Consider the following 111,399-nt stretch of genomic DNA (forward strand, 5'->3'; position numbering starts at 1 on the left):
GCCGTGATCGGCGTGGCGGATCAACTCAAGGGGCAATCGCCCCTGGGCTTCTTGTGCCTCAATGCCGGTTGTGACCGCGATCACGCCGAGATCGTCAAAGAGGTGGTGGCTTCGGTCCGCAAGGACATCGGCCCCGTGGCGGCGTTCAAAATGGCCTGTGTCGTGGACCGTTTGCCGAAAACCCGCTCGGGCAAGATCCTGCGCGGCACGATGGTGAAAATTGCGGACAGCCAGCCATTCAAAATGCCTGCGACCATCGACGATCCGGCGATTCTGGATGAGATCAAGGTGGCGCTTCAGGGACTTGGCTACGCAAAAGAGTAAATTTTAACAAAAAACCACTGTTTCCCGGCGCGAGGTTGGTTCAGACTTTGTTAACCAACATGCCGGGGAACGACGCGGCCCCATTTGGCCGCGTTTTTTTTCATGCCCAATTTGGCGATCGGCAACAGGTGCTCAATTTCAGCATCAGGTGAGACGTAAGGGGACAATTTGACTCAAAAGAACGAACAAAGCCACACGCTTCAAATCAAAGATGCAGGACGTATTTCCCTGCTATCACACGATATTCGTTCGACTTTCGGAGAATTACAAAGCACCCTAAAAATGTTGGCGCAGAACACCTGTCTGCCGCGGCACATCCAAGACGAGCTGTCCCGCCTGAGCCATACCGGCGCGCATCTCGGTCGCCTTCTCGACGAGGCCTCCGAAGCGCTGTTCCACGATCACCAAAAGCGCCCTCCCCCCATTTTGAGCAGTGCGCCGCGTCTGGTTCTGACGGGCCTCGTACAGCGTTGGCAGAGGATCACCGAAAAGCTTGGCTGTGAACTTTTGTTGAGCGGCACCGATCACCTGCCGGACATTGCGGATCTCGACATGCTGGCACTGGAACAGGCGCTTTCCAACCTCGTGTCCAACGCGCTGCATCACGCCGGACCGGGGCCGATTTCCATCGACATCGCACGTTCCGGCCAAGGCGCAAATGAAGAACTGGTGTTTCGCATCCGTGACAGCGGCCCCGGATATCCAAAACGCGTTTTGGACACGGAGAAACAGGCCACTCCCCCGATTGGAGCAGGTGAGCCGGGATCGGGGTTCGGCCTTCATGTGGCCTTTGACGCAACCCGGCGTCTGAACGGAAAACTAACGCTGCACAATCCGCCAGACGGAGGTGCGGAGGCCTGTTTGACGCTGCCGTTTCCACGGCCCAACGAGACCAAAAGCGACACGATCGTACACTCGCAACATTTACCCGCCGGACTCGTGGCGCTTTTGGTCGAAGACAGCGCTGCCATGAGACTTGGGCTCCGTCACGACCTTGAGGCGCTCGGACTGACCGTGATCGAAGCCCATGACGGCATCGAAGCGCTTGATCGCCTCACCGACCCCGACATCCGGATCGACATCGTATTTCTCGACGTCGAATTGCCGCTCCTGTCCGGCCTTCAAGTGTTGTCCCGGCTCAAAGTGCAAAACCATCCCATTCCGCCAACTGTCGCCATCACCTCTCATGTGTTTCTGGTGAACCGCCGAACGATTCTGGCCCATGGAGCAAAGGCAGTTCTGAGCAAACCGATCAATGCCCAGCGCGACATCCTCGACGCTATCGCCACGGCGCTGGATCTTGAAAACCTCGTGCCACCGCAGCAGGTCTCACATTATACACCCCACGTGATCGACTGGCTTCGCACGCCGCAGCGCAACGCCCTGGAGAACTGCCTCAACACATTGATCGGCCATCTGCCCTGTCCGACCGCTGCCGTGGTTCTGGCGCAGATGTCCGAGGATCTGGACCAGTATCTCGACGAAGCCAATCGCGCGATGCAAGGCCCGGAAGGACCCCAGCGCCACGCCCTTTTGTCGCGCGCCTGCCATTCCCTCTCCGCGCTTTTCGCCGCCGTCGGCATGGAAGCCGCACAGCAGGAATCGCGTCTTCTGTCAGAGCGCTCGGAACAGGTTCTGCCGTCGGAAATCATTGAAATTCTAGGCCACCTTCGGCAGTATGCATCCCATATTCAAACTGAAATTCATTCAATCTTAACGCGCGAGATGGACACAGATGTCCCACCCCCCCATTTTAATCGTCGATGATGTTGCCACCCATTTGACCCTCTTTTCAGCCACCTTAGAAGCGCAGGGACATGTCGTTCTCACCGCCCGCAGCAAACAAGAAGCGCTGGAATTGGCACAAACCCATTCCCCCCGCATCGCTCTGGTCGATCTCGTTCTACCCGATGGCGACGGCGCGGAATTGATCGAGAGATTGACCTCACGGTGCCCCGAACTGAAAGCCATTGCGGTCACAGCCTTCGCGACCGTCGACCGGGCCGTTGCCGCGATGCGCAATGGTGCGGTCGACTTTCTGGTCAAACCGCTGGCTCCGGATCAATTGATCTCTGCGATCGACAATGCGCTGGCCGGACGCAGCATCGGGACCTTGCCCGGCGAGGCGATTGGCCATGGCGACGGTTTGGAGGGCGCTCTCAGTTCGTCGCAGCCTATGAAAGACGTCTACGAGACCATCCGTGCCGTCGCTGGCTCTGCTGCACCGGTGTTCATCACCGGCGAGAGCGGCACCGGAAAGGTCAAGGCCGCGGTCACCCTCCACGCGCAATCCGGGTTCCAAGACGGGGCCTTTGTCAAACTCGATTGTTCCACCGCCGATCCGGAGCGGATCGAGGAAGAGCTGCTCGGCCATGTCGCGACATCGGACAGCCCCGCCAAATCCGGCGCCGTTGAGCGCGCCAACGGCGGCACTCTGTTGCTCGACGAGGTCTGCGCCTTGTCGCCCGCGATGCAGGCACGACTTTTGAATGTGCTCCAGACCGGTGAGATCACGCCGCTTGGGGGGCCCTCCCCTTTGCCTGTCTCTTTGCGCCTGATTTGCACCTCCACGCCAGAGCCTACCGAAGAGGTGGCCGAAGGACGGTTTCGTCCTGATCTGTTCTATCGCCTGAACGTGGTGCCGATCCACCTACCGCCACTGCGCGAGCGCGGATTGGAAGTGATCGAGATCGCGGAAACCGAATTGGATCGTCTCTGTGCGCAAGAAGGTCGGAACTTTCGCACCCTCTCCACCCCTGTCAAAGCAATCTTTCTCGAGCACAATTGGCCCGGCAACATTCGAGAGTTGATGAACGTGCTCTGGAATGTCGCACTTTTGAATGACGGGCCGATTGTGGAGATATCGGACCTGCCCCCCTATCTGCGCGGCGTCGGCATATCGTCGCCGCCGGGCTCTGACGGCGCCACGCCCCGGTTTCCCGGGCGGGCCGATCCGTTCGAAGGGCGAACTTTGGCAGAGATCGAAAGACATGCCATCGAAACCGCAATTCAGTCAGCGGACGGGTCGATCCCGGCGGCAGCAAGGGTGCTCGATGTCTCGCCCTCGACGCTTTACCGCAAACTGGAAACCTGGGGCAAACCCGTGCGCGGCGCACGCAGAGGCTGAGGCTAGCGCCTCACCTCAGACGAATTGTTCGCGTAATAGCCGCTCTTCGAGACCATGCCCCGGATCGAAGAGGATGCGGTGTTTCACCTTGGGCTCCGAGGCGATCTCGACCCAGAGCACCTTATCCGTGTGGCGGCTGTCGGCATCGGCCATGACCGGGCGTTTTTCCGGTTCAAGCACATCGAACCGCACCTTGGCGGCACTGGGCAGCAACGCCCCGCGCCAGCGCCGGGGCCGGAACGCAGCCATGGCGGTGAGGGCCAGAACGTCCGACCCGATGGGCAGGATCGGCCCGCGCGCAGAATAGTTATAGGCGGTCGAGCCCGCGGGCGTTGAGACCAGAACCCCGTCACAAACCAGCTCATCCATGCGGATTTTGCCGTCGATCGAAACCCGAAGCTTCGCAGCCTGCGGCCCCGCACGTAGCAAAGACACCTCGTTGATCGCCAGCGCCTTATGCTCGCGCCCGTCCTCGCCGCAGGCCACCATAGAGAGCGGGTTGATCACCTCTTCCTCGGCCTCGCGCAAGCGTTCGATCAGATCGTCCTCACGAAACTCGTTCATCAAAAAGCCGATGGTGCCGCAATTCATGCCGTAAACCGGCGTGTCGAGATGCATGGTCCCGTGCAGGGTCTGAAGCATGAAGCCATCGCCACCAAGTGCGACGATCACCTCGGCCTCCTCCAACGGCACCGCCTTATACTGCGCAGACAGCCGTTCGAACGCGCGCTGCGCGATCTGGGCATCGCTGGCTGCAAAGGCGATTTTAACCATGATGTGTCCCTTTCAGAACCGGTGTTTGGTTTTCAGTATCAAAGCTGATTAGGGATTTCACCTGAATTCCTGCGGGGTTGCGCAATCCTCCTGTCGTCAAAATTGTGCCCTCAAACGGCCGCGCGGGCGCGGATCGGAAACTTTCGTCGCCGCAAAAGACCCAAACGGGCCCGAATTCATGATCATTATGCAACGACAAAGGGTTTTCCAAATGTGACAGAATGGCTAAGACAACCGCGACACTCCCAGTCTGCCAAGGAGCATATCATGACGGCCAATGTCCGCGATTCCGGTTTCTTCACCGAGGCACTCGCCTCCCGTGACCCCGAGCTGTTCGACAGCATCACCAAAGAGCTTGGCCGTCAGCGCCACGAGATCGAGCTGATCGCCTCTGAGAACATCGTCTCCGCCGCAGTGATGGAGGCCCAAGGGTCCGTCCTCACCAACAAATATGCCGAAGGCTATCCGGGCCGTCGCTACTATGGTGGCTGTCAGTTCGTCGACATCACCGAGAACCTCGCCCGCGACCGCGCGAAAGAGCTGTTCGGTTGCCAATATGTCAACGTCCAGCCGAACTCCGGCTCTCAGGCGAACCAAGGCGTGTTCAACGCGCTTCTGCAACCGGGCGACACGATCCTCGGCATGAACCTCGCCTCCGGCGGCCACCTGACTCATGGTGCGACCGTGAACCAGTCCGGCAAATGGTTCAAAGCCGTGCAATACGGTGTGCGCCAACAAGATCAGCGCATCGACTATGACGCCGTTGCCGAGCTGGCCCGCGAGAACAAGCCGAAACTGATCATCGCCGGCGGTTCCGCCATTCCGCGTCAGATCGACTTTGCGAAATTCCGTGAGATTGCCGATGAAGTCGGCGCGATCCTCATGGTCGACATGGCCCACTTCGCCGGTCTCGTCGCCGGTGGCGCGCATCCGTCGCCCTTCCCCTATGCCGATGTGGCGACCACCACGACGCACAAGACGCTCCGCGGTCCGCGCGGCGGCATGATCCTGACCAACGACGTCGAGATCGCCAAAAAGGTGAACTCCGCCATCTTCCCCGGCATTCAGGGCGGCCCGCTGATGCATGTCATCGCCGCGAAAGCCGTGGCCTTTGGCGAGGCGCTGCGTCCCGAGTTCAAAGAATACGCCAAGCAGGTGATCGTTAACGCTCAGGCGCTGGCCGATCAGCTGATGAAGGGCGGTCTGGACATCGTTACCGGTGGCACCGACACCCACGTTTTGCTCGTCGACCTGCGCCCCAAAGATGTGACCGGCAAGGACACGGAAAAGGCGCTGGAGCGCGCGCATATCACCTGCAACAAAAACGGCATTCCGTTTGACCCGCAGCCGCCGATGGTCACCTCCGGTGTCCGTCTCGGCACCCCTGCGGGCACGACGCGCGGCTTCGGTGAGGCTGAATTCCGCCAGATCGCCGACTGGATCGTTGAAGTCGTCGACGGCCTTGCGGCCAATGGCGAAGAGGGCAATGCAGAGGTCGAGGCCAAGGTGAAAGCCGAGGTCGAGGCGCTTTGCGAGAAATTCCCCCTCTACCCGAACTTGTAAGTTTCGAACATTCGAGACAGGTTAAGGGGCCTTCGGGCCCCTTTTTCTTTCACAATTGCGATGTTACCCGATGTCTCAGCCCACCACACTTGAACGCCGTCTCGGCGACTGGCTCCGCGCCCGTCTGCCGCATGTCGTCACTGAATTTGTCATGTTCACGGTCAAAATGGGCTGGGCCTCGCTCTTTGGCGGGCTGCTGTTGATCGCCATGATGGCGACGCATGCGATCTGGCAGGACGACTGGCTGATCGCGCGCTATGACGCCCTATTGCTCTACGCGCTCGGCCTGCAAATCCTTTTCCTGATCTTTCGGTTGGAGACACTGGACGAGGCCAAAGTCATTCTCCTGTTCCACATGACCGGCACCGTGATGGAGATTTTCAAACTCCACATGGGCAGTTGGGATTACCCCGGCGCTGGGGCAATCAAAATCGGTGGCGTGCCGCTGTTCTCAGGCTTCATGTATGCCTCAGTCGGTAGTTTCATGGCCCGTGCAATCCGGCTCTTCAACATGCGGTTTGCGCCCTACCCGCCCTATTGGGCCTCGCTTCTGTTTGCGCTCGCGATCTATCTGAACTTCTTCACGCATCACTTCGGCCCGGACATCCGCATCGGGCTTTTCATCGCCTCGCTCATACTTTTTGCCCGCACCCGCGTCTGGTATCGTATCGGCCACTGGCACTGGATGCCCCTGCCTCTGGCCGCCGTGCTCTCTGCTTTTTTCCTCTGGATCGCCGAGAACATCGGCACGGCAACACGGATCTGGCTCTACAACGGTCAGATCTCCGGCGAGATGGTCAGTTTTTCAAAAATGGGGTCGTGGTATCTGCTGCTTTACGTCAGCTTTGTCACGGTCACATTGGTGCAGCGCGATGCGCTTTGCCCGAGCGCCTTTACACCAGACCGCGCCAAACCATAACCGCCAGCCCCAGCGCGATGGTGGCAAAAACCACAAAGCCGATCGTCGCGATCAGGTCCAAAACCCGGTTCTTCCGCCTAGTCTTCACATCCTGACGTTCTAGGAAATAGCGCAATTCTTTAAAGGCCTTGTCGACCTTTTTATGCGGCACCTGCTGCGCCAGCTTGGGATGCGCTTCCAAAGCCATCGCCTCAATGATGACCGCGGACTTCTTACGCGCCCAACGTGGCAAACGGCGGCCTGCGTGTTTCACCTTGGCCTCGAATCCCTCGCCCATACGCACGCCCAAATGGTCGCGCATTAGCGCGGCAAGCTCATCTGATCTGTGCGTCACGGAATGGTCCATGGGCTTCTTTTAGGGGGTTTGCGACGAGGCGCCAAGGCGCTATCTCTCAACCATGCTGCACATTGAATTGACCGGTCAGCCGACCGACGCCTCGCCCCTTTTGATCGTCCACGGCCTCTTCGGCTCCGCCCGCAACTGGGGCGTGATCTCGAAACGCCTCTCTGACGAACGCCTTGTCGTCGCCGTCGACCAGCGCAACCACGGCGAAAGCCCGCGTTTCCCGACGCAAAGCTATCCGGATATGGCGGGTGATCTGGCTGAAGTCTTGGAGCCTCTGGTGGCCGAACACGGGCCCATGCACGTCATGGGGCATTCGATGGGCGGCAAGGCGGTGATGGTGCTGGCGCTCACACGTCCTGAATTGATCAAGTCGCTGGTTGTGGCCGATATTTCGCCCGTCACCTACAGTCATGACAACACGCCGCTGATTGAGGCGATGCGCAGGATCGACCTGTCCATCGTGGAGAAACGCTCCGACGCCGACAAACAACTCGCCCGCGATGTGTTGGACGCGGGCGTGCGGGCGTTTTTGCTGCAAAGCCTTGTGGTCAAAGAGAAACGCTGGCTCTTGAACCTCGACGTGCTGGAAGCCGAGATGCCGAAGATCACCGCCTTCCCCGAGGTCTCCGGGCAATACGACGGCCCCACGTTCTTCCTCTCAGGCGGCGAAAGCACCTATGTCGAGCGCGATCATCGCGAGCGCTCCAAGGCACTGTTCCCAGAGGCCAAATTCGCATCCATCCCCGGCACGGGCCATTGGCTTCATGCCGAGAAACCCCGCGAATTCGAGGCCGCGATGCGGGCCTGGATGCATGCCGTCGACGCGAAGGCTTAAGAGAATTCTTCCATGATCTTCTTGGCCACGACCCACGTCACCGGGATCGCGATCACAAAGCCGATGGCCGCCGCGATCAAAATGGGCTGAAGCGTATCTTTGCCCATCGTCAGCGCCACGACGACGGCTGTGCCCATCAGGGTGGTGGAAATCAGCGAAAAAAGAATGCCGGCAAGTCGGTTCATGGATCTCTTCCTCATATTCAATCGCGCGCATATGACCTTAAGATGATTCCACGATGTTTCTTTGATCGGCGTCAAATGGCCGCTCAATGAAATGCCTGACATGCGCCGACATCCCTCGTCCGCGACACAGCCTGTCACCCGGAAACAGTTGAGCCTTTCAACGAAGCGCGCTACCAAATCCGGGACGATATTTGACGGAGACCAACATGAAACGTGTGATGCTTTTGGGCCTGACCCTTTTGGCACTAGCCGCCTGTGAAACCATTGAGGGCGCAGGCCAAGATATTTCGAAAGCCGGTCAGGCAATTTCGCAAGCCGCGCGCTGATCGACCGCCTCCGGGCAGGAACCTTTCCCGCCGCGCACGCGTTGAAACGTCAAATGCCAATCAAGGAGTTTGATATGAAACGCGTGATGATTTTCGGTGCCGTCCTTTTGTCCCTTGCCGCTTGCGAGACCATTGAGGGCGCGGGTCAGGACATCTCCAAGGCTGGGTCTGCGATTTCTCAGGAAAGCCGTGAGGTTCAGAGTGAGATGTGAGTGGGGTGTGAGTGGGGTGACCGCTCGAAGGATTGTGGAAAGCGCCTGCCCTTTTTTTTGGGGGGGCGTTTTTTTGTGAGAATTGGTGGGACAAAGACTCGCCTCGACAAGACTGCGACGCACCCGCGCTGAAATTGGACAAGAAAAAGCCGCCCCGAAGGGCGGCTCTTTTTAACTGTCCATTTTCAGCGCGTTAATAAACGCTTCCTGCGGGATTTCCACTTTCCCGAACTGGCGCATCTTCTTCTTACCCGCCTTCTGCTTTTCCAGAAGTTTCTTCTTCCGGGTCGCGTCGCCGCCGTAACATTTGGCGGTCACGTCCTTGCGCAGCGCGGAGAGGGTTTCACGCGCGATCACCTTGCCGCCAATCGCGGCCTGGATCGGGATTTTGAACATGTGGCGGGGGATCAGCTCCTTGAGCTTTTCACACATCGCACGGCCACGGGACTCAGCTCGGTCGCGGTGGACCATCATCGAGAGCGCATCCACAGGTTCGTCGTTCACCAGCACCTGCATCTTCACGAGGTTGTCCTCGCGATACTCGGTGAATTGATAGTCAAACGACGCATACCCTTTGGTAATGGATTTGAGCCTATCGTAGAAATCGAACACCACTTCGTTGAGCGGGAGGTCATAGACAACCATCGCGCGGGCGCCGGCGTAGGTCAGGTCCATCTGGATGCCGCGGCGGTCCTGGCAGAGTTTGAGAACATCGCCCAGATATTCGTCAGGCACCATGATCGTCGCCTTGATGCGCGGCTCTTCGACGTGATCGACATAGGTCAGATCGGGCATGTCGGCGGGGTTATGCAAGTCCTCGACCGTGCCGTCCTTCATGTAGATTTTATAGACCACGGAAGGGGCGGTGGTGATCAGGTCGAGATCGTATTCGCGCTCCAGACGGTCGCGGATCACTTCGAGGTGTAACAGCCCGAGGAACCCACAACGGAAGCCAAAGCCCAAAGCGGCGGAGGTTTCCATCTCAGAGCTGAAGGACGCATCGTTCAGTTGCAGTTTCTCAATCGCGGTGCGCAGGTCTTCGAAGTCATTGGCATCGACCGGGAAGAGGCCACAGAACACCACGGGAATCGAGGGCTTAAAGCCCGGCAGCGGCTTGTCGCACTGTTTTTTCTCATGGGTGATCGTGTCGCCCACCTTGGTGTCGCGCACCTGTTTGATCGACGCGGTGAAAATACCGATCTCGCCCGGCCCCAGCTCGGCGATGTCGACCATCTTCGGTTTGAGCACCGAGAGCTTGTCGATCTTATAGGTCGCCTTGGTCTGCATCATGCGGATCTGGTCGCCTTTTTTAACCACCCCGTCGATGACGCGGATCATCACGACAACGCCAAGGTACGGATCGTACCAGCTGTCGACCAGCATGGCCTTAAGCGGCGCGTCGCGATCGCCTTTCGGCGCAGGCAAACGGGTGACGATGGCCTCGAGCACATCGGGGATACCGATGCCGGTCTTGGCGGAAATTTCGATGGCATTCGAGGCGTCGATGCCGATGACATCTTCGATCTGTTCGCACACACGCTCCGGCTCGGCGGCCGGGAGGTCAATCTTGTTCAGCACCGGCACGATCTCGTGGTCGGCATCAATGGCTTGATAGACGTTCGCAAGCGTCTGCGCCTCGACGCCCTGCGTCGCGTCCACCACCAAAAGAGAGCCCTCGACAGCCTGCATCGAGCGGCTCACCTCATAGGCAAAGTCGACGTGGCCGGGGGTGTCGATCAGGTTCAGAATATAGGTCTCGCCGTCCTTGGCCGGATATTCGATCCGCACAGAGTTCGCCTTGATCGTGATCCCGCGCTCGCGCTCGATGTCCATCGAGTCCAACATCTGCGCCTGCATATCGCGCTCGGCCACCGTGCCTGTGAGCTGGATCAACCGGTCGGCAAGCGTCGATTTGCCGTGGTCGATATGGGCCACGATGGAGAAGTTCCGGATGTTTTTCAGCTCGGTCATGACAGGCCTTTAGCGCGTGAAGGTTTGGCTGAGTTCTATGCGGGGAAAGGGGGGGAATGGCAAGCCCCCTGAGGGCTACAGCCCCACATACATCCAGCTTTTGAACCTCATTTTCTCAAACTTAGCGCACGTATTTGCGATGAGCCGTTTTCAGCCAGCCATTTACGCTTTTTGCGGTGAATAAGCACCCCTCCGCCCATCCGGCCCCCGCGACAAACTCCGCAATTGCCTCAAACCCCAGACTCAGGCATTTTAACAGTATCTTCACCAAAACGGTGGACTCTGCGGGTGTGAAAACATCAAAAGACAGGGCCGCGTCTTGGCACAAAGAGAGGCACGAGAGGCAGAGACATGAAAAAATCATTGACCGTATTGACCCTGATCGCCGCTGGCTTCACCGCGACGTTGTCGCCCATGGGCGCCTCCGCTGGTGCGGTTGAGCGGGCCTGCATGGCGTCGGACCGGGCCGCGAACAATCGCGCGCTCTGTGGCTGCATTCAGCAGGCCGCCGATCTGACCCTGTCAAATAGCGACCAACGTCAGGCCGCGAAGTTCTTTAAGAACCCGCAAAAGGCGCAGGACATTCGCCAGTCGGACAATTCGAGCCACGAGGCCTTCTGGCGTCGTTACAAGGTGTTTGGGGAAACCGCCGCACAATACTGTGGCTAAGCCCGAAAACCTCTACCCACCGCTCAACACGCTTAAACCTGTCGGCCCAGATGTAGATTCAGAGATTTGGCTCGCCGACGGGCCGCCTGTGCCATTCTACGGCATGAATTTTCCAACACGGATGACGGTGGTGCGTGTGGACGGCAAGCTCTGGGTGCATTCACCAATCGCACTTGACGAGGGGCTCTTGGACGAGATGGCCGCGCTCGGCCCCATCGGTTGGTTGATCGCCCCCAATCCAATCCATTACGTCTCGCTGAACGCCTGGCACAAACGCTTTCCCGGTGCTGCGGTTCTGGCCGCCCCCGGCGTCAAAGAGCGCGCACGGAAGTTCAACATACCCGTCCCCCCGCATGAGATTTTGACCGATGAAGCGCCCGAAGGCTATGCACACGCGATACGCCAGCGCGTGGTCAAAGGGCATCGCTTTCTGCACGAGGTGGTGTTTTTCCACGAAAGTTCGAGAACCCTCATTTTGACCGATCTGATCGAGAACTTCGAGGCGGAGAAAGTCGGTCCCTTCCGTGCTGTGCTGACGCACCTCGCTGGCATTCTCGACCCGGACGGCAAAGCCCCCGCCGACATGCGCGCCACGTTCAAATCCAAGAAAAAGGCCCGCGCCGTAATGCGCGAGGTGATCGGCTGGGAACCCGAGAAGGTGATCCTCAGCCACGGGCGCTGGTACTCTGAGAACGGCACGGAAGAGCTTAAACGCGCCTTTCGCTGGCTACGTCTTTAAGCGCATGATGAGCCCGTCGGCGGCCACCTCGATCAGGTCCAGCGCCTCATCGAAATCTCGGGTGTAATAGGGATCTGGCACGGCCTTAACCCCCGCCTCCGCCGCATAGGACATCATCAAAACGACAGGCGTATCACTTCCCGCCGGCCGAAGCCGTTCAATGTCATGCAAATTGGCCTCGTCCATCGCCACGATCAGGTCGAAGCTGGTGAAATCCGCCGCCGTGAATTGACGCGCGCGGAGCGGGGAGAGGTCATAGTCCCGCAGTCTCGCCGCCGCCTGCATCGGACCATAAGGTGCTTCGCCGACATGCCAATCTCCGGTGCCTGCGCTGTCCGCGCTGACAGGTAGTCGCGCAGCCTCCGCCTTGGCGACAAACACCGCCTCAGCGGAGGGCGAGCGGCAGATATTGCCGAGACAAACGAAAAGGATTTTATGCATGAGGGCTCCTGTTTGTTGACACGCTACCCTTGCCCGCGTGTCGGGCACAAGGCAGGGTGAAAGAAAAGGGAGACCTCAGATGACAGGCGGAATTTTCATTCTCTCCGGCGCCGGTTTGTCCGCGGAGAGCGGGCTCAAAACCTTTCGCGCCGAAGACGGGCTCTGGGAAGATCACCGGGTCGAAGATGTTGCCACGCCAGAGGCCTTTGCCCGCGATCCCGAACTGGTTCAGACATTTTACAATATGCGCCGCGCGCAGGCGGCGGAGGCGGAACCCAACGCGGCACATCAAGCGCTGGCAAGGCTGCAGGCCGCCCATGACGCGCCGGTGTACCTCGTCACGCAAAACGTCGATGACCTGCTGGAGCGCGGTGGCGCACGCGACGTTATCCATATGCACGGCGCTCTCAAGGATGCGCTTTGTGCCACCTGCGACCATAGGTGGTCCGCGCCGATGGCGATGGACGTGAAAGACCCCTGCCCCTCTTGCGGCGCTCCCGCGACCCGGCCCGACATCGTCTGGTTCGGCGAAATTCCCTATCATATGGACACGATCCAGGAGGCTTTGGAAGACAGCGACCTGTTCGTCTCCATCGGCACCTCCGGCGTCGTCTACCCCGCCGCAGGGTTTGGCCAAATGGCGCGTCAGCTGGGTATCAGGACCATGGAATTGAACCTCGAGGCTTCCGGCGGGCGGTTTGACGAGGTGCGTGAGGGCTTGGCCAGTACGGTTGTGCCGCAATGGGTGGACGAAGTTCTGAGCCGTTGAGCGAAGTTGAGTATTTGAACCAAGAAGAAGGCTCAACCGAACGTTAACCTTCCTCAGATTAATCTGAAAACGCGGTACAGGCGGGAGCGCCGATGACCGCCCAAGGAGAAGACGCGCCGGTTCGTGTGGCCAGAACCCTTCCGAAGGTCCGTCACAGAATGGAGTATCGGCAACCGGCGCGCACCCTACCCTGCTTCTTCTTGGCCGAAATACTCACCGAAACGCCGGCCCATGGACCCAAGTCGACAGGGAAAACCGCTCACCCGAGGTCACGGGCGTCACCCGGTGCAACACGAAGGACGGGAACAAAACCGCAGAGCCCTTAGCGCGGTCGGCTTCGCGGATATTGGCATCGGGCTGCAATTCGAGCGCGCCACCCTGGTAGTCAGACGCCTCGGAAAGCTGCACCACCATGGTCAGTTTGCGACGCGAAGCCAGTGCACCTTCGCCAATGTCAGAGTGCCATGTGAAATGCCCCTGACGCTCAGAGCCATAGCGGGCAACCTGCGGGCTTTCGCCGAACTCGGTCAGGGCAAAATCGAAATGCGTGCGGTTGGCCTCGGCCACCAGCGTCATGATCCGCTCCATAATCCATTCGCCGCCGTCGCGCTCGTCAAGCCAGGCCAAATCGGCACGCCGCAGGTTATGATCGGAGCGGTTTTTCACCAACCCCGCATCCGCAAGATCTTCCTCACGGGCCAACATCACAATCGCATCACATTCGGCAGGCGAAAACGCCTCCGGGAACGCATAGACGTTCAGCATGATCGGTCTCTTCACATGTCAAGAAAGGGCGCGACTCAGGCCGATAATTTCCTGCCTCGCTCAAATGCGTTCTCTAAGCCATTTTGAAATCCGCGCAAGAAAAAAGGCACGCCGGGGCGTGCCTTTCGCATGCTTATGACAAAGCGTCAGTTGCCCATATTCATTCCGCTATGGTCTCCTGCGCCATCCATCGGCATCGCCATCGTCGGCGCGTCCTGACGTTCCATATCGACGGGAATTTCGACCGTGATGTCACCAGCCTTCTCAAAGGTCAGGATCACGTTGACGGTGTCGCCTTGGGCCATCGGCTTCAGGAGCCCCATGAACATCACGTGATCGCCACCACGTGCCAAGGCGTGTGTGCCATGGGCTGGGATGGAAAAGCCCTCGGGCACATGCATCATTTTCATGATGCCGTCGCCCATGTCCTTATGAGTGTGCAATTCGGTGATTTTGGAAATATCGGCCTTGGCGTCGATCAGCTGATCGTCTTCATCGCCCGAATTCTCGATGACAAAAAAGGCGGCGCCCGTTTTTGCCATCATTCCGGAAGACCGGGCATAGGCGTCAGTGATGGTGATATCGGCAATGGCAGGCAGAGCGAAGGCACAGGCGAGCCCAGCCAGAAACGTGGTTTTGAACATAGTGTCAGATCCTTGTGGTCTTTGAGTGTCTTGAAGGGAAGAACTCAGACCACCGGTGGCGCACGGGCCCGCGGCCGCGGCGGAACCGCATCATGCGCCTCAAGGGACAGGCGCGGCGGAGAAAAGCGCAGCTCGTTTTGCGCAGGCGTTGGCAGGTCGAATGCCTCCGCCAGCCCCGCGATCACCGACAAAGCACAATCGGGACAGATGTGCGTCGGTCCAATCGGCTGCCCGTCCGCATCGATCAAAACCGTGATCGGGCCTGTTCCAGTACAGAGCACCGTGGCACCGGTGGCATCGCGCATGGTGCCGCGCGCCACGGCCATGGATTGGGACGTGACGATAAGCAAAAGCGCGACCAAAACGGCCTTTATCGTGCGGGATAGACGCATGGCCGCACTTTAGCGTTCAGCGCCCGAAAGAAAAGAGACCAAATGACACACCGTTTCAGACAGAAAAACCCCGCGAAGGCGATGCCTTCACGGGGTTCAATCCGTAAAATCCGAAAGGATTACGCGGCAGCCTGAGCTTTCGCGATCTCTTTCTTGATTTTCAGAGCGTTATCCGACAGCTCTTCGTCCTTTGCTTTCGCAAGGAAGGCGTCCAGACCACCACGGTGGTCAACGGAACGCAGAGCAGCAGCGGAAATCCGCAGTTTGAAAGAGCGGCCGAGGGCTTCCGAAATCAGCGTCACATCGTTGAGGTTCGGAAGGAAACGGCGGCGGGTTCTGTTTTTGGCGTGGCTGACATTGTTGCCAGTCATCGGGCCTTTACCGGTCAGTTCGCAACGACGCGACATGGGTTCATCCTCGTTTCTACTTTCGAAAGCACGCCCTGAATGACGCACTCTCGCAGTTTAAAAGACTCAATTCCGTCTTGATCGGCCCTCTTTTACGCGCCCTCGCTCCGGACGCAAGTCCGAAAAGCGATGAGAAACACGGGAAAACACCGATTTCCAACAGAAAAGGACACCGCCCGAAAGCCGTGCCCGAAATTCAGTTCGCGGTGCATAGGCGATCACAGGAGAATCGTCAAGCCTTTCTCATGCAATCTCTCATCCGCGCTGAAGCGCCTCAAGCACATCGGCCGCCGCGTGGCCCGGCGTGATCTCGCCTTGGGCCACCTTCTGCGCCAGACCTAAGATCATCGATTTGAGCGGCTCGCGCTCAAGCTGAGACAAAAGCCCGTGGCGGATATCTTGCCCGAACCAATATTCCGCCTGCTCCGAGCGCCGTTTGTCAAAGAACCCGTTCTCACGTCGCCAGTCCGCTAGCGTGGTCATCTCGCCCCAGGCCTCTCGCAACCCCTTTTCCTCAATGGCCGACACGGTCATCGCCTTGGGGAAATCCTGCGGGTCTTGCGGGCGCTTTCGGATGAGGCGCAGCGCACCGGCGTAATCGGCACAGGTCCGCTGCGCTGCGGGCTTCAGATCACCATCTGCCTTGTTCACCAAAATCAGGTCGGCCATCTCCATGATGCCGCGTTTGACGCCTTGCAGTTCATCGCCCCCTGCGGGCGCCAGCAACAACAAAAACAAATCGGACATCTCAGATACCACAGTCTCGGATTGCCCCACGCCCACTGTCTCGATCAGGATCAGATCATATCCAGCCGCTTCACAAAGTGCGACAGCCTCCCGCGTGCGCCGCGCAACACCGCCCAATTCGGATTGCGATGGAGACGGGCGGATAAAGGCATCTCGTTCGCGCGACAGCATCTCCATCCGCGTCTTATCACCCAGAATAGAGCCACCCGAGCGCGACGACGACGGGTCCACGGCCAGCACAGCGACCTTTAGCCCCTCTTTGATCAGCATCATCCCAAAGCTCTCGATAAAGGTGGATTTTCCCACCCCCGGCGTGCCCGACAACCCAAGCCGCAGCGCCTGCCGCCCGCTTTTGCCGATCACCTCCATCAGCTCAATCGCCTGCGCCCGATGATCCGCCCGCGCACTTTCAACCAATGTGATCGCCCGCGCCAGCGCCCGGCGGTTCCCTGCGATGACCTGTTCGGCAAGCTCTTTGATGTCCATTATGACCTTCCGGGTTGCGGAGCGTTGATGCAGTTTTTCCCGCAGCCTTGCCGCTTTGTCCACCCCTGCCCTCTTTTCGGCCTCTCAGCTTTCGACCATATAGAGGAGCATGTTCACACCTCGCCTGCCTATTGATGACGTTCTCGACGACCTAACCGATGCTCTCACGGCCCACGGTCGTGCGGTGCTTATGGCGCCGCCGGGGGCCGGCAAAACCACCCGCGTGCCTCTTGCTCTTTTGCCAGTGATCGAGGGCAAGATCATCATGCTCGAACCCCGTCGCTTGGCCGCGCGCACGGCGGCGGAGCGTATGGCGGAAACCTTGGGCGAACAAGCTGGCGAGACCGTCGGCTATCGTATCCGGGGCGAAGCGAAAGTCTCGAAAGCCACGCGGATCGAAGTGGTGACCGAGGGTATACTTACACGAATGCTACAATCGGACCCCGAATTGACCGGGGTTGGCGCGGTAATCTTTGACGAATTCCACGAACGCAGCCTAAACGCCGATCTCGGCCTCGCGCTCACCTGGGAGGTGCGGCAAGCGCTGCGGGATGATTTGACGCTCGTCGTCATGTCCGCGACATTGGATGCAGAGCCCGTGGCCGCCCTTTTGGACGACGCCCCAGTGATCCGCTCCGAGGGCCGCGCTTATCCGGTAGAGACCCGCTGGCTCGACGCCCCGTTTCCGAAGACGCAGCGCCTAGAACAAGCAGTAGCTGACCTGACGCTTAAGGCCGTCTCGGAGGCCGAGGGCTCGGCGCTTCTGTTCCTGCCTGGAGAGGGCGAAATCCGCCGGGTCCAGAGCCTTTTGGAGGGCCGCGTGCCGCAGGATTGCACCCTGCGCCCACTGTTCGGCGCCATGAAATTCGCCGACCAACGCGCGGCAATCGCCCCCACAAAAGATGGGCGCAAGATCGTGTTGGCGACCTCGATTGCGGAGACCTCGCTCACCATCGAAGACGTGCGTATCGTCGTGGACGCAGGTCGCGCGCGGCGTGCACGGTTCGACCCCGCCTCAGGCATGTCGCGACTGGTCACGGAACGGGTCTCAAAGGCCGAGGCGGAACAACGTCGCGGCCGAGCCGGACGGGTGTCGGAAGGAGTGTGTTACAGGCTTTGGACCAAGGGCGAAGAAGGCGCGCTGTCAGGCTTTGCCCCTGCCGAGATTGAAACCGCAGACCTCACCGGGCTGGCTTTAGAACTCGCACTTTGGGGCGCCTCCGAAGGAGACTTGGCCTTTCTCACACCGCCCCCTCCGGGACCATTGGGAGAGGCCAGAGCACTGCTACAAAGCCTTGGCGCGCTCGATCCTGAGGGGCGGATCACAGAGCACGGCAAGGCGCTCTCCGCCAAGCCGCTGCATCCCAGACTTGCACATATGCTACAAATTGCGGGGCAACAGGCAGCAGATTTGGCTGCAATGTTGAATGAACGCGATCCTTTGCGCGGAGCGGGCGTGGACCTGTCCTTACGGATGCGCGCCTTGCAAAGCCCCGGGAATGCCGACCGTGGCGTGATCGAACGCGTCAAACAAGAAGCCAAACGTCTGCGACAGGGCCTCACGCAAACGGAGCCGATGAGCCTTGGAGAAATGGCCGCACTGGCCTATCCGGACCGCGTCGGTCTGCGCCGTGCGGGCGATCAACCGCGCTATCTGTTGTCGGGCGGCAAAGGCGCCGTCATGCCGGAGAGCGATGATCTGGCCTCCGCCCGACTGATCGTCGTGACCGATACGGACGGCGCCGCACGGGATGCGCGCATCCGGCAGGCCGTTCAAATCAGCGAAAGCGAGCTGCGCGGCCTTTATGGCGATCAAATCAAATGGCACGATGTTTGTGATTGGGACAAACGCGAGAAGCGCGTGGTGGCGCGACGACGCGAGATGTTTGGCGCTTTGGTGCTGGATGACCGGCAATGGAAAGATGCGCCGAAAGAGGCAATTGCACGGGGTGCTCTGGTCGGCTTGCGTCAAATCGGACTGCCGTGGAGTGAGGCTGCGAAACGCTTTGCCGCGCGCGTACGTCTGATGGGCGACAGCTATCCCGATATGTCGGAGGAGACGCTGCTCGCCACGCTTGAAGACTGGCTTTTGCCCTATCTCAAAGGCGCGAAAACCGAGGCGGCGCTGCGGGCGCTGGACATCACCGACGCGCTGCGGGCCATGTTGGATTGGGACCAGATGCAACAGCTTGATCGAGAGGTTCCGGGGCATTTCGAAAGCCCCGTGGGTCGCAAGCTGCCGATTGATTATTCTGGCGATCACCCGGAAGTCACCGGCAGGCTTCAGGAATTCTTTGGCACCACGCGGCATCCGACCGTGGGGCCGAACCATGTGCCTTTGAAAGTGGTGCTGACCTCTCCGGCGCATCGTCCGGTTCAGGTGACGATGGATTTGCCGAATTTCTGGACGACCTCCTATGCCGATGTGCGCAAGGATATGCGTGGACGCTATCCGAAACACCCCTGGCCCGAAGATCCGACGGAGGCCGATCCGACGCTGCGCGCGAAGCGGCGGGGCACGTAAATGAGCATTGTCATTTACCAAGCTTTAAAGACTGTGACAGTCCGCCCGCGAGAAATATGACAGGATTTTAACCTTTGAGCCGCGGTTTATGACAGGGCGTTAAGGTTAATCTGATTAAGGTTAACGCGTGAGAAAGGGATAGGAAATCCCTCAGCGGTTGGCCACCAACTCTCGCCAAAACAACGGCGCCATCAGCGCGTAAACCGTCGCCATTTCGAGCCGCCCGAGATACATGCCAAAGCTCAGAACCAATTTCGATGCCGTGTCCAAACTTGCAAAATTGCCCGCAGGACCGATGACACCACCGACGCCCGGCCCCACATTGGCCAAGGCAGTCAAGGCGCCGGAAAGCGCGGTCGACATATCGGCGCCGAAGAAACTCAAGAGCGAAGCCAGAACGCCAAATGTGGCGGCATAAAGCACGAAGAACGCGATCACACCAGAGAGCGCATCGGGGGCGACGGGGCGGCCTTCGTATTTCACGAATGTGATCCGATGCGGCGCGAAACTCATGCGGATTTGCGCCAAAAGCGCGCGGAAGGCCACGAGCCAGCGCATGGCTTTGGCGCCTCCCGCCGTCGATCCGGTCGCGCCTCCGACCGCCGTCAGGACAAAGAAGGCGGCGACCGCAAACGGTCCCCAAAGCGTGTAATCCGTCGTAGCGTAGCCCGTGGTCGTGACCACGGAGACGACATTGAACGCCACGAGGCGAAGCGCGTCAGGCAACGTTTCATCCTGCACATACATCAGCCAGACGGCGAGGACGGAAATCGACAAACCGAGAGATTTCAGCATCGCCACGACCTGTTCAGAGCGCCAATTTCCGTGACGCACCCCTCTGATATACCAAGAGAAAGGCAAAGCCCCCGCGAGCATAAAGAGCGTGCACGTCCATTGCAGAAAGCCGCTTTGGAAGTGGCCGAAAGAGGCGTCATAGCCCGAATAGCCGCCGGTCGAGAGCGTGGTCAAAGCATGGGTCAGCGCATCGAAGGGCGACATACCACCTAAGAGATAGAGCAGCCCGCACAGAATGATGAGCGCGAAATAGATCTGCAAGGTGGCGGAGGCGAACATCGTCGCATTGCGCAGTTCCCTCTCGCCGGTCTCCGAACTTTCCGAACGGAAAAGCTGCATCCCGCCCACTTTCAGGATCGGCAGAAGCGCAATGCCTGTGACAATGAACCCGACCCCGCCGACGGCCTGCAACGTCGCGCGCCAAAAGATAATACCGCGCGGTGTGTCATCGAGGCCGGACATTACAGTGGATCCGGTGGTTGTGATCCCCGACATGGCCTCGAAAAACGCATCTGTGAGCGAGAGGTTGTAGAGGTGCAAAGGGCCCGCACCGCAGAGCGCGGCCACCATCCAGACGGAAGAGGTCAGGAGAAAGGTATGAAGAGGGCGCAGGTCATCGGTGCGCGGCGAGGACGCCAGCGCAAGAGCGCCGCCGAGAAACCCGAAAAAGAAAGCGGATTCTTCGAAAACGGATGCCGTGTCGGGAAAGGCCAAGGCCACCACGCCCATGAGGGCGGCGAAGAAGACCATGACCAAACCATTGATGAAGATGACGAAGCTCATTCCCACCCATCTTGCAGCACAGGCGCACCTCTGGGCGCGTCAGCTCTGGAAAATCACAATTTCAGGGGCGGAGGCAAGATAAACCTGTCGCCTCACGCATGCCATGGCCCGTGCTTCCCCTCACCGCCATCCGTGCGTTCAAACCCATGCGCGCCGAAGAAATCGCGTTGCGCCTGAATGAGATCGGTGGTGCCACGGCCTTGGCGCATCGTGTCGAAATAGGCGAGCGCATTCGAAAGCGCCGGGACTGGAAGCCCTGCAGAGGTGGCGTAAGACACCACGCGGCGCAGGGCAGAGAGTCCGCCTTTCACATGCGCGATGAAATCCGGGCTAAAGATGAGTTGATCCTGCGGCAGACCGCTGCGGATTGCCGCCGCCATATCATCCAAGAGCGCCGAGCGGATGATGCACCCCTCGCGCCAGACTTCGGCAGCGCGCGCCAGATCAAGGCCCCAGTCATAGTGATCGGAAGCCGCTTTCAAAAGTTTGAAGCCCTGATCATAGGCAACAAGTTTCGCGACCAAAAGCGCTTCTTCAAAGTCACTCTCTTTCGGCAACGTCGGGCGAAATTCGGGCTCAGTGCCAAAAATCTCTGCCCCCACCAGACGCGTTTCCTTTTCCGAGGACCAGGACCGCGCGGCGACCGCAGCCTCGATTGTGGAGGGCGATTGCCCAAGGGTAAGCGCCTCAATCGCAGTCCAGCGCCCGGTGCCCTTTTGCCCGGCCTTATCGACAATCACCTCAACCATCGGCTTGCCGGTCGCCGGATCATAGGCCTGAAGCACCTTGCCGGAGATTTCCACGAGATAGGAGTTGAGCGGACCTTTGTTCCAGCGTTCAAACAATGCGCCAATTTCATCTGGCGCCTGATGTGCGCCGTCTCGCAACAAACCATAGATCTCTGCGATCATTTGCATGTCGGCATATTCGATGCCGTTGTGCACGGTTTTGACGAAATGCCCCGCGCCGTCCGGCCCGAAATGCGCGGCACAGGGATCACCCTCATGTTTGGCGGAAATCGCCTCGATAATGTCGCGGATCGTCTCATAGGACGCTGGATTGCCGCCGACCATGATCGACGGCCCATGACGCGCACCCTCCTCACCACCCGACACACCCATACCGATGAAATTCAGCCCCTGCTCGCGCAGCGCAGCCTCGCGCCGACGCGTGTCGTGGAAATCGGCATTGCCCGCATCGATGATCATGTCCCCCTCTTCCAACAGAGGCACGAGGGCGTCGATCACCGCATCGACCGGACCGCCCGCTTTTACCATGATGATCACCGCGCGGGGGCTGTCGAGCGCCGCAACAAGCTCTTCATATGTTTTGGTCGGCACCAACGCGTCCCGCAGATCGCCGCTTTCGGCAATGAACTCGTCGGTGACCGATCCGGTGCGGTTGAACACGGCGATAGGAAAGCCCTTTTCCGCAATGTTGAGCGACAGGTTTGCCCCCATGACGCCCAATCCTATGAGACCGATGCGGGCTTTTGTGTTGAGCTGTGACATGTGAGGCGGCGCTCCTTGATCGCGGGCTTTGGGAAACTATCTGACACATCCGGTGAGTGGCACCAGCGCGTCGCGCCTAAACCTATCGCGAAACGGGCCCGTGACAAGTATGCCTAAAAAGGCGCCTTTCGACACATGCGGATCGGAAGTTTTCTGCGAATGGCTTGCAATTTAAGGGCCAGCACCCTATGTATATACGCAATATAGACAAAAACAGGCACATATCCGGTTCATGGTTACACTCCTCAAATCCGCTTGGACAGGCGTCTTCGACCCCCTTCTGCGTCGCCCCGACCGCGTGCAATCCGCGGCTCTGTGTTGGCGTAACGGCAAGAAAGGCAAAGAAGTTCTGATGATCACCTCGCGCGACAGCGGGCGTTGGATCATTCCGAAAGGCTGGCCGATCCGCGGGCTTGATGGGGCTGGAACTGCGGCGCAGGAAGCCTGGGAAGAAGCTGGCGTAAAACCCGCACAAGGCAAGACCAAGCCGCTGGGCCTTTATCACTATATCAAGAAGCTCGACAACGGTTTGCCTGCGCCGGTGGAGGCCACGGTCTATTCGATCGAGGTCGACCATCTCGAGGATGACTTCCCGGAAAAAAGCGAACGCAAACGCAGCTGGATGTCGCCCAAACAGGCCGCCGCTCTGGTTGATGAACCCGAGTTGCGCGAGTTGCTTCTGGACCTCTGAGACAATTTACTCTGCGCTGAAAAGACGCGAAAGGCTTGCAATGCAAGGCCGGGCACGTTAGCGCTTCGCCGTTTGTAACAGATTGACAACGGACCGAAGCCACGATGTCTGACAGCGAAGAGCACGGAAAACAGTGGAAGACCCTCGATAAGGACCTGAATCGTATCAGTCAGGTCGAGATGGCGACATTCCACATCGCGCGCCCCATGGTTGGGCTCGGGGTTGCATTGGCCTTTATCATCGTCGCGGGGCTCTTTGCGGCCTTGGTCTTTGGTGGCCAACCCGGTTCCGCTGTCGTCATCGCCGCCGCCGCTTTGGGCGCCTATATGGCGATCAACATCGGCGCGAACGATGTGGCGAACAACATGGGTCCGGCCGTGGGCGCCAACGCGCTTACCATGGGCGGCGCCATCGTCATTGCCGCGCTTTGCGAAAGTGCAGGCGCGCTTTTGGCGGGAGGCGATGTGGTCTCGACCATCTCCAAAGGCATCATCGACCCAAGCGCTGTGGCCAACACGCAGGTGTTCATCTGGGCCATGATGGCCGCACTTTTGTCCTCGGCTCTTTGGGTGAACCTCGCCACATGGATTGGCGCGCCGGTCTCCACCACACACTCGGTCGTGGGCGGCGTTATGGGCGCAGGGATTGCGGCTGCGGGGTTTGCCACGGTGAACTGGGGTTCAATGGGGCTGATCGCTGCGAGCTGGGTGATCTCTCCCCTTCTGGGCGGCGTGATCGCGGCCGGTTTCCTGTGGTTCATCAAAGCCCGGATCATGTATCAGCCCGACAAAATCGCAGCCGCGCGCCGTTGGGTGCCGGTGCTGATCGGCATCATGATGGGCACATTCGCGACCTATCTCGCTGTCAAGGGCCTCAAGAAAATCGTCAGCGTCGATCTCCTGACGGCACTTTTGATCGGTCTCGGCGTGGGGGCGCTGTCCTATGTGGCCTCTGCGCCTCTGGTGCGTCGCCAATCCGAAGGTCTGGAAAACCGCAACAAATCGCTCAAGGCGCTTTTCGGCCTGCCGCTGGTGATTTCGGCCGCACTTTTGTCCTTTGCCCATGGTGCTAATGACGTCGCCAACGCGGTCGGCCCTCTGGCCGCCATCGTGCATGCCAATGCCTCCGGTGAATTCGCCGGTAGCGTTTCCATCCCCCATTGGGTCATGGTGATCGGCGCCTTCGGCATCTCTTTCGGCCTCATTCTGTTCGGCCCGAAACTGATCAAAATGGTCGGCAGCCAAATCACCAAACTTAACCCGATGCGCGCCTATTGCGTGGCACTCTCTGCCGCCATCACCGTCATCGTCGCAAGCTGGCTCGGCCTACCTGTATCGTCGACCCATATCGCCGTTGGCGGTGTGTTCGGTGTTGGTTTCTTCCGCGAATGGTATCACGAAAAGCGCCTCGACGAGACCATGCGCAAGAAAAAAGACCTGCGCATCGCTGCCGAGGAACGCCGCCGCCGCAAGCTCGTCCGCCGCAGCCATTTTATGACCATCGTCGCCGCTTGGGTGATCACGGTTCCCGCTGCTGCGCTCCTGTCGGCGATTGTGTTCTGGCTCTTGTCGCATCTGGCGGGCTGACGCCTCCCCCGATGCGAACCTCAATGCGAATAAAAAAAGGGCGCCCTCACCGGCGCCCTTTTTCGGTTTTCATTGCAGGTGAAGTACTCACTCAACGCACCAACGCATGATCGCCTTTTGCGCGTGGAGACGGTTTTCTGCCTCGTCGAAAATCACCGATTGCGGACCGTCCATAACGTTGTTCGTCACCTCATCGCCGCGGTGCGCCGGAAGACAGTGCATAAACAGCGCATCGGGGTTCGCATGAGACATCAGCTTGCGATCCACCCGGTAAGGGCGCAGCTGATTGTGGCGCCGTTCGCGAGCCGAAGCCGGATCGTGCATCGAAACCCAAGTGTCAGTAACGACAAGATCGGCGCCCGCAACGGCCTCCTCGGCGTTTCGGGTGATCTCGATGTTCGAGCCCTTGGCACGCGCCGCCTCTACGAAACCCATCTCGGGATCAAGCGGTTCAGGGCCGGCAAAAGTCATGTCAAAGCCGAACTGACCGGCGGCATGGAGGAAGGACGCACAGACATTGTTGCCATCGCCCAGCCAGACGACTTTCTTGCCTTTGATCGAGCCGCGATGCTCCTCATAGGTTAGAATGTCGGCCATGATCTGGCAGGGATGGGTGCGGTTCGTCAGCCCGTTGATCACCGGCACGGAGGCATATTCCGCCATCTCAAGAAGCGTTTGCTCCTCGAAGGTGCGGATCATGATCATGTCGACGTAGCGCGACAACACGCGGGCCGTGTCAGCGATGGTTTCGCCGTGGCCCAGTTGCATATCCGCGCCCGAAAGCACCATGGTCTGCCCGCCCATCTGGCGCACGCCCACATCAAAAGACACGCGCGTCCGGGTCGAGGGTTTCTCGAAAATCAGCGCGACCATTTTGTCTTTGAGCGGCTGCTCCTCGTCCAAGGCCGCTTTCGGCTTGTCATGGCGCGCGTTCTTGGTGAGTTTCGCGGTCTCGATGATCCGGTGCAGGTCTCTTGCGTCTGTTTTGTGAATGTCGAGGAAGTGGTTCATAGGTTTGGTCTCTTCGTCTGTCAGAGCGCGCTGGCGGCGGCATCAATCCGCGACACGGCCTCGGCAATCTCTTCGTCAGTGATATTGAGCGCGGGCAAAAGCCGCACCACGTTGTCGGCGGCGGGCACGGTCAGGACACCTTGCTCATAGCCTTTGCCCACCAGATCGGCAGGCGCGATTTTGCATTTGAGGCCCAACATAAGCCCCTCGCCACGGACGCCCTCAAAAACATCCGGGTGATCGGCCACGAGGCCTTCGAGTTTCTGACGCATCAGCCCCGCTTTGCGGTTCACTTCGGCGAGGAAGGCGGGATCGGACACGATTTCCATGACCTTCAGCCCGATGGCACAGCCCAGCGGGTTGCCCCCATAGGTCGACCCATGGGTGCCTGCGGTCATGCCCGATGCCGCCTCTTCGGTGGCCAGAACAGCCCCCAGAGGAAAGCCCCCGCCGATGCCTTTGGCGACCATCATGATGTCCGGCGTCACGCCAGCGTATTCATGGGCGAACAACTTGCCCGTGCGCGCGACGCCACATTGCACCTCGTCGAAAATCAGCAGACAGCCTTTGGTCTCCGCAATCTCGCGCAGCCGTTTCAGCGCCTCGTCGGGGACGACACGAATGCCGCCTTCCCCCTGCACCGGCTCGATCAGGATCGCCGCCGTTTTGTCGGTGACGTGATCGGCCACAGCCTCCCAGTCGCCAAACGGCAAGTGCACAAAGCCCGGCATCAGGGGGCCAAAGCCCTTTACCATTTTCTCGGAGCCGGAGGCGGCAATCGCGCCGGTTGAACGGCCATGGAAACAGCCGTCAAAGGTGATGATCTCGATCTTTTCCGGCTGGCCTTTTTCAAACCAATATTTGCGCGCCATCTTGATCGCCAACTCAGCGGCCTCGGTGCCCGAGTTGGTGAAGAAACAGGTGTCGGCAAAGGTGGTCTCGACAAGCTTGTTCGCCAGCGCTTCCTGCGCCGGGATTTTGTAGAGGTTCGAGACGTGCCACAGCGTGTCAGCCTGTGCTTTCAGCGTCTCGGCCAGTTCCGGGTTGGCGTGGCCCAGCGTGTTCACCGCAATGCCCGCGCCCAGATCGAGGAAACGTCGCCCGTCCGCCTCGAAAAGCCAGGAGCCTTCGCCTTTGACGAAGGACAAGGGAGCCCGGTTGTAGGTCGGCAGAACGGGGGTGATCATCGGTCTTATTCCTCTGAAAATGAGAGGCCTCATGGGTGGCGAAAGCCAGCGGGCCTGTCAACGGTTTGGACGGGGATTTTGCGGTATTTTGCAAGGTTTGCGCCAGTTTGGCGCGTTTTGTGCCGTGGACATCACGTCTTGGCACGAGAGAACGGACATCTTACGCGTTACGGCATCGACGTCGGATGATACGGGCATATGTGCGGATCATGTTCATAGGATGGGCTTTACGGTCAAAGCGCGGGCGCTGTCAAAGGGTATTTCGCGCGCCACTCAATCTGCCGACAGGAATTTCGAATTGCCGACCGAGCGCGACGACGACCCGCCGACCGTGATGCGTTTTGCCACCGCCGGTTTTGCGGCAACTTCAGGCGCGCCCAGAGCAATCTGTTGTTTCAACGCGCTCACCCGGTCGAGCAGCGACATGCCAAAGCCCACCTTGCGGCCATCGCGCGTGCCGAGCGCCGAGACGACCGACACGATCGCGGGCCGTACCCCGTCATAGGCAAAGACCGGCGCGCCAGAGGAGCCAAAAGTGATGTCGCAATCAAAGCTGTAAATGTCGTTGGAATAGTCGAGCACATGGCATTCGCGCTGGATCGACAGGGCCGCGTTGCGCCCGCGCCCGTAGGAGGCGACCATCAACTCGCCGCGGGGTTTCGAACTCCGATGCACCGCAAAGGGTCGTGCCAGCGCCGTAGGGATCGGAGAGGCCAGTTTGATCAGAGCCAGATCGTTGCGGATATTTTGCGCGGTCACATCGACGCGGGCGTCATAGCCGGGCGTGACCGCCACAGCCAAGCCTTTCGAAGCGGCGATATAGTCTCCATTCCGAAGCCCTGCACGAAACAGAATGCGGGCGGGTGGCACGGGGGAATTGTCCTCGCCAACCACACAATGCGCCGCCGTCAACACGAGATCAGCCGCGATCAACGCGCCGGAACAGGTGCTTTGTCCTGCAATATCCAGACGTCCAACGCCCTCCCAGCCGATCAGCTCCGCCCGGCGATCCGCGCTATCCAATTCAAACGGCAGGCTGTCGGCGGCCATGAGACCAAGGGGCAGAAGAGCGAGGATAAGGGACAGAACAAAACGCATAAGAAAACCCGGAAGCGATGGAACACCCCCGAGTTTAACCATAAAATCAGGCCGAATTTTGGCGGCAACGACAAAATCAGGATTTCAGCTTGGTGCCACGTTTAAAGAAGGTCCAATCGACAAAAACCACCACAGCCGTCACCGCCGTCATCACCGCGAGGCCCAGCCAAGGCGAGCTGTCCGAGGTGCCGATGATGCCATAGCGTACACCGTCGATCAGATAGAACACCGGGTTCAAATGGGTCAGCACCTTGAACCACTGCGGCAGGGTCTCGACGGAATAGAAAGTGCCCGACAGAAACGACAGCGGCGTGATGATAAAATTGGTGATCGCAGCCATATGGTCGAATTTCTGGCTCACAATGCCCGCCAAGACGCCCAAACCGCCGATAAACAGCGCCCCCAAGAGGATAAAGGCAATCGCAAACAGCGGGTGATGCAAAGGCAGGCCGACAAACACGGCCATCACCGCCCAGATCGCGAAGGCAACCAACATCCCGCGCGCAACGCCGCCCGACAGGTAGCCGATGACCAGCTCAGAGGGAGACAGAGGCGGCATCAGCGTGTCGACGATATTGCCCTGCACCTTCGAGATCATGATCGAGGACGAGGTGTTGGCAAAAGCGTTCTGGATCACCGTCATGGTCAGGATACCCGGTGCGAGGAAATGCACGAAAGGCACACCCATCACATCACCGCGCGAGGGACCTATGGCCAGCGTGAAAATCGTGAGAAACAGCCCCGCCGTCACCAGAGGCGCCAGAAGCGTTTGCGTCCAAACCGCCAGAAAGCGGCGGGTCTCCCGCAGCATCAGCGTGTAAAGCCCAAGCCAATTCACGCGACCAAAGCGCCGCACACCCATCTGAATTTCATATTCAGCCATCTTCATCCCCTTGTTCATCCCACATGCGCCTTGCTATATAGGCGCGCGCCCCTCATCGACGTGCCCTGCGGTAGAACTTTGTTTTTCCCGCTGGCCCGCTTGTAACCGCAAGCGTGGTGCTTAAAATAGGGGTTAGAAGAAATTCTCAAGCACGCCTTGCCAGACTTAGGCCAATTTGGACCGCAAATGTCTTGTGCAAGGGTGATCATGGTGCGGGCGCTGCCCGGATCAGCAGACAACCGAAGGAAACACGATGTCCTGGACCGATGAGCGCGTCGAACTGTTGAAGAAAATGTGGGGCGAGGGTCAATCCGCCTCCCAGATCGCCAAAGAGCTTGGCGGTGTGACGCGCAATGCGGTGATCGGCAAGGTGCACCGTCTGGGCCTGTCGAACCGCGCGGGATCGGGTGCTACCGCCAAACCCGCCGCAGCGCCCAAGGCAAAACCCGCCGCCGCTCCCAAACCCAAGACCGAGGCCAAGCCGAAACCCGCCGCGAAACCGGCGGAGGCCCCTGTTGCTGCCGAGGCCGCTCCGAAACCGGTAAGCCCGGCACGCCGCGCGATCATTCCGGCGGGTCAACCGCTGCCGCCGCAACCCTCGACCAATGAAATCCCCGCCGAAGCTCTGGCGAAGGTCAACGAGGTCGAGAAAAAGGCCAAGAAGCTGTCAGTGATGGAACTGACCGAGAAGACCTGTAAATGGCCGGTGGGCGACCCCGCGACCGAAGATTTCTGGTTCTGCGGTCTGCCGTCGCAAGCTGGCAAGCCCTATTGCGAGGCCCATGTGGGCGTAGCCTTCCAGCCCATGTCCTCGCGCCGCGATCGCCGCCGCTGATACGGTCACGAGCCAAATTGAAAAAGGCCGCCTTTCTGGAAAGATGGGCGGCCTTTTTCTATCGACCCTGCGCATAGTCGAACAGAATTCGCACAGTCTTGGCAATTTTTCGCAGAGACATGTTTACCCATGCACAAATTCTGTTTGGGACTGCGGAATATGAGACAGACAAGACAGTCGTTAGCTTTGTCGCATCTTCAAATCGCACTGCCAAAGAAAGCTTTGACAACATGAAAAAACTGCTTCTCTCCACCGCCGTTGTTCTGGGTGCCGCTGCTGCAGCCAATGCCGAGCCGGTGAAATACGTCCTCGACGCCTCGCACAGCCAGATCGTGTTCTCCTACGAGCACCTCGGTTACTCCACCACCACCGGCATGTTCTCCGGTTTCGACGGTGAGATCATGTTCGACGAAGCCGATCCGGCCGCATCCTCCGTCTCCGTGTCCTTCCCGACCGACAGCCTCTACACCGGCTGGGCCGAGCGGACCGCACACTTCCTGACCGGCGACTTCTTCGGCGCTGAAGAGAACCCGACAATTTCCTTCGTGTCCACAGGCATCGAAGTGACCGACGAAAACGAAGGCAAAATCACCGGCGATCTGACCATCAACGGCATCACCAAATCCGTCGTGATCGACGCCGAGCTGACCCAAAAAGCCGACCACCCGATGGCGAACAAGCCGTGGGTTGGTTTTGACGGCGAGTTGACCGTGCTGCGCTCCGACTTCGACATGGGCCAATTCGCTCCCTACGTCTCCGACGAGGTCGAGATCGAGATCTCCATCGAAGCCACCCCGGCCGAGTAAATCTCACGTTAGAAATAAGAAGGCCGCCGGAGCAATCCGGCGGCCTTTTTTTGTTTGGGTGAACCTCACCTTTACGACGGGTCGCTCTCGACGTCCTGCCGCGCCGCCGTCAGTTCGGTGGTGACCTCGACTCCGAAACCCACCGTGCCTTCGTCCTCATAGCCCGCGCCCATTTCGAATTCGCGGCGATCCAAGGTGGTGGTGCCGGACATCGTTGCGCGTGCACCTTCGAGCGTGAGATCGAAGCTCAGCGTCACCGGCACGGTTTTCCCGATAAGGGTCAGCGTTCCGACGGCCTCATGCGACGCGCCGTCAATTCGGGAAATGTCACCGGTGAAGATCGCGGTCGAATAGGCCTCTGTGTTGAAAAACTCCGGACCCTGCGCCTGTTGCGTCACGGTTCCGAGCGACAAAGAGGTGGTGTCGATCGTGACGGTCACCTCGCCCGTGCCCGTGTCTTCGTCATAGGCGATGGCGACGTTCCAGTTGGCAAAGCTGCCCTCGACCGGTGCGCCCATCTGGGTGACCGTGATCGTCAGATTGCCCTGCTCCACCGTCCAGGTGGGAAGTTCGGAGGCAAGCTCGACCTGCTCCATTTGCGTCACCGCAGCCGTTTCCGCATGGTCCTTCACGGGCAGCGCGAAAGGGAAGACCACAACCGCAAGCCACAGCACAGCAGCCAGACCGACCGGCAGGGCTGAAGCGTGGCTTTCGCCCCCGACACCGCCTGCGACACCGGCCTCCGTGCCCCGCAGCATTCGCGACAGCACACCGTCCTTTTCGATCACCGCATGTTTCAGCGCACCCAGAATATGCAGCGCCACGGTGAGATAAATCACCCATGCCGACAACCCATGCACCGCGCCCGCCATATGGGCCACATCCTCGGATTTCGGCACGAAGGGCAGGTTTTGGCCAAATGGCCAGAGGATCGGGGCAAAACCGGTCTCAGCCGAATGCATCACCCAGCCCGACAGCGGCATGATCAGGATCGCGCCGTAGAGCATCCAATGGATCGCCTCCGCCAGAACCGTCTCCGCCTTGCGTTCGGGATGCACAGGCACGGGCTTCGGTTGCGTGAACGCCCAGACAAAGCGCAGCACAGCAAGGCCGAGCACAACGACGCCGATGGTCTTGTGCACGGAATAGAGCGTCTGAAGCCGCGCGGCGGTGTCCGCCGTGCGCGGGGTATTTTCACCAATAAGGCCAAGCGCGATGTCCGCGAGGATCAAAAGAGCGATAGACCAATGGAAAAAGCGCGCGGCGGCGCCGTAACGGGTGGCTGTGTTGGAGAGCATGAGGCGACCTGAATTGTGCGTGTTTCAACGCACTATGCCCCAGTCTGGCTTTCATCACATCTCTACCCCCCGCACAGAGACTGTGCAGCCACACGAAAGCGGCTTTGCGTGCGCGCGCTTTCGGAGTATATCGCGCCTCATGAGCCAGAACCCGCCAAACCTCCGCCCCGACCTTGCCCCGAAGCCCCTGTTCGACGGCCCCCGTCGCGATGGCCAGCCGACCATCGGCATGGTCTCCTTGGGCTGTCCGAAAGCGCTTGTCGACAGTGAACGCATCCTGACGCGTCTGCGCGCCGAGGGCTATCAGATCAGCGCGGACTATTCCGGCGCCGATGCGGTGATCGTCAACACCTGTGGCTTTCTCGACAGCGCCAAGGCCGAAAGCCTTGAGGCCATTGGCGAGGCCTTGCAGGAAAACGGCAAGGTTCTGGTCACCGGCTGTTTGGGCGCTGACCCTGAATACATCACCGGCGTGCATCCAAAGGTTCTGGCCGTCACCGGCCCGCATCAATACGAACAAGTTCTGGACGCCGTCCACGCCGCCGTGCCGCCCTCCCCCGATCCCTTTGTGGACCTGTTGCCAGCGACCGGCGTGAGCCTCACGCCCCGGCATTTCAGCTATCTGAAAATCTCAGAGGGCTGCAACCACGCCTGCAAATTCTGCATCATCCCGGACATGCGTGGCAAATTGCAATCGCGCCCCGTCCACGCGGTGCTGCGCGAGGCGGAGAAACTGGTGGAGGCGGGCGTCAAGGAATTGCTCGTCATCTCGCAGGACACCTCTGCCTATGGGCTGGATCGCCGTTACGAGGCCTTCCCGTGGAAGGACCGTGAGGTCCGCAGCCACATCACCGATCTGGCCCGCGAGTTGGGCCAACTGGGCGCGGCGGACGACCTCTGGGTTCGGCTCCACTACGTCTACCCCTACCCCCATGTGCGCGAGCTGATTCCGCTCATGGCGGATGCGGGCAATGCGGTGCTGCCTTACCTCGACATCCCGTTCCAACACGCCCACCCGGACACGCTCAAACGCATGGCGCGGCCTGCGGCCTCGGCCAAGGTTTTGGACGAAATCGCCGCCTGGCGCGCGATGGCGCCGGACATCACGCTACGCTCCACGTTCATCGTCGGCTATCCGGGCGAGACGGAGGAAGAATTCCAATATCTCCTCGACTGGATGGACGAAGCGCAACTCGACCGTGTGGGATGTTTCCAATACGAAAACGTCGATGGCGCGCGGTCCAATGCGCTCCCCGATCACGTGCCCGCCGAGCTGAAACAAGAGCGCTGGGAACGGTTCATGGAGAAGGCGCAGGCGATTTCCGAGGCCAAACTCGAAGCCAAGGTCGGCACCATCCAGCAAGTCATCGTGGACGACATTGACGAAGACGGCATCGCCACCTGCCGCACCAAAGCGGATGCGCCAGAGATCGACGGGAACCTCTTTATTGATGAGGGGACCGAGGGGTTGTCCGTTGGGGATTTGGTGACGGTGGAGGTTGATGAGGCTGGGGAGTATGATTTGTGGGGGTTCATTCGGAAATAGAAAACAGTCTGGGGGACTGTTTTCCCGAATGAACGAGATTTGAGACGGTAGGAATTCAAATGCTCTCTTGGTTCAAATTTCTTCGGAATTTTTATTGGCTTTATTGCCGCGATGGGGCTGTTTTGGTTCTTGGGAGCGGATCTTAGCGAAGACCTCACTCGCTATGGCACCTACATTCTAACAGCTCTGGCGTCGTTGCTGGCATCTGCTGCGGCTTTTGCAACAGCAGTATGGAATTCGGAACGGCAGCGCGAAGCACGCCTGCGCGCCGCGCGCGCAGCGCTGCCTATGGCACTTACGCATCTGACTTCGGTTGCAAAATCAGGAATTCGCTACTCCCTCAAAGACAATGTCTTTCTGAACGACCCGGCAAATTTGGAGAAAGTGTCAAAAGCGTTAGAAATTCCCACTGAAGTTTTGGAGATTCTACGTGCCAATATTGAGAACTCAGATGAAAAGACAGGCCTATGGCTGTCTCTGACAATTTCACGTTATCAGGTCTATCGCTCAAGACTTCTGGGGATGATCGCTGATAGAGACATGCGTTCTACTGATGAGTATCGGGTAGATTACGCAGCGTGCTGGGCGCTTTACCACGCTGTAGTGGGGCACCTCTATCGCTTCGCGCGGGAAGGCGTACCGCCAGAAGACTATTTTGAACTAGATAGAGTTCACAGTCCAATGTTTGAGCGCGTAGGACACCCACTTGCAAAGCACATTCACGTTACGCTTCAAGAACGATTTGGTGACCCGAGCAAAAGAACGGCGGAAGCTTTAACATTTCGAGAGGACTAGCAACCCAGCGCCTGACCCTCGGGTGGGGGCTGAAAGCGCCCTCCCGTGGGGGAGGGTCGGGCGCTGAGCGATGCCTTGCATCGCTCGGGGTGCTCATTGGACAAGGCGTTTCACAAGCTCGAACAGGCCCGGCGCTCCGTTTCACTCCGCGCGTTCGCACGTTTTAACAGTCCCCCGGACTGTTAAAACGGCTCACCCCATCCCACTCGAATTGTTCCCCCGCTTGGCCGCTCGCCGTTTATCATCCCGCCAACTCATCACGGAAATAAGCCCCCACGTCCCCAAATACACCGCCCCCATCGCCAAGATCCAACCACCGTGCACCGGGCCGATGGCGGCGCGGGCGTAGAATTGTTCGAGGCTGGTGAGCGGTTCAGGGTGGACCAGAAGTTTGCCGACATAGGCGACCGACTGGATCAGCAATATCCAGAAGTAGTTCCGGCGGATGCGGCGGCCCATCGCGACGTGGAGGGGGACATGGTAGGCGGGATAGAGGTAGTCGTTGGCCAAGACCTTTTGCCAGTCGGTCTCGCAAGTCACGGCCTCGCGGTCCAGCATGGGCACGAAAAAATGCGTCTCCATCCACCGGCACCGCGCACGCCAGACGTTGAAATACCTATACCGCCGCGCCTCCAGCATCAGGAAAAAGATGATGAGAATGCCAACGAGCAACAGAGGCAGGGGCGAGGCATTGGGCGTTGCAAAGGCAATCGACAGGGCGATGCCAAGCGTCACCACCGCCCAGTTCGTCGTGGTATCAAGCCGCGTGCGCCAGAGTGTCGAGCGGTAGACTTCCCCCCGATAAAGATGAGAGAAGGCCGTAATCTCGGCGTCCGACAGCGCGGTATACGCTTTCGGGTGATGGTCTTGCATATCTCCTCCTCCGATCACTGTGCACGGGGGGTAAGGGGCTGGCAAGTCTCTTGACCTTCGCGCCGCCCCTGCTCACTGTCTCGCCCCAAAGGGAGGCCCATATGCTCAAGAATTACAAAGACCTGCTCGCCGCGGCCCATGAGGTGATCGAGACGATCCCGACCGAGGCCGCGATCAAGCTCATGAAGGATGAGGGCGTGCAGTTCGTGGACCTCCGTGACCGGCGGGAGTTGGAGCGCGAGGGACGTATCCCCGGCGCGTTTCATTGTCCGCGCGGGATGTTGGAATTCTGGATCGACCCGGAAAGCCCCTATTACAAGCCCACGTTTGGCGAGAACAAAAAGTTCGTCTTTTACTGCGCCTCGGCGTGGCGCTCGGCTTTGGCGACGAAAACCTGTATCGAAATGGGATTCACCAATGTGGCGCATGTCGCCGGCGGGTTTACGGCATGGAAAATGCACGGCGGGCCTGTCGAAGCGGTGGAGAAGCACTAACTTCTCCCTATGAGCAACGCACAGACAGAGCCGAAAACAAAAGTTCTCTACAACGCCCAATGCCCGGTCTGCTCCTTTGAAATCAACCATTACAAAGGCTACGCGGCGCGTTGTGCGCTGCCGATCCGGTTCGACGACCTTAACACGGAGGCAGACCGATGGGGCTTGGCGCCGGATGTGGCGGCGCAGAGGTTGTATGTTGAAAAAGACGGGCAGCTTTTGTCAGGCGTGCCCGCGTTTCGGGTGCTTTGGGCCGAGATGCCGCGTTATCGCTGGTTGGCGCAGGTGACGGGCTGGCCAGTGCTGCGGCCTCTGTCAGAGTTTGCCTATGACCGCGTGCTGGCCCCGCTCATATACGGGTGGCATACACGGCGGCAGGCCCGAACAAAGGCCCTCACTCAGAGCCGGTCCAAATAGTAGCGCACAGCGTCCTGCACATGACGAAAGCGGTCGCCGCCTAGGTGCTTGCCACCATACCACCGCGTCACCACGACGATCTGGCCGGTGACGCCCTCACGTTCAAGCATCCGCAGGATCACCATCCCCGCGCCGCTTTCGCCATCGTCGTTCTTCAAAGGCATGCCATCGGGAAGCAAAACACCCCAAGTGTTGTGGGTCGCTTTAGCGAATTTCTTTTTGCGACACAGCTCTTTGAGAAAGGCCTTGGCCTCTTCCTCGGATGCGCAGGGGCCGCCGGAGACCGCATATTTCGAGCCGCGGTCGGATATGATGCCGTCATAAATCTGCATGACGCGCTTATAGGCTCAGCCGATCAGAACCGCCAGCCATGCCACACCCGCCGCAATCGCCGTCACTGTGACAGCGGCCGAGCCCGCGTCCTTGGCGGATTTGGCCAGAGGATGTTCACGCTCAGAGATGTAATCGACCGCATCCTCGATGGCGGTGTTGAACAGCTCGGCAGCGAGGATCAAAAGGCCCAGCGCGATCACAAGAGCGCGCTCCAAAGCACTCAAATCAAGGACAAACGCCAAACAGGCAGCGATGAGATTGGCCCAAACCCAAGTGCGGAAGGAATGCTCGGAACGCCACGCATAGCAGAGGCCAGCCGCGCTCCAAACCATGCGCCGCTTCAGCCGTTTCGCGGTATAAATCGCTTTGTCTCTCATTTGTCTCCTCCCAGTCCGAGAATGGGCGAGGAAAATGCCGCTGGCAAGCGACGGAAGCGATGCGCGCGCACGTAAAAGAGCACAGAGACAAGAAAGGCTTTTACCATGTCCACGTTACGCAAATTCGCCACGCCGCTCACCATTGCCACATTCACCATTGTCGGCGTCACGGGCGTGCTTTGGTATTTTCATTTCATCACCTCCGCCGGGCGCTGGATGCATGAGATCATCGGGCTGGCGATGATGGTCGTGATTGTGTTGCACGTCGTGTTGAACTGGCGCGCGTTCAAGACCTATTTCAAACGCCCGCTGGCCATCGGGATCATCGCGTTGGGCGTCGTGCTGACGGTTGGCGCCTATCTGGTGCCGGATCAGACACAGGCCCGCGGTGGCCCGCCGCAATTCGCAGCATTCGCTAAATTCGCAGATGAGAACCTGACCACCTTGGGCCCGATCTTTGACACGTCGGGCGAGGTTTTGGTGACCCGGCTGCAAGACGCAGGCTATAGCGGCGCCTCGACAGAGAGCACCATCGCCGGTCTGGCGGGCGACAATGTGCGGGCACAGATGCAGGCATTTTCTGTGCTGGCCTCTGACGGAGCCTCTCTAGGCGGTCAGGGTCAGGGCGCTGCCGCACGCAACTAAGACAGCAAAAAGGGGCCTCTCGCGGCCCCTTCTTTTCTTCTGCGAGTGATAGACTTACTCTGCCGCAAGCTGGTTCTGCACGGCACGGACGTAGTTCAATTCCTGCGTATTCAGGCAATACTCCGGGGTCGCGTCTTGCGGTCCCTGATGCTCGAGCAGCCACAGGATACAGGCGTCATGCTGGGTGCATTGGCCACAGCGGGTTTCCATATTGGAAAGCTCCTGCGTCGAGATTTCACCGGATGCGGCGGCACGCACCACATCTGCGCCCAGCCGGTCAGCCATACCATGCATGAGGCAGGCGGTTCCCGGTTTCAAGCGCGGAAGGATGTCTGTCGTCATATCGTCCTCCATTAAAGCTCGCCGAGGCTCATTCCGCCGCGAGGCGTTCAAGCTCAGCTTTGTTGCGGCAGTAGCGCGTGGCAGAAAGCGCTGGGGCACCCATCTCGGCCTGCGCATCGAGAAACTTGACGCACATATCGGGCGCCGTGCAGCTCAGGCAACGATAGACGCGGTCAGTGGCCTCAACCTCCGAGACCTCCACCCCACGCTGGGCACGTTCTTCCAGATCGACACCCAAAGCGCCCGCCATACGTTCCACAAGGCGCGCGTGGGTTTCAAATGTCCCGAACTTGGTCATGACAGCCTCCGATGATATGCGTTTTTACATCCCGCAAGAAAAAGACCATGGAGGGGCATATGCCTCTTTGATCCTGATCAAACGCAGGACCTGAGGCGGGTTTCGGCGGCATTTGCACCGAAAACGCGAAAAATTAAGGCGTTGTTTACGGGATTTCCGAAATCCTTACGCCGCACGCCCGAAAAGAGCAGCCGCCCTGCCCCGAATCTCGGGACGCGCCAAAGGCACCGCGGCGGCCTCTCCGAACAGGCGTAGCACTGGAAAAATACGGAACAGCTCGTCGCGTGTGGACTCTTCCAGCACGCCCACGGCCGTTGCCCCCGGAAAGAAGCTCTCAGAAATCAAACCGCCGCTGTCCAAAAGCTCATGGCGATCAAACATCAGGTGCACATAGGTGACTTCGATTAAGTCACTTCGTTGGCGGATCGTCTCGCCGTTCACCAAACACCGCGCGGGGACCAAAGCCTCCTCAAGTGCCGCGTAAAGCTGGACAAGATACCCGGTGATAAGCACGCGGTGCTGCGGCGAGACCAAAACTGGGTGACGCGGCACATGACGGTCCAGCGCGCCGCGTAAAATTTCGATCGGCGCCAAATCCGGGGTACGCGTCAGGTCAATCTTCGAGGTGCCGACCCAGCGCACAGGTTGCAACCCGTGATCGGCGGTCCAAACCAGATCACCCACGGCAATGTCGTCGATAGGTCTCGCCCCAGCCGCCGTGCGCAAGACGGATCCGGCCGCGAAGCAAATCACCATCGCGTTCTCGACCTCTGAGACCTGCAGTTCGCCATCGTTGTTGCCGCTGCCGGGATCGGCGATCTCATCAGCCGAGGTATAGACCATCGTAGATCCATCCAACCCTGAGATGTCGAGGATATAGCCGTTCTGAAACAGAACATGTTCGTCGCCTGCGCCCATGTTCTGGTAATTGTTGTTATCGGGATTCAGCCCCTCCATGATCACATTGCCATCGGCATCGGTCAGCCGCCAAAACTGGCCATTGGTGAAGGTGTCCGACGGGTTTTGGTAGACCTCGAGGTAATAGATATCGTCCGAAGTCCCGAGCGGAGTGATGCCAGAGACAGTCAGCTCCAGATTGGGCGGGTTGGTGCCATTTAGCGAGGCGGAACCATAAGTGCCGATCATGTTACCAGTGATTTGGACCGCCATCTCGCACCATACCCTTTTGTCAAATTTCCCAAGCATGACGTAGGGTTAGCTTACATCGGACTCGGTTTTTTGAGGGGTACGGCACAATTCAGACGCAGGAAAGGCCACAGGGTGGCTCCTCACTCAATCGTGTGATCTGTCTGTGCAAATGTCTACAATTTCGCCATCGTGCGGCGCACGGTTTCGATCCGTTGGCCATTCGGCGGGTGAGACCCAAGGAACCTATCGCCGGGATCAGGAATGCGGGTGAAATAGGCGGCACCACGCAACGGGTCATAGCCCGAGTAGTAGGAAATCACCGTGCCGAGTTTGTCCGCCTCCAGCTCATAATCTTTGGAATACCGCCGCGCGCCCACTGTGGCGCCGATATCCTGTGCGCTTGAGACGGCATTGGCGTCGCCCCCGATCGCGGCGATCAGGACGCCGCCCAAAAGCGCACCGGTCATCGCCGTTTGTTGGGTCCGCGCGATATGGCCAGAGATGTGATGCGCCGCCTCGTGCCCCATGATAAAGGCCAGTTCGTCATCGTTTTGTACATCTTTCAAGAGCGCCGAAGTGAAGGTCAAAACCGGACGCCCCGATTTGTCCTGCGATTGCCAGGCATTGGAAGGCGCGCGCGGATCCGTTTCGACGACGATCTTGAAATCGCAATTCGCCCCTTGGGTGCGCGTGCGGCATTCCCGCTCGGCCACCGGCTCGACGCGGGCGACGATGCGGTTGAAATCGGCCACCGTCAGGCCCGGCCCCGTCGCCCGGCTCACGGGAGCAGCGGCGGGGGCACTCGGCACGGTTGTGGTTTCGACACAGCCCGCGAGGGTGAGTGCCATCAAAATGGAAAGGCCTGCACGATACATTACTCGGTCTCCGACACGCTTTTTCGCGAAAATAACCGCAAGCGTTACGGCTGACCAGTCACATCGCTGTGGCCTCCCTTTATGAGCGAAAAACCGGGGCATATCCCGCCCCGGCTCCCAGAGGTTCCTCAAAACCGCGTCGTCAAACCGATTTTAAACAGACGCCCGTTTTCGCGATAAGAGGTCTCATCAGCGGGCTGTTGATCAAACAGATTGTCGATGCCGAGGTTCAGAGTGGTCGCATCTGTCAGCTCATAGCCCAGCGCCACATCGACCAGAAAATACGGATCCTTGTTTTGCCCCGCAGGCACCGCGCGGGCCTCATCTGCGCTCAGCTCGTCTTCGGTCACATAGCCGATCTGTTTGCCGACATAGGTGATGTCGCCGGAAAGCGTCAGACGATCATTCGCCTGCCAGCTAGCCCCAGTGGTGACGTTCCATTTCGGTGTCGTGGCCATCGGGAAAGCATGATCGAGCTCTTCATATTTGAACTCGGATTTTGCCAGATAGGTAAACGAGCTGCTCCAGATCACATCTTCGGTCACATCCCAAGCGAATCCCCCCTCGATCCCCGCTGTTTTGCCGCTTTCGATATTGGTGCGCTCAAACACGTCATATCCGGTGTCCGGGTCGACTTCGCCGGTTTTGCGCGCGCCGATCATGTCGGAAATGTCGTTGTAAAACGCCGTCAGCTCCCAATTGACCACACCGCCCTGATAATTCAGCCCGATCTCGTAGTTATCAGAGGTTTCCGGTTCCAGATCCGGGTTGCCGTAGATGATGCAAGGCCCGGTGTAGGGTTTACAGCCATTGCCACGCGACGACATTTTGTAGTTCGGGTTGAGCGAGCGCAGATCAGGCGCCACAAAGGCCTGCGCATAGCCGGCCTTGAGCATCAAGCCACCGCCGAAATCGTAATTGGCATAAAGCCGCGGCGTGATGTGTTCGCCGTACTCCTCATGGTGATCGTAGCGCAGCCCGCCGGTCAGGGTCAGGGCGTCGGTGACATCATAGCGCCCTTCGGCATAGAGCGCGCCGGTCACCACATCGCCTTCGATCACGGCACCATCGCGGTTCGTCGCCGGATCGCTCAGCTTGTCTTTCGCAATCGTGCCGCCCAGCGTATAGCCAAAGGCTTTGCCCGCGAGGAAGGTCTCCGCCGCATAGCGGGTCTCAAATGTGGTGGTTTGATAGGTGATCGGATCGCCCCAGGCCGGATCGACCCAAGAGGCGTTGGACGAATCCTCGTAGCGCAGGTAGCTCGACAGGGTCCCCGCCCCGACCATCCACTCGTTGGTGATGGCATAGCCCTCGCGGTCGATCTTGTTGGTGTCATGTGCGCCCTCGGAGGCGAGGTATTTCTCCTGCCCCGTGGTGGACTCAAACCCCCATTCAACCGCCCCGTTGGGCCGCCATGTGAAGCGCGCACCAAATTCGCGGGCGTTCGAGCCGTCGGAGCCATAGGTGGTCTGTTCCGCGCCGGTGTCATCGGTCCAGACAAAGCCCTCAGGGGCGTCACGCTCGGAAAGTTTACTCCAAAGTTCAACATCCACCGTCTCGCTCAAGGCACCGCTGACGTAGCCGGAAATTTGCCGGCTGTCCGCCGTGGTCGCCGACTCTCCAAAGCCGAAATCGGTGGTGATCGAACCGCCCCAGACGCCGCTCGGTTCTTTGGTGATGATATTCACCACCCCGCCCATGGCGTCCGAGCCATAGAGCGTGGACATCGGCCCGCGCACCACTTCGATCCGCTCGATCGCATCCAGAGGCACGGCGTTCAGATCACCCTGATAATGGCGCGCAAAGCTTTTGCCGGTGCTGATGCGCTTGCCATCGACCAGCGTGAGCGTCCGGTTCGAGGAGATGCCGCGGAAGGAGACACTGGAAATCCCGTTATTGCCCCGTGTCAGGTTAAGCCCCGGCACACGCCGCAACAGATCGTTTAGATCGCGCGCGCCCTCCTGGGCGATTGTGTCCTGATCAATCACGGTGATCGAGGCAGGCGCATCCTGCACGGTGGTCTCAAGGCCAGAGGCGGTCGAGACGACGATCTCGTCGAGAATGATCAGGTCGTCCTGAGCCAGCGCCACACAAGGCAAAAAACTTAGGGCCGTGGTCATCAGGAAACCGCGCGACAGCGATGCGCGGCGGGGAGGAAGGGCGGACATGGTGCGTCTCCAAAAATGTTTCAAAGTGGATCACATCATCCGGGCGCCAGAAAGCTGGCCACGCATCACAGCGCGCCATGCGCGCAGGCGCGGCGCAGCAAACGACCAAGTGATCATGGGGTAAGACAGCCCAAGCGACGGAACCTGATCCCGGATGTGGATAGCTCGCGTCAACTGGCTGCCTCTCAAAACACAAAATCCACAGGGAGATGCAAGAGGATTAACTTATTATTTTAGTCGGAATATAAATTCATCCGATCAAGTTGCCTCAGGATCACAGCTCGTGACTACCGCAGCCTCTTGCTTTTGCTGTGCGGCGGGTGCAGCATCAAACCATGTTTACAATCGAACACGATTTTGACGCGACGGTCGTCACCATAGTGGATGAGGGCGAAGCCCCTCTTCTCGAGGATGTCATCATTTCGGCCTTTGCCGAATGCGTGACGGTCGAACAATACGACCCGCGCACAGACAGCACACAGAAAATCACTCTGTCGTTGCAACAGCTCCACGATCTCGGCGCAGCGCTTGATCTCCCCGAGGGCGCCTACCGGCTGTCGCCTGTGGAGGAGTAAGGTTCAGTCGAGCCGAAACACCTTGTCCCGCGAAGTCTCTCCTCGAATGAGTGTCAGCGTCGATTTCGCCTGCCCCATCGCCTTGGCTAGGAGCTTGATCACGTCTTTCGTCGCCTTGCCGCCTTCGGGCACCGTAGTCACGTAGACCCGCACCAGCCTCCCTTCGGGCCCCTCTTCGACCACCACCGCATTGCGCGAGGCCTTGGGCGTCACGCGCACCGACAGCATCCCGTCGATGACGGCGGCCTCAAGAGCTGCTTTCAATTCCACCTTATCCATGCCTCCCTTTACCATCTGCGCGGTTGAAAACACCGACAAAAACGCCGACATGTTGCAGGAACCGCAGATGAAAGGCCTCTCATGCCCGCTCCCAACCCCGCCGCGCTCGATTTTCTTTTGAACCGTCGGTCCCGTCCGGCCAAAACGCTCACAGCCCCCGTGCCGGATCGCGACACGCTCATGACGCTGTTGACCGCCGCCGCGCGCACGCCAGATCATGGCAAACTGGAGCCTTGGCGGTTCATCGTCTTGGAGAAAGCCGCGCTCACCCGGTTGGCGGACCGCATAGAGCCTTTGGCCGCAAAGCTCGGCATTGAGCCGGAGAAGGTTGAGAAGGCCAAGCGTCAATATGCCGACGCCGATCTCGCCGTGGCCGTGGTCTTTTCCCCGAAAGACAGCGAAAAAGTCCCGCACATCGAACAGCTTTACTCCACCGGAGCCGTGTGTCTGTCACTGTTGAACGCGGCACTGGCGGCAGGTTGGGGCGCAAATTGGTTGTCGGGATGGGCCTCGCATGACCGGTCGTTCTGCGAAGAGGGCTTGGGTCTGGCCGAGCATGAAAGCATCGCTGGATTTATCCATATCGGCACCGAAACCATCGCGCCGCCAGAACGTCCCCGCCCCGATCTCGACCAGATCATCGAATGGGTCTCCGCCTGATGTTCAGGGATTTTGCAAAGGCGCTTGGCCAGCTCAGTGACAAACGCTTTCAATCCGTGCTGTTCAAGGGCCTCGGCCTCACTGTGGCGCTTCTGATCGCGATCTATCTGGCCTTTGTCTGGATCATCGGCGTCTTCGTGCCCGACACATTCACCCTGCCCTTCATCGGCGAGATCACATGGGTCGACAACGCGCTTTCCATCGGCTCGTTCTTCCTGATGATCGGCCTCTCGGTCTTTCTTATGGTGCCGGTCGCCTCGGCCTTCACCGGCATTTTTCTCGAAGAGGTCTCGGAGGCAGTCGAGGATGTGCATTACCCGGGGTTGCCAGAAGTGCCGCGTCAGAGCCTGTCGGATATCATCATGGATTCCTTGGGCTTTCTGGGCGTGATCGTGGTGGCGAACCTGATCGCCCTCGTGCTTTACTTGCTCCTCAACATCGCCGCACCCGTGATCTTTTGGGCCTTGAACGGGTTCCTGTTGGGCCGCGAATATTTCCAGATGGTCGCGATGCGCCGTCTAGGCCGCGAGGGCGCGAAGGCCGCGCGCAAACGGCATATGCCGGAGATTTGGCTGGCGGGGGCCTTGATGGCCATCCCGCTCACCATACCTTTGGTCAACCTGTTGATCCCTGTTCTGGGGGCTGCGACCTTCACTCATATGTTCATGCGGCTCGAAGGCAACGCCGCGCGCGGAGCCGCCCCCTCCGGTTCAGCGGTCCGCAACTGACGGCAGCTTGGCGGTCCAGTCCAGATCCTGCCACGTGATCCAGCCCGAGGAAATGATCGCCACCAAGATGGCCCAGATCACCGTCGCAAACCCCGTGACCCAAAGCGCCTTGCGCTTCGGGTTGTAATTCGCGGGCGCCCCGTCATGGGTGCCATCCACCTTGTCGATGCCGTCCTCATGACGCAGATCTCCTTGGGTTTTGAGCCCGATCGGCAAGGCGACGAACATGGTCATGAACCATGTCACCGCGTAGAGCACGATGGCCGAGGTGATGCCCATCTCAGACCTGTTCCAGCTCGACCAGACAGCCGTTGAAATCTTTCGGATGCAGGAAAAGCACCGGCTTGCCGTGGGCACCGATTTTCGGCTCGCCCGTGCCAAGGACGCGCGCGCCCTCTTCTTTCAACTTGTCGCGGGCGGCGAGGATGTCGTCGACCTCGTAGCAAATATGGTGAATGCCACCCGCCGGGTTCTTGTCGAGGAAACCTTGGATCGGGGAGTCGTCCCCCAGAGGATAGAGCAGTTCGATCTTTGTGTTCGGCAGCTCGATGAAGACCACGGTCACGCCATGATCCGGCTCATCCTGCGGCGGGTTCACCTTGGCGCCCAGCGTGTTGGCATATTGCGCGGATGCGGCTTCGAGGTCCGGCACGGCAATGGCGACGTGATTCAGGCGACCGATCATATTTCTCTTCCTCCATGAAATATCCGCCCGTTTATCACCCGAGACCGGGCCTCTCGCAAGGCATTTGCCGCACCGATAACGCTCACAGTGCAATTCACGGTGCAACGGTTTCCCGAACAACGCTTTGGGTTAACCGCTCGTTCACCAGTTCTGCGGTTTACTCTGAATCGCACTGGATGGAGCTGAACAATGAGTGATGATCTTGAACGCCTGTTGACGATACAGGCCCCGACCGCGGAGCGCCCGCTCCTTGGGCTGACCGTTTTGGTTGTCGAGGACAGCCGATTTGCCTCGGAAGCGATGCGGCTTTTGTGCCTGCGCTCCGGCGCGCGCATCCGACGGGCCGACAGCCTGAGTTCTGCGCGCAAGCATCTGCGCGTTTATCGTCCCAATGTGGTGATCGTCGATCTCGGCCTGCCGGATGGCTCCGGCGCGGAACTGATCGACGAACTATCGCATGCCCGTCCTCGCGTCGATGTGGTGCTGGGCATGTCCGGCGACAGCGGCGCCGAAGCTCTGGCGATTGCGGCCGGCGCCGATGGGTTCATCGAAAAACCGATTTCTTCGCTTGGTGCATTTCAGGAATGCGTTCTCTCCTGCCTGCCCGACGGTGTCCGCCCCGAAGGCCTGCACGCGGTGAGTTCTGACGAGATCAACCCCGATCCCATCGCGCTTCAGGACGATTTCGTCCATATCGCCGATCTTTTAACCACGGAAGGCGGCGAGAACCTTTTGGATTACATCGCGCAGTTTCTCTCAGGCGTCGCACGCACGGCGGGCGATGCGGAGATGGAAGTGGCTGCCAAGGCGCTGGTCGCTCAGCGCGAACAGGGCTTGCCCTACGGCTCCGATGTGGCGCGGATCGCGGGGCTTGTGCAATCCCGGATCGAGCCGCGCAAGGTGATATAACCCTTTCGGCCCATCCAAAGAAAAAGGGCGCCGGAATGTTCCGCGCCCTTTTTTGATGTCTGGCTTAACCGTGCTGGTCCCTATCAGTCTTCCTGAGGAATGACCCGCAGGTTCAACTCGCGAAGCTGTTCGTTGGTCGGCTCCGAAGGCGCACCCATCATCAGGTCTTCGGCACGTTGGTTCATCGGGAAGAGCATCACTTCGCGGATGTTTTCCTGATCGGCGAGGATCATCACCGCGCGGTCGATACCAAGGGCACAACCACCGTGCGGCGGGGCGCCATATTGGAAGGCGTTGACCATACCGCCAAAGCGCTTCTCGACCTCATCCTTGCCATAGCCCGCCAGTTCAAATGCCTTGAACATGATCTCCGGCTTGTGGTTCCGGATCGCGCCGGACACCAACTCATAGCCGTTACACGCCAAGTCATACTGCCAACCCAGCACCTTGAGCGGATCGCCCATCAGTGCGTCCATCCCGCCCTGCGGCATGGAGAAGGGGTTGTGTTCGAAATCGATCTTGCCGGTCTCTTCGTCCTGCTCGTAGATCGGGAAATCGACGATCCAAGCGAATTTGAACGCATCGCGCCAGTTCTCGTCCTCCGGCGCTTTCGGGGTTTCTTCCCAGATCACGGTGCGGGCCTTGCCAGCCACACGCTCAAAGGACTTCGGCTTGCCCCCCAAGAAGAAGGCCGCATCGCCCACTTCAAGACCCAGCTGCTGACGGATCGCCTCAGTGCGTTCCGGCCCGATGTTTTTCGCCAGCGGACCCGCGGCTTCCATGCCATCGCCCTGATCGCGCCAGAAGATGTAACCCATCCCCGGCAGGCCCTCTTGTTGGGCGAATTTGTTCATCCGGTCGCAGAACTTGCGTGAGCCGCCTTTGGGCGCCGGAATAGCGCGCACTTCGTTGCCCTCTTGCTCAAGGAGCTTGGCGAAGATCGCAAAGCCAGAGCCACGGAAGTGCTCGGAGACGTCCTGCATTTTGATCGGGTTGCGAAGGTCCGGTTTGTCGGTGCCATACCACAGCGCGGAATCGCGATAGGAGATTTGCGGCCAATCGCGGTTCGACTTCCGGCCCTTGCCGAATTTGTCGAACATATCGGCGATCACCGGCTCCATCACGTCAAAGATGTCCTGTTGCGTGACAAAGGACATTTCCATGTCAAGCTGATAGAAGTCCGTCGGCGAGCGGTCAGCGCGCGGGTCTTCGTCGCGGAAGCACGGTGCGATCTGGAAATATTTGTCGAAACCAGAGACCATCAACAGCTGTTTGAACTGCTGCGGCGCCTGCGGCAGGGCGTAGAACTTGCCCGGGTGCAGACGGGACGGCACGAGGAAGTCACGCGCGCCTTCCGGCGAAGACGCCGTGATGATCGGCGTCTGGAATTCGTTGAAGCCATTGCCCCACATGCGCTGACGCAGGTCGGCGACGACTTGGGAGCGCATCACCATGTTCTTCTGCATCTGCTCGCGACGCAGGTCGAGGTAGCGGTATTTGAGACGGGTCTCTTCCGGGTATTCCTGATCGCCGAACACCATGAGCGGCAACTCGGCAGCCGCGCCCAGCACCTCGAGATCGCGCACAAAGACCTCGATCTCACCGGTCGGCAATTTCGGGTTCACCAGCTCCGGGTCACGCGCCTTCACGGTACCGTCGATACGAATACACCACTCGGAACGCACCTTTTCCATCTCGGAGAACACCGGGCTGTCCGGATCGCAAAGCACCTGCGTCATGCCATAGTGATCCCGCAAATCGACGAAAAGAATGCCGCCATGATCCCGGATGCGATGCACCCAGCCGGAGAGGCGTACGGTGTCGCCCACGTTGGAGTTGTTCAATTCGGCGCAGGTATGGCTGCGGTAGACATGCATGGATCGGATCCCTTTAGGAGATGTGGGCAATCGTTTCGAAAACGCTCGCGCTGATACACAAGGCCCAGAGCGGAAAGTCAAGCCTCCGCCGGGCCTGAGCCCTTGCGTGGCGCCACTGAATGACAGAAACTGCATAAAAAATTTAGTGAGTAGATTTGGGGACGCGCCGTGTCGCGATCTTTCATGCAGCAATCTGTTACGAGTAAAACAACATGACAAAACCGATCACCCGGTCCGAGTGGCTGTCCGTCGCCTGCCTGATCTTTGGTTTCTCCCTACTTTGCGTCACGATTTACGCCGAAGTGCCCTCCCCCGATTTTCTGGCGTCATGGATGGCGGGCAAAGCCTGGGTCGCGGGCGAGACCCATAACATCTACCCCCCGCTCGAGAACGGCATGTTCGACCTCTATGCGCCGCGAGACTGGTATGAGGCGCTGACCGTAGATGGCGAGACAGAAGAAGTCTTTCCGTTCATCTACCCACCCATCTGGGTCTTTCTCATGGGCAAGCTTAGCCAGATTGCCGACTATGAGACCATCCGCACCTTCGCCTCTTACATAAACCCAGTATTACTGGCCTCTTGCGCGCTCCTGGCGCTGCGCATCACGCGGCGCCCGACCCCAGTGATCCCGTCTCTTCTCATCGGCATGGTGTTCTTTTCACTCAGCGCCATCGGCCAGATCGCCCTGATGCAAAACCAGTTCCAAATTCTCGTCGCCTTTCTGACGCTTCTGAGCATCGAGCGAAGCCGAAACGGCCATGAGATTGCAGGAGGAGCAGCATTGGCTCTGGCAGCGGCGATCAAGCTTTATCCCGCGGTTTTCGTCATCCTGTTTCTGGCCGGCGGCCATCGGCGCACCGTGGTGTCCTTTGTCGGCTTCGGCCTCGCGCTTGGCCTTTTGTCCATCGCATTGACTGGCTGGCCGCTGCACGCGCTGTTCCTGCACACGGTCTCGACCATTTCCGGCACGGTTCTCGTGACGCCCGTCTCGTGGTCTTTCGACCCGATGATCGGACAGATGTTTTTCGAGGACACCCTGCGCGACCGGTCGATCCCGGACTGGACGGCGCTCTACGGCATCGACATGAAACCGGGCGAAGGCTTTTACTTCATGATCAAACCGGCACTTTGGAAAACCCTGTCGAGCCTTGCGGTTTTGGCCACCTTGGCCATCGGTGCCGTTCTCATTCGCCGCGCCGAACGTCATGGCGCGGACAGCGGCTGGGTCTGGCCCTTTGTCATGGGGCTCTTCGCGCTCGCCAATCCGCTAAGCTGGAGCTACCACTACATCGCCATCGCCGCCTTCGCCCCGCTCTTTGTTTTTCGTATCGGTCTCCTGCGCGGCGTGATCTGGTTTGCGCTCATCGCGATTCTCAGTTCGAATTTCGCGCCGGAGATGTCCTATTGGGTTCAGGACCGCCTGCGCTGGCCATTGGTGTCGTTTCAGATCTGGGGCACGCTGGTGATGACCGCTATGGTCGCCTCTTTCGGCTATTCCGTCTATCATCGACATTGAGCCAGACGGCTTGGGGCGTTTTTTGGAAATCCGCCCTTGCGCGCCAGCCCGTCATGACTATAACCCACGACAATTTGCGCGCGCCCTGCTCGGCACGCGTCGAAGCTGCTCAAACATATTCCGGGGTCTGCCATGCCGAAGAGAACCGATATTTCCTCCATCATGATCATTGGTGCGGGGCCGATCATCATCGGGCAAGCCTGTGAATTCGACTATTCAGGTGCGCAAGCCTGTAAGGCGCTCAAGGAAGAGGGCTACCGGGTCATTCTGGTGAACTCCAACCCCGCGACGATCATGACCGATCCTGACATGGCCGATGCGACCTATATCGAGCCGATCACGCCGGAAGTCGTTGCCAAGATCATCGAAAAAGAGCGCCCCGATGCGCTTTTGCCGACCATGGGCGGCCAGACCGGTCTCAACACCTCGCTGGCGCTCGCCGACATGGGCGTGTTGGAGAAATTCAACGTCGAACTGATCGGCGCGAAACGTGAAGCCATTGAAATGGCAGAAGATCGCAAGCTGTTCCGCGAGGCGATGGATCGTCTCGGCATCGAGAACCCGAAGGCCGACATTGTCGCCGCACCAAAGCTCGAGAGTGGCAAATACGACATCGGTGCGGGCATGAAGATCGCGATGGACTCGCTTGAGCACATCGGCCTTCCAGCGATCATCCGCCCCGCCTTTACGCTTGGCGGCACCGGTGGTGGCGTGGCCTACAACCGGGACGACTACGAGAAAATCTGTCGCTCGGGTCTCGAGGCCTCTCCGGTCGCTCAGATCCTCGTCGATGAATCGCTTCTGGGTTGGAAAGAATATGAGATGGAGGTGGTGCGCGACACCGCCGACAACGCCATCATCGTCTGTTCCATCGAGAACGTCGATCCGATGGGCGTCCACACCGGCGACTCGGTCACCGTGGCCCCGGCGCTCACGCTCACCGACAAAGAATATCAGATCATGCGGACGCATTCGATCAACGTGCTGCGTGAAATCGGCGTCGAAACCGGCGGCTCCAACGTGCAGTGGGCGGTGAACCCGGTCGATGGCCGTATGGTTGTCATTGAGATGAACCCGCGCGTGTCGCGCTCTTCCGCTCTGGCGTCGAAAGCCACCGGTTTCCCGATTGCGAAAATCGCCGCGAAACTGGCCGTGGGTTATACGCTCGACGAGCTGGACAACGACATCACCAAGGTGACGCCGGCCTCCTTCGAGCCGACCATCGACTATGTCGTCACCAAAATTCCGAAATTCGCCTTCGAGAAATTCCCGGGCTCCGAGCCGAACCTCACCACCGCGATGAAATCCGTGGGCGAGGTGATGGCGATTGGTCGGACTTTCCACGAGTCAATGCAAAAAGCGTTGTCCTCGATGGAATCGGGCCTCACCGGCTTTGACGAGATCGAGCTGCCGGAAATGCCGAAAGCCGCCGACATCGTGGAGGCCGACGGCTCCGCGACGACCCTGCCGCGCATCCTTTTGGGCGCCGACGAGGTCGCGCAGCAGAAGATCGACAAATCGGTCACCCGCGAGCTGGCAAAAGCCACGCCGGATCGTCTGCGCGTGATCGCCCAAGCCATGCGCTTTGGCTTCTCCGACGAGGAAATCCAAGAGATCAACAGCTTCGATCCGTGGTTCCTCGCTCGTATCCGCGAGATACTCGTGGCCGAGGCCGAGGTCAAACGCGATGGCCTGCCGGTCACCGAAGAAGGCCTGCGCAAGCTCAAGATGATGGGCTTCACCGACGCGCGTCTGGCGAAGCTGACAGGCCGCGACGAGGCCAATGTACGCCGTGCGCGTCGCAACCTCGGCGTCACCGCCGTGTTCAAACGCATCGACACCTGTGCCGCCGAATTCGAGGCGCAGACCCCCTATATGTATTCCACCTACGAGGCCCCGATGATGGGCGAAGTAGAATGCGAGGCGCGTCCTTCGGATCGCAAAAAAGTCGTCATTCTGGGCGGCGGTCCGAACCGGATCGGCCAAGGCATCGAGTTCGATTACTGCTGCTGTCATGCCTGTTTCTCGCTGACCGAACAGGGTTACGAGACGATCATGATCAACTGTAACCCGGAGACCGTGTCGACCGACTATGACACCTCCGATCGTCTCTATTTCGAGCCGCTGACCTTTGAGCACGTCATGGAAATCCTGCGTGTCGAACAGGAAAACGGCACGCTGCACGGCGTCATCGTTCAGTTCGGCGGTCAGACGCCGCTGAAACTCGCCAACGCGCTTGAGGCCGAAGGCATTCCGATCCTCGGCACCTCGCCCGACGCGATTGACCTTGCCGAAGACCGCGAGCGGTTCCAGGACCTCGTCAACCGTCTGGAGCTGAAACAACCGACCAACGGCATCGCCTCCACCGACGCGGAAGCCATTGAAATCGCGGCAGGCATCGGCTTCCCGCTGGTGATCCGCCCGTCCTACGTGTTGGGTGGTCGTGCGATGGAAATCGTCCGCGACATGGAGCAGCTCAAGCGCTACATCTCCTCGGCCGTGGTAGTCTCTGGCGACAGCCCGGTTTTGCTGGATCACTACCTGTCCGGCGCGACCGAGATCGACGTCGATGCGCTTTGCGATGGCGAAAAAGTCCACGTTGCGGGCATCATGCAGCACATCGAGGAAGCGGGCGTCCACTCCGGTGACAGCGCCTGCTCCCTGCCGCCCTACTCGCTCAAGCCCGAGATCATCGAAGAGCTGAAACGTCAGACCGAAGCGCTCGCCCTTGAGCTCAACGTTGTGGGTCTGATGAACGTGCAATTCGCGGTCAAGGACGACGTGATCTTCCTCATCGAAGTGAACCCGCGTGCGTCGCGCACCGTGCCGTTTGTCGCGAAGGCCGTGAACAGCCCAATCGCCTCCATCGCCGCGCGCGTCATGGCGGGCGAAAAGCTCGACACATTCGATCTGGTCGCGCCTGAGGGCACCGGTCGCTTTGCCGTAAAAGAGGCCGTCCTGCCCTTCGCCCGCTTCCCGGGTGTGGACACGATCCTCGGCCCGGAAATGCGTTCGACCGGCGAGGTCATGGGTGCAGACAAGAGCTTTGCGCGCGCTTTCCTCAAGGCACAGATGGGCGCCGGCACCGATCTGCCGCGCTCGGGCAAGGTCTTCCTGTCGGTGAAGAACTACGACAAGAAACCGAAGATGGTCGAAGCGATGCAAACGCTTGTGGATCTGGGCTTCGAGATCGTCGCAACTCGTGGCACTGCCAAGTTCCTCAAGGAACACGGCATCGAAAGCCAAGTGGTGAACAAGGTCTACGAGGGCCGTCCGAACATCGTCGACATGATGAAAAACGGTGAGATCGCCTTGGTGCTGAACACGACCGAAGGCCAGCAGGCGCTGGACGACAGCCGTGAAATTCGCTCCGTCGCGCTCTACGACAAGATCCCGTACTTCACCACCGCCGCAGCGTCCCATGCCGCCGCCATGGCGATCAAGGCCCGGTTGGAAGGCGAGATTGAGGTGCTGAGCCTTCAAGACGCCTGATCGCCGAAGCCTTAAAAGACTTAGGAAACGCCCCGCATTGACGGGGCGTTTTTTGTTGCAGCGCGGCAAATCCCTTGACTTCTGCCCCACTCTCCCCCATTTGAGCGACATTCCTACCCCGTGCTGCCGCGTGAGCAGCCGCGTTTGACGCGCCGGGTGGAATATCGGGCGACCAAGAGACGCCCAAAGGTTCCCAACATCACGCAAGGGGTCCGGCGGAAAGACGGGGTGGGCATATGGCGCGCTCCGGAGACCTTTTCCGCGACCAACCAAGTGCCTGCGAAAGCGGGCGCGTCTAGCGTGTGGGTTTCCCACCAAAGGACAGATATGACTGATTTCTCCATGCTCGGCCTCAAGCCGAAGCTGCTCGATGTTTTGAAAGAGATTGGCATCGACACCCCGACGCCCATCCAAGCTCGCGCCATTCCCGAAGTAATGCAGGGCCGCGATGTGATGGGGCTGGCACAGACCGGAACGGGCAAAACGCTCGCATTCGGGTTGCCGCTCATGCACATGTGTTACAGTGACGGCTCGAAACCCGCGCCGAAAACCGTGCGCGCACTGATCCTGGCGCCCACCCGCGAGTTGGTGAACCAGATCGCCGACGGCTTGTTCCCCTTCATCAAAGGCTCGCACCTCAAACTCAATCGCGTCGTTGGCGGCGTGTCGATCAATGCCCAGATCAACCGTCTGGAGCGCGGCACCGATATTCTCGTGGCCACGCCGGGCCGTTTGATGGACCTGATCGACCGCAAGGCGGTGCGTCTGGACGAGACCACGTTCCTTGTCTTGGACGAAGCCGACCAGATGCTCGACATGGGGTTCATCCATGCGCTCAGAAAACTGGTGCCGATGCTCGCGAAAGAGCGTCAGACCATGTTGTTCTCCGCCACGATGTCCAAGGACATGAACGAGATCGCGCAGAGCTACCTGACCTCGCCGGTGCGGATCGAAGTCTCCCCTCCGGGCAAAGCCGCCGACAAGATCGCGCAAGAGGTGCATTTCATCCCGCAGCCCGACAAATACGAGCTGTTGAAAGAGTTGCTATGCGACCATTCCGACGAATTGGCGCTGGTGTTCTCACGCACCAAACACGGTGCGGAGCGGATGGCGAAGAACCTTGTTCGCGACGGATTCGAAGCGGGCGCGATTCACGGCAACAAATCGCAAGGTCAGCGCGAGCGCACTCTGGCGGAAGCCAAATCCGGCAAGATCAAAGTGCTGGTCGCGACCGATGTGGCCGCACGCGGGATCGACATCCCGGCGGTGCGTCACGTCTACAACTACGAGCTTCCGAATGTGCCGGAGAACTTTGTGCACCGTATCGGGCGCACGGCGCGTGCAGGACGTGATGGCAAGGCTGTCGCCTTCTGTTCGCCGACCGAGCTTGATGAGTTCCGCGCCATCGAAAAGGTGATGAAAATCCGCATTCCTGTGGCGACCTCAGCCTCTTGGGCCGCCGATGGGATGAAGGCGGAGCCGAAACCCAAACCGCAAGGCGGTCGTCGTCGTGGCGGCGGTGGCGGTGGCCCGCGTGGCGCAAATGCGGGCGGCAAACCGCGCGCGAAACAGGGCGGCAATCCTGCCGGAAAACCCGCAGGGAAACCCGGTGGCGCGAAAGGCCGCCCCTCCCGGCAAAGACGCCGCGGCTAACGCAAAGACATAAAAAAGGCGGCCCCAGTGGCCGCCTTTTTTCATTCCAAGTCAATGCCCTATCAAGTGGCTTCCTGCTCAAGGTGCAATTTCATATTGATCAGCACCTGTTGCAATTCAAGCGTCTCTCGCAGCAAACGCTTAGCCTCGTTGTAGGTGATAATTCCGTCCTCGATCGCATCGGTGTATTCGGCCATCAGCATCGCGAACCGCTGAGAGAGCGCGACCACATCGGTGTTCACGCCGCCCTGTTTCGGATGCTCGTTGCGTGCCGCATCATAAGACAGCGCAATGCCCTTCAACTCCGCCAAAGCAGAGGTCACATGCGGATAGCCCGCAGCCGCCTCCAACTGGGCAACGGCATCGACCGGAATGAAGCGATCCGAATGCTCATCCGCCGTCGAATAATAGCGCCCCAGAGTCGCCTTGGACTTTCCGGTCAGCGCGCAGGCTGCTTCCAGCCCCACATCCTTGACCAGCGCTTCCGTATGTTTCTTCAGATAATTCCCAGCAGCATCCATTGTGCGTGTCTCAACCCCTTACGTCGTCCATCCCATGGGGAATTCCATAAACCATTTCCCATTAAATTCCCGATTTTCGCATGACATACAAGCATATACCTGCTGTTGCGGGGTTTAGAGAGTATTCGATGCAGTCACGCATCGGGTCGGGTGGGAGCATTTTTTCGAGAAAGCAGGTTTTCAGGTCGGTTCTGGCACCCTCATCCCCTTTGCCTTTGGCAAACGCCGGACATGTTCATGAGTTTTTCTCACGCTTCCACCCGTTAGTTTCCCGCAACACCACTGCCTTGCTGCAAATTTTTCACCTTCATATAGGTTCGAGCACATTGCCCGCTTGATCCCTGCCTTTGTGATCTGGCACAGAACGGCGCATGGCAAAGCTTTATTTTCAATACTCGACCATGAACGCAGGCAAATCGACCCTGCTGCTTCAGGCCTCCTACAACTATCGCGAACGCGGGATGGACACCTATCTCATCACCGCGAAACTTGATGACCGCGCAGGCGCCGGACGCATTGCCAGTCGGATCGGCATCGGCGATGAGGCGGACACCTTCGAGGACCATGAGGATATGTTCGCCAAGATCGAGACCCGTCTCAAAGACGGCCCTCTGGCGTGTATCTTTATCGACGAGGCGCAGTTTCTGACCAAGGAACAGGTCTGGCAGCTGGCGCGCGTGGTCGACGATTTGAAAGTGCCGGTGATGGCCTACGGGCTGCGCGTCGACTTTCAGGGCAATCTCTTCCCGGGTTCCGCGGCGCTTTTGGCACTGGCGGACGAGATGCGCGAAGTACGCACGATCTGTCATTGCGGGAAAAAGGCAACCATGGTGGTGCGCATGTCTGAGAACGGCATGGTGCTGACCGAAGGCGCACAGGTCGATATCGGCGGCAACGAGCGCTATGTCTCGCTTTGCCGCAAACATTGGCGCGAGGCGACGGGGGGCATCTAAGCCCCCAATCAGGCCTTAATGCATCCGTCCACCATTCGGCACCGAAAGCCCCGGCTGCGCGAGGACAATTGCCCCATCCGCGTCTGGGAACCCGAGCACCAGTACTTCGGACATGAACCGGCCGATTTGGCGCGGCGGGAAATTCACCACGGCCATGACCTGTTGCCCGACCAAGGTTTCGGGCGTGTAATGCACGGTGATCTGCGCCGAAGATTTTTTCTCGCCGATCTCCGGACCGAAGTCGATCCAGAGCTTGATCGCCGGTTTGCGCGCCTCCGGGTAGGGCTCCGCGCGGACCACAGTGCCCGCACGGATATCGACTTTCAAAAAGTCGTCAAACCCGATCTCGGCTTCTTTCTCTGCGGCTTTCTCACCGCTCATGCCAATTCCTCGTCGCGCTTGATCGCGGCCTCGACGGCACGCTCCAAGAGCACAGGGAAGCCAGTTTCCTCATCCATCAACACGCGCAGCGCCTCGGCAGTCACGCCGCCCGGAGAGGTCACATTGATGCGCAGCTGTGCCGGGCTTTCATCGGAGGTTTCCGCCAACTGACCTGCGCCGCCGACAGTGGCCTTGGCCAGTTGCATCGCCATCTCGGGTGTCAAACCTGCCTTTTCGCCTGCCGCCGCCATGGCCTCGATCAGGTGAAACACATAGGCAGGGCCACAGCCGGAGATCGCCATGAGAGGCCGGATTTGCGCTTCTGTTTCGAGGCGCACCACCTGCCCGACCGCTTGCAGCAGGCTGTCAGCCAAATCGACATCGGCCTCGCTCGCCATAGCATTGCCGACAATGCCAGTGATGCCGCGCCCGATGGCAGCCGGCGTGTTGGGCATGGCGCGCACGATGGGGGTTTTGTCGCCCAGCATCTCTTCATAGCTCGCCATGGTGATCCCGGCGGCCACGGTCAGGAACACGGTCGTGCCATTGCCCAGCTTTTGCAGCGACGGCAGCGCATCGCCCATCATCTGCGGCTTGACCGCGACGAGAACAATCGCTGGATTGTCCGGCAGCTCCGCGTTCAGCTTCACACCGGTGCCTTGCAGCCAAGCTGACGGGTTCGGGTCGAGCACAGTCACAGAGCTGGGAGGCAGACCGCCATCGAGCCAGCCCTTGAGCATCGCCGAGCCCATTTTCCCACAGCCCAAAAGCACCAAACCGCGTGTTTTCAGATCATCCATGATCTCGTCCCTCTCTGCATAATAAAAAGCCCCCTGAGGGCATCAGGGGGCACTCTATCAAGCGCATGGCGGAGCGCAACGCATCCCGCCCTCTACATTTCCGCGCAGTTACGCGCGTCCGTAGGCCTCGCGGATCGCGACATCCATCGCCTCTTCGGGCGAACGATCAGACCAGGCGGTGAGTTGGAAGGCCGGGTAGAACCGCTCGGCGGCACCGACGGCAGAACCGATCAGACGATCCACCTGTTCCGCGCTCGCAATTTGACCACCGGAGAGCACGAGCCCGTAACGGTAAACCATCAACTGTTGTTCCGGCCAGAAGGTGAAAGCACCAGTCCAGATCTGGTCGTTGGCGCGGTTCAGGATCTCATAGATCTGCGGCAGCTTCTCAGCCGGCGGTTCCATTTCAAAGGTGCAGATCAATCGCAGGGTCTCGTCGAAATCGGACCAAGCCAGCGTGATCGAATAGGTGCGCCACTGGCCCTCGACCGCCATGGCGATCTGATCGTCGGTGACACGGTCGAATTCCCAGTCGTTGTGTTCGCAAAGATGCTCGCACAGATCAATCGGGTGGATTTCGGTAGAAAAGCTCTGCTCAATAAGCGACATACACGGACCTCGTCTGTTTTGCGTCTCTTGTGGCGCTGCGACATCCCCCCTTTGTGACATCACGGTGGCTTCCACTAAGACTTGGTGCCTGCTCTAAGGGTCGGCGTGTGCAGCACCTACCCTTACTAGATATGGTGTGACGAAAGCATCGAATCTGTAAAGCGAAATATTTGTGTTATCCCCATCAAACGACCGTCATCCACAGGATGCCTGTTTTTTCCACATCCCCACAAAGCCCCCTGTGGACAGAAAAAAAGCCCCCTGAAAGGGAGCTTTTCGGGCGCATTTGAAACGGATTTACCGGATCAGGCTTTTTTCTTGGCCTCAAGCGCATCGAGCCGCTTTTTCAGCTCTTCGTTCTCTTCGCGGGCCTTTTGCGCCATGCCGCGTACGGCGTCGAATTCTTCGCGGGTGACGAAATCGCGATCCGCCAACCAGCGGTCGACAAGGCTTTTCATCGCGGTTTCCGCCTCGTCCTTGGCGCCTTGAGCCACACCCATGGCGTTGGTCATGAGTTGCGAGAAGTCATCAAGGATCTTGTTGCGGGTCTGCATGGCGGCCTCCGGCGCAGTCGTGAATGTCTGTGATCTATATGGGACGGGAAAGCGCAAATCGCAAGGTTGACTTCCGCGCGCCTCTGACGACAGTTGCGCGCATGTTGAACATGATCCCTGCCGTTCTGAATTTTCCCGACCTCTCCCCGGTGATCTTCGAGATCAATCTGGGTCCGATCAACTTTGCGCTGCATTGGTATGCGATGGCCTATATCGGCGGCTTCCTGATCGGATGGCTCCTGATCCTGCGCGCCTTCAAGGCCACGCGCCTTTGGGCCGATGGCACAGCGCCGATGAGCAAGGAAGAGTTCGAAGACCTGCTGACGTGGCTCATTCTGGGCGTCATTGTGGGGGGGCGGCTTGGCTCTGTCCTGCTCTATAATCCCGGCTATTATCTCAGCCACCCGTGGGAAATCCCGATGGTATGGAAAGGCGGCATGGCCTTTCATGGTGGGTTCTTGGGCGTTGTGATTGCGGCTCTGATCTGGGGGCGTAAGCATCAGAAGCCCTTATTGTCGCTCGGTGATCTCTTAGCCATGGCCACGCCTCCGGGGCTGTTGCTCGGGCGGCTCGCGAATTTCGTCAATGCCGAACTTTGGGGCAAACCCTGGGATGGGCCTTGGGCGGTGATCTTTCCGGGCATGGACGCGCAGGCCTGTCAAAATATCGACTCTGTCTGCGCCCGCCACCCCTCACAGCTTTATGAAGCGGGGATGGAGGGGCTGATTCTCGGCACGCTGATCCTTGCCCTCGTCTGGTTCACCGATGTTTTGAAACGCCCTGGATTCATCATGGGGCTGTTCTTTGCGGGCTATGGCCTGTCACGTTTCATCGTCGAATTCTTCCGCCAGGCGGACGCTCAATTCATCACCGCGGCAAATCCCACTGGCGCCGTCTTCCTCGGCATGCAGATGGGCCAGCTTTTGTCCCTGCCGATGATCCTCTTGGGCCTGTTCTTCATGCTCAGAGCCAAGAAAGCATGACCGCCCTCAAGGACATTCTCACCCGCCGGATCGCGCAAACCGGACCGCTTTCGCTGGCCGATTATATGGCCGAGTGCCTGCTGCACCCGGAACATGGCTATTACACGACACGCGATCCCTTGGGGGCCTCTGGCGACTTCACCACTGCGCCCGAAATCAGCCAGATGTTCGGCGAGCTTTTGGGGCTCTGTCTGGCGCAAAGCTGGCTGAGCCAAGGCGCCCCTGCCCCCTTTACGCTGGCCGAGATCGGCCCCGGACGCGGCACCTTGATGGCAGACATCTTGCGCGCCACCAAAGGCGTGCCGGGCCTGCACGATGCGATGCAGGTGCGTCTGGTTGAGGCCTCCCCCACGCTGCGCGCCGCGCAAAAAGAGCGTCTTGCGGGCTATGAGGTCACTTGGTGCGATCACGTAGCGGAGCTGCAGGACGCACCTTTATGGTTGATCGCAAACGAGTTTTTCGATGCGCTGCCGATCCGGCAATTCACCCGCAAGGGACAGGGCTGGGCGGAAACCCAAGTCGGACTGAAAGATGGTGCGCTGACCTTGGGTCTCTCCGCCCCTACGCCGCTGGCCGAATTGGCGCCTCGGCTTGAGGACACGACGGACGGCGATGTGGTCGAAACCTGCCCCAGTGCCACCCCCATCGTCACCGAGATCGCACAACGGATCTCCAAGCATGGCGGGGCTGCGATCTTTGTCGATTATGGCGACTGGCGCTCTTTGGGGGATACCTTCCAAGCGCTCGAGGCCCATGAGATGGTCGATCCCCTCGCCCGTCCCGGGCAGGCAGATCTGACCGCGCATGTGGATTTCGAGGCGCTGGCGCAGGCCGCGCAGCCGTCAGGCGTCGTCTCATCTCAAATGGTCCCGCAAGGGCTGCTTTTGGCGCGCTTGGGCATCTCGGAACGCGCGCAAGCGCTTGCCGCAAAACTGAGCGGAGAGGCTTTGGAAAGCCACGCCCGCGCATTTGACCGGTTGACCTCGCCCACAGAAATGGGAACCCTTTTCAAAGCGCTGGCCCTCGCCCCCAGCCCGGATAAGATGCCCCCAGGATTCGACGCGGGATAAGAACATATGAGCCTTGAAATCATCACCTCTGACGCGCTGGACGGTATTCAGCACGGGTTCTTCACCCGCAAGGGCGGCGCCTCGTCGGGGGTGTTTGGCGGGCTCAACTGTGGGCTTGGGTCGACGGATCAGGCCGATATCGTCAAGATCAACCGGACCCGGGCCGCCGGCGCGCTCGGATTGACGTATGGCGATCTCTGCGCCGCGCATCAGGTGCATTCCGCCGATGTCGCCCGTGTCACCGGACCGCAAGACGGCCCGGCCCCGAAATGCGATGCGCTGGTGACCGATCAGCCGGGACTGGCGCTTGTGATCCTGACCGCCGATTGCCAGCCGGTGCTCTTCGCCGATCCGAAAGCCGGCGTCATCGGCGCGGCCCATGCCGGCTGGAAAGGTGCGATTGGCGGGGTTCTGGAGGCGACGATTGAAGAGATGGAGGCCTTGGGTGCCCATCGCGAGGACATCACCGCCATCATCGGCCCGACGATTTCGCAGCGCGCCTATGAGGTTGGCCCTGAATTCCTTGAGGATTTCCTCGCGGATACGCCCGACAACGCCCGGTTCTTTGCCAATGGCGAGGGGGATCGCTATCAGTTCGACCTGCCTGCTTACGGGTTGCACCGCTTGCGTCAGGCGGGCGTCGGCAATGCCGAATGGACCCGGCATTGCACCTATTCCGATCCGGAGCGGTTCTATTCCTATCGTCGTTCGGTGCATCGCAAAGAGGCCGATTACGGACGACTCATTTCTCTGATCCGACTCTGACGCATACCTGAAACTGCAAGCGTTTTGGGCAGGAATGCGGCGTGCGCCTGCCCTATTGTCGCCCGAAACAATCCCTCGACTTGCGCGCCATTGTTTTCATAAATTACAATTAACCTTAAATTTCATATAGTTATATGACGAAAACCCCTCTCCCGCGGAACTGCGCCGCCCCGACGAAGGCTCCAACGCTTTTCCATGACAATCGCCGCATTTTCGCCGGAGGCGCGGGGCATATTGTTCTCAAGTTAGAAACAAGCACTGAAGATAGTGCCAAGAATGTGAGAGCAGCCATGAAAAATCGTCGCTGGATGGCATCCATGATCGCCGAAGCCAAAAAGACCGAGGTTGAGATGCCCTGGGCCCGCGGTGCCCGTCGTGCCGCGCTCATCGCAAAGACGTCGGGTCCTGTCGCCAAACCTCACCTGCGCGCCTCGGCCTAACGATTCGAGGCACCCGCCTCTCAGTCACCACAAAATCGGCATATTTCGAATTGAGACGGAAACAAACCACAACTGGTGCCACCCACTGGTTCCATCCTTAACCGTAATTCGATAAAATTTTTGACAATCCACCTCGTTTCTTGTGATCTTTAATCCACTGTTTTCGGTGGGGGCCGTCACAGTCACGAGGCGTTTCATGTCGCAGCCCCTTTCCGGCCTACAGGCACTCCACCGCAGCACCGACTCTCTTCGGAAGAACGACTCCGCGCATGGATATGCCCAGAGCGGCCTTCAGGTGAAAACCGCTTGGACCGTGCGGCGTGCACGCCCCATTGATCGCCTTGCTGACCGCCCCAACTACGCGCTTCGCCGCTATGAAATCCTTTGGCGCGGGCCCAACGGTGATATCTGTGACACCACTCTTAGCGCCCCGGCCCTACCGCTCTTTGAGTCCGCATTCAACGCCTTTGCCCGCGGCGCGCTGATCCCGACACCACTTGGGCCTATCGCCATCGAGGATCTGTTGCCGGGGGATATGATCGAAACCGTGGACAATGGCCTTCAGCGCGTTGAGTGGATTGGCGCGATGATGATGGACCCAAAGGGCACACGCAGCCCGGAGGCCAAGCCGGAGCGGCTCTACCGGGTTATGGCGGACGCCTTTGGGCTTGGCCGCCCTGCCCCCGATCTGGTGCTGGGCGCCGGAGCGCGGTCGCTTCTGCGTTCGGACACGTTGAAAGCAACCTATGGCACTTCGCAGGCCATGGCTCCGGTGCCGAGCCTTGCCGACGGCATGTCGGTGATCGAGGTTACGCCGATCTCCTCGGTGCGCAGCTATCACATCGGCCTTGCACGCCATAGCCTCGTTCGAGTGAACGGCGTTGAACTTGAGAGCTATCACCCCGGCCCTGCCGTGGCTGGCGAGCTTCAGGGCGCCCTGCGCGCGCGGTTTATGGCGCTCTTTCCACATCTCGACGACTTGGGCGATTTCGGCGCCATGACGCAGCTGCGGCTAACGCCGACGGATATGCTGGAACTGGCGCTCAGCTGACGCATTTCAGAAGACCGATACGTTGTCCCCGTGTTGGTCATCACAGAAAACGGCCCGTCTTTCGGCGGGCCGTTTTTAACATCGGAAAACTGAGTTGAGGCGCTTATCTTAAGCGTTCTGCGCCAGCCGCGCCTCAAGCACATCGAAAGGAACACCGGGCTCGTCTTTCGCACCCCGGATCACCAGCGACGTTTTCACGCTCGCGACATTTTCGGTCGACAGCAACTCGCCGGTCAGAAAGCTCTGGAAGGTCGAGAGGTCGGGCGCCACGCATTTGAGGATGAAATCCACCTCGCCGTTCAGCATGTGGCATTCGCGCACGAGCGGCCATTCCTGACATTTCGCTTCGAATTTCGATAGATCCACCTCAGCCTGACTTTGCAGACCGACCATGGCGAAAACCTGCACCTCGAAGTTCAACGCACGGGCATCGACCACGGCGTGATAGCCCTTGATGTAGCCGCTCTCTTCCAAAGTGCGCACCCGACGCAAACAGGGCGGCGCAGAAATGCCGACGCGTTTTGCCAGCTCAACGTTGGTCATGCGTCCGTCTGCCTGCAATTCCGCAAGAATTTTGCGATCAATCTCGTCGAGTTTATGAGAGGGCATCTGTTTTCCCGAAGCCTTGGCCAAATTGGCGTAAATTCCAACAAATGCGCAAAGAGGGCCCTGCGCGCAACATTCTTTCTCATTTTGGCAAGAAAGTTTCAAGAGCATTTCGCACACGAGACGCGCTCGATACCAAACCGCGCCTATTTTTTCACCCCCGCTATGCAGCACACGGGGTTTGATAAGCCGGAGCGCCGTGTCTATATCGGTGCCGACACAAAAGACAACATGAAAAGGGTCCACCATGGCGGACACGAAACACACCAAAGTTCTGATCATCGGCTCGGGTCCTGCGGGCTACACGGCGGGCGTCTATGCGGCGCGCGCGATGCTGTCCCCGATCCTCGTACAAGGCATGGAGCCGGGCGGCCAGCTGACCACCACGACCGAAGTCGAAAACTTTCCGGGCTTCACCGAGGTGCAAGGCCCCGAATTGATGGTGAAGATGGAAGAGCACGCCCGCGCGATGGGCACCGAGATCATCTCCGATTTGATCGTCGAATTGGACACCGACAGCCGTCCGTTCGTCGCAAAAGGCGACAGCGGCACGATCTACACGGCCGATGCGGTGATCCTTGCCACGGGCGCGCGAGCGAAATGGCTGAACCTGCCGACCGAGGAAGCGTTCAAGGGCTATGGTGTCTCCGCCTGTGCGACCTGTGACGGGTTCTTCTATCGCAACATGGAGATCGTCGTCGTGGGCGGCGGCAACACCGCCGTCGAAGAAGCTCTGTTCCTGACCAACTTTGCCTCGAAAGTGACGCTGATCCACCGCCGCGACGAATTGCGGGCGGAGAAGATCCTGGTCGACCGCCTGATGAAGAACGAAAAGATTCACCCGATGTGGGACAGCGAATTGGTCGAGGTCTACGGCGACGAGGCCCCGATGAAGGGCGTGAACGGCGTGAAAGTGAAAAACGTCAAAACCGGCGAGATCACAGATATTGCCGCCAAAGGCGTTTTTATCGCCATCGGCCACGCGCCCGCGACCGAACTGGTGAAAGACAAGGTCGAGATGCACCACGGCGGCTACGTCAAGGTCAAACCTGGCACCACTGAGACCTCCATTCCCGGCATTTTCGCCGCCGGCGACCTGACGGATCACAAGTATCGTCAGGCTGTGACTTCGGCGGGTATGGGCTGTATGGCTGCGCTTGACGCGGAACATTGGCTGGCTGCGCAAGAATAACTCCCATTTTGCAAAACAAAGGACCGGTTTTGTCGCAAATGGACGAACAGAGTTCCTGATACCGATCAAAAGTGAGGCCCACGGGCCTCATTTTCATGACGTCAGCGCCACCAGTGTTGAATTGACCGGTAAAAAAAGGCTACTTCGGCATGAGAGCGATGCCGCTTTGCAGCATCGCTTTTTCATCGTTGAACCGTACCTGCCACAAAAAGGCGATTTGCATGGCCGAAAATCTTGCCCCGATCCCCGAGCTTTACGTCTCTTACGAAAGCGCACAGAAACTCAAGGTCGAGGCGGCGGACCTCGTCAGCTGGGACCTCTCCCCGCGTCAGATTTGCGATCTCGAATTGCTGATGAACGGTGGGTTCAACCCGCTCAAAGGTTTCCTTTCGGAAGAAGATTATAACGGTGTCGTCAATGACATGCGTCTCTCTGACGGCTCGCTCTGGCCGATGCCGATCACGCTCGACGTCTCCGAAGAGTTCGCCGCCTCCCTCAAAGAGGGCCAGGACATCGCTCTGCGCGATCAGGAAGGCGTGATCCTCGCCACCATGACGGTCACCGACAACTGGGTGCCGAACAAATCTCTCGAGGCTGAAAAAGTCTTCGGCGCCGATGACGACAAACACCCCGCCGTGAACTACCTGCACAACACCGCAGGCAAGGTCTACCTTGGCGGCCCGATCACCGGTATCCAACAGCCGGTGCACTACGATTTCCGCGCCCGTCGCGACACGCCGAACGAACTGCGCGCCTATTTCCGCAAGCTGGGCTGGCGCCGCGTCGTGGCCTTCCAGACCCGCAACCCGCTGCACCGCGCGCACCAGGAACTGACCTTCCGTGCCGCAAAAGAAGCGCAGGCCAACCTGTTGATCCACCCGGTCGTCGGCATGACCAAACCGGGCGACGTGGACCATTTCACCCGCGTGCGCTGCTACGAAGCCGTCCTCGACAAATACCCGCAGTCGACCACCACGATGAGCCTTCTGCCGCTCGCCATGCGGATGGCTGGTCCGCGTGAGGCTGTGTGGCACGGTCTGATCCGTAAAAACTACGGCTGTACCCACTTCATCGTTGGCCGCGACCACGCAGGTCCGGGCTCCAACTCCAAGGGCGAAGATTTCTACGGCCCCTATGATGCACAGGACCTCTTCCGCCAGCACCAGGAAGAAATGGGCATCGAGATGGTGGACTTCAAACATATGGTTTGGGTTCAGGAACGTGCGCAATACGAAGCCATCGACGAGATCGAGGACAAGGATAAAATCACCATCCTCAACATCTCCGGCACCGAATTGCGTCGCCGTCTGGCCGAAGGTCTGGAGATCCCGGAATGGTTCTCCTTCCCCGAGGTGGTAAAAGAGCTGCGCCGCACCAAACCGCCGCGCTCCAAACAGGGCTTCACCGTGTTCTTCACCGGCTTCTCCGGCTCCGGCAAATCCACCATTGCGAACGCTTTGATGGTCAAGCTGATGGAGATGGGCGGCCGTCCAGTCACGCTTCTCGATGGTGACATCGTGCGGAAAAACCTGTCCTCCGAGTTGGGCTTCTCGAAAGAGCACCGCGATCTCAACATCCGCCGCATCGGCTACGTGGCCTCCGAGATCACCAAGAACGGTGGCATCGCCATCTGTGCGCCGATCGCGCCCTATGCGACCACCCGCCGCGCCGTGCGTGAGGATGTCGAAAACTTTGGCGCCTTCGTCGAAGTGCACGTCGCCACCTCCATCGAGGAATGCGAAAAACGCGACCGTAAGGGCCTCTATAAACTCGCCCGCGAAGGCAAAATCAAAGAGTTCACAGGTATTTCCGACCCCTACGATGTGCCGGAAAACCCGGAACTGCGCGTCGAGACCGAAGGCCATGATGTGGACAACTGCGCCCATCAGGTCATTCTCAAGCTCGAAAGCATGGGCCTGATCGCTGCACACTAAGTCGGCTGATATTCGAACAAAAAAGCCCCGGCCATAAAGGTCGGGGCTTTTTCGTATGATCAGGCCTGAACTCAGTGAGGCGCCATACGTTTCAAGAGTTGATCCTTCAGAATAAAGTGGTGGAACAGAGCCGCTCCAACATGGGCAATGATCAGCAAAAGCGTCAGGTTCACCAGCGCCTCGTGAAGATCCCCTGCATCATGAATGCCCAAGAACCAAGCCGCAGCGCCCGCGGCAGGGGTCGCGACCATCGCCGCGTAGAGCAAAAAGTGAACCGCATGGGCGGCCTTTTCCATCAACGGATGCGGCGCAGGCGGCATCGCTGGCGCGCCTTGGATCAACCGCACCACAAGGCGCAGGATCATCAGCACAAGCGTCGCAACGCCGACGATCACGTGCAGCTCGGCCGTGAGACTGTCGTTCACCCCGGTCTGAAGGAATGTCCGCAGCGCCCGGCCCATGCCATCGGACACCACATAGTTAAAGGCAAAGGTCAGGACCACCGCCCAGTGCAGGAGTTTTTGCAACCCACTGTAGGATTGGGAAATTTTCATCGTCGCTCGCTTTCTGGCTGGCAGGCGTCCGGATCAGGCCTCATGCCATGCGCCGGTCGTCGCGGGATCAATACGCGATAGCTAGACCCGCCCATGCCGCAGCGCAAATGCGTTTCAGGCCCAAAATGCGGATCTATAACCTGAGTTTAGCCCCCAAGAGAGGTCAAAGGGCTCAGCCGTTCCAGCGACGCGGTTCGCTCAGGTCGCGTTCGAACCGTGTCGACGGATCGTCCCCGCCCCAAATCCCATATTCACGCCGGAAGTATTCTATACAGGCGGTGTCGGCCTCTGCGCGCCCATGTCCTTGATAGACGAAATCGGCAAGCGCCTCGGCGCCCACATTGTGCTCGTGCCGCAGGGGCTCGGCGCTGCGCCAGATGCCGTGACCGTTTTTGGTAAAATGCCCCGACAACCAAGGGTCGTCCACCGTCCAGAGAATCTCAGGGATGTCATACATGTCCGGCGTGAAAAACGACGGCCGAGCCAGAATGCCGCCGTAGCCCTCTGCCAAATCCATGTAACCCGGCGTGCCAATAAATTCCTGTTTCTTGCGCAGCCCCGTGCTCAATCGCCAAAGCCGGTAGCGCCAGTCTTTCGGACGGCGCATCGCACGCGGCTGAAACCTGCGCGGGAAGTCATAACAGGGATTCACTAACCGCTCATGAAGGTTGTAGCCCATGTTGGCGATCACATCGTTCGGATGGGCTTCTGCGGCTTTGCCGAGCTTATAGAGCAAATGCGGCTCATAGCGATGATCGTCGTCGCAAAAGAACAACAATACATCCTGCCCCGCATAGGCCTGCGCCGAGGGTAGGATTTTCGTTGCTGGTCCGTAGTCACAGTCATGCAGATACAGCGTCACCCAATCGGGCAGATCCGGCAAATCGGTTGACGGATCAAAATCGAAACGGCGGTAGGCCTTTGGCAAATCGAGACGAATTTCCCGAATATTCACACGTTTCTGTGCCTTCAGCGACAACAGCGTCGGCATCAAATCCGAGAACCGAGGAGGGATGGTCGTCAGCGAGACAACGAAATCTTTCATGGCGCTAGTCCGAGGCAACGAGAGTATCTCCTCCGCGATAAGCAAATGCCCTCGCTCTATCAAGAACGAGGGCATTTTTAACCTTTGAGTTTTGTCTTCACATTAGTGCACGTTCACCGGCGCGAAATCATGTTCGCGGGCGATGGCAAAGGCCAGAGGCAGGTTGGCAACCAGTGCGAGCCGGGTGCCCTCTTCGTCATTGACGGAGTAGATGTGATCCAACCCCTCGGCCTGCGCCTGCACCTCTTCGGGCAAATCGGAGACTGCAACAGGGCGCACATAGGCGATTTTGACCTCGTGGGTCTCTTCTCCAAATGGCAAATTCGGATAGCGCGTGTTCATGTCTTATCCTTTCCTGATCTGGATGGTTTGCACGACGGTTTCAGGTTCCGCGCGGGTCAGGTCGATGTGCAACAGACCGTTTTCCATCGACGCGCCGCTGACCTCGACCCCGTCGGCCAGCACGAAAGAGCGCTGGAATTGTCGCCCGGCGATACCACGGTGAAGAAAGACGCGCTCGCCCGTCTCCTCCGGCATCCGCCCGCGCACCACCAGTTGCCGGTCTTCGAGCGTAATCGCCAGATCGCCTTCGGAAAACCCCGCAACGGCCAGAGTGATGCGGTATTCGTTGGCGGAGGACTGTTCGATATTGTAGGGCGGATAGCCCCCGGCGTCGGTCTTCGCCGTGCGCTCCACCAGACGTTCCAACTGATCGAACCCCAGAAGGAAAGGATGGGCGCCAAAACTCACTTTCGTCATCTACACGTCCTTTTCGAAGCGACTGTGTTGTGTCTTGGGTCCCGAAACCAGCAACCCTTCCTATATGATATGGGCAACAGACCCTCATGGTTCAAGTGCCCTTACGTTGCGCCAAACGAGAGCGTTCAGAACGCTTTGAGTTTTTAAACTTTGCGGCTAAGCTCGGAGCACCTGGCGGGCCGCGCATGGCGCCTGAGTCTGTCAGGACAATTGCAAACAATGACAGAGACAACGCGATGAACGTGTCCAACCGTATGGATCATCTGGATGTGCTTCGGGTCAAACTCGAAATGCTCAAACGCGAACACCGCGATCTCGATGCGGCCATTGATGCGATGCAGGAAACCGGGCATCTCGATGCCCTGCGGCTTCAGCGTATGAAAAAGCAAAAGCTGGCGCTCAAGGACCGGATCGCCCTGCTCGAAGATCAAATCACCCCCGACATCATTGCGTAAAGAGTTTCTGCTTAAACCTGAATCCGGGTTTGAGCAGAAACGCAGTGCAATGTCGAAGCGGAGCGAGCGTTTCGACTTTATGTGATAGATCAAGTTAAAGCCGAAACGCTTTAAACCCACGCCTAAACGTTGCGTCACGCCGCGCATCGGCTATAAGGCGGGAAAGCGACACTTTCCCGGGAGATCAGCCATATGAGCGTCGAAGTCGGCATCATCATGGGCAGCCAGTCGGACTGGCCCACCATGAAACGCGCAGCGGACATTCTGGACGAATTGGGCGTGCCCTATGAGGCGAAAATCGTCTCCGCCCACCGCACGCCGGATCGTCTTTGGAGCTACGGCAAAGAGGCCGCCGGGCGCGGCCTCAAGGTGATCATCGCGGGCGCCGGTGGCGCGGCACATTTGCCTGGCATGATGGCGTCCAAAACCCGCGTGCCGGTGATCGGCGTGCCGGTACAGACCCGCGCCCTCTCCGGCGTAGACAGCCTCTATTCCATCGTCCAGATGCCGAAAGGCTTCCCGGTCGCCACCATGGCGATTGGCGAAGCAGGGGCGGCAAATGCGGGCCTGATGGCCGCGGGCATCCTTGCGATCAATGATCCCGCTTTGGCCGAACGACTCGATGCCTGGCGTGAGGCGCTCTCCGCCTCTATCCCTGACGAACCGATTGATGAGTGACGCCATGAGTGACGTGCAAACGCTTACCCCGAATGCAACCATCGGCATCCTCGGCGGCGGTCAGCTTGGCCGGATGCTCTCGGTTGCGGCCTCCCGCCTTGGGTTCAAGACCTGCATCTTCGAGCCGGGCGGAGATTGCCCCGCCTCTCATGTCGCGAACTATCATTTTCAGGCCAGCTACGAAGACGAAGAGGCGCTCAAGAAATTCGCCGCCTCCGTCGATGTTGTGACCTATGAGTTCGAAAACGTGCCGACCTCGGCGCTCGATCTCATCGAATCCCTCGTGCCGATCCGCCCGAACCGCAAGGCCCTGGCCGTGTCACAGGACCGCCTGATCGAGAAGAACTTCCTTTCCGATCTGGGGCTTCAAGTGGCGCCTTTCGCCGCCGTGGACGACGATGTCGATCTCGCAGAGGCTTTGGTGGAGATCGGCGCCCCCGCGATCCTCAAGACCCGTCGTTTCGGCTATGACGGCAAAGGCCAAGCCCGGATCATGGAGCCCTCTGAGGCCGATCAGGCGCTTGTCGATATGGCCGGTGCGCCCGCCATTCTTGAAGGCTTTGTCGATTTCTCGCATGAGGTGTCCGTGATCGCCGCCCGCGGTCAGGCGGGGGACATTTCGTGTTTTGACCCCGGCGAAAACGTGCACAAATCCGGTATTTTGCACACAACAACCGTCCCTGCCCGCCTCACGCCTGCTCAACGCACCGATGCGGTTCTTCTGGCGGCCAAGATCCTGAATGCCCTGGATTATGTTGGCGTCATGGGCGTCGAGCTTTTCGTCACCTCGGGCGGTCTGGTTGTGAACGAGATTGCACCGCGCGTGCACAATTCCGGCCACTGGACCCAGAACGGCTGTGTCATCGATCAGTTCGAACAACACATCCGCGCCGTCGCAGGCTGGCCCTTGGGCGATGGCAAACGGCATTCCAATGTCGAGATGCTGAACTTGATCGGTGACGATGTGGATCGCATCCCCGAATTCGCAAAAGACGGCTCCGTTGCGATTCACCTCTATGGCAAAGCCGAAGTGAAAGCGGGCCGCAAGATGGGTCACGTGAACAAGATCACCGGAGCGGCATGACGCCCCATCGGGTCAAGTTCGCGCGGCCCGGCCCACAGCGTCAGGATAGATGACACGCCGCAATTCCTGCGGCGTGTTTTCGTCAAGGTAGAGGACCTGTGTCCTCTCTTCCCCAAACGGCAGGATAGCCTCGCGCCTGGAAACAGGCGCAAAACCCAGAGGGGTATAAAAGGCCGGGTCGCCAAGCACCAAGACGGCCTGAGCCGCCTGCTTGCGCGCAAGCTCAAGAGACTGCCGGATCAGATAGGCATCGGCATCTTTTTGTCGCCAAGCCGATGACACGGCGACGACCGCAAGGCACCACCAATTCTCCGGTGATTTAAGGTGTGAAAACACGAGATAGCCGTAAACGTCGTCACCTTCGCTGGCCACGCACTCCAGAGCCATGTCTCCGTCTCGGCGCAACTGCTGCACAAGCTGATACATACCCGCCCCTTCGAACTGCCCGTCCAGAAGGACAGAGACAGCGAGATCATCTCCCGGTTCATGGCGTCGAATACGTATCATCAGCTCACATCAAGACCGTCTGCGCCCGGCCCAAATACGGAAAGTAAGACACAGCCCACCCAAAACCGATCTCCAGAGATGTGCAGAAGACACATAACCGATCACCGGCTTTCAAACGTCATTTAACTATGGAAGAGCTTACGAAAGCCTCAATGTTGACGTAGGGTCAAGTTGAAAAAATACAACTTTGAGGCGTCAACCATCTCAAAAAAGTGCACTCAGGAGACTTTTAGCGACATACCGATCAAACGTATCAGCCAGAAATCGCGCCAACGAATTTTCCATAAGCGCCCGGAAAGATAAGCTCATTCCGGCTCATCCCCGTCCTCGGCGCAATCGGATAGAGCGAGGTGTGCTCTTTCAGAAAAGGCGTCTCGAGATTGCTCGCGGCCAGTTTGGAAAACCCAACACGGGAGAAATATTTCGTGTCTCCAACGACCACCACGGCTTTGGCGCCTTCTCGCCTCGCGTGCTCCATGCCACGCACGACCAACTCCCGCCCCATGCCGCGTTGATGATAGATTGGCGAAACGGCGAGGATGGACAATGCCCACCAGTCCTGCGGCAAGGTCATGCGCGCGCAACAGATATAGCCCAGAATGGTGTCGTTTTCGTAGGCCACCCGCTCCATGGCGACGGCCTCTTCTTCGCGCAGGCATTGCGCCAAGCGGTACATGTCCGAATTGCCGAATGTGGTGTCCAAAAGCACGGACACTGCAAGATCATCGTCGGCGGAAAGGGCGCGTAGGTTCATGCAATCACTCATCAACAGGCTATCCCGAAACTTTGCGGGCGCAGAAAAACGATAGCAAGACTGAAGTGCTCAGTTACCCGGCACCTTTGTGCGACATCGTTGTAAAATAGAGATTTACGGCCTTTTTTTGGGCGAAATGCCCCCTTCAGCCGCGCATTTCGCATCTACAGCATGAGTTTCCAGACGCAAAACGAGAAAGGGCCGCCCCGAAAGGCGACCCTCAAATCAAGCCGGATGGCAGATCACATCTCTTGCGAGATGATTACATCATACCGCCCATGCCGCCCATGCCGCCCATGTCGGGCATGCCGGCGCCAGCACCGCCGTCTTTCGACGGTTTGTCAGCAACCATGGCTTCGGTGGTGATCAGCAGGCCCGCGATGGAGGCTGCGTCTTCCAGAGCGGTACGGGTCACTTTGGCCGGGTCGATCACGCCGAAGGAGAACATGTCGCCATATTCTTCGGTTTGAGCGTTGAAGCCGAAGGCCAGATCGGTGGACTCGCGCACTTTGCCAGCCACGACAGCGCCGTCGACGCCAGCGTTTTCAGCAATCTGACGCAGCGGGGCTTCGATGGCTTTCTTGACGATGGAGATACCAGCGTCCTGATCGGCGTTCGCGCCTTTCAGACCGTCGAGGCCTTTGCCAGCCTGCACCAGAGCAACACCGCCACCCACAACGATGCCTTCTTGCACGGCAGCGCGGGTTGCGTTGAGAGCATCGTCCACACGGTCTTTGCGCTCTTTCACTTCCACTTCGGTCAGACCGCCGACGCGGATTACAGCAACACCGCCGGCCAGTTTGGCAACGCGCTCTTGCAGCTTCTCACGGTCGTAGTCAGAGGTGGTTTCTTCGATCTGGGTGCGGATCTGAGCCACGCGAGCTTCGATTTCCGCTTTCTCGCCAGCGCCGTCGACGATGGTGGTCTCGTCTTTGGTGATGGAGATTTTCTTGGCAGAGCCGAGCATGTCCATGGTGACGTTTTCGAGCTTCATGCCGAGATCTTCGGAGATCACTTGACCGCCGGTCAGGATCGCGATGTCCTGCAGCATGGCTTTACGACGATCACCGAAGCCCGGAGCTTTCACAGCTGCGATTTTCAGACCGCCGCGCAGTTTGTTGACCACGAGGGTCGCCAGCGCTTCGCCTTCCACGTCCTCAGCGATGATGAGGAGCGGTTTCTGGGACTGGATGACCTGCTCGAGGAGCGGAACCATCGGCTGCAGCGAGGAGAGTTTTTTCTCGTGCAGGAGCACGATGCAGTCTTCCAGCTCGGCAACCATTTTGTCCGGGTTGGTCACGAAGTACGGGGACAGGTAGCCACGGTCGAACTGCATGCCTTCGACCACGGTGGTCTCGGTTTCCATGCCTTTGTTCTCTTCGACGGTGATCACGCCGTCGTTGCCGACTTTCTGCATCGCGTCTGCGATTTGCTGACCGATTTCAGCTTCGCCGTTGGCGGAGATGGTGCCAACCTGAGCAACTTCAGCAGAGTCATTCACCGGGCGTGCAGCCGCTTTGATGGCTTCCACAACATTGGCGGTCGCGAGGTCGATGCCGCGCTTCAGGTCCATCGGGTTCAGACCGGCAGCAACCTGCTTGAGGCCTTCTTTGATGATGGCTTGGGCCAGAACGGTGGCGGTGGTAGTGCCGTCGCCCGCTTCGTCGTTGGTGCGGGAAGCAACTTCCTTCACCATCTGTGCGCCCATGTTTTCGAACTTGTCTTCGAGCTCGATCTCTTTGGCAACAGACACACCGTCTTTGGTGATGCGCGGGGCGCCGAAGGATTTGTCGAGAACCACGTTGCGGCCTTTCGGGCCGAGGGTCACTTTCACAGCGTCGGCGAGGGTGTTCACGCCTTTGAGCATGCGGTTGCGTGCGTCGACGTCAAACTTGACTTCTTTAGCCATTGTTCACTCCGTAAATTGGGTTGATGGGGGTCGGTCTCAGGCGATCGCTTAGGCGATGATGCCGAGGATGTCCGACTCTTTCATGATGAGAAGCTCTTTGCCGTCCACGGTGATTTCCGTGCCGGACCATTTGCCAAAGAGAACGATGTCGCCTTCTTTGACGGAGGGTGCGATCAGCTCGCCGCTGTCTTTGCGAGCGCCTTCGCCCACGGCAACGACTTTGCCTTCAGCGGGCTTTTCTTTTGCGCTATCGGGGATGATGAGACCACCAGCGGTCTTTTCTTCGCTCTCAACACGTTCGACCACAACGCGGTCGTGCAGCGGTTTGAATGCCATCTTCGAGGCTCCTTCGCTCAAAGTTTCCAGTTCATCCACCCTCTCTGAGGGCGGGGGTAAATCAATCGTTAGCACTCACCTCAGGAGAGTGACAACGACGCATAGTTAGGAAGGTGATTGAGGTGAGTCAACAGGGGAGACGGGGAAAAATTTGATGCCGTGCGCGCGGGAAAACTAGCATTTCTCGATTTGAAACGCCGTTTTCAGTTTATGGGTGAATAGATAACAGAGGTCATCTCACCCCCTCCTAATAAAGGTAACTAATTTTGAATGACGATATATTCATAGAGGGGCAACAAACCGGTACCCGGCATTAGAAAGAGAAACGTATTGTTTTCACCTTCTATCAGCGTGACGAGGGGCACCAGTGATGCCGCACTAACGCCAATTGTTTCCGATCCTGCGTCGTGCCATTTTCTCGCGCGCCAGTACTGCGGCATTCTCTGCTCAAAAAAGGGTTTAACTTCTTCAGGAAGATTATTTCTGCATTTGACATCAGAAACACACTCCGAGACTTGAGGATATTCAGACATGAGGACGTCGTAACCATTGGCCAACAAATCAATATCAGAGGCAATGATGGTATTTGTCTTAGGAGCAAAAACCACTCGGCTATCGTTAAACGCCAAGCCTATGGCATTATAGTCATGACATCCCTTCGTTATTTCATTCTTATAAAAGCCAAAAAAACATACATTTGGCTCGCGAATAATTTCTGTTTCTTCGGCAAAAGCCTCTTGCCAGAAAAAGCAGGCGAGCATACCCGCAGAAAACTTAGACCAAAATTCCATAAACACCCACCTCAACCTTCTCAAACCACCCATAATGATTGTCCCACATCATCCGGGTGGCGTGTTTGACGCCTGTGGCCTTCGCCACCTCCGCGCCCTTAGGCGGCCCATGCTCCAACAAATACGCCCGGCCTTTCTCCGCATCCTGACGGTAGGCGGTCACGCGGCCACCGGCTTTTAAGCCTTCCGGCAAACTATAGAAGTATTTCAATCCGAAAGTTGCTGCATTCATCAAAACTAGCAAAAACATCTTCGACCTGCCCTGCCGCGAGCGGCCGCAGCACCAGCCTCATCTGATCGGTATCGAATTTGGCAATATCGTAGATGAAATAGCTATGGGACGCGCAATCCAAGACGACCGCAGCCCTTGCATCCCCATCGACCTCAAAGCCAAGTCTGCGGAATTCATTCACGCCCCAAGAAATTGAGCTGTCACAGACTGGCCGCAGCACGAAGGAAGAAAACATAGTCTGGACGATGTCTTCCCACTCATCATAGGCGTCAGAGTAATCCGTCGCGACACCTGCAGCCTCGACAATCCGCACGATGGCTTCAAGCGCTTTGATGCATAGTCCGACTTGCACTTTAATATCGACAGCCTGGTTCAATTCTTATTCCAATAAGCAAGGCAGTACACGCTACCGCTTTGAGCCATATAGCCCCGCTTTCACAGAGCCGATGGACGCAGTCATGCTGCAGATGCTCAGTTATTTCGCATGCTTGGACCAGTCGCCTCCCGAAAAGCAAGCAATGCAAACTATTTCACCATAACGCCCAACCCTCTGTTTCCAACACCAGAATACCCCCCCCACACCTAAAGCAACCCCGTGTCCCCGACCGGCGCAGGCAACCTATGGCATGACAGAACCAAGACCTCTTGCTACGGTGCAGCAAAATTTACAAAAACCAAAAATTCGCTTCGTTCGTGTTCAGTTTAGTGTGGGGTGACGATGTATAACCCGGAAACAAAGCAGCATTTGGATTATCTCGATGGGTGGCGCGGATTGGCGATTGCGCTCGTTTTGCTCGGGCACTTTTTCCATTTCGGAATCGTGGAACTCGGGAAATTCGGTGTAGAGTTCTTTTTCGTCTTGAGCGGGCGCCTTATGGCGGAAATCCTGTTCATACGGCAAACCTCGCTAAAAACCTTCATCCCGCGTCGCATCAACCGCGTTTATCCCGCCTTGTTCGTCTACGTCGTGATCGTTGCGGCACTGGCCCAATTTTCCGAAACATTCGCAGTCGGCCCAAAGGCCGTGGTCGCCGCCCTGATGTTTCTCTGGGATTATGTCTTGGCCATTCCATTCCTGTATCGCACCGAAATGTTCGATCATTTCTGGTCCCTCTCGGTCGAAGAACACAGCTACCTGCTCTTGGCGTTGATTGCCTTTTTCTTCCGTAAAAACCTACGCCTCGCAGCCTTCGTGATCCTCGCTGTCGCCCTTCTTTCCTTCGCGAACGGCATCGTCAGCTACTCCGTGCTCGACCAGGGATACTTCGACACCTATTGGCGGTTCGACGTTCACGTCGGATCCATCTTTATCTCCACGGCGCTCTATTGTTTCCAAAAGATGAACATTCTACCTTCAACAGCCTTACTGTTCTGGCCCTCGCTGATTGGTGCCTTCGTGCTCAGCATGAGCGCCCTGCCGATGCCGTTGCACTACTCCGCGGCGACGGTCTGTCTTGCCCTCGCAATCTGCAACATCGACAACGCAAAAGTTGCGACCCGCCTGCTCTCGGCGCGCCCGATCAGAGCGCTCGGCCTCATCTCTTATTCGCTCTATCTCTGGCAACAACCATTCTACCAGCTCACGACCTATGACATGTTATCGGTGTGGCTGGCCCTCCCCCTTGCGGTCCTCTGCGCCTACGTAAGTTACCTCCTGATCGAGAAACCGGCGCGCTCCTATTTGAATGAGGCATGGGACGCGTTCCAGACAAAGCGCGCGGCGCGTCAGGCAGGAGAGGAACAATCTGAGCTGGCTTGATAGACGCCCACGCCCACCTTGTCGAACCAGCCATAATGATTGTCCCGCATCATCCGGGTGGCGTGGGGGACGCCCGTTGCCTTTGCCACCTCAGCGCCCTTGGACGGCCCATGCTCCAACAAATACGCCCGGCACTTCTCCGCGTCCTGACGGTAGGCGGTCACGCGGCCACCGGCCTTTGAGCCGCCCAAATTCGGGTCGCCATCGCGGCGGTGAAACTCGGCCAAGAGCTTTTCCGTCTTCGCCTTGTTCTTGCGCGGGGTGAACGGCCTCGGGTCGTGATGCACCTGCACCGTGTCCTCATCCACATTCACCGAAATCACCCCGAGGCCGAGCCGTTTACAAAGCCCAAGGTTTCCCTTGAACATCCGCCAGCCGGCTTTGCCCTTCCACCGCGGCACGGCGAGGTAGACGTGATCGCTCATCACTTGGCGTGCGACGCCTTGTTGCAAAAGCTGGAGGGTAAATCCGGTTTTCAGTTCGATGATGACGGACAAACCATCCTTCACCGCCACCACATCCGCGTCCCGCACCTCCGCCTTCACAACATAGCCCAGCCCCTCGAAATGGGCTTTGACAGGGAGATAAAGGTCGGTTTCGCGGATTGTGGCCATGGCCATACTGTTACAGCCAACCTGTGAGCGCTCGCAAGGCGTGACAAGCCGTGCCGCACTGCCTATAAGGCCCGCAAAACGACCATTCACGAAGGACAGCCTCCGCATGACCACGCTTGTTTTCGGCCACAAATCCCCCGACACCGATTCCACCGGCTCCCCGCTCATCTGGGCGTGGTACCTCAATGAGGTGAAAGGCGTTGACGCCAAAGCCGTCCTCTTGGGCGAGCCGAACACCGAGGCCGCCTTTGTGGTCGAGAAATGGGGCTTCGACAAACCGGAGATCATTTCCGAGGTCGCCGAAGGTCAAGACGTCGTCATCGTCGATACCAACAACCCGGCTGAGCTTCCGGCCGCGATCAACGACGCAAATGTGACCGCGATCATCGACCACCACAAACTCGTGGGCGGTCTCGAGACCAAAGGTCCGATCGACATCACCATCCGTCCGCTCGCCTGCACCGCGACCATCATGTACGACCTGATGGGCGACGATGCCGACAAGATGCCCGACAACATCAAAGGCGCGATGCTGTCCTGCATCCTTTCCGACACGCTGGAATTCCGCAGCCCCACCACCACCGACGTGGACAAGGCACTGGCCGAGAAACTGGCCTCCGAGTTGAACATCAATCTCGGCCAATACGCGTCTGAGATGTTCGAAGCCAAATCCGACATTTCCGCCTTCTCCGATGCCGAATTGATCCGCATGGATTCGAAAGAATACGAAGTCGACGGCACCAAATTCCGCGTCTCCGTTCTGGAAACCACCGCGCCGAAACTCGTGCTCGACCGTCAGGCGTCGATCATGGAGAGCTTCAAAGCCGTTGAGGCCGAAGACGGTGTCGATCAGGTTCTCCTGTTTGTTGTCGACATCCTGAATGAAGAAGCCACCTTCTTCACCCCGAACGATCTCTGCAAAACCGTCGCAGAAAAATCTTTCGGCGCGACCGTGACCGGCGACTCCGTCGTCCTGCCGGGCATCATGTCCCGCAAGAAACAGATCATCCCGAACCTCAAGGTCTGATCGGGTCCAAGCACAGGCATTATAAGGGGCGCAAACTTGCGCCCCTTTCTTTTTCCGGAGCCCCCAATGCCCAACACCCTTTTGTTTCGCCTCAGTGCCTACCTCTTTTTCGCGCTCTGTGCCGGGCTTCTCCTCGCCCCCGGTCTTTTCGGCGCGATCTTCGGCCTTGACCCGTCCACCGGCGCCGAAGTCATGGCACGCCGCGCGGGGCTTTTGTTCGCTCCTTTGGGTCTCCTCTACCTGCAACTGGCGGACATTGATCACCCCAAGGTTCAACGCATATTGCTCTCCGCAGGTGTCGTATTCTTGATCACCATCGCGCTTCTGGGCCTCACCGAATGGGCTTTGGGCCGTGTCGGCCCAGGCATTCTGGTGGCTGTGATCACCGAAGTCATCTTTGCCGTCCTATATTTGAAAGCCCTCCGCCATGTTTAAAACGCCCGACTTCATGCGCGAAATGAAACGCGGCGAAGAGAACGCCGTCACCGACCTTCTCACCTCCGCTTTCGGCCAGAAGGACGAGGCGCAGTTGGTCGAGGCCCTGCGCAAATCTAAAGCGATTGCCGGAGAAATGGTCCTCCCGATGGCGGGAGAAGTCATCGGCTACGCGGCGCTTTCCAAAATGATCGCTCCCAAAGGCTGGCTCTGCCTCGCTCCCGTGGCGATCCGCCCCGACCTCCAAGCGCGCGGATACGGGCGCCGCCTCGTCGGCATGATCACCCAATGGGCGGAACTCTCGGGACAAACCCTCGTCGTCTTGGGTGATCCGGCCTTTTATAGCCGCTGCGGCTTCAAACCGATTGCAGAGGGCTTCACCTCCCCCTACCCCTTGGACCACACACTGACCGCAGGCCCGGCCAAGGCCAAATCCAAAGAGCTGATCTACCCGAAAGCTTTCGGCTGAGCTGGTCTCCTACCAAAAACTCTGCGGATCAATGTCGATCTGAAGCCGCACATTGTTGGGCAGTTTCACCTGTCCGACCCACTCCGCCAAAGCGGCCTGAATAGGCGCGGTTTTCTCGGCCTTGACCAGAAAACGCATGCGATGCCGCCCGCGCACCCGCGCGATGGGGGCCGGTGCAGGCCCGAAAAGCTGGGCATTGATGCGTTGCAACGGCCCCGCAATGCGCGACAGATGGTTGGCCACGTCTGTCACCACTGCCAGATCCGGCCCCGACAGGATGATGCCCGCCATGCGTCCATAGGGCGGCACGCCCGCCATTTTGCGCTCGGCGGCCTCGGCGCGCCAAAACCCCTCTTCGTCACCCGACAGGATCGCACGGATCACCGGATGTTCGGGCTGATAGGTCTGCAACAGCGCGACGCCTTTTTTCTCCGACCGGCCCGCGCGGCCCGCGACCTGACGCATGAGTTGAAAGGTCCGCTCGGCAGCGCGCAGGTCAGAGCCTTGCAGGCCCAGATCGGCGTCGATCACCCCCACGAGGGTGAGGTTCGGGAAGTTATGCCCTTTCGCCACCAGCTGCGTGCCGACAATAATGTCCGTGTCACCCTCGGCGATCTTTTGAATCTGCTCTTTCAGCGCCCGCGCGGAGGCAAAGAGGTCCGACGACAACACCGCACATTTCGCCTCCGGGAAACGCTCAGCAACCTCTTCAGCCAGACGTTCGACACCGGGGCCGACGGGGGCCAGACGCCCCTCGACGCCACAAGAAGGACAGGCCTCCGGCATCGGTTTGGTCTCGCCGCATTGGTGGCACATCAGGCGTTTCAAGAACCGGTGTTCGACCATGCGCGCATCGCAATGATCGCAGGCGATCTGATGCCCGCAGGCACGACAAATCGTGACCGGGGCAAAGCCACGACGGTTCAGGAACAAAAGGCTTTGCTCCCCCCGCTCCATCCGCTTTTTCACCGCGCCGACCAAAGTGTCGGAAATAAACCGCGTCGAGGGCAGTTTCTCGCCCCGCATATCGAGCGCGTGCATGTCGGGCATCACCGCGGGGCCATAGCGGCTTTCGAGATCGAGGCGTTTGTACTTGCCCGCTTCGACATTGGCCCAGGTCTCCAGAGAGGGCGTGGCAGAGGCCAAAACGACCGTCGCAGAGCACAGCGACGCGCGCAGCACGGCCATGTCGCGGGCGTTGTAATGCACCCCGTCCTCTTGTTTGTAGGAGCCGTCGTGCTCCTCATCGACCACGATCAACCCGAGGTTTTGAAACGGCAGGTAAAGCGCAGAGCGCGCGCCGATCACCACCTGCGCGCCGCCTTCGCCGACCATTTTCCAGACGCGGCGGCGTTCGGTCATGGTGACGCCGGAGTGCCATTCGGCAGGCCGCGCGCCGAAACGTTCTTCGAACCGGGTGAGAAAGGCGGAGGTCAGCGCGATCTCGGGCAAAAGCACAAGGGCCTGCCGCCCCTGTTTGAGACATTGCGCGACGGCTTCGAGGTAGACCTCTGTCTTGCCCGACCCTGTGACGCCCTTCAAAAGCGTGGTGGCATAGCGCTCGGCGGCGACATCTTCGCGGAGCGCAGAGGCGGCGGCCTCCTGTGCTTCGGTCAGCTCTTTGCCGGGGGCATTGGCGTCCAGACGCCGGTAAGGCAGATCGCGGGGCGTGTCCTTTTCGATCACTGCACCAGAGGACAACATCCCTTTGACGACAGAAGCCGTGACCCCCGCCGTGTCGGCCAATTCCTTGAGTGTGAACGATAGCCCGCCATATTCGTCCAAGGTCTCCAAAACCTTTGTGCGTGCCTCGGTTTCACGCGGTGGGCGCCCCTCGCCCCGACGATACACCTTGCGCATCCCCGGCGGGTTCATCAGTCCCGGCGCGCGCGTCGCAAGGCGCAGCATGGCGGGCATCGGCGTGAGCGTATAGGCGGCGACCTTTTCGAGGAACTGCCGCATCTCATCGCGCATCGGCGCGAGGTCCAGCACCGTCGAGATCGAGCGCGCTTTCGAGAGATCAAAGCCGCCAATGCCCTCGCCCCAGACACAGCCCAGCACCTTGCGCGGGCCCAAGGGCACCTCGACGAAAGCACCCATGGCGACACCGCCCTCGGGCGCCTTGTAATCCAGCGTCCGATCGAGTGGTTCACAGGTCAAAACGGCAACCAGATGGCCTTCGGGGTAAAATTCGGCGTCACGCATGAAGATGTGATAGGGGTTTTACGCAGGGCAAGCCAGAGACGTTTGTGCGCGAAAGCCCCCTTTCTATAGGCGCTCACATCGACTATGAGTCCGCCCGAACGCAGGCGAAAGGAGACGCCCCATGAAATTCTTTGTTGATACCGCCGATGTGGATGCAATCCGCGAGTTGAACGACCTTGGCTTTGTGGATGGTGTGACCACCAACCCGTCGCTGATCAAGAAATCCGGCCGTGACATCCTCGAAGTCACGAAAGAGATTTGCGAGATCGTCGATGGTCCGGTCTCCGCCGAGGTTGTGGCGCTTGAGTATGACGCCATGGTCGCCGAAGGCCGCAAGCTGGCGCAGATCGCAGACAACGTTGTGATCAAACTGCCGCTGACGCTCGATGGTCTCAAAGCCTGTAAAACGCTGGCTTCCGAAGGTCACAAGATCAACGTGACGCTTTGTTTTTCCGCGAACCAGGCGCTGTTGGCCGCAAAAGCTGGCGCGACCTTTATCTCTCCCTTCATCGGGCGCCTGGACGACATCAACCTCGATGGCGTGGACCTGATCGAAGACATCCGCACGATCTACGACAACTACGGTTATGAGACCGAGATTCTCGCCGCCTCCATCCGCACCGTGAACCACATCACCGAATGTGCGAAAATCGGTGCCGACGTGATCACCGCTCCGGCCAATGTGATCAAGGCGATGGCGAGCCATGTGCTGACCGACAAAGGCCTGGCACAATTCGTAAAAGACGCTGAAGACGCCGGCATTAAGATCGTCTGATCAACGGGGCGTGGCGCCCATTTCCGGCAGACAGTAATGAAAAAATAAAAAGCCCCCGCGAAAGATAAGCGGGGGCTTTGCAACATCGTCCTATGGGATCATTTTCTCTTGGCCAGATCTGCCTCAGCTTGACGAAGAGCCTTGCGAAAGATCGGGCCAGGCTGACGCGCCATCACCGCCGCGCAATATGATTTGGTCAACCAAGGCCGCCCCTTTTGCTGCAAACGCGCCAACATCTCTTTCTGATATCGCCGCGTTTCTCTCCGGCTGCGCATCAAATGATAGAACTCCTCAGTCGTCAGCGTGCCGGAAATCGCACCTTCCACGATGGGTTTCAATACGCCCATCCGCACCCAGAGAGACGCGATCCGGTGACCGAAATAGCGACAGCGGAATTTGGTTACATTTTCGCCCCGAAACAGCGCAGCGTGCATGGCATCCAACTGCGCCGTCGGATCATAGAACAAATGGACGCCTTTGGCCTCTGAAACCATATCCGGCGCGTAGCCGTAAGGCCCCGAGAAATCCCGCGACCAAGCCCGGTGATAGCGGGATTCCCACGACGCATCTTCGCGCGACAATGTCGCCTGTGGTGAAATCAGCACCACCTGCGATCCCGGCGCGGCCGCACTGAACGCTGCCGCCGCGTATCCCCCCATGGACGCGCCGTAAAAGATCACCTTTTTGAACTCTTTGAAAAAACCCTCGTCTCGCAGACGATCAAAAAACGCATAGACGGATTCATCGCGATACCATGTGAACCCATGCGCCATCATGCCAAGCATGGACCAGCCGCGCTTTTCGACGAAATCATAGCCCCAAGGCATTTTGCTTTCAGAAAAATCGCGGATGTGATCGAGGTTCTCGAAGGTGACGATCAATATGTCACCGCGGCGCACATGCAATGCCGTGTGATCCTGACCAAGCTCTTCATAAAAGCCTTCTTCATCGCCGATATTCTTCAGTCGCGCACGCCACTCCTGCAAGCTTTCGCCTGCCGCCTGAGCGTCCGTCGAGGGTTCACTCTCATCATCCGCGTCATTCAGAAGTTTCAGATCAGACAATCCAGCCTCATAGTCATAAGGGATTTCGCTCAAAGCGGGCCATGCACGTTCGACAATATCGCGAACCACCACACCTTTGCGTCGTTTTTTTTCGTTAAACTGTAAAGACAGCCCGATCAAACGTCGCGATGAAAACGGCGACATATAAAAATTGCGCCACATGGCCGGGAAGCTCATGCCAACGGACGCCGCGTAGAACAACTCCAAAAACATGAAGTCTGCGGCTTTTTCCATGGCATTGTCCGGCAAAGTCGCCTGCCAGGCTTCGAATTCCGGGCCGTATGTTTTGACGATGTCCTCGGAGAACATCTCACGCGGCACGATCAAGAGGCGGCGCAACTGCCAGCTCACCTCTTTCCACGCCGGCTTCGGACGAAACACATAAACAGCCCTTAGAATATCCGTGTGATGTCCCCGCAAAACCACGGCACCGTCTTCGACGCCTTCGATAACACCCGTCTTATATTCATTCGGAAGCGCCATTGCGCCACCCGATGTGATCTGGAACAGATCTTTCCATTCCTCCCTGCGCCATTTCTTGATGTGAAACTCTCTACGATCATGTGTTTCGTGCGGAACACCGGCTGATTGGCAAAGACTTTGGGCGACAGCATCATCAATACGCCCGGCATAATTCGTGATATGCGTGTAAAACATATCAATTTCATCCACATGTGGCTGGGCGCAACCCAACAGAATGCGGCTGTCTTGACCGCCAGTAATCGGCATAGCCACTTTATGCGCTTTGGCGATCTCGCCAATATTGAAACGGCATCGCGCGATAATGTCGTCGTAAACAGTTTCAATCGGAGCTTCGAGTTTTGTAAAATCCTCGTCTCCTGGCCAAAACCGACTTGGGGTCATGTTGTTTAGATCAAGGTAATAGTTCGGGTTCAGACGCTGCACGTTCAGATCAACCGTATGCAAAAGCGGCAAACGTCCCACCTGTTCACGCACCATTTCAACATCGACCAAAGGATCCGGAGCAACATCACGCTGTGTCGCCAACAGACCCGAAGACGCGACATAGCGGTCTTCTTTGTTGAAAACGACACCGATCATACCCGCTGGATCGCAATAGAGGCGGGTCTCGCCTGTGACAGTTACAACAAAAGCGAACCGTCCAGCCGTTTCGACTACAAAAGCCTCAAACTTTGTCCAAAAATCTTTTTCGCGCGAGGAAAACGGGAGCGTTACCTTGGGCGAGGACAACAATCGGGAGGGGCCGACAGCAATCCCGATAACAACGCCTATCTCAAAATCGTTTTCATCAAAAACAGCCGCGCGCGGGAGGTCAGAGCCTGAGTGGAGAAACCACTTTCCGACAGAGCCAACCACAAAGCCAGGCAAATCCTCTTTGTGCTCTGAAAGACAATACTGATACCGAAACGCCAGCGAAAAAGGTACTCTCTTATTGGTCCACAAACGTTGCGCTTCAAACATCAAACCCACTCTTCATATACGTATTTCAGCTGCAATCTGCAGTTTAGCCTATTAAAAGCAATATGTTTTATAGGATTTAATCAGGCCGTTGTATAAATCGGGAAATAGGGACATAGTTGTCGCAACGACCGGAAAACCGGCGGATCGAGTAAAGTACGAGGCAATATGAGCACCCATCTCCCCCGGGCCATCTCGCCCATGGCTGAAGAGCTGCGTGAGAAAATCATTTCCGACCCCGATATGGTGTTGGACGATCAGGACGTGATGCGCGCGCTGATCGCCGCGAATGAACGCAGCACAGGTTCCAATGTCGTCGACCTGCGCGGGCTGGCGATGGAGCGGCTCGAGGATCGGCTCGACCGGCTTGAGGACACCCATCGCGGTGTGATCGCCGCCGCTTACGAGAACCTCGCGGGCACCAATCAGATCCACCGCGCCGTGTTGCAGCTCTTGGAGCCGACCGAATTCACGCCGTTTCTCAAAGCCTTGTCGGGCGAGATCGCCCAGACCCTGCGCGTCGATGCCGTGCGGCTTTTGCTGGAAACCAAAGTCGAGAGTGACGAACCCGCGACCCGCAAACTCGGCGATGTCTTGATCACAGCAGAGCCCGGCTTCATCGAGACCTATATCACCTATGGCCGCAACGTGCCGGTGCGCCCCGTCACCCTGCGCCAGGTCGCGCCGGAGACTGATGTGATCTATGGCGACAGCACCGGCTTCATTCACTCCGAGGCGCTGATGACGCTGGATTTCGGTCCCGGTCGCTTGCCTGGGCTGTTGGTTTTCGGCTCGGAAGACCCGCATATGTTCCGCCCCACACAGGGCACCGATCTTTTGGCTTTCTTCTCCGGCGTCTTCGAAAAAATGATGCGCCGCTGGCTGGGATGAGCCTCAAGATCACAGAGGGGATGCGCGACACGCTGGCGCGCTGGCTCGATCACGAGCGCGCGCTCAAATCCGCCTCAGAGAACACCCTCACCGCCTATGCGCGCGATGTGTCGGGCTGGCTCAGTTTTCTCGCCGAACATGAGGGCGGCGGCTTTGGTCCGGCTCAGATCGCAAAGCTTCGGATCACCGACATGCGCGCCTGGATGGCGCATGAGCGCAGCCGAGGCGTGGCGCCGCGCTCGCTGGCCCGGTCTTTGTCTGCGGTCAAAACATTCGCCCGTTGGCTGGCCGAACGCGACGGGTTCGACGCCACTGCGATCCTCTCCACCCGCTCGCCGAAGTTCCAAAAGAAACTGCCCCGACCTTTGTCGCCTGACGCGGCCAAAGAAATGCTCTCGACGGTCGAGTTGCAACATGACGAACCTTGGATCGCGGCGCGCAATGTGGCTGTGGTGACGTTATTATACGGCTGCGGCTTACGGATTTCAGAGGCCCTGTCGCTGACCGGCGCCGATGTCCCACTAGGCGAGGTCATTCGTATTGTCGGCAAGGGCAACAAGGAGCGGATCGTGCCGGTGCTCCCCGCCGCACGCAAGGCTGTCGCGGACTACACCCGGCTCTGCCCCTATGATCTGACACCAGAGGCGCCGCTGTTTCGCGGCACCCGTGGCGGCGCGCTCAACCCGCGTTTGATTGCGAAAGTCACCGAAGCCGCGCGCATGCAGCTTGGCCTACCCTCCTCCGTGACACCCCATGCAATGCGCCACTCCTTCGCAACGCATCTGTTGAATGCCGGCGGCGATTTGCGGGCTATTCAGGAGCTTTTAGGCCACGCCTCGCTCTCGACGACCCAAGCCTACACCGCCGTGGACAACGCGCGCCTGTTGCAGGTCTATGAGGCGGCCCATCCGCGTGCAAAACAAGAATGAAGCCTTCGGCCTTTGCCCAAAAGTCCATGTTTCCGTCTTTCGGAAAACACTCTAAGTTTGTCCAAAGCTTACCATTTCTTCACTTCCTCCACCCTAAACTCGGGGCACTTGGGGCAGTCTAGGGGTAGACAGATGGCGGACGACACGACACCGAAAGAGCCAAATTTGCGCGAGGTCGCCACGATCACGCGGATCACGCAGGAAGATTTTTTTGCGCAATTGGCGCAGGCTTTGGCACTCTACGATCGAGATGGCGACGGTCTTTTGACTGAAGAAGAATGGAAATGGGTCGAGGACACCTATAAGGACGCGGGCTGATCCTTGGGCTCCGCGAGCACGGTTCAATTCCATTTCAATAAAATCTTACAGAGAAAGCTCCGTCCGAGCGTGACATGGCCAGCTTGATTTCTGATTTATCAACCTTTCCGCGCAATCCTGAAGCCGTGTTCGTCAGGCCAGAAAGGACTACGCTATGGACATTTCAATGCTGAATCTCGCCTCGAGGTTCAATTCCCCACCGACCTCTTCCTCCGCACCCATCTTCGTGAACAGAGAGGGAAGCGGATCGGTCGCCACCCCCATCCTCACGAACCGCGACGAGGGCAAATCAGTTTCGACGCCTGTCTTCACACTTGAAGAGCGCAATCCCATCCGTGACATCACCGATGATTTTCTTTTGGGAACCATGGGCAACAGTGGCAGCGCTGATGATACGCGGACGATTGCGGACGCTGACCGAGACACCTCTGCCCCAATCAGCGAGTCCAAACCGGAACTGTCGAAATCAAAAGCACATAATGTGTTCGAAAGACTGATTGAACGTGCCGCCTTAGCGCGGGGTCAAGACCCTGCGGAGTTTTATGCGCAGATACAGAGGCGCTTGGGCATTTTCGAACTTTAGACAAAAAAGGCGGCCCGTGAGAGCCGCCCTTTGGCATGTTTTATCTGTCGTCAGCTTAGCTGAGCGCTTCGTCGCAGCGTCCGCAGACCCCTGCGTGGCTGTGGGTGCCCACATCCGGCAGGATTTTCCAACAGCGTTCGCATTTCTCGCCGTCGGCCTTCTCGAATACGACGCCGATGCCGTCGACCTCGCCTTCGAGGCGGAAGGCCTCGGACGGGGCCGGATCGCCTGTCAACGTGATCGCGGAGGTGATGCAGAGATCGTCGAAATCGACGGTCTTGAGCGCGGTCAGGACAGACTCGTCCTCGACATGCACGATGGGTGCGGCCTCCAGAGAGGCACCGATCACCTTGTCGCGGCGCTGCACTTCGAGTGCTGCGGTCACGACGCGGCGCGCCTTGCGGATGCCCGCCCATTTCGATGCCAGATCACCATCAAGCCAGCCCGGCGTAGCCGCCGGGAAGTCCACGAGATGCACGGAGCTGTCATCGCCCGGGAAGCGTTCGAGCCAGACCTCTTCCATGGTGAACACGAGGATCGGGGCGAGCCAAGTGGTCAGGCGATGGAACAGAACGTCCAGCACGGTGAGCGCCGCGCGGCGACGATCCGTGTCACCATCGCAATAGAGCACATCCTTGCGTACGTCGAAATAGAAGGACGACAGATCAACGGTCGCAAAGTTGAACACCGCTTGCCAGACACCGGAGAAATCAAAGGTCTCGTAGCCCTCGCGCACCGTGGTGTCGAGTTCTGCAATGCGGTGCAGCACCCAGCGCTCCAACTCCGGCATCTCTGCGGCATCAAGACGATCCGCCTCGGTGAAATCGCTGAGCGAGCCAAGGATATAGCGCATGGTGTTGCGCAGACGACGGTAGCTGTCGGCCACGCCTTTGAGGATTTCCGGCCCGATCCGCTGATCGGCGGTGTAATCCGTCTGCGCCACCCAAAGCCGCAGGATGTCGGCGCCATATTGTTTGACGATCTGCTCCGGCACAATGGTATTGCCGAGAGATTTGGACATTTTCATGCCCTTCTCATCAAGCGTAAACCCATGCGTCACAACGTTTTTATAGGGCGCACGGCCTTTCGTGCCGCAAGCCTGCAAGAGGGACGAATGGAACCAGCCGCGGTGTTGGTCGGTGCCTTCGAGGTAGACATCGGCGATGCCATCAGGCGTCCCGTCTTCGCGATCACGCAGCACGAACGCATGGGTCGAACCAGAGTCAAACCACACGTCCAACACGTCAAAGATCTGATCGTAGTCCGCCGGATCAACGATCCCGTCCAGAACCTTCTCCTTGAAGCCCTCTTCATACCAGACATCCGCGCCCTTCTCTTCGAAAGCGGCAGAGATGCGGGCGTTGACCTCGTCATTGCGCAAGAGGAAGCCGTCCTCGGTCGGCAAAAGGCCCTTTTTCGTGAAGCAGGTCAGCGGCACGCCCCACGCACGTTGACGCGAGAGCACCCAGTCGGGGCGATTCTCGATCATCGAGTACAGACGATTGCGCCCGGTTTGCGGCGTCCATTTCACCAGTTGGTCGATGGAGGTCAGCGCGCGAGAGCGGATCGTGTCACCATAGGTGCCCATGCCGTCATCCAACGTGCGGTCCACCGCGGCAAACCATTGCGGCGTGTTGCGGAAGATCACCGGGGCTTTCGAGCGCCAGGAGTGCGGATAGCTGTGCTTGATCTTGCCGCGCGCCATGAGACCGCTCACCTCGGTGAGCTTAGCGATCACGGCGGCGTTGGCGTCGCCCTCCCAATCGCCTTTCTTCGGCTTGTCGCGCAGGATGCGCTTGCCGCCGAAGAAGGGCAGATCCTCGCGGAAGCTGCCGTCGTCCATGACGTTATAGGTGATCACCTGCTCGAGCATGCCGAGATCGCGGTAGAGCTCGAATTCCTCCATCCCGTGCGAGGGCGCACAGTGGACAAAGCCCGTACCCTCGTCATCGGTCACGAAGGGAGCCGCACGGAAGTCGCGCAGGTCGTCCCATTCGCCATTGCTGCCTTCGACACCGGCAAGCGGGTGCAGAAGCCGCAGACCTTCGAACTCAGAGGTCGGCACATCGCGGACGCGGGTCCATTGATCCTCAGAGAGGCGCGCCTTGGCAAAGCATTGCGCGGCGAGCTTATCGGCGAGGACATATTTCTCCCCGACCTTGAGCCAACATTCGTCCGGCGTGCCGGTCACCTCATAGAGGCCGTAGTTGTAATCGGCGCCGTAGACCACCGCCTTGTTGGACGGAATGGTCCAGGGCGTGGTGGTCCAGATCACGACATAGGCGCCCTGAAGCTCCGCCCCCTCGTTTGCAACCGCAAATTTCACCCAGATCGTCGGGCTTTCCTTGTCGTGATATTCGACTTCAGCTTCGGCAAGTGCTGTCTCTTCGACCGGCGACCACATCACGGGTTTGGAGCCCTGATAGAGCGTGCCGTTCATCAGGAATTTCATGAACTCCTCGGCGATCACCGCCTCGGCATGGAAATTCATCGTCAGGTAAGGATCGTCCCATTTGCCGTAGACACCCAGCCGTTTGAATTCCTCGCGCTGGATGTTCACCCATTCATCGGCAAAGGCGCGGCATTCCTGGCGGAAATCCACCACCGGAACCTCGTCCTTGTTCTTGCCCTTTTCGCGGTATTTCTCTTCGATCTTCCACTCGATCGGCAGACCGTGACAATCCCAGCCCGGCACATAACGCGCGTCAAAGCCCATCATCTGATGCGAGCGCGTGATGATGTCCTTGATCGTCTTGTTCAGCGCGTGGCCGATGTGCAGGTGCCCGTTGGCGTAGGGAGGGCCATCGTGCAGCACGAAGGACGGGCGGCCGTCGGCCTTGCCCTTGGCGCGGAGCGTCTCATAGACGTCGATTTTGGCCCAACGCTCCAGCCAGCCCGGCTCGCGGTTCGGCAGGCCCGCGCGCATCGGGAAATCGGTTTTCGGCAGATTGAGCGTGTCTTTATACTCGGGTGTGGTCGTCTCGGAACACATGGATTTTGTCCTTGGGAGGAATGGTCGGAATATTCGAGGGCGGCGCGGTCTCCATACGCCTTGTCCCGGCGGCTCGTAGGATCTTTGAGATCAGAGCGCCGGGCTGATAATTCGAATAATGATCGCGACCATGAATGTCATAAGCGCCTTATAGGCCCGGGCAAACGTAGTTGCAACGACTTGAACAAGCGGACTTGCCGCATTGCAGCCCCTCGCAATATCACGCAGGATCGCCGCGCTGCAAACAAGCTGCCATCCAGAGGCCCCCATGTCAGACTCCCGCTCCGCCCTGCCCCCGAAATTCGAGATCAGCCATGACGAGATGGACCGCGTTCTGAACCGGTTCTACGCCCGCGTGCGCCAGCACCCCGAACTCGCCCCGGTGTTTGGCGCCCATGTCGAGGATTGGCCCGCGCATGAGGAGAAAATCGGCCGCTTCTGGCGCAACGCGATCCTGCACGAACGGCAATATGACGGATTCCCGCAGCGCGTCCACCTGATGGCGCCGGAGGTGAAAGAGCATCATTTCGCCATGTGGCTTGATCTGTTTGACGAGACACTCACCGCAGAGCTGGACCCAGAGACGGCCGCGAAATGGTCGGAGATGGCACACCGCATCGGACGGGCTTTTCGCATGGGGATCATGCAGCGCGACCAACCAAAAGACGCGCCGCCGAAGCTGTTCTAATCGGTTTAGTCACCGCCCCTGTCAAACAGTCCGGTCAAAGCCCGCTTCACCGTGCCCGAGACAGACGGTTTCTTGGCCTTCATGAACGGCAGCGGGCGGCAGACCTCTATGGCGGCCACGCCCACACGCGCGGTCAGGGCGCCGTTGACGACCCCCTCACCAAAGCGGCGCGAGACTTTAGCCATCACGCCGCCCCCGGCCATGGTGCCGATCAAGTCATCGCCCACGGCGACGGCGCCGGTTGCAACCAGATGCGTCAAAACGGATTTCGTGACCCGCCAGGACCCAAGCGTCCCCGAGCGCCCGCCGTAAATCTCGGCAATCCGGCGGATCATCCGCAGGTTCGCGGTGAGGGCCGTGAAGACATCCGCCAAAGCCAACGGAACAAGGGCGGTGACAGTGGCGACCTGACGCGCGGCGGCTTCGACTTCGCGGCGGGCACTCGCGTCGAGCGGCACGAGAAGCTCTGTTTCCGCCAACCCCAAAAGACCGTCGGCATCGAAGACTTCGGCCTCGCGTTCGCGAAACCGATCCTTGCCCCAGTTCAGCTCCGGGCGATGCGCGTAGACAGACAGAAGCTTATCCGCGACGCCTTTCGCGGCTTTCAGATCGGCGGCCCCCACCGCGTCCACGGCCGCTTTTTGCAGCGTGTCGATCCGCTTGAGGCGCGCGAAGGCGGAGAGTTCCCTAAGCGCAATCGCGACCAGAACCAAGACAAACGCGCCCGTGAGACCCATTGCGACATAGCCCAACACGGGATGCGCAGCGATCAGCCCCATAATGGCGTCATAGGTCACAATCGAGACGGTGAAGGCAAAGAGCGCCGCGAAGAGCCGCCAGAACCAGCGCGCCAAAGCCGAAGGTTTGCGCGCCGCGAGAACCGCGACACGTTCCATCGCCGCAGGCCGCGCGAGCGGGGCCAGATCAGGGACAGGCGCAGCGGTCGAGGGGGTAACCTTCGCTTCCTCTTCCAACTCGATCAGGATCGGGCCACGTTTTGCACCGGGGTTTTGCTCTGTCATAGCTTGTCTCCGATCAAAAACTCGGCGGCGCGATCCAACCGAATATGCGGCGGACCTTCGCCGGGGCGCAAGGTGAGCCGCGCGGGGCGGAATTTCATGATTTCATACTGCGCATCCAGCCAACGCTCCGCCCCCTTGCGCGCGGGCGACAGGATATGCGCCGGGTCTTCGGGCAATTCGCCCGGATAAAACGCCGCCTGCTTGCCGCCTTCGGTCATGCCGCGCACCACATCGAGGCTCTGCCCCTGATGGTCCATGGTCTCTTCGACCGTGGCGCGAAGCGCCGCCAAGGACATGGCCTGCGTCGAAGCGCCTGCAAAATCGGCGCGGTCGCGGGCATCGCGCACCAAGGCCTCCATAATCGCGGTCAAGCGCGGGTGTTGGCTGTGATGGATGTGGTCGGCTTTGGTCGCAGCAAAGAGAATTTTTTCGACCTTGTGCTGACCGAGCAAGGACATGATCCGCCCCACCCGCCCGGGCCGGAAGGCGGAGAGAATATCGGCCATGGTGCGGCGTAGGTCTTCGACGGCTTTTGGCCCCGAATGGATCGCGCCCAGCGCATCGACCAACACGATCTGGCGATCAATGCGGGAGAAATGATCGCGAAAGAAGGGTTTCACCACCTCTCGCTTATAGGCCTCAAACCGGCGTTCGAATTCGCGGTGCAGCGAGCCGCGCGGGGCATCGCCCGCTGGCAGAGGCGCGAAGGTCAGAACCGGAGAGCCAGCGAGTTCGCCCGGAAGCAAGAACCGACCCGGCGTGCAATCGGAATAGCCCGCCGCACGGGCGGATTGCAGATAGGCGGTGAAACTTTGAGCAAGCGCTTTGGCGGTGGGTTCGTCCTGTTTGGCGCTCGGATCGGCGGCGTCCAGAGCCGCAAGGAACGCCTCCCCTTCCGCCCGGTCGTTCGTAGCTTGCAAAGCCTCGGCGGACCACTCGGCATAGGATTTTTCCATCAGGCCAAGGTCCAAAAGCCATTCGCCGGGATAGTCCACAATGTCGAGATGCACCGTTTTCTGCCCCGTCAAACCGCCCAAAAGCCCCGCAGGCCGCACCTTGAACGACAGACGCAGTTCGGACACGGCACGCGTGCTGTCGGGCCAATGCGGCTCGGGCGCTGTCAGCGCGGAAAGGTGGCTTTCATAGTCGAACCGCGGCACGGTGTCGTCGGGCTGCGGTTGCAGATAGGCGGCGGTGATGGCGGAGGACGGTCCGAATTGCGGCATCCGGCCCCGGTCCAGAAGATTGGCCACGAGCGAGGTGATGAACACCGTTTTGCCCGCGCGTGACAGACCCGTAACGCCCAGCCGGATCACCGGCTCGAACAGTGCCTCATGCACGCCGTCCTGAACGGTTTCGACGCTTCGGACAATCCGGTCTGCAATCGTGTTGAGGATCAAATCTGCCGCCCCATTTTTGATGTTTACCTGATCAACATAGGCACTCAAAGGCCCGGTTGTAAGGGAGAAAGACTGGACGCGCCTTCCCCGCCGCGTTATGGCCCGCATATGCCCAGATACGCCCTTTTGATCGAATATAACGGCGCGCCTTTTGCCGGTTGGCAACGCCAGAAAGAGCACCCCTCCGTCCAGCAGGCGGTAGAGGAGGCTTTGCGCAAACTCGAACCCAACTGTCCGGGGATCGGGGCCGCCGGGCGCACGGATGCGGGCGTGCACGCCACGGGTCAGGTGGCGCATTGCGATATGGCAAAGGATTGGGATCCCTTTCGCCTGTCTGAGGCGTTGAACCACCATTTAAAACCCAACCCGGTGGCGATCCTGAAAGCAGCCCGCGTGGATGACGACTGGCACGCACGGTTTTCGGCGCTGGAGCGGCGCTATATGTTTCGGCTGGTGTCGCGCCGCGCGCCTCTGGTGCATGACGCGGGGCTGGCGTGGCGGGTCAATCATGAGCTTGACCGCGATGCGATGCAGGCGGGGGCGGATCGCCTGATCGGCCTGCATGATTTCACCACGTTTCGCTCGACCATGTGTCAGGCGGATAGCCCGATAAAGACGCTGGACGAGGCGCGTGTCGAGGTTGCGGACATCCCCTATGGGCAGGAATTCAGGTTTTATTTCCGCGCGAGGTCCTTCCTGCACAACCAAGTGCGCAGCTTTGTCGGCACGCTCGAACGCGTCGGCTCCGGCGCCTGGTCGCCGGAAGATGTGACCGAGGCCTTGGAGGCCAAAGACCGTGCCGCCTGTGGTCCGGTATGCCCGCCGGAGGGGCTTTATTTGGTGGGCGTTGGCTACCCGGACGATCCTTTCGCAGACTGATCTCCGGTCAATTCGCATTTTAGCTTCGCATTTTGCCAAAGTAACCCAAAGCGGCCCGAAGCCCGCCCCAATTCGGCCTGATTCTGCTGTCAGCTGTTGTCCCGACACACTCGGGAGCATCGCTATGGACCTGTTCAACATCAGCTTTGATCAACTGGCTCTGGCCATCATGACCACCATCGCGATCCGCGAGGTGATGATCGTCATACTTCCCGACAGCATCGCTGGCCCCGGCGGCTGGCTGATTGATACCAAGCTGGGAGATCACGTCTGAGCCGCACGGGCCCGATCCGGACACCTTAGAGACTGAGGTGAGTCTCGCCCATTTCGGCTCTGAATTGCCCGAAACTGTTTCGATTGCACAAAAATAGGGCAACATGTAAACGCCCTGCGCGCTTTCCCGAATATTTGCACAGGAATGCGCCGCTTTCCCCGACCCATGCATTGAACCCCTCAAATCTGTCTGCTCTACGAGAAAGAAAAGACAGGGGAAGCCCAATGGCAAAACCATCTTCGCAATTCTCAACGCGCCTGCGCGCCCTGATTGAACAGATTTACCCGGATCAGGACAGCAAACGCCTTGCCGACCAGATCATCGACGCCTTTTGGCCCGAAGGGACCAAGCCGCGTAGCCGCGCTCGCGCTCCGGGCAACAGCCTATGGAATGAGACCGACACTTTGGTCATCACCTACGGCAACTCCTTGGTCGACGGGCAGCACAAGCCTCTCGATCTGCTGCGCGATTTCCTCAATCGCTATCTCAAGGGCACGGTGCACGGAGTGCACATCCTGCCGTTCTTCCCGTTTACTTCTGACGACGGGTTTGCGGTGACGGATTACCGGCAGGTGAACAGCCAGCTTGGTGACTGGGCCGACATTCAGCGCATCGGCGGCGAGTTCCGCCTGATGTCCGATCTGGTGTTGAACCATGTGTCGTCCATGTCGACCTGGTTCTCCGAATACCGTCAGGGCCATGAACCCTATGACAAGTTCTTTGTCGAAGCCTCGCCGGAGGACGATCTGTCGATGGTGACCCGCCCCCGCACCTCGCCTTTGCTGCGCGAAGTAAACACGGTGAACGGGCCAAAGCACGTCTGGTGCACCTTCTCACATGACCAGATCGACGTAGACTTCAAAAACCCAGAGGTTCTGTTCGAATTCCTGCGCATCATGCGGCTGCATGTCGACAATGGCGTGCGCATCGTCCGCCTCGATGCCGTGGCCTTTGTCTGGAAGGAGCTGGGCACGACCTGTATCCACCTACCCCAGACCCATGCCATCGTGCGTTTGATGCGACTACTCTGCGACTACGCCGAGGAGCGCGTGGTTTTGCTCACCGAGACCAACGTGCCCAATGCCGAAAACCTGAGCTATTTCGGCAACCGCAACGAAGCGCATATGATCTACAACTTCTCGCTGCCGCCTCTGTTGCTGCATGCGCTTCTCTCCGGCACCTCGACCTATCTCAACCAATGGCTGATGCGGATGCCGCCAGCGCAGTTGGGCTGTGCATACCTCAACTTTGCCGCCTCTCACGACGGCATCGGGGTCCGCGGCGCCGAGGGGCTTTTGGCGCCCGAAGAACTGGGCGAAGTGATCCAATGCGTGCGCGATTTCGGCGGCCTCGTGTCGATGCGCGCCCTGCCCGACGGCTCGGAGAAACCCTATGAGCTGAACATCACCTATTTCGATGCGCTCAAAGGCACGATTGCCAAGGGCGAGGACGATCTTCAGGTGGATCGCTTCCTCTGTTCGCAGAGCATCGTCATGGCGCTCGAAGGTGTGCCAGCGTTCTACATCCACTCGCTTCTGGCGACCCACAACGACCACGCGGGTGTCGAGAAGACCGGCGTGAAACGCGCGATCAACCGCCATCGCTGGGACTACCCAGAGCTGCGCGCGTTGTTGGACGATCCGGAAAGCCAGAACGCAAAGGTGCTGGCCGAGATGAAACGCCGGATCGCCATTCGCATCGATCAAAAGGCATTCCACCCGAACGCGACGCAGTTCACCATGCAGCTGGGCGAAGAGATGTTCGGCATCTGGCGCCAGTCGCCGGAGCGCGATCAGTCGATCTTTGCGCTGCACAATGTGACGGATCACGACGTCGAGGTGCCGCATATCGCGATCAACCTGATCGACGGCGAGGCGTGGTACGACCTGTTGACGGGCGAGAAAATCGACCTTTCAAAACCCAACATCAGCTTTGCGCCTTATCAGTGCCGCTGGATTTCCAACCGTCTCTGAGGGCTTCAAAGAACTATGAACACAGGGCGCCTCCGCAACGAGGCGCCCTTTTTTTGATGACGCCTCCCCGTTGACCTCCCCCCGCTGGCGCAGTAGGGGCTGTGCTCCCCCTTCAGCGACGACGTTTAAAGAGATTTTTCGATGCCCGTTTCCCTTGATGCCTTAATCGACCAGTTGAAAACCGGCGCGACCGCAAGCGAGGTGTATGGGGTTGTAGCGCCCTCGAACCGCAGCCGGGCAACGGTCGAAAAAGTGCTTGATGAAGCGGTCGAGGTTCTGGCGACCGAGGGGGTGAGCGGGCTGAGTTTTCGAGCGCTGGCGCGGCGTTGCGACATGCGGCTCAGCAATCTGCAATATTACTTTGCTACACAGGACGCGCTTTTGACGGCAGTGACGCGCCATGCCTCGGCGGCGCGGCTCGAAGAACTGCGCGCGCGGGGCGCCTTGACACTGCCGGACCTGCGCGAACGGTTCCACGCCTATCTGGATTTCTGCATGGACCGCGCCCGAACGCCGCGCGCGCAGGCGATCGCCTCAGGGCTCAAGGATCTAGCCCAACGTCTTGACGGCCCTGCAAAACATTTTGGCGCGGCCTGCCAGTTTCACATTCACATTCTCGAGGAGATGGTGGCGGCGTTCTCTTCCGACCTCCCGGCGCAGACCGTGACACATAAGGCCGTGATGATCGCCGGTCTCGTCGATACCGTGGGTCCGATGTGCGGGATGGCTTATGCCCCCCCCGAAGGTCTGCGCGAGGCGATCCTGACGCAGGCCTCAGACATCGCGGGCGCAACGGCAGGGCTTTAGGCGCTGAGTTTCATCAACCCCATCCCCGCCACAATCAGCGCAGCGGCGGCAACTCGCGCGACGTTGACCGCCTCGCCATGCAGGATGATCCCCGCAATGAAGGCCCCGATCGCGCCGATTCCGACCCAGATCATGTAGGAGGTGCCCAAGGGCAGGCTTCGCATCGCTACAGACAACAGCCCGAACGAAATCACCATGGTGACCACGGTCAAAACGCTCGGCCAGAACACCGTGAAGCCGTTCGAGTATTTCATCGAGGTCGCCCAGACGACCTCGAGAAGTCCTGCGATGATGAGCAAAATCCACGCCATTTCGCGCCCTCTTCTGCGTCGTTATGCGTCGGGAAAAATCCCCGGCGACGTTGGCGCACCATCATCGAATTGCGACAGGTAGTCCACGATGAATTTCTGATTCACCGCAAAGCCTTTGTACTCCGCCAGATCCGGATCAATGTCGCGCAGCACACGGTGAAGACGGCGACCCCATTTCGGATTGCTCGCGATGTCTTCGAGGTTCATCAAGTAACACCGGATCGGAAACGCCAGCGCATTGGAGCGCGGCAGGCGGAAAAATGTCTGCAATTCAACGCGCAGAAACTGTTTCTGGCCGACGTTCTCCGGCGTGATCGTCCGCTTCTCCGGACCCCACTTGTGATAGTTCTCGGGGCTGGTGTCGAGACGCGGATTGACCGTCATCGTCCAGTTCAACCGGCGATAGTGCTGGCCCTGGCTCACCGCCAGAAGGAATTTCAGCGCCTTGTCGAACACGCCCATCTTACGGGCTTTCGGAACCGGGGCGTGCCATTCGAAAAAGTTCATGCCCACGTCGAAATCCAAGGACCAGTCGGCTTGGGACGTGATCATGCCTGCGTCCATCCAGAGGTTGTTGTCGCGCTCATGCAAGAGGGCAAAGTCACCTTGGGTCTGCCGCGTGATATATTCCATCGGACCGCAGGGCAGCGTGGTCGCGTCGAGGAAGGTGAATTTCTTTTCGATCCCCAACGGCTTGTTGATCCAGTGCCAATCATTGCCATCGCGATGCAGCGTGAAGAGATCGGGATAATCCTTCGCCTTCGACACCATGATGAGTTCGAGCAGATCCCAGCCCGCCAACTCCATATGCGGCAGGGACTGACAGCGCAGCGGGTCTTCGGCCAGCGTGATCTCGCGGTCCTTCATCTCCGCCACGTAATGCTCGTCGACGTCGAACATCTTCTCGAACGGTGTGCCCTTCGGGCCGCCCGGATGCTGTTCAATGTTGACCGAATACATGTACGTGTCTTGATCGAACGGAAAGGGAAACCGGCGGATCGCCTCGGGGGAGTTGTGATAGGTGTAATCGCCCCGGAAGGTCTCGTCATTGAATTGCATGGTCATGGGTCTGTCTCCTCACAGGTCCAGTTCAAGCCGCGTGCCTTTGAAACGCGACATGCAGGGCATGATGTCTTGTTGTGCGGCGCGCTCGTCGTCCGAGAGCCAGTGATCGTTGTGCAGGATGCGACCATCACAGGCCGTCACCTTGGTGTGACATCGGCCACAGGCCCCGCCACGGCAGGAATAATCAATCTCCACCTTGGCGGCTTCCAAAGCCTCCAAGAGGCTCTGATCAGCTTTCACATGCACGGTTTTGCCGGAGGATTTCACCACCACGTCAAAGGGTTCGCCCGGCGGGGGCGCGGTGAAGGCTTCGGAATGCACGGAGGTTTTGGGCCAGCCCAAACGCGCGGTCTGATCGGCCACCGCCGTGATCAACCCGTCGGGACCGCAGGTGTAGACATGCGTGCCCAAAGGTTGGCCGTCGAGAATGGAACCCAGGTCCATGCGCGAGCCCTCTTCAGAGATATGCACATGAACATGCGCGGCCTGCGGCAAAAGCTTGATCCCGGCGGCCTCTTCGCGCGACCGGGCGGCGTAATGCAGCTCGTAGGGTTTCTGCTCCATATCAAGCTGGCGCAGTTGCGACAGGAAGGGCGTGATGCCGATGCCTCCCGCGATCAGCACATGCTTTTTCGCGCGCAGATCGAGTTGGAACAGGTTTGAGGGGACGGAGACGGTGATCTCATCGCCCTCCGCGACCTTGGTGTGCATGTAGAGCGAGCCGCCCCGCCCCTTGTCTTCGCGACGCACTGCGATCTCATAGCCGCTGCCGTCATAAGGATCGGAGATCAGCGAATAGGAATTGCGGCGGATCATGTCGCCTTCCGGCATTTCCACCGTCAAATGCGCACCGCCGGAGAAGACCGGCAGAGCGGCACCAGTCGGCTCCTCGAAACGGAAGCGTTTCACCAAGGGCGAGAGTTGCTCGACTTCAGCGACTTTCAAACACAGCTTTTTCATGCCTGAATCTCCACGGTTTCGGGCACAACACCCGGGGTTTCCGCATCGACACAGACACCTTGGAACACGCCCAACCGGCGCGAGAAATGATCGCGCACGAAAAGCGTCAGCCCGCAATGGGCGCAGGTAAACGGATCGGTGGTGACTTCCTCGGTGATGCCTTTGCAATGCACACATTGCATCCGCCGCGCGATGGAACCGCGATGTTCCATCTGAATCTCGTCGACCGGCATCCCTGCCGCAAAAGCCAGAGCGGAGACATGGCCGATCAACCCTTCGGAGCCTGCGAGATAAATCTGCGTGCCCATGCGCGCCGTGTTCAAAAGCTGCGTCACCAGCGGCGTGGCGGCGTCGAAATCAGGGGCATCGTGGATGGCCACGGGTTTGACATCGCCGAGTGCGGCGGCGCCACAGCCGACCAGCACCACATGGGCGTGATCCATGACGGAGGCATCAGAGGCGGCCAGATCGGAGAGCGCCTGAGCGCCCGCCTCATCCGCGACCATGATCGTGGGGGCGGCACCTTGCGAGACAAGCCCGGCGTAGGTCGGCCGGCTGTCGATGGACGGGGAAAATTCAGTCTTGGGCATTACGGGTCCTGTTGGTCTCAGGAGGCGGGCACGGGATTGCGCCCGCCTCGTAAGTCTTTGTGCTGATTTATATTTGGGGCTTAGCCCTTGGCGGTGCGACGTTTCTTGTCGATGTCATAGAAGGGCATCGGATGCGCGATGGCCTTGATCTCGCCATCGGGGTTCTTGACGGTCAGCTCGGTGCCTTCGACGGCGCAATCGACCGGCATACGCGCGATGCCAACGTTGTGCTCATTGAGGGGCGAGTACATGCCGATGGTCACAACGCCCACCTCTTTGCCGTCCTTCAGCAAAGGCGCGCCTTCTGCGGCGGGCGTGGTGCCCTCAAGTTTCACACCGTAGATTTTGAAGCGCTCCTTGCCCTTCAAACGGTAGTGTTCTTCGGCACCGCGGAAGCCGGTTTTGCCAGGGGAGACGGTGAAATCGAGACCCAGTTCCCACAGCGTATCGCCATTGGACTCGTTCTCGAACGGATACATTTCCGAGTTGTCATAGGGGAAGAACAGAAGATAGCTCTCCGCACGCAGCCAATCGAGCGTGGTGAAGCGCGTCGGAATGATGCCCATCTCCTTGCCCTCGGCGACGATGGTGTCCCAGATCTCAACAGCATCCTGACGGCGACAGAAAATCTCATAGCCGCGTTCGCCAGTGTAGCCCGTGCGGGAAATCATCACCGGCTTGCCGAACAGGGTCGTCTGCAGGTGGCTAAAATAGACCACGTCGCGGATACCCGGGACATGCTTTTCAAGGTAGTCGACAGCGAGCGGGCCTTGCAGCGAAATGTCATGCAGTTCATCGTCAAAGATGATCGCAACATTGCGGCCAGCGGCATACATGGTCAGCTGTTCATGACCCGCGCCGGAGCCGTGCACGACCATGAAGTTCTGCGGCCCGAGACGATAGATCACACAGTCATCGACGAATTTGCCGGCATCATTGAGCATGGTGGCATAGGTCGAGCGACCGGGTTTCAGTTTTTCGATATTGCGGGTCGTGGCCTTGTCGATCACGTATTGGGCGTGCGGCCCCACAACGTAAACCTTCTTCAGGCCCGAAACATCCATGACGCCCGCCTTGGTGCGGATCGCCAGATACTCCTCCGTCTGATCCTTGTCATAGCTCCAGGCGGTGCCCATGCCACTCCAGTCTTCGAGATCGGAGCCAAGGGCGCGGTGCCGGTCCGCCAGTGCGGAAAATCTCCATGATGCGATCATTGTTTTTATCCTTAGGGTCGTCGTTTCAGTTTTTGTTTTGAGAACCGGCGACGGGGCGCGCCGCCGGTTCAGGGGAAGGGCGTGAAACCCTATTCTTGGCGATGAGATTTTCTTCTCAGCTTTTCTTCTCTGTCGCTTTGTAGGCGTGCTCTTCATGGCGCCAGCCAAAGACGATCGCGATCACGACCATAGCGAGAACCAGCAGGAGCCAGAGACCTTCGACGGAGCCGTAGCCAGCGTAGATGGCGCCGGTGATGCCGTCCCAGGAGGTTGCGTCAAATGGTGCTTCCATTGGATTGTCCTTTCCTAATCAGTGGGATCACTCAGCCGGGCTAACCGACGGGTGAAGCGATTCAGGGTAGGCTTCGGCAGGCACTTTGACCTTGTCGAGACCCATGATCTCGGCTTCTTCCGGAACGCGGAGCTGACCGGTCACCTTCAGGATGAAGGACACAGCATAGCCAGGCACGAACCCGAGGAGACCCATGGTGACGGCACCGACGAGCTGACCGATGAAGGAGGTCTCAATGACGTCCTCACCAAAGAGCGCCGGGTAGCCTTGGGCCGCGATACCGACCGCGATCAGACCCCACATGCCGAGGAAACCGTGCACCGCAAAGGCGCCAACCGCATCGTCGATGCCGCGCTTCTCGATGAAGGTTGCGACGAAGGGCATCATGCAGGCCCCGAGGAAACCGATGGCGAAGGCCATGGGCGGATACCACAGGTCCAGACCAGCAGCCGCAGAGATGATCCCGCCGAGCGCGCCGGACATCATCCAGAACGGATCACGTGTCACCATCCATGCACCGATGATTCCGCCAGCGAAGGCCATCAGGGTGTTGAAGGTCATGCCGGAGATGGTCATCGGCGTGCCGTAGATCGTCGCTTCGATCTGCGTGCCCCAGGACCAAGCTTCGCCCGGAACGATGACACAGCCCATAAGGAAGCCCCAGAACCCGGCGATGATCAGCATCAGACCAATGAGCGTCATCGGCATGGAGTGACCCGCGATGTGATTTGCGGTGCCATCGGCGTTGAATTTGCCAATCCGCGGCCCGAGGTTGATCAGAACACCCAGCGTGAAGAAGCCAGCGATCATGTGCACGACACCTGCGGCGCCGAAGTCATGATAGCCGAACTTGGTCACAAGCCAGCCGTCTGCGTGCCAGCCCCAAGCGCCCGCCAGGATCCAGACGAACGCGCCCAGAACGATGGCCAGAACAACAAAGCCCGTCAGTTTGATCCGTTCGATCACACCACCGGACATGATGGAGGCGGTGGTGGCCGCAAAGAGCACGAAAGCCCCCCAGAACACGCCAGAGGCGCGGTCATCGAGGTTCGGACCCATGTATTGGCTCCACGGCAGAGCGACTTCGTTGGCATAGGCCAGACCGGAGATGCCCATGGCGCCTTCGGAGAGCGTCAAACCTGTCGGGAAAGCCCAGTAGATCCACCAACCGATGAAATAGAAGAAGGGCACGATCATCGCGAAGGCGAGGATATTCTTGATGCCCGAGGCCAGCGCGTTTTTCGATCGCGATGCGCCCATTTCATATGCGAGGAACCCGGCATGGATCAGCACCATGAGCGGGATCGTCAAATAGTAGAAAGTCTCGGAAAACGTGCCGTTTGTTGCGGCGTGGTTTCCCTGTAGCTCCGCAACCGCGGCAGCCAAGGATGCAAGATCCTGTTCCAAGTCGTTCTCCCTGTCCTGTGAACGTGACCTAGTTTCAAGCCAGCTTCGGTCCGATTTTTGGTTTGGACCAATTGTGCGAACTGGCTCACTCAGTGACTTCCATGAGGGTGGATGGATCACCATGGGTCAAACTTTTTTCCTGTCAGGAATTTATTTTCACCTGAAGTGCGCCGCTTTTTAGGTCAAACGACCATCTGAACAGGTCGGAGTGATGAATTTATGGGCGCAAGGAGAACCCAACCAAGCCTGATTGAGCCGTCGACAACCGATGCCTGTCCGGAAAAATGCCGAAGAAAACGACGAGGAGAGGGAAAACACGGGAGAGATTCGCAGTTTTGCGGTGCAAATGTCGCAAAAATGACAGGCCGAGCGCGGGCCGATATTGGCCCAACCAATTTTTGCCCGTGTTGAGGATCAATCTTCCTGAAGCAAAAGCCGCTGATCCTCGATCAACGCGAGCTTCATGAATTCGGAGGCCTCTTCGATGTCGCGCGCGGCGATAGCGTTGAAGAGACCGTTGTAGCCACGCTGGTAAATCTCGATCCGCGCGGGCGTTAGATGGCGCCGATACATCGCCGCCCGAAAGGACTGCCGCCGCGCGTCGATCACAAGGTTATAGCAGGCGATCAAAAGCGGGTTGCAAGTGCCCTCGGCGATCAACCGATGGAACTCTTCTTCGAGCGCGACAAAGGCGGTGGCGTCGGCCTGCACCGCCTCCATTTTCGAGAGCACGACGGAAAGCGCCTCGATCTGTTTCGGCGACATGTTGACAATGGCCAACCGCACCATTTCGGGCTCAAGGATTCCCCGCATCACCTGCAATTGCAGAGGCCCGGTCTCATGCGCCACGGGCGACAGCGCCTCGCTCGCGCCATCGGGATTATAGGTCACGAAAGACCCAGACCCCGCCCGGCGCCGGATCATGCCGCGCGTTTCCAACTGGTCCAACGCCTCGCGCACCGTGTTGCGCGCGACCCCCAGCTCCTGCGCCAATTGCCGCTCGGACGGCAGCCGCTCCTCGGTGGCATATTCACGCGTCACAATCCGCGTCGAGAGCGTCTCGATCACGTATTTCACGGTCGCACCGGGCAGAGAGGCGTTGGGCAGAGAGGAATTCGGCAACGGATCAGTCCTTTGAAATCACCGCCTATTAGACCAATTTCTCACAATTGGTCCAGAGGCAGGCGGCCGGGAGATGGGACTGAATGACAAAGAGGCGCGGAATTGCGCGCCTCTTTGGGTGGTTTTTTGATTGCTTAGACAAACGTCTTTACCCGGCGCCCGCAAGCTTGCGGGCGCGTTCGAACCTCACAAGGCTCCATTGGAGCCTTGTGCCGCGGCAAAGCCGCGACCGGTTCTCACCCCATCCGCTCAGACGAATACGACCCCGGAGACGCCTGGAACACGACAGTTTTGTTGCCGTTCAGGAACACGCGGTGGTTGGCGTGGGCGTGAATCGCGCGAGCCAGCACTTGGCTTTCCACGTCACGGCCCAGCGAGACGTAATCGTCGGCACTTTGGGCGTGGGTGATGCGGACGATGTCCTGTTCGATGATCGGGCCTTCGTCCAGATCGGCGGTCACATAGTGAGAGGTCGCCCCGATCAGCTTCACGCCGCGCGCATAGGCCTGCTTGTAGGGGTTCGCGCCTTTGAAGGACGGCAGGAACGAGTGGTGGATGTTGATGATCCGGCCCGACATCTTGGTGCACATCTCATCCGACAGGATCTGCATGTAGCGTGCCAGAACGATCAGTTCTGCACCGGCATCCTCGACCACCTTCATGATCGCGCGCTCAGCCTCGGGCTTGTTCTCTTTTGTGACTTTGATGCAGTGGAACGGGATGTCGTTGTTCACGACAACCTTTTGATAATCCATGTGATTGGAGATCACAGCCACGATCTCCACCGGCAGCGCGCCGATGCGCACACGGTAGAGCAAATCGTTGAGACAGTGGCCGAAACGGCTCACCATGATCACGACTTTCATCTTCACGGCCTCGTCGTGGAAAGAGAACGTCATGCCGAACTCCTCGCCAATCGCGGCAAAGGCCTCTTCGAGAGCTGCAAGCTTCACGCCTTCTTCAGAGGCAAAGCTCACGCGCATGAAAAACTGACCCGTTTCGGTGTCGTCAAACTGCGAGCTGTCGGTGATGTTACAGCCGTTTTCAGCAAGGAAGGTGGCGATGGCGGCGACGATCCCACGTTTGGTCTCGCAGGCCACGGTCAGGCAAAATTTCGTCATGTCTTGTCTCCAGATGGGAGCGCTCCCCTGAGTGCGCGGCCCCGATGTTGGTGTGTTTTGTCGTTGTTATCGTTGTTTTAACTTTGGTCCCGCGGCCCGATCAGGCCGTCAGCCCCTCGGGCTCGGGAAGATCATTGGCACGGCAGGCGGCCGTCACTGTGTTGGCCAGAAGGCAGGCGATGGTCATTGGACCGACACCGCCCGGCACCGGCGTGATGGCGCCCGCCACCTCGACTGCCGTGTCGAAATCGACATCGCCCACGAGTTTCGATTTCACAGACCCATCTTCGCGCAGGCCCTTTTCGGGTGCATCCACGCGGTTGATGCCCACGTCGATCACGGTCGCGCCGGGTTTCACCCAATCGCCTTTGATCATCTCCGGGCGACCTACGGCGGCCACAAGGATGTCCGCGCGGCGACAAACCTCTTCGATGTCCTTCGTACGCGAGTGCGCTATGGTCACGGTGCAGCTGTCGCGCAGCAACAGTTGCGCCATCGGCTTGCCAACAATGTTCGAGCGCCCCACGACCACAGCATTGAGCCCGGAGAGGCTGCCGAGATGATCGCGCAGCATCATGAGACAGCCCAGCGGCGTGCAGGGCACCATGCTCTTTTGACCGGTCCCCAAGAGACCCACGTTGGAAATATGGAACCCGTCCACATCCTTCGCCGGATCAATCGAGTTGATCACCAGATCGCTGTCGAGATGGTCAGGCAACGGCAACTGCACGAGGATACCATGCACCGCCGGATCAGCGTTCAACTGTTGGATCAACGCCAACAGATCGGCCTCAGAGGTGTCCTCGGACAGCTTGTGCTCGTAAGAGTTCATGCCGCACTCAATGGTCTGCTTGCCCTTGTTGCGCACATAGACTTGGCTCGCGGGATCTTCGCCCACCAGAACCACGGCGAGACCCGGCGTGATGCCATGCACCTCTTTGAGGCGCGCCACATGGGAGGCGACTTTCTCGCGAACGGTGGCCGCGAAGGCCTTTCCATCAATGATCTGTGCAGTCATGTTCTTTCTCCAGCTCAGTCTTCGAGGCGGCGCGCGGCGACGGCCAAAGCATGCCACAGCGATCCCGCCAATGTGCGCATCCCGATCACAGCCAGCCGGTCATCGGCGCGGCGGATCAAGAAGACGGTCATATGTTCCAGCCCTGTGCGCACCACTTGCCCCGACCCGAGTGCTTTCGGGTCGATGTTGACGAGCTTGCGCATCAAGGCCTCGATCGGCGCCGCCCCTTGCGAGGAGGCAATTTCAAAGGCGGTGAACCCGTCGGTCTGCTCCGTCACAGAACACTCCGGCGCCTCGGCTTTCAACATGGCGGCGAAGTTCACCTCCGCCTTGCCGGTCGCCTCGAACATCCATTGATCGCGGCCGGTCCAAAACGCACCATAGTCGCCCGAGGACACAACCTCGCCCACGCCCGGCAGAGCCAGACCAAAAGGCTGCGGCGCGCTCTGGCCCTTACGGAGCGCCAAAGAGGCCAGTCCGAGGTCCGCGTTTTCCGTGATGGTCAGCGCGCCAAAGCTTTCAGTTCGCGCAGCGGTCGCGCCCAGAGCGGTGATGGGGGTCAAATCAGTCATATGATCAAGCACGGAGACGTCCTCCTTCGGGATCAACGAAATGGGCAGAGACCACTTCGAGTTTCACAGTCTGGCCTTCGACCGGGTTGGCCGCCACGATGATCTCGCCCATCCGTGTATCGCCATTCTCCAAAAAGCCAAGCGCGATGTAGCCATTCAGATGCGGTGAGTAGCACGACGACGTCAGCCAGCCTTGGTCTGTGCTCATATCCTGCACCGCGCCTTCTGTGAAGAGATGCGATCCGGCCATGGCCTGTTTTTGCGGCTCAATGGATTTTAAGCCCACGAGACGCCGCTTGTCTGCCGCCATACCTTCGCGCCGCGACATCACCGCGCCGATGCTGTCTTTCTTGGCGGAGACCATCTTGCCCAGCCCCAGCATCTGCGCTGTAGTCTGCCCATTGAGTTCCGCACCCGCTGCGTGACCTTTTTCGATCCGCAGAACCGCCAGCGCTTCAGTGCCGTAAGGCGTCGCGCCAAGGTCCGCGCCCTGCTCCATCAGTCGTTGCATCAAAGCATGACCGTAACGTGCCGGCACTGCAATCTCATAAGCCAATTCGCCGGAGAAAGAGATGCGGAACAAACGTGCCCGCAGACCGTTGCAGATCGTCAGTTCAGAGCAGGCCATAAAGGGAAACGCCTCGTTCGACAGGTCAAACTCATCGACGATCCGGCTCAAAAGCTCGCGCGATTTCGGCCCCGCCACGGCGATTTGCGCCCAGGCGTCTGTGGTCGAAATGAGCTGCACATCCAGCTCCGGCCAGAGACATTGATGCGCGAATTCCATCTGGCGATAGACGAGGCCAGCGTTGGCGGTCGTCGTCGTGACCACATAGTGATCCTCCGCCATCCGCGCGCAGGTGCCGTCGTCATAGGCATGACCATCTTCGCGCAGCATCAACCCGTAACGCACCATGCCGACCTTCAGCGTGCCCATCATGTTGGAATACATGCGGTTGAGGAATTCGCCCGCATCCGCGCCCTGCACATCGACCTTGCCGAGCGTGGTCACATCACAAAGACCCACGCCGGAGCGGACAGCCAGCACCTCGCGATCTACGGTTTCGCGCCAAGTCGTCTCCCCTGCACGCGGGAAATATTGCGCCCGCATCCACGGCCCGACTTCGACAAATTCGGCGCCTTGCGCCTCGGCCCAGCCATGGGTCGGCGTCAGACGACGCGGCCGGAACAAAGGCCCGGTGTCGCCGCCACCCAACACACCCAGCGAGACGCCGGTGTAGGGCGGACGGAAAATTGTCGTGCCAGTTTCGGGGATCGACTTGCCGGTCAGTTCGGCCATCACCGCCAGCGCGGAAATGTTCGAGGTCTTGCCTTGATCGGTCGCCATGCCCAGCGTGGTCCAGCGTTTCAGATGCTCGACCGGCGTCATGTTTTCTTTGTGGGCGAGCGCGATGTCTTTGACGGTCACGTCGTTCTGGAAATCAACCCAGGCGCGTTTTTTGCCCGGCACATGCCAAAAAGCGACTTGCTCGGAGGGCATATTCTCGGCCTGCGGAAGTGCAATCTCAGAGGCCGTGACACCAATCTCGGAGAGCGCCGTGATCGCGGCTGTCATGCCATCCGTCAGCGCCTCAGCGGTGCCGCCCTTACCCGCCGCAGCCCCAGCCGGGATCAGCCCCTGCGGCCCGTTCGGCCCCGGCACAAAGGCCAGAAGGTTATCGTCCCAAACCGGACGCCCACGGTGGTGCGAGGCCAGATGCACGTTCGGGTTCCAACCGCCCGCCACACCAAGCGCGCCGACATTGTGCCACTGCGACCGGCCGTTGCGGGTGATCTCAATCGAGGTGAGGCCCAGACGACCTTTCGTTCCGGTCACGGTCGCGCCGGCATAGACGTCGTAATCGCCAAAGCGCGGCGCGGCCTCGCGGGCATCAATCACGCCCATCACCTTCGCGCCTTTCGCGATCAGATCCATCGCGGTGCGGTGACCATCATCGCCATTGGTGAAAATCGCAATCGCATCGCTGTCGCGCTTCACCGGGCTAGCGGCCCAGCGGTTGGCATAGGCGCGCATCGCACCGGCCAGCATCACGCCCGGACGGTCGTTGTCGGCAAAGGGCATATGCCGTTCGGTCGCGCCCGCCGCCAGAACCGCGCGTTTCGCGGTAATCCGCCAGAGCGTCTGACGCACCTTGTCGCCCGGCACCGCGAGGTGATCCGAAACGCGTTCGACCGCGCCGTAAATGCCGTGATCATAGACGCCGAACACCGTGGTGCGGGTCATGATGCGAACATTCGGCAGGCTCTCCAACTCGGCTTTCACGCTGGCGATCCAATCGGTCGCGGCGGCCTCGTTCAAAAGATCGCTTTCCATCGTGAGACGTCCGCCGAGCGCGAAATCTTCGTCGGCCAGAACGACCTCAGCGCCTGCGCGCCCTGCCGTCAAGGCCGCCGCAAGACCAGCAGCACCGCCGCCCACGACCAGAAGATCGCAATGCAGGAAGCCTTTGTCATAATCATCCGGGTCGGGCAGCATGGAGAGCGATCCAAGCCCCGCCGCCTTGCGGATCATCGGCTCGTAAAGCTTTTCCCAAAACACCTTCGGCCACATGAAGGTCTTGTAATAAAACCCCGCCGCGAAGAAGGGCGACAGCAGGTCATTCACCGCCATAAAGTCACGCTCGAGAGGTCCGACATGGTTCTGAGACCGCGCGATCAAACCGTCGAACAGTTCGGTCACGGTCGCCCGCGTGTTGGGCTCTTGGCGCGCGCCGGTGCGCAGCTCGACCATGGCGTTGGGCTCTTCGGAACCTGCCGCAAAGACACCGCGCGGACGGTGGTATTTGAAACTGCGGCCCATGAGCTGAACGCCATTGGCGAGCAAAGCAGAGGCCAGCGTATCGCCCTGAAAGCCTTTGTAAGCCTTGCCGTTAAACGTAAAATTCAGCGGTGCGTTGCGGTCGATCAGACCACCGGTCAAACGGGTCATTTCACCGCTCCTTTCACATCAGAGGCCAATTCAGCGCCGAGGATTTCATGTGTGGTGGTGTCGCGGGTGACGACCAGCCAGCTCCGGTCACCCTGTTCATGGAACCAAAGCTCGCGGTGCTCGCCCGCCGGGTTGTCGCGCAGGAATACGTAATCGCAGAATTCAGCTTCGGCATTTTGCGCAGAGGCATCGGGCCGCTGCATCAAAGAGGCGTCGCCCAGATAGGTGAACTCCTGACTGTCGCGCAGGCCGAGAAGTGGGTGAGGGATCAACATGTTACGCGCTCCTCAATGCAGGTTCGGTTGGGCGCCAACGCCCTTTTCGTCGATGACATAACCGCGGCTGAACCGGTCAAACCGGAAGGCGGTCGCAGTCTCATGCGGGGTGTCGGTCGCCAGCAAATGGGCGAAGGTGTAGCCCGCCGCCGGCGTCGCCTTGAACCCGCCGTAGTTCCAGGCGCCGTTGAAATAGAGACCTTCGATCCCGGTTTTGTCGATGATCGGTGAGCCGTCCATGGACATGTCCACAAGCCCACCCCAAGCACGCAGCAAACGCGCGCGACCGATCATCGGCATCAGAGCCATGCCGCCTTCGAGCACATCCTCGACCACCGGCAGGTTGCCGCGCTGTGCGTAGGAGTTGTAGCCGTCGATATCGCCACCAAACACCAAGCCGCCCTTATCGGACTGGCTGACATAAAAATGCCCGGCGCCAAAGGTGATGACACCCGGAATGGTCGGCTTGAGACCCTCAGACACAAAGGCCTGCAACACATGGCTTTCGATCGGCAGGCGCATCCCCGCCTGTTCCATCACCCGACCCGAAGACCCCGCAACCGAGACGCCGACCTTTTTCGCACCGATAAAGCCGCGCGAGGTCTCGACGCCAAGCACTTTACCATTCTCGATCTTGAACCCGGTAACTTCGCAATTTT

General features: G+C 59.1%; 119 protein-coding genes and 1 pseudogene (2 of these 120 cut by a window edge). 53 read left to right on the forward strand and 67 right to left on the reverse strand.

Annotation, left to right across the window (positions count from 1 at the left end):
* From J5Y17_RS11650 to J5Y17_RS11660, 3 genes are all read left to right on the forward strand, one after another.
* Positions 1-324: the 3' portion of a propionyl-CoA synthetase gene (locus J5Y17_RS11650; RefSeq protein WP_219785425.1), read on the forward strand. Its footprint begins 1,569 nt before the window's first position; 324 of the gene's 1,893 nt are visible here — the last part of the coding sequence; its start codon lies off the left edge, out of view; the stop codon is at positions 322-324.
* A gap of 282 nt (positions 325-606) precedes the next feature.
* Positions 607-2,091, forward strand: a complete 1,485-nt coding sequence (locus J5Y17_RS11655) for a response regulator (protein ID WP_219785426.1) — start codon at positions 607-609, stop codon at positions 2,089-2,091.
* Positions 2,060-3,451, forward strand: a complete 1,392-nt coding sequence (locus J5Y17_RS11660) for a sigma-54 dependent transcriptional regulator (RefSeq protein ID WP_219785427.1) — start codon at positions 2,060-2,062, stop codon at positions 3,449-3,451. The genes J5Y17_RS11655 and J5Y17_RS11660 overlap by 32 nt, the downstream gene beginning before the upstream one ends.
* Positions 3,452-3,466: 15 nt before the next feature.
* Here the strand turns inward: J5Y17_RS11660 and J5Y17_RS11665 are convergent, their stop codons facing one another.
* A complete protein-coding gene (locus J5Y17_RS11665) occupies positions 3,467-4,225 on the reverse strand; it encodes an NAD kinase (protein WP_219785428.1) in 759 nt (252 codons plus the stop codon).
* Between the two features lie 267 nt (positions 4,226-4,492).
* Here J5Y17_RS11665 and glyA point away from each other — a divergent pair, with 267 nt between their 5' ends.
* Both glyA and J5Y17_RS11675 read left to right on the forward strand, forming a co-directional pair.
* A complete protein-coding gene (gene glyA, locus J5Y17_RS11670) occupies positions 4,493-5,788 on the forward strand; it encodes a serine hydroxymethyltransferase (RefSeq protein ID WP_219785429.1) in 1,296 nt (431 codons plus the stop codon).
* A gap of 70 nt (positions 5,789-5,858) precedes the next feature.
* Complete coding sequence (locus J5Y17_RS11675) at positions 5,859-6,707, forward strand: DUF817 domain-containing protein (protein WP_219785430.1); 849 nt, start codon at positions 5,859-5,861, stop codon at positions 6,705-6,707.
* On the opposite strand, the gene J5Y17_RS11680 is transcribed toward J5Y17_RS11675, so the two are convergent.
* On the reverse strand, positions 6,682-7,041 hold the full coding sequence (locus J5Y17_RS11680; RefSeq protein ID WP_219785431.1) for a hypothetical protein: 360 nt from the start codon (positions 7,039-7,041) through the stop codon (positions 6,682-6,684). The genes J5Y17_RS11675 and J5Y17_RS11680 overlap by 26 nt on opposite strands.
* A gap of 64 nt (positions 7,042-7,105) precedes the next feature.
* On the opposite strand from J5Y17_RS11680, the gene J5Y17_RS11685 reads away from it, so the two are divergent.
* Positions 7,106-7,888, forward strand: a complete 783-nt coding sequence (locus tag J5Y17_RS11685) for an alpha/beta fold hydrolase (RefSeq protein WP_219785432.1) — start codon at positions 7,106-7,108, stop codon at positions 7,886-7,888.
* Here the strand turns inward: J5Y17_RS11685 and J5Y17_RS11690 are convergent.
* Entirely contained in the window at positions 7,885-8,073 is a 189-nt protein-coding gene (locus J5Y17_RS11690) for a CTP synthetase (protein WP_219785433.1), read from the reverse strand. The two genes, J5Y17_RS11685 and J5Y17_RS11690, sit on opposite strands and share 4 nt — an antisense overlap.
* 206 nt (positions 8,074-8,279) lie before the next feature.
* On the opposite strand from J5Y17_RS11690, the gene J5Y17_RS11695 reads away from it, so the two are divergent.
* Positions 8,280-8,399, forward strand: a complete 120-nt coding sequence (locus J5Y17_RS11695) for an entericidin A/B family lipoprotein (RefSeq protein WP_219785434.1) — start codon at positions 8,280-8,282, stop codon at positions 8,397-8,399.
* A 74-nt stretch (positions 8,400-8,473) separates the two neighbouring features.
* Positions 8,474-8,611 (forward strand): entericidin A/B family lipoprotein, encoded by a 138-nt coding sequence (locus J5Y17_RS11700; RefSeq protein WP_219785435.1) that lies wholly within the window; start codon positions 8,474-8,476, stop codon positions 8,609-8,611.
* 171 nt (positions 8,612-8,782) lie between these two features.
* Here J5Y17_RS11700 and lepA read toward each other — a convergent pair whose 3' ends face one another.
* On the reverse strand, positions 8,783-10,582 hold the full coding sequence (lepA, locus tag J5Y17_RS11705) for a translation elongation factor 4 (RefSeq protein ID WP_219785436.1): 1,800 nt from the start codon (positions 10,580-10,582) through the stop codon (positions 8,783-8,785).
* A gap of 351 nt (positions 10,583-10,933) precedes the next feature.
* Here lepA and J5Y17_RS11710 point away from each other — a divergent pair, with 351 nt between their 5' ends.
* Both J5Y17_RS11710 and J5Y17_RS11715 read left to right on the forward strand, forming a co-directional pair.
* Entirely contained in the window at positions 10,934-11,251 is a 318-nt protein-coding gene (locus tag J5Y17_RS11710; RefSeq protein WP_255572055.1) for a hypothetical protein, read from the forward strand.
* Positions 11,244-11,990: a DUF4336 domain-containing protein gene (locus J5Y17_RS11715; protein ID WP_370628933.1), complete on the forward strand. Its 747-nt coding sequence runs from the start codon at positions 11,244-11,246 to the stop codon at positions 11,988-11,990. The genes J5Y17_RS11710 and J5Y17_RS11715 overlap by 8 nt, the downstream gene beginning before the upstream one ends.
* On the opposite strand, the gene J5Y17_RS11720 is transcribed toward J5Y17_RS11715, so the two are convergent.
* Positions 11,979-12,431, reverse strand: coding sequence for a low molecular weight protein-tyrosine-phosphatase (locus tag J5Y17_RS11720; protein ID WP_219785437.1), 453 nt, complete (start codon positions 12,429-12,431; stop codon positions 11,979-11,981). The two genes, J5Y17_RS11715 and J5Y17_RS11720, sit on opposite strands and share 12 nt — an antisense overlap.
* Before the next feature lie 79 nt (positions 12,432-12,510).
* On the opposite strand from J5Y17_RS11720, the gene J5Y17_RS11725 reads away from it, so the two are divergent.
* Positions 12,511-13,200 (forward strand): NAD-dependent deacylase, encoded by a 690-nt coding sequence (locus J5Y17_RS11725; RefSeq protein WP_219785438.1) that lies wholly within the window; start codon positions 12,511-12,513, stop codon positions 13,198-13,200.
* Between the two features lie 213 nt (positions 13,201-13,413).
* Here the strand turns inward: J5Y17_RS11725 and J5Y17_RS11730 are convergent, their stop codons facing one another.
* The 5 genes from J5Y17_RS11730 to meaB form a co-directional block, all read right to left on the reverse strand.
* Entirely contained in the window at positions 13,414-13,965 is a 552-nt protein-coding gene (locus J5Y17_RS11730; protein WP_219785439.1) for a 2OG-Fe(II) oxygenase, read from the reverse strand.
* 146 nt (positions 13,966-14,111) lie between these two features.
* Positions 14,112-14,609, reverse strand: a complete 498-nt coding sequence (locus J5Y17_RS11735; RefSeq protein WP_219785440.1) for a copper chaperone PCu(A)C — start codon at positions 14,607-14,609, stop codon at positions 14,112-14,114.
* A 44-nt stretch (positions 14,610-14,653) separates the two neighbouring features.
* Entirely contained in the window at positions 14,654-15,001 is a 348-nt protein-coding gene (locus tag J5Y17_RS11740) for a hypothetical protein (RefSeq protein ID WP_219785441.1), read from the reverse strand.
* Positions 15,002-15,120: 119 nt separating this feature from the next.
* A complete protein-coding gene (gene rpmB, locus J5Y17_RS11745; RefSeq protein ID WP_219785442.1) occupies positions 15,121-15,408 on the reverse strand; it encodes a 50S ribosomal protein L28 in 288 nt (95 codons plus the stop codon).
* A 255-nt stretch (positions 15,409-15,663) separates the two neighbouring features.
* On the reverse strand, positions 15,664-16,641 hold the full coding sequence (gene meaB / locus J5Y17_RS11750; RefSeq protein WP_219785443.1) for a methylmalonyl Co-A mutase-associated GTPase MeaB: 978 nt from the start codon (positions 16,639-16,641) through the stop codon (positions 15,664-15,666).
* A gap of 109 nt (positions 16,642-16,750) precedes the next feature.
* On the opposite strand from meaB, the gene hrpB reads away from it, so the two are divergent.
* A complete protein-coding gene (gene hrpB, locus J5Y17_RS11755) occupies positions 16,751-19,165 on the forward strand; it encodes an ATP-dependent helicase HrpB (protein WP_219785444.1) in 2,415 nt (804 codons plus the stop codon).
* Positions 19,166-19,315: 150 nt separating this feature from the next.
* Here hrpB and J5Y17_RS11760 read toward each other — a convergent pair whose 3' ends face one another.
* Both J5Y17_RS11760 and gndA read right to left on the reverse strand, forming a co-directional pair.
* Positions 19,316-20,743, reverse strand: coding sequence for a TrkH family potassium uptake protein (locus tag J5Y17_RS11760; protein ID WP_219785445.1), 1,428 nt, complete (start codon positions 20,741-20,743; stop codon positions 19,316-19,318).
* A gap of 92 nt (positions 20,744-20,835) precedes the next feature.
* On the reverse strand, positions 20,836-22,254 hold the full coding sequence (gene gndA / locus J5Y17_RS11765; RefSeq protein WP_219785446.1) for an NADP-dependent phosphogluconate dehydrogenase: 1,419 nt from the start codon (positions 22,252-22,254) through the stop codon (positions 20,836-20,838).
* 232 nt (positions 22,255-22,486) lie between these two features.
* Between gndA and J5Y17_RS11770 the strand changes: the two genes are divergently transcribed.
* Together J5Y17_RS11770 and J5Y17_RS11775 are read left to right on the forward strand one after the other, a co-directional pair.
* Positions 22,487-22,945, forward strand: a complete 459-nt coding sequence (locus J5Y17_RS11770) for an NUDIX hydrolase (RefSeq protein WP_219785447.1) — start codon at positions 22,487-22,489, stop codon at positions 22,943-22,945.
* Positions 22,946-23,049: 104 nt separating this feature from the next.
* Entirely contained in the window at positions 23,050-24,531 is a 1,482-nt protein-coding gene (locus J5Y17_RS11775; protein ID WP_219785448.1) for an inorganic phosphate transporter, read from the forward strand.
* A gap of 87 nt (positions 24,532-24,618) precedes the next feature.
* Here the strand turns inward: J5Y17_RS11775 and argF are convergent, their stop codons facing one another.
* From argF to J5Y17_RS11795, 4 genes are all read right to left on the reverse strand, one after another.
* A complete protein-coding gene (argF, locus tag J5Y17_RS11780) occupies positions 24,619-25,542 on the reverse strand; it encodes an ornithine carbamoyltransferase (RefSeq protein WP_219785449.1) in 924 nt (307 codons plus the stop codon).
* Between the two features lie 20 nt (positions 25,543-25,562).
* On the reverse strand, positions 25,563-26,729 hold the full coding sequence (locus tag J5Y17_RS11785) for an aspartate aminotransferase family protein (RefSeq protein ID WP_219785450.1): 1,167 nt from the start codon (positions 26,727-26,729) through the stop codon (positions 25,563-25,565).
* 273 nt (positions 26,730-27,002) lie between these two features.
* Positions 27,003-27,827 carry a serine protease gene (locus J5Y17_RS11790; RefSeq protein ID WP_219785451.1) on the reverse strand — a complete coding sequence of 275 codons (825 nt, stop codon included), beginning with the start codon at positions 27,825-27,827 and terminating at the stop codon, positions 27,003-27,005.
* Positions 27,828-27,903: 76 nt separating this feature from the next.
* Positions 27,904-28,710 (reverse strand): ABC transporter permease, encoded by an 807-nt coding sequence (locus J5Y17_RS11795; RefSeq protein WP_255572057.1) that lies wholly within the window; start codon positions 28,708-28,710, stop codon positions 27,904-27,906.
* Positions 28,711-28,963: 253 nt separating this feature from the next.
* Here J5Y17_RS11795 and J5Y17_RS11800 point away from each other — a divergent pair, with 253 nt between their 5' ends.
* Together J5Y17_RS11800 and J5Y17_RS11805 are read left to right on the forward strand one after the other, a co-directional pair.
* Positions 28,964-29,545 (forward strand): GcrA family cell cycle regulator, encoded by a 582-nt coding sequence (locus J5Y17_RS11800; protein ID WP_219785452.1) that lies wholly within the window; start codon positions 28,964-28,966, stop codon positions 29,543-29,545.
* A gap of 230 nt (positions 29,546-29,775) precedes the next feature.
* Positions 29,776-30,351 (forward strand): YceI family protein, encoded by a 576-nt coding sequence (locus tag J5Y17_RS11805; protein WP_219785453.1) that lies wholly within the window; start codon positions 29,776-29,778, stop codon positions 30,349-30,351.
* A 71-nt stretch (positions 30,352-30,422) separates the two neighbouring features.
* Here the strand turns inward: J5Y17_RS11805 and J5Y17_RS11810 are convergent, their stop codons facing one another.
* Positions 30,423-31,649, reverse strand: a complete 1,227-nt coding sequence (locus J5Y17_RS11810) for a cytochrome b/b6 domain-containing protein (RefSeq protein WP_219785454.1) — start codon at positions 31,647-31,649, stop codon at positions 30,423-30,425.
* Between the two features lie 139 nt (positions 31,650-31,788).
* On the opposite strand from J5Y17_RS11810, the gene rimO reads away from it, so the two are divergent.
* Entirely contained in the window at positions 31,789-33,195 is a 1,407-nt protein-coding gene (gene rimO / locus J5Y17_RS11815; RefSeq protein WP_219785455.1) for a 30S ribosomal protein S12 methylthiotransferase RimO, read from the forward strand.
* 129 nt (positions 33,196-33,324) lie between these two features.
* Positions 33,325-33,990, forward strand: a complete 666-nt coding sequence (locus J5Y17_RS11820; protein WP_219785456.1) for a hypothetical protein — start codon at positions 33,325-33,327, stop codon at positions 33,988-33,990.
* A 192-nt stretch (positions 33,991-34,182) separates the two neighbouring features.
* On the opposite strand, the gene J5Y17_RS11825 is transcribed toward J5Y17_RS11820, so the two are convergent.
* Complete coding sequence (locus J5Y17_RS11825; RefSeq protein WP_219785457.1) at positions 34,183-34,863, reverse strand: DUF2270 domain-containing protein; 681 nt, start codon at positions 34,861-34,863, stop codon at positions 34,183-34,185.
* Positions 34,864-34,964: 101 nt separating this feature from the next.
* Between J5Y17_RS11825 and J5Y17_RS11830 the strand changes: the two genes are divergently transcribed.
* Positions 34,965-35,357 (forward strand): rhodanese-like domain-containing protein, encoded by a 393-nt coding sequence (locus J5Y17_RS11830; RefSeq protein WP_219785458.1) that lies wholly within the window; start codon positions 34,965-34,967, stop codon positions 35,355-35,357.
* A 9-nt stretch (positions 35,358-35,366) separates the two neighbouring features.
* Entirely contained in the window at positions 35,367-35,774 is a 408-nt protein-coding gene (locus tag J5Y17_RS11835) for a thiol-disulfide oxidoreductase DCC family protein (RefSeq protein ID WP_219785459.1), read from the forward strand.
* Here J5Y17_RS11835 and J5Y17_RS11840 read toward each other — a convergent pair.
* Positions 35,756-36,106 carry a YigZ family protein gene (locus J5Y17_RS11840; protein ID WP_219785460.1) on the reverse strand — a complete coding sequence of 117 codons (351 nt, stop codon included), beginning with the start codon at positions 36,104-36,106 and terminating at the stop codon, positions 35,756-35,758. The genes J5Y17_RS11835 and J5Y17_RS11840 overlap by 19 nt on opposite strands.
* A 15-nt stretch (positions 36,107-36,121) precedes the next feature.
* A complete protein-coding gene (locus J5Y17_RS11845; RefSeq protein WP_219785461.1) occupies positions 36,122-36,484 on the reverse strand; it encodes a diacylglycerol kinase in 363 nt (120 codons plus the stop codon).
* A 105-nt stretch (positions 36,485-36,589) separates the two neighbouring features.
* On the opposite strand from J5Y17_RS11845, the gene J5Y17_RS11850 reads away from it, so the two are divergent.
* On the forward strand, positions 36,590-37,129 hold the full coding sequence (locus J5Y17_RS11850) for a DUF4405 domain-containing protein (RefSeq protein ID WP_219785462.1): 540 nt from the start codon (positions 36,590-36,592) through the stop codon (positions 37,127-37,129).
* 54 nt (positions 37,130-37,183) lie between these two features.
* Here the strand turns inward: J5Y17_RS11850 and J5Y17_RS11855 are convergent, their stop codons facing one another.
* The 6 genes from J5Y17_RS11855 to J5Y17_RS11880 form a co-directional block, all read right to left on the reverse strand.
* Complete coding sequence (locus J5Y17_RS11855; RefSeq protein ID WP_219785463.1) at positions 37,184-37,471, reverse strand: DUF6455 family protein; 288 nt, start codon at positions 37,469-37,471, stop codon at positions 37,184-37,186.
* Positions 37,472-37,499: 28 nt separating this feature from the next.
* Positions 37,500-37,769 (reverse strand): DUF6455 family protein, encoded by a 270-nt coding sequence (locus J5Y17_RS11860; RefSeq protein ID WP_219785464.1) that lies wholly within the window; start codon positions 37,767-37,769, stop codon positions 37,500-37,502.
* A gap of 165 nt (positions 37,770-37,934) precedes the next feature.
* A complete protein-coding gene (locus tag J5Y17_RS11865) occupies positions 37,935-38,939 on the reverse strand; it encodes a Hint domain-containing protein (RefSeq protein ID WP_219785465.1) in 1,005 nt (334 codons plus the stop codon).
* A 152-nt stretch (positions 38,940-39,091) separates the two neighbouring features.
* A complete protein-coding gene (locus J5Y17_RS11870) occupies positions 39,092-39,766 on the reverse strand; it encodes a M48 family metalloprotease (protein WP_255572058.1) in 675 nt (224 codons plus the stop codon).
* 155 nt (positions 39,767-39,921) lie between these two features.
* Positions 39,922-41,961, reverse strand: a complete 2,040-nt coding sequence (locus J5Y17_RS11875; protein WP_255572059.1) for a TonB-dependent receptor domain-containing protein — start codon at positions 41,959-41,961, stop codon at positions 39,922-39,924.
* 30 nt (positions 41,962-41,991) lie between these two features.
* Positions 41,992-42,135 carry a hypothetical protein gene (locus J5Y17_RS11880; protein WP_219785467.1) on the reverse strand — a complete coding sequence of 48 codons (144 nt, stop codon included), beginning with the start codon at positions 42,133-42,135 and terminating at the stop codon, positions 41,992-41,994.
* Between the two features lie 161 nt (positions 42,136-42,296).
* Between J5Y17_RS11880 and J5Y17_RS11885 the strand changes: the two genes are divergently transcribed.
* Complete coding sequence (locus tag J5Y17_RS11885) at positions 42,297-42,536, forward strand: hypothetical protein (RefSeq protein ID WP_219785468.1); 240 nt, start codon at positions 42,297-42,299, stop codon at positions 42,534-42,536.
* A gap of 3 nt (positions 42,537-42,539) precedes the next feature.
* Here the strand turns inward: J5Y17_RS11885 and J5Y17_RS11890 are convergent, their stop codons facing one another.
* On the reverse strand, positions 42,540-42,815 hold the full coding sequence (locus J5Y17_RS11890; protein WP_219785469.1) for a DUF167 domain-containing protein: 276 nt from the start codon (positions 42,813-42,815) through the stop codon (positions 42,540-42,542).
* 81 nt (positions 42,816-42,896) lie between these two features.
* On the opposite strand from J5Y17_RS11890, the gene J5Y17_RS11895 reads away from it, so the two are divergent.
* Together J5Y17_RS11895 and J5Y17_RS11900 are read left to right on the forward strand one after the other, a co-directional pair.
* Positions 42,897-43,475 carry a nitroreductase gene (locus J5Y17_RS11895; protein WP_219785470.1) on the forward strand — a complete coding sequence of 193 codons (579 nt, stop codon included), beginning with the start codon at positions 42,897-42,899 and terminating at the stop codon, positions 43,473-43,475.
* Positions 43,475-44,203 (forward strand): EI24 domain-containing protein, encoded by a 729-nt coding sequence (locus J5Y17_RS11900; protein ID WP_219785471.1) that lies wholly within the window; start codon positions 43,475-43,477, stop codon positions 44,201-44,203. The genes J5Y17_RS11895 and J5Y17_RS11900 overlap by 1 nt, the downstream gene beginning before the upstream one ends.
* Here the strand turns inward: J5Y17_RS11900 and J5Y17_RS11905 are convergent.
* Together J5Y17_RS11905 and mce are read right to left on the reverse strand one after the other, a co-directional pair.
* Positions 44,186-44,482: a DUF1467 family protein gene (locus J5Y17_RS11905; RefSeq protein WP_219785472.1), complete on the reverse strand. Its 297-nt coding sequence runs from the start codon at positions 44,480-44,482 to the stop codon at positions 44,186-44,188. The two genes, J5Y17_RS11900 and J5Y17_RS11905, sit on opposite strands and share 18 nt — an antisense overlap.
* A gap of 1 nt (position 44,483) precedes the next feature.
* Positions 44,484-44,888 (reverse strand): methylmalonyl-CoA epimerase, encoded by a 405-nt coding sequence (mce, locus tag J5Y17_RS11910; protein ID WP_219785473.1) that lies wholly within the window; start codon positions 44,886-44,888, stop codon positions 44,484-44,486.
* A 189-nt stretch (positions 44,889-45,077) separates the two neighbouring features.
* On the opposite strand from mce, the gene J5Y17_RS11915 reads away from it, so the two are divergent.
* A complete protein-coding gene (locus tag J5Y17_RS11915; protein ID WP_219785474.1) occupies positions 45,078-45,797 on the forward strand; it encodes a response regulator in 720 nt (239 codons plus the stop codon).
* 83 nt (positions 45,798-45,880) lie between these two features.
* On the opposite strand, the gene aspS is transcribed toward J5Y17_RS11915, so the two are convergent.
* On the reverse strand, positions 45,881-47,674 hold the full coding sequence (gene aspS / locus J5Y17_RS11920) for an aspartate--tRNA ligase (protein ID WP_219785475.1): 1,794 nt from the start codon (positions 47,672-47,674) through the stop codon (positions 45,881-45,883).
* 212 nt (positions 47,675-47,886) lie between these two features.
* Here aspS and J5Y17_RS11925 point away from each other — a divergent pair, with 212 nt between their 5' ends.
* The 3 genes from J5Y17_RS11925 to J5Y17_RS11935 all read left to right on the forward strand — a co-directional run bounded on the left by J5Y17_RS11925 (position 47,887) and on the right by J5Y17_RS11935 (position 54,336).
* Complete coding sequence (locus tag J5Y17_RS11925) at positions 47,887-49,191, forward strand: glycosyltransferase family 87 protein (RefSeq protein WP_219785476.1); 1,305 nt, start codon at positions 47,887-47,889, stop codon at positions 49,189-49,191.
* A gap of 132 nt (positions 49,192-49,323) precedes the next feature.
* Positions 49,324-52,683 (forward strand): carbamoyl-phosphate synthase large subunit, encoded by a 3,360-nt coding sequence (gene carB, locus J5Y17_RS11930; RefSeq protein WP_219785477.1) that lies wholly within the window; start codon positions 49,324-49,326, stop codon positions 52,681-52,683.
* Positions 52,684-53,010: 327 nt separating this feature from the next.
* Positions 53,011-54,336 carry a DEAD/DEAH box helicase gene (locus J5Y17_RS11935; protein WP_219785478.1) on the forward strand — a complete coding sequence of 442 codons (1,326 nt, stop codon included), beginning with the start codon at positions 53,011-53,013 and terminating at the stop codon, positions 54,334-54,336.
* A 62-nt stretch (positions 54,337-54,398) separates the two neighbouring features.
* On the opposite strand, the gene J5Y17_RS11940 is transcribed toward J5Y17_RS11935, so the two are convergent.
* Entirely contained in the window at positions 54,399-54,857 is a 459-nt protein-coding gene (locus J5Y17_RS11940; RefSeq protein ID WP_219785479.1) for a hypothetical protein, read from the reverse strand.
* 371 nt (positions 54,858-55,228) lie between these two features.
* On the opposite strand from J5Y17_RS11940, the gene J5Y17_RS11945 reads away from it, so the two are divergent.
* Entirely contained in the window at positions 55,229-55,810 is a 582-nt protein-coding gene (locus J5Y17_RS11945; protein WP_219785480.1) for a thymidine kinase, read from the forward strand.
* Between the two features lie 15 nt (positions 55,811-55,825).
* On the opposite strand, the gene J5Y17_RS11950 is transcribed toward J5Y17_RS11945, so the two are convergent.
* The 4 genes from J5Y17_RS11950 to J5Y17_RS11965 form a co-directional block, all read right to left on the reverse strand.
* Positions 55,826-56,191: a tRNA-binding protein gene (locus J5Y17_RS11950; RefSeq protein ID WP_219785481.1), complete on the reverse strand. Its 366-nt coding sequence runs from the start codon at positions 56,189-56,191 to the stop codon at positions 55,826-55,828.
* Positions 56,188-56,991, reverse strand: a complete 804-nt coding sequence (gene proC, locus J5Y17_RS11955; RefSeq protein ID WP_219785482.1) for a pyrroline-5-carboxylate reductase — start codon at positions 56,989-56,991, stop codon at positions 56,188-56,190. Before proC ends, J5Y17_RS11950 begins: the two co-directional genes overlap by 4 nt.
* A gap of 108 nt (positions 56,992-57,099) precedes the next feature.
* Positions 57,100-57,600: a YbjN domain-containing protein gene (locus tag J5Y17_RS11960; RefSeq protein WP_219785483.1), complete on the reverse strand. Its 501-nt coding sequence runs from the start codon at positions 57,598-57,600 to the stop codon at positions 57,100-57,102.
* Positions 57,601-57,905: 305 nt separating this feature from the next.
* Entirely contained in the window at positions 57,906-58,154 is a 249-nt protein-coding gene (locus tag J5Y17_RS11965; protein ID WP_219785484.1) for an accessory factor UbiK family protein, read from the reverse strand.
* A gap of 113 nt (positions 58,155-58,267) precedes the next feature.
* On the opposite strand from J5Y17_RS11965, the gene lgt reads away from it, so the two are divergent.
* From lgt to J5Y17_RS11990, 5 genes are all read left to right on the forward strand, one after another.
* The gene (gene lgt, locus J5Y17_RS11970) at positions 58,268-59,137 is read left to right on the forward strand and encodes a prolipoprotein diacylglyceryl transferase (RefSeq protein ID WP_219785574.1); all 870 of its coding nucleotides are present in this window, start codon (positions 58,268-58,270) and stop codon (positions 59,135-59,137) included.
* A complete protein-coding gene (locus tag J5Y17_RS11975) occupies positions 59,134-60,207 on the forward strand; it encodes a class I SAM-dependent methyltransferase (protein ID WP_219785485.1) in 1,074 nt (357 codons plus the stop codon). Before lgt ends, J5Y17_RS11975 begins: the two co-directional genes overlap by 4 nt.
* 6 nt (positions 60,208-60,213) lie before the next feature.
* Positions 60,214-60,972, forward strand: coding sequence for a peptidoglycan editing factor PgeF (gene pgeF / locus J5Y17_RS11980; protein ID WP_219785486.1), 759 nt, complete (start codon positions 60,214-60,216; stop codon positions 60,970-60,972).
* Positions 60,973-61,262: 290 nt separating this feature from the next.
* Entirely contained in the window at positions 61,263-61,412 is a 150-nt protein-coding gene (locus tag J5Y17_RS11985; protein ID WP_219785487.1) for a hypothetical protein, read from the forward strand.
* Between the two features lie 196 nt (positions 61,413-61,608).
* A complete protein-coding gene (locus tag J5Y17_RS11990) occupies positions 61,609-62,463 on the forward strand; it encodes a Hint domain-containing protein (RefSeq protein ID WP_219785488.1) in 855 nt (284 codons plus the stop codon).
* Between the two features lie 108 nt (positions 62,464-62,571).
* Here J5Y17_RS11990 and J5Y17_RS11995 read toward each other — a convergent pair whose 3' ends face one another.
* On the reverse strand, positions 62,572-63,072 hold the full coding sequence (locus J5Y17_RS11995) for an Lrp/AsnC family transcriptional regulator (RefSeq protein WP_219785489.1): 501 nt from the start codon (positions 63,070-63,072) through the stop codon (positions 62,572-62,574).
* Positions 63,073-63,316: 244 nt separating this feature from the next.
* Between J5Y17_RS11995 and trxB the strand changes: the two genes are divergently transcribed.
* Both trxB and J5Y17_RS12005 read left to right on the forward strand, forming a co-directional pair.
* Complete coding sequence (gene trxB, locus J5Y17_RS12000; RefSeq protein WP_219785490.1) at positions 63,317-64,261, forward strand: thioredoxin-disulfide reductase; 945 nt, start codon at positions 63,317-63,319, stop codon at positions 64,259-64,261.
* A gap of 221 nt (positions 64,262-64,482) precedes the next feature.
* Complete coding sequence (locus tag J5Y17_RS12005) at positions 64,483-66,195, forward strand: bifunctional sulfate adenylyltransferase/adenylylsulfate kinase (protein ID WP_219785491.1); 1,713 nt, start codon at positions 64,483-64,485, stop codon at positions 66,193-66,195.
* Between the two features lie 71 nt (positions 66,196-66,266).
* On the opposite strand, the gene J5Y17_RS12010 is transcribed toward J5Y17_RS12005, so the two are convergent.
* The 4 genes from J5Y17_RS12010 to J5Y17_RS12025 all read right to left on the reverse strand — a co-directional run bounded on the left by J5Y17_RS12010 (position 66,267) and on the right by J5Y17_RS12025 (position 68,553).
* On the reverse strand, positions 66,267-66,749 hold the full coding sequence (locus J5Y17_RS12010) for a cytochrome b (RefSeq protein WP_219785492.1): 483 nt from the start codon (positions 66,747-66,749) through the stop codon (positions 66,267-66,269).
* Between the two features lie 172 nt (positions 66,750-66,921).
* Positions 66,922-67,794: a glycosyltransferase family 2 protein gene (locus J5Y17_RS12015; protein ID WP_219785493.1), complete on the reverse strand. Its 873-nt coding sequence runs from the start codon at positions 67,792-67,794 to the stop codon at positions 66,922-66,924.
* 102 nt (positions 67,795-67,896) lie between these two features.
* Positions 67,897-68,136, reverse strand: a complete 240-nt coding sequence (locus J5Y17_RS12020) for a DUF1150 family protein (RefSeq protein ID WP_219785494.1) — start codon at positions 68,134-68,136, stop codon at positions 67,897-67,899.
* A gap of 3 nt (positions 68,137-68,139) precedes the next feature.
* The gene (locus J5Y17_RS12025) at positions 68,140-68,553 is read right to left on the reverse strand and encodes an Hsp20 family protein (RefSeq protein ID WP_167599729.1); all 414 of its coding nucleotides are present in this window, start codon (positions 68,551-68,553) and stop codon (positions 68,140-68,142) included.
* A 236-nt stretch (positions 68,554-68,789) separates the two neighbouring features.
* Here J5Y17_RS12025 and J5Y17_RS12030 point away from each other — a divergent pair, with 236 nt between their 5' ends.
* From J5Y17_RS12030 to J5Y17_RS12040, 3 genes are all read left to right on the forward strand, one after another.
* A complete protein-coding gene (locus J5Y17_RS12030; RefSeq protein ID WP_167599728.1) occupies positions 68,790-69,008 on the forward strand; it encodes a YdcH family protein in 219 nt (72 codons plus the stop codon).
* A gap of 192 nt (positions 69,009-69,200) precedes the next feature.
* Complete coding sequence (gene purE, locus J5Y17_RS12035; protein WP_219785495.1) at positions 69,201-69,686, forward strand: 5-(carboxyamino)imidazole ribonucleotide mutase; 486 nt, start codon at positions 69,201-69,203, stop codon at positions 69,684-69,686.
* A 4-nt stretch (positions 69,687-69,690) separates the two neighbouring features.
* Entirely contained in the window at positions 69,691-70,770 is a 1,080-nt protein-coding gene (locus J5Y17_RS12040; RefSeq protein ID WP_219785496.1) for a 5-(carboxyamino)imidazole ribonucleotide synthase, read from the forward strand.
* Positions 70,771-70,782: 12 nt separating this feature from the next.
* Here J5Y17_RS12040 and J5Y17_RS12045 read toward each other — a convergent pair whose 3' ends face one another.
* The 7 genes and pseudogenes from J5Y17_RS12045 to J5Y17_RS12075 form a co-directional block, all read right to left on the reverse strand.
* A complete protein-coding gene (locus J5Y17_RS12045; RefSeq protein WP_219785497.1) occupies positions 70,783-71,277 on the reverse strand; it encodes a GNAT family N-acetyltransferase in 495 nt (164 codons plus the stop codon).
* Positions 71,278-71,530: 253 nt separating this feature from the next.
* Positions 71,531-72,031: a GNAT family N-acetyltransferase gene (locus J5Y17_RS12050; protein WP_219785498.1), complete on the reverse strand. Its 501-nt coding sequence runs from the start codon at positions 72,029-72,031 to the stop codon at positions 71,531-71,533.
* 262 nt (positions 72,032-72,293) lie between these two features.
* Complete coding sequence (gene groL, locus J5Y17_RS12055) at positions 72,294-73,940, reverse strand: chaperonin GroEL (RefSeq protein WP_219785499.1); 1,647 nt, start codon at positions 73,938-73,940, stop codon at positions 72,294-72,296.
* 48 nt (positions 73,941-73,988) lie between these two features.
* A complete protein-coding gene (groES, locus tag J5Y17_RS12060; RefSeq protein WP_167599722.1) occupies positions 73,989-74,276 on the reverse strand; it encodes a co-chaperone GroES in 288 nt (95 codons plus the stop codon).
* Positions 74,277-74,536: 260 nt separating this feature from the next.
* Positions 74,537-75,067 carry a hypothetical protein gene (locus J5Y17_RS12065; protein ID WP_219785500.1) on the reverse strand — a complete coding sequence of 177 codons (531 nt, stop codon included), beginning with the start codon at positions 75,065-75,067 and terminating at the stop codon, positions 74,537-74,539.
* Positions 75,051-75,236, reverse strand: a pseudogene (locus tag J5Y17_RS12070) (DUF2161 family putative PD-(D/E)XK-type phosphodiesterase); the annotation flags it as partial. The gene J5Y17_RS12065 and the pseudogene J5Y17_RS12070, both read right to left, overlap by 17 nt.
* A 25-nt stretch (positions 75,237-75,261) precedes the next feature.
* Positions 75,262-75,675: a hypothetical protein gene (locus J5Y17_RS12075; RefSeq protein ID WP_219785502.1), complete on the reverse strand. Its 414-nt coding sequence runs from the start codon at positions 75,673-75,675 to the stop codon at positions 75,262-75,264.
* Between the two features lie 342 nt (positions 75,676-76,017).
* Between J5Y17_RS12075 and J5Y17_RS12080 the strand changes: the two genes are divergently transcribed.
* Entirely contained in the window at positions 76,018-77,058 is a 1,041-nt protein-coding gene (locus tag J5Y17_RS12080) for an acyltransferase (RefSeq protein WP_219785503.1), read from the forward strand.
* Here J5Y17_RS12080 and J5Y17_RS12085 read toward each other — a convergent pair.
* Positions 77,025-77,672: a DUF2161 domain-containing phosphodiesterase gene (locus tag J5Y17_RS12085; RefSeq protein ID WP_219785504.1), complete on the reverse strand. Its 648-nt coding sequence runs from the start codon at positions 77,670-77,672 to the stop codon at positions 77,025-77,027. The genes J5Y17_RS12080 and J5Y17_RS12085 overlap by 34 nt on opposite strands.
* A gap of 106 nt (positions 77,673-77,778) precedes the next feature.
* On the opposite strand from J5Y17_RS12085, the gene J5Y17_RS12090 reads away from it, so the two are divergent.
* The 3 genes from J5Y17_RS12090 (at position 77,779) to J5Y17_RS12100 (ending at position 79,603) form a co-directional block, all read left to right on the forward strand.
* Positions 77,779-78,699, forward strand: a complete 921-nt coding sequence (locus tag J5Y17_RS12090) for a manganese-dependent inorganic pyrophosphatase (RefSeq protein ID WP_219785505.1) — start codon at positions 77,779-77,781, stop codon at positions 78,697-78,699.
* A 66-nt stretch (positions 78,700-78,765) separates the two neighbouring features.
* Positions 78,766-79,134, forward strand: a complete 369-nt coding sequence (locus J5Y17_RS12095; RefSeq protein ID WP_219785506.1) for a hypothetical protein — start codon at positions 78,766-78,768, stop codon at positions 79,132-79,134.
* A complete protein-coding gene (locus J5Y17_RS12100) occupies positions 79,127-79,603 on the forward strand; it encodes a GNAT family N-acetyltransferase (protein ID WP_219785507.1) in 477 nt (158 codons plus the stop codon). Before J5Y17_RS12095 ends, J5Y17_RS12100 begins: the two co-directional genes overlap by 8 nt.
* Positions 79,604-79,612: 9 nt before the next feature.
* Here the strand turns inward: J5Y17_RS12100 and J5Y17_RS12105 are convergent, their stop codons facing one another.
* Positions 79,613-81,808, reverse strand: a complete 2,196-nt coding sequence (locus tag J5Y17_RS12105) for a primosomal protein N' (RefSeq protein WP_219785508.1) — start codon at positions 81,806-81,808, stop codon at positions 79,613-79,615.
* 121 nt (positions 81,809-81,929) lie between these two features.
* On the opposite strand from J5Y17_RS12105, the gene fsa reads away from it, so the two are divergent.
* Positions 81,930-82,583: a fructose-6-phosphate aldolase gene (fsa, locus tag J5Y17_RS12110; RefSeq protein ID WP_219785509.1), complete on the forward strand. Its 654-nt coding sequence runs from the start codon at positions 81,930-81,932 to the stop codon at positions 82,581-82,583.
* Between the two features lie 98 nt (positions 82,584-82,681).
* Here the strand turns inward: fsa and J5Y17_RS12115 are convergent, their stop codons facing one another.
* Entirely contained in the window at positions 82,682-84,709 is a 2,028-nt protein-coding gene (locus tag J5Y17_RS12115; protein ID WP_219785510.1) for a hypothetical protein, read from the reverse strand.
* 546 nt (positions 84,710-85,255) lie between these two features.
* Between J5Y17_RS12115 and J5Y17_RS12120 the strand changes: the two genes are divergently transcribed.
* The 4 genes from J5Y17_RS12120 to J5Y17_RS12135 all read left to right on the forward strand — a co-directional run bounded on the left by J5Y17_RS12120 (position 85,256) and on the right by J5Y17_RS12135 (position 87,808).
* The gene (locus J5Y17_RS12120; RefSeq protein ID WP_219785511.1) at positions 85,256-85,978 is read left to right on the forward strand and encodes a DUF484 family protein; all 723 of its coding nucleotides are present in this window, start codon (positions 85,256-85,258) and stop codon (positions 85,976-85,978) included.
* A complete protein-coding gene (locus J5Y17_RS12125; protein WP_219785512.1) occupies positions 85,975-86,907 on the forward strand; it encodes a tyrosine recombinase XerC in 933 nt (310 codons plus the stop codon). The genes J5Y17_RS12120 and J5Y17_RS12125 overlap by 4 nt, the downstream gene beginning before the upstream one ends.
* A 132-nt stretch (positions 86,908-87,039) precedes the next feature.
* Positions 87,040-87,225: a hypothetical protein gene (locus J5Y17_RS12130; protein ID WP_219785513.1), complete on the forward strand. Its 186-nt coding sequence runs from the start codon at positions 87,040-87,042 to the stop codon at positions 87,223-87,225.
* Between the two features lie 154 nt (positions 87,226-87,379).
* On the forward strand, positions 87,380-87,808 hold the full coding sequence (locus J5Y17_RS12135) for a hypothetical protein (protein ID WP_219785514.1): 429 nt from the start codon (positions 87,380-87,382) through the stop codon (positions 87,806-87,808).
* A gap of 55 nt (positions 87,809-87,863) precedes the next feature.
* Here the strand turns inward: J5Y17_RS12135 and ileS are convergent, their stop codons facing one another.
* The gene (ileS, locus tag J5Y17_RS12140) at positions 87,864-90,800 is read right to left on the reverse strand and encodes an isoleucine--tRNA ligase (RefSeq protein ID WP_219785515.1); all 2,937 of its coding nucleotides are present in this window, start codon (positions 90,798-90,800) and stop codon (positions 87,864-87,866) included.
* A gap of 268 nt (positions 90,801-91,068) precedes the next feature.
* On the opposite strand from ileS, the gene J5Y17_RS12145 reads away from it, so the two are divergent.
* Entirely contained in the window at positions 91,069-91,488 is a 420-nt protein-coding gene (locus J5Y17_RS12145) for a group III truncated hemoglobin (RefSeq protein ID WP_219785516.1), read from the forward strand.
* Between the two features lie 5 nt (positions 91,489-91,493).
* On the opposite strand, the gene J5Y17_RS12150 is transcribed toward J5Y17_RS12145, so the two are convergent.
* Both J5Y17_RS12150 and J5Y17_RS12155 read right to left on the reverse strand, forming a co-directional pair.
* Complete coding sequence (locus J5Y17_RS12150) at positions 91,494-92,510, reverse strand: YcjF family protein (protein WP_219785517.1); 1,017 nt, start codon at positions 92,508-92,510, stop codon at positions 91,494-91,496.
* Positions 92,507-93,910, reverse strand: coding sequence for a YcjX family protein (locus J5Y17_RS12155; protein WP_219785518.1), 1,404 nt, complete (start codon positions 93,908-93,910; stop codon positions 92,507-92,509). Before J5Y17_RS12155 ends, J5Y17_RS12150 begins: the two co-directional genes overlap by 4 nt.
* A gap of 108 nt (positions 93,911-94,018) precedes the next feature.
* Here J5Y17_RS12155 and truA point away from each other — a divergent pair, with 108 nt between their 5' ends.
* The 4 genes from truA to J5Y17_RS12175 all read left to right on the forward strand — a co-directional run bounded on the left by truA (position 94,019) and on the right by J5Y17_RS12175 (position 97,843).
* On the forward strand, positions 94,019-94,789 hold the full coding sequence (gene truA, locus J5Y17_RS12160; protein WP_219785519.1) for a tRNA pseudouridine(38-40) synthase TruA: 771 nt from the start codon (positions 94,019-94,021) through the stop codon (positions 94,787-94,789).
* A 124-nt stretch (positions 94,790-94,913) separates the two neighbouring features.
* Positions 94,914-95,063: a hypothetical protein gene (locus J5Y17_RS12165; RefSeq protein ID WP_219785520.1), complete on the forward strand. Its 150-nt coding sequence runs from the start codon at positions 94,914-94,916 to the stop codon at positions 95,061-95,063.
* 224 nt (positions 95,064-95,287) lie between these two features.
* Positions 95,288-97,036, forward strand: a complete 1,749-nt coding sequence (locus J5Y17_RS12170; protein ID WP_219785521.1) for a sugar phosphorylase — start codon at positions 95,288-95,290, stop codon at positions 97,034-97,036.
* A gap of 141 nt (positions 97,037-97,177) precedes the next feature.
* Positions 97,178-97,843, forward strand: a complete 666-nt coding sequence (locus tag J5Y17_RS12175; protein ID WP_219785522.1) for a TetR/AcrR family transcriptional regulator — start codon at positions 97,178-97,180, stop codon at positions 97,841-97,843.
* Here the strand turns inward: J5Y17_RS12175 and J5Y17_RS12180 are convergent.
* The 14 genes from J5Y17_RS12180 to J5Y17_RS12245 all read right to left on the reverse strand — a co-directional run.
* The gene (locus tag J5Y17_RS12180) at positions 97,840-98,154 is read right to left on the reverse strand and encodes a multidrug efflux SMR transporter (protein ID WP_219785523.1); all 315 of its coding nucleotides are present in this window, start codon (positions 98,152-98,154) and stop codon (positions 97,840-97,842) included. The genes J5Y17_RS12175 and J5Y17_RS12180 overlap by 4 nt on opposite strands.
* 21 nt (positions 98,155-98,175) lie before the next feature.
* Positions 98,176-99,219 carry a DUF3445 domain-containing protein gene (locus tag J5Y17_RS12185; protein WP_219785524.1) on the reverse strand — a complete coding sequence of 348 codons (1,044 nt, stop codon included), beginning with the start codon at positions 99,217-99,219 and terminating at the stop codon, positions 98,176-98,178.
* Positions 99,220-99,231: 12 nt separating this feature from the next.
* Positions 99,232-100,179: a PDR/VanB family oxidoreductase gene (locus J5Y17_RS12190; RefSeq protein ID WP_219785525.1), complete on the reverse strand. Its 948-nt coding sequence runs from the start codon at positions 100,177-100,179 to the stop codon at positions 99,232-99,234.
* Positions 100,176-100,769, reverse strand: coding sequence for a dimethylamine monooxygenase subunit DmmA family protein (locus J5Y17_RS12195; RefSeq protein ID WP_219785526.1), 594 nt, complete (start codon positions 100,767-100,769; stop codon positions 100,176-100,178). The genes J5Y17_RS12190 and J5Y17_RS12195 overlap by 4 nt, the downstream gene beginning before the upstream one ends.
* Positions 100,770-100,849: 80 nt before the next feature.
* A complete protein-coding gene (locus J5Y17_RS12200) occupies positions 100,850-101,983 on the reverse strand; it encodes an aminomethyltransferase family protein (RefSeq protein ID WP_219785527.1) in 1,134 nt (377 codons plus the stop codon).
* 115 nt (positions 101,984-102,098) lie between these two features.
* Positions 102,099-102,275, reverse strand: coding sequence for a hypothetical protein (locus J5Y17_RS12205; protein WP_219785528.1), 177 nt, complete (start codon positions 102,273-102,275; stop codon positions 102,099-102,101).
* Positions 102,276-102,302: 27 nt separating this feature from the next.
* A complete protein-coding gene (locus J5Y17_RS12210; RefSeq protein ID WP_219785529.1) occupies positions 102,303-103,682 on the reverse strand; it encodes an ammonium transporter in 1,380 nt (459 codons plus the stop codon).
* 414 nt (positions 103,683-104,096) lie between these two features.
* A complete protein-coding gene (locus tag J5Y17_RS12215; protein ID WP_219785530.1) occupies positions 104,097-104,804 on the reverse strand; it encodes a FadR/GntR family transcriptional regulator in 708 nt (235 codons plus the stop codon).
* A 236-nt stretch (positions 104,805-105,040) separates the two neighbouring features.
* Positions 105,041-105,925 carry a formyltetrahydrofolate deformylase gene (gene purU / locus J5Y17_RS12220; RefSeq protein ID WP_219785531.1) on the reverse strand — a complete coding sequence of 295 codons (885 nt, stop codon included), beginning with the start codon at positions 105,923-105,925 and terminating at the stop codon, positions 105,041-105,043.
* Positions 105,926-106,025: 100 nt separating this feature from the next.
* Positions 106,026-106,943: a bifunctional methylenetetrahydrofolate dehydrogenase/methenyltetrahydrofolate cyclohydrolase FolD gene (gene folD / locus J5Y17_RS12225; RefSeq protein WP_219785532.1), complete on the reverse strand. Its 918-nt coding sequence runs from the start codon at positions 106,941-106,943 to the stop codon at positions 106,026-106,028.
* Positions 106,944-106,957: 14 nt separating this feature from the next.
* Positions 106,958-107,527 carry a sarcosine oxidase subunit gamma gene (locus J5Y17_RS12230; RefSeq protein WP_370628938.1) on the reverse strand — a complete coding sequence of 190 codons (570 nt, stop codon included), beginning with the start codon at positions 107,525-107,527 and terminating at the stop codon, positions 106,958-106,960.
* Positions 107,520-110,465 carry a sarcosine oxidase subunit alpha family protein gene (locus J5Y17_RS12235; protein WP_219785533.1) on the reverse strand — a complete coding sequence of 982 codons (2,946 nt, stop codon included), beginning with the start codon at positions 110,463-110,465 and terminating at the stop codon, positions 107,520-107,522. The genes J5Y17_RS12230 and J5Y17_RS12235 overlap by 8 nt, the downstream gene beginning before the upstream one ends.
* Entirely contained in the window at positions 110,462-110,740 is a 279-nt protein-coding gene (locus J5Y17_RS12240) for a sarcosine oxidase subunit delta (RefSeq protein WP_219785534.1), read from the reverse strand. Before J5Y17_RS12240 ends, J5Y17_RS12235 begins: the two co-directional genes overlap by 4 nt.
* A 12-nt stretch (positions 110,741-110,752) precedes the next feature.
* A protein-coding gene (locus tag J5Y17_RS12245) for a sarcosine oxidase subunit beta family protein (RefSeq protein WP_219785535.1) crosses the window boundary here: on the reverse strand, positions 110,753-111,399 show its 3' portion. Its footprint extends 604 nt past the window's final position; only the last 647 of its 1,251 coding nucleotides appear in the window; its start codon lies beyond the right edge, outside the window; its stop codon occupies positions 110,753-110,755.

Origin of the sequence: Celeribacter sp. PS-C1 (genome assembly GCF_019429625.1) — a bacterium.
Lineage (GTDB): Bacteria > Pseudomonadota > Alphaproteobacteria > Rhodobacterales > Rhodobacteraceae > Celeribacter.

Coding starts and splice junctions, on each gene's coding strand:
- J5Y17_RS11655 (WP_219785426.1), top strand. CDS start 607: ATGTTGGCGCAGAACACCTGTCTGCCGCGGCACATCCAAGACGAGCTG.
- J5Y17_RS11660 (WP_219785427.1), top strand. CDS start 2,060: ATGTCCCACCCCCCCATTTTAATCGTCGATGATGTTGCCACCCATTTG.
- J5Y17_RS11665 (WP_219785428.1), bottom strand. CDS start 4,225: ATGGTTAAAATCGCCTTTGCAGCCAGCGATGCCCAGATCGCGCAGCGC.
- glyA (WP_219785429.1), top strand. CDS start 4,493: ATGACGGCCAATGTCCGCGATTCCGGTTTCTTCACCGAGGCACTCGCC.
- J5Y17_RS11675 (WP_219785430.1), top strand. CDS start 5,859: ATGTCTCAGCCCACCACACTTGAACGCCGTCTCGGCGACTGGCTCCGC.
- J5Y17_RS11685 (WP_219785432.1), top strand. CDS start 7,106: ATGCTGCACATTGAATTGACCGGTCAGCCGACCGACGCCTCGCCCCTT.
- J5Y17_RS11690 (WP_219785433.1), bottom strand. CDS start 8,073: ATGAACCGACTTGCCGGCATTCTTTTTTCGCTGATTTCCACCACCCTG.
- J5Y17_RS11695 (WP_219785434.1), top strand. CDS start 8,280: ATGAAACGTGTGATGCTTTTGGGCCTGACCCTTTTGGCACTAGCCGCC.
- J5Y17_RS11700 (WP_219785435.1), top strand. CDS start 8,474: ATGAAACGCGTGATGATTTTCGGTGCCGTCCTTTTGTCCCTTGCCGCT.
- lepA (WP_219785436.1), bottom strand. CDS start 10,582: ATGACCGAGCTGAAAAACATCCGGAACTTCTCCATCGTGGCCCATATC.
- J5Y17_RS11710 (WP_255572055.1), top strand. CDS start 10,934: ATGAAAAAATCATTGACCGTATTGACCCTGATCGCCGCTGGCTTCACC.
- J5Y17_RS11720 (WP_219785437.1), bottom strand. CDS start 12,431: ATGCATAAAATCCTTTTCGTTTGTCTCGGCAATATCTGCCGCTCGCCC.
- J5Y17_RS11725 (WP_219785438.1), top strand. CDS start 12,511: ATGACAGGCGGAATTTTCATTCTCTCCGGCGCCGGTTTGTCCGCGGAG.
- J5Y17_RS11730 (WP_219785439.1), bottom strand. CDS start 13,965: ATGCTGAACGTCTATGCGTTCCCGGAGGCGTTTTCGCCTGCCGAATGT.
- J5Y17_RS11735 (WP_219785440.1), bottom strand. CDS start 14,609: ATGTTCAAAACCACGTTTCTGGCTGGGCTCGCCTGTGCCTTCGCTCTG.
- J5Y17_RS11740 (WP_219785441.1), bottom strand. CDS start 15,001: ATGCGTCTATCCCGCACGATAAAGGCCGTTTTGGTCGCGCTTTTGCTT.
- rpmB (WP_219785442.1), bottom strand. CDS start 15,408: ATGTCGCGTCGTTGCGAACTGACCGGTAAAGGCCCGATGACTGGCAAC.
- meaB (WP_219785443.1), bottom strand. CDS start 16,641: ATGGACATCAAAGAGCTTGCCGAACAGGTCATCGCAGGGAACCGCCGG.
- hrpB (WP_219785444.1), top strand. CDS start 16,751: ATGTTCACACCTCGCCTGCCTATTGATGACGTTCTCGACGACCTAACC.
- J5Y17_RS11760 (WP_219785445.1), bottom strand. CDS start 20,743: ATGAGCTTCGTCATCTTCATCAATGGTTTGGTCATGGTCTTCTTCGCC.
- gndA (WP_219785446.1), bottom strand. CDS start 22,254: ATGTCACAGCTCAACACAAAAGCCCGCATCGGTCTCATAGGATTGGGC.
- J5Y17_RS11770 (WP_219785447.1), top strand. CDS start 22,487: ATGGTTACACTCCTCAAATCCGCTTGGACAGGCGTCTTCGACCCCCTT.
- J5Y17_RS11775 (WP_219785448.1), top strand. CDS start 23,050: ATGTCTGACAGCGAAGAGCACGGAAAACAGTGGAAGACCCTCGATAAG.
- argF (WP_219785449.1), bottom strand. CDS start 25,542: ATGAACCACTTCCTCGACATTCACAAAACAGACGCAAGAGACCTGCAC.
- J5Y17_RS11785 (WP_219785450.1), bottom strand. CDS start 26,729: ATGATCACCCCCGTTCTGCCGACCTACAACCGGGCTCCCTTGTCCTTC.
- J5Y17_RS11790 (WP_219785451.1), bottom strand. CDS start 27,827: ATGCGTTTTGTTCTGTCCCTTATCCTCGCTCTTCTGCCCCTTGGTCTC.
- J5Y17_RS11795 (WP_255572057.1), bottom strand. CDS start 28,710: ATGGCTGAATATGAAATTCAGATGGGTGTGCGGCGCTTTGGTCGCGTG.
- J5Y17_RS11800 (WP_219785452.1), top strand. CDS start 28,964: ATGTCCTGGACCGATGAGCGCGTCGAACTGTTGAAGAAAATGTGGGGC.
- J5Y17_RS11805 (WP_219785453.1), top strand. CDS start 29,776: ATGAAAAAACTGCTTCTCTCCACCGCCGTTGTTCTGGGTGCCGCTGCT.
- J5Y17_RS11810 (WP_219785454.1), bottom strand. CDS start 31,649: ATGCTCTCCAACACAGCCACCCGTTACGGCGCCGCCGCGCGCTTTTTC.
- rimO (WP_219785455.1), top strand. CDS start 31,789: ATGAGCCAGAACCCGCCAAACCTCCGCCCCGACCTTGCCCCGAAGCCC.
- J5Y17_RS11825 (WP_219785457.1), bottom strand. CDS start 34,863: ATGCAAGACCATCACCCGAAAGCGTATACCGCGCTGTCGGACGCCGAG.
- J5Y17_RS11830 (WP_219785458.1), top strand. CDS start 34,965: ATGCTCAAGAATTACAAAGACCTGCTCGCCGCGGCCCATGAGGTGATC.
- J5Y17_RS11835 (WP_219785459.1), top strand. CDS start 35,367: ATGAGCAACGCACAGACAGAGCCGAAAACAAAAGTTCTCTACAACGCC.
- J5Y17_RS11840 (WP_219785460.1), bottom strand. CDS start 36,106: ATGCAGATTTATGACGGCATCATATCCGACCGCGGCTCGAAATATGCG.
- J5Y17_RS11845 (WP_219785461.1), bottom strand. CDS start 36,484: ATGAGAGACAAAGCGATTTATACCGCGAAACGGCTGAAGCGGCGCATG.
- J5Y17_RS11850 (WP_219785462.1), top strand. CDS start 36,590: ATGTCCACGTTACGCAAATTCGCCACGCCGCTCACCATTGCCACATTC.
- J5Y17_RS11855 (WP_219785463.1), bottom strand. CDS start 37,471: ATGACGACAGACATCCTTCCGCGCTTGAAACCGGGAACCGCCTGCCTC.
- J5Y17_RS11860 (WP_219785464.1), bottom strand. CDS start 37,769: ATGACCAAGTTCGGGACATTTGAAACCCACGCGCGCCTTGTGGAACGT.
- J5Y17_RS11865 (WP_219785465.1), bottom strand. CDS start 38,939: ATGGCGGTCCAAATCACTGGTAACATGATCGGCACTTATGGTTCCGCC.
- J5Y17_RS11870 (WP_255572058.1), bottom strand. CDS start 39,766: ATGGCACTCACCCTCGCGGGCTGTGTCGAAACCACAACCGTGCCGAGT.
- J5Y17_RS11875 (WP_255572059.1), bottom strand. CDS start 41,961: ATGTCCGCCCTTCCTCCCCGCCGCGCATCGCTGTCGCGCGGTTTCCTG.
- J5Y17_RS11885 (WP_219785468.1), top strand. CDS start 42,297: ATGTTTACAATCGAACACGATTTTGACGCGACGGTCGTCACCATAGTG.
- J5Y17_RS11890 (WP_219785469.1), bottom strand. CDS start 42,815: ATGGATAAGGTGGAATTGAAAGCAGCTCTTGAGGCCGCCGTCATCGAC.
- J5Y17_RS11895 (WP_219785470.1), top strand. CDS start 42,897: ATGCCCGCTCCCAACCCCGCCGCGCTCGATTTTCTTTTGAACCGTCGG.
- J5Y17_RS11900 (WP_219785471.1), top strand. CDS start 43,475: ATGTTCAGGGATTTTGCAAAGGCGCTTGGCCAGCTCAGTGACAAACGC.
- J5Y17_RS11905 (WP_219785472.1), bottom strand. CDS start 44,482: ATGGGCATCACCTCGGCCATCGTGCTCTACGCGGTGACATGGTTCATG.
- mce (WP_219785473.1), bottom strand. CDS start 44,888: ATGATCGGTCGCCTGAATCACGTCGCCATTGCCGTGCCGGACCTCGAA.
- J5Y17_RS11915 (WP_219785474.1), top strand. CDS start 45,078: ATGAGTGATGATCTTGAACGCCTGTTGACGATACAGGCCCCGACCGCG.
- aspS (WP_219785475.1), bottom strand. CDS start 47,674: ATGCATGTCTACCGCAGCCATACCTGCGCCGAATTGAACAACTCCAAC.
- J5Y17_RS11925 (WP_219785476.1), top strand. CDS start 47,887: ATGACAAAACCGATCACCCGGTCCGAGTGGCTGTCCGTCGCCTGCCTG.
- carB (WP_219785477.1), top strand. CDS start 49,324: ATGCCGAAGAGAACCGATATTTCCTCCATCATGATCATTGGTGCGGGG.
- J5Y17_RS11935 (WP_219785478.1), top strand. CDS start 53,011: ATGACTGATTTCTCCATGCTCGGCCTCAAGCCGAAGCTGCTCGATGTT.
- J5Y17_RS11940 (WP_219785479.1), bottom strand. CDS start 54,857: ATGGATGCTGCTGGGAATTATCTGAAGAAACATACGGAAGCGCTGGTC.
- J5Y17_RS11945 (WP_219785480.1), top strand. CDS start 55,229: ATGGCAAAGCTTTATTTTCAATACTCGACCATGAACGCAGGCAAATCG.
- J5Y17_RS11950 (WP_219785481.1), bottom strand. CDS start 56,191: ATGAGCGGTGAGAAAGCCGCAGAGAAAGAAGCCGAGATCGGGTTTGAC.
- proC (WP_219785482.1), bottom strand. CDS start 56,991: ATGGATGATCTGAAAACACGCGGTTTGGTGCTTTTGGGCTGTGGGAAA.
- J5Y17_RS11960 (WP_219785483.1), bottom strand. CDS start 57,600: ATGTCGCTTATTGAGCAGAGCTTTTCTACCGAAATCCACCCGATTGAT.
- J5Y17_RS11965 (WP_219785484.1), bottom strand. CDS start 58,154: ATGCAGACCCGCAACAAGATCCTTGATGACTTCTCGCAACTCATGACC.
- J5Y17_RS11975 (WP_219785485.1), top strand. CDS start 59,134: ATGACCGCCCTCAAGGACATTCTCACCCGCCGGATCGCGCAAACCGGA.
- pgeF (WP_219785486.1), top strand. CDS start 60,214: ATGAGCCTTGAAATCATCACCTCTGACGCGCTGGACGGTATTCAGCAC.
- J5Y17_RS11985 (WP_219785487.1), top strand. CDS start 61,263: ATGAAAAATCGTCGCTGGATGGCATCCATGATCGCCGAAGCCAAAAAG.
- J5Y17_RS11990 (WP_219785488.1), top strand. CDS start 61,609: ATGTCGCAGCCCCTTTCCGGCCTACAGGCACTCCACCGCAGCACCGAC.
- J5Y17_RS11995 (WP_219785489.1), bottom strand. CDS start 63,072: ATGCCCTCTCATAAACTCGACGAGATTGATCGCAAAATTCTTGCGGAA.
- trxB (WP_219785490.1), top strand. CDS start 63,317: ATGGCGGACACGAAACACACCAAAGTTCTGATCATCGGCTCGGGTCCT.
- J5Y17_RS12005 (WP_219785491.1), top strand. CDS start 64,483: ATGGCCGAAAATCTTGCCCCGATCCCCGAGCTTTACGTCTCTTACGAA.
- J5Y17_RS12010 (WP_219785492.1), bottom strand. CDS start 66,749: ATGAAAATTTCCCAATCCTACAGTGGGTTGCAAAAACTCCTGCACTGG.
- J5Y17_RS12015 (WP_219785493.1), bottom strand. CDS start 67,794: ATGAAAGATTTCGTTGTCTCGCTGACGACCATCCCTCCTCGGTTCTCG.
- J5Y17_RS12020 (WP_219785494.1), bottom strand. CDS start 68,136: ATGAACACGCGCTATCCGAATTTGCCATTTGGAGAAGAGACCCACGAG.
- J5Y17_RS12025 (WP_167599729.1), bottom strand. CDS start 68,553: ATGACGAAAGTGAGTTTTGGCGCCCATCCTTTCCTTCTGGGGTTCGAT.
- J5Y17_RS12030 (WP_167599728.1), top strand. CDS start 68,790: ATGAACGTGTCCAACCGTATGGATCATCTGGATGTGCTTCGGGTCAAA.
- purE (WP_219785495.1), top strand. CDS start 69,201: ATGAGCGTCGAAGTCGGCATCATCATGGGCAGCCAGTCGGACTGGCCC.
- J5Y17_RS12040 (WP_219785496.1), top strand. CDS start 69,691: ATGAGTGACGTGCAAACGCTTACCCCGAATGCAACCATCGGCATCCTC.
- J5Y17_RS12045 (WP_219785497.1), bottom strand. CDS start 71,277: ATGATACGTATTCGACGCCATGAACCGGGAGATGATCTCGCTGTCTCT.
- J5Y17_RS12050 (WP_219785498.1), bottom strand. CDS start 72,031: ATGAACCTACGCGCCCTTTCCGCCGACGATGATCTTGCAGTGTCCGTG.
- groL (WP_219785499.1), bottom strand. CDS start 73,940: ATGGCTAAAGAAGTCAAGTTTGACGTCGACGCACGCAACCGCATGCTC.
- groES (WP_167599722.1), bottom strand. CDS start 74,276: ATGGCATTCAAACCGCTGCACGACCGCGTTGTGGTCGAACGTGTTGAG.
- J5Y17_RS12065 (WP_219785500.1), bottom strand. CDS start 75,067: ATGGAATTTTGGTCTAAGTTTTCTGCGGGTATGCTCGCCTGCTTTTTC.
- J5Y17_RS12080 (WP_219785503.1), top strand. CDS start 76,018: ATGTATAACCCGGAAACAAAGCAGCATTTGGATTATCTCGATGGGTGG.
- J5Y17_RS12085 (WP_219785504.1), bottom strand. CDS start 77,672: ATGGCCACAATCCGCGAAACCGACCTTTATCTCCCTGTCAAAGCCCAT.
- J5Y17_RS12090 (WP_219785505.1), top strand. CDS start 77,779: ATGACCACGCTTGTTTTCGGCCACAAATCCCCCGACACCGATTCCACC.
- J5Y17_RS12095 (WP_219785506.1), top strand. CDS start 78,766: ATGCCCAACACCCTTTTGTTTCGCCTCAGTGCCTACCTCTTTTTCGCG.
- J5Y17_RS12100 (WP_219785507.1), top strand. CDS start 79,127: ATGTTTAAAACGCCCGACTTCATGCGCGAAATGAAACGCGGCGAAGAG.
- J5Y17_RS12105 (WP_219785508.1), bottom strand. CDS start 81,808: ATGCGTGACGCCGAATTTTACCCCGAAGGCCATCTGGTTGCCGTTTTG.
- fsa (WP_219785509.1), top strand. CDS start 81,930: ATGAAATTCTTTGTTGATACCGCCGATGTGGATGCAATCCGCGAGTTG.
- J5Y17_RS12115 (WP_219785510.1), bottom strand. CDS start 84,709: ATGATCGGTGTCGTTTTCAACAAAGAAGACCGCTATGTCGCGTCTTCG.
- J5Y17_RS12120 (WP_219785511.1), top strand. CDS start 85,256: ATGAGCACCCATCTCCCCCGGGCCATCTCGCCCATGGCTGAAGAGCTG.
- J5Y17_RS12125 (WP_219785512.1), top strand. CDS start 85,975: ATGAGCCTCAAGATCACAGAGGGGATGCGCGACACGCTGGCGCGCTGG.
- J5Y17_RS12130 (WP_219785513.1), top strand. CDS start 87,040: ATGGCGGACGACACGACACCGAAAGAGCCAAATTTGCGCGAGGTCGCC.
- J5Y17_RS12135 (WP_219785514.1), top strand. CDS start 87,380: ATGGACATTTCAATGCTGAATCTCGCCTCGAGGTTCAATTCCCCACCG.
- ileS (WP_219785515.1), bottom strand. CDS start 90,800: ATGTGTTCCGAGACGACCACACCCGAGTATAAAGACACGCTCAATCTG.
- J5Y17_RS12145 (WP_219785516.1), top strand. CDS start 91,069: ATGTCAGACTCCCGCTCCGCCCTGCCCCCGAAATTCGAGATCAGCCAT.
- J5Y17_RS12150 (WP_219785517.1), bottom strand. CDS start 92,510: ATGACAGAGCAAAACCCCGGTGCAAAACGTGGCCCGATCCTGATCGAG.
- truA (WP_219785519.1), top strand. CDS start 94,019: ATGCCCAGATACGCCCTTTTGATCGAATATAACGGCGCGCCTTTTGCC.
- J5Y17_RS12165 (WP_219785520.1), top strand. CDS start 94,914: ATGGACCTGTTCAACATCAGCTTTGATCAACTGGCTCTGGCCATCATG.
- J5Y17_RS12170 (WP_219785521.1), top strand. CDS start 95,288: ATGGCAAAACCATCTTCGCAATTCTCAACGCGCCTGCGCGCCCTGATT.
- J5Y17_RS12175 (WP_219785522.1), top strand. CDS start 97,178: ATGCCCGTTTCCCTTGATGCCTTAATCGACCAGTTGAAAACCGGCGCG.
- J5Y17_RS12180 (WP_219785523.1), bottom strand. CDS start 98,154: ATGGCGTGGATTTTGCTCATCATCGCAGGACTTCTCGAGGTCGTCTGG.
- J5Y17_RS12185 (WP_219785524.1), bottom strand. CDS start 99,219: ATGACCATGCAATTCAATGACGAGACCTTCCGGGGCGATTACACCTAT.
- J5Y17_RS12190 (WP_219785525.1), bottom strand. CDS start 100,179: ATGAAAAAGCTGTGTTTGAAAGTCGCTGAAGTCGAGCAACTCTCGCCC.
- J5Y17_RS12195 (WP_219785526.1), bottom strand. CDS start 100,769: ATGCCCAAGACTGAATTTTCCCCGTCCATCGACAGCCGGCCGACCTAC.
- J5Y17_RS12200 (WP_219785527.1), bottom strand. CDS start 101,983: ATGATCGCATCATGGAGATTTTCCGCACTGGCGGACCGGCACCGCGCC.
- J5Y17_RS12205 (WP_219785528.1), bottom strand. CDS start 102,275: ATGGAAGCACCATTTGACGCAACCTCCTGGGACGGCATCACCGGCGCC.
- purU (WP_219785531.1), bottom strand. CDS start 105,925: ATGACGAAATTTTGCCTGACCGTGGCCTGCGAGACCAAACGTGGGATC.
- folD (WP_219785532.1), bottom strand. CDS start 106,943: ATGACTGCACAGATCATTGATGGAAAGGCCTTCGCGGCCACCGTTCGC.
- J5Y17_RS12235 (WP_219785533.1), bottom strand. CDS start 110,465: ATGACCCGTTTGACCGGTGGTCTGATCGACCGCAACGCACCGCTGAAT.
- J5Y17_RS12240 (WP_219785534.1), bottom strand. CDS start 110,740: ATGTTGATCCCTCACCCACTTCTCGGCCTGCGCGACAGTCAGGAGTTC.